Here is a 111,970-nt window from a genome sequence, read left to right as displayed (position 1 = left end):
ATGCGCACCTACGACACCCGCACGTACGAGGGCGCGTACATGGCCGGCGTGATCGCCGGCGGCATGACCAAGAGCAACGTGCTCGGCGTGGTCGGCTCGATCCCGATCCCCGAGGTGGTGCGCAACATCAACAGCTTCACGCTCGGCGCGCAGTCGGTGAACCCGAACGTGAAGACGCGCGTGGTCTGGGTCAACAGCTGGTACGACCCGCCGAAGGAAACCGAAGCCGCGCAGTCGCTGCTGAACGGCGGCGCCGACGTGCTGATGCAGAACACCGACTCGCCCGCGGTCCTGAAGGCGGCCGAAGGCGCCGGCAAGTACGCGTTCGGCTGGGACAGCGACATGACCGCGTACGGCCCGAAGGCGCACCTCGCCTCGAGCGTCATCGATTGGGGCAAGTACTACGTCAAGGCGACGCGCGAGGCGCTCGACGGCACCTGGAAGGGCGGCGGCCACACCTGGTGGGGCGTCAAGGAAGGTGCGATCGACCTGGTCGCGATCTCCGACAAGGTGCCGGCCGACCTGCGCGGCAAGCTCGACACCGTGCGCAACGGTCTCAAGGACGGCAGCTTCGTGATCTGGAAGGGCCCGATCGAGAGCAACGACGGCAAGTCGGTGCTGGCCGCCGGCTCGAACGCGGACGACAACTTCCTGCGCGGCATCAACTTCTACGTCAAGGGCGTCGAAGGCACCGTTCCGGGCGGCGAGAAGAAGTAAGCCGCGGGCGGCCACGCCGCGCTCGCAAGGTTGACCGAAGGCCGCTTTCGAGCGGCCTTTTTCGTGCCCGTCGCGGTCTTGCTCGCTGCGGCAGAATGCCTCGGCCGCCCTGTCGAATACCTGCCATGAGTCCCGACCCGACCGATCGCCAGCGCCTGGTGCGCCTGCTGCACGAGATGCCCAAGGCCGAGCTGCACATCCACATCGAAGGCTCGCTCGAGCCCGAGCTGATGTTCGAACTGGCGGCGAAGAACGGCGTCGCGCTGCCGTATCCGGACGTCGAGGCGCTGCGCGCGGCGTACGCGTTCCACGACCTGCAGAGCTTCCTCGACATCTACTACGCCGGCGCGAGCGTGCTGCTGACCGCCGACGATTTCGAGGCGATGACGTTCGCCTACTTCGAGCGCGCCGCCGCCGACCGCGTGATGCACGCCGAGATCTTCTTCGACCCGCAGACGCACACCGCGCGCGGCGTGCCGCTCGACACCGTGTTCGAAGGCCTCACCCGCGCCTGCGCGCGCGCCGAGCGCAGCTTCGGCATCACGAGCGGGCTGATCCTCTGCTTCCTGCGCCATCTCAGCGAGGAAGAGGCGTTCTCGACGCTCGAGCAGGCGCTGCCGTGGCGCCACCAGCTGCTCGGCGTCGGCCTCGACAGCGGTGAGCGCGGCAACCCGCCCGAGAAGTTCGCGCGCGTGTTCGCGAAGGCGCGCGCGCTCGGCCTCCATCTCGTCGCCCACGCCGGCGAAGAGGGGCCGGCCGAGTACGTGCGCAGCGCACTCGACGTGCTGCACGCCGAGCGCATCGACCACGGCGTGCGCTCGATCGACGACCCCGAGCTGGTGCAGCGCCTCGCCCGCGAGGGCATCGCGCTCACGGTGTGCCCGCTCTCGAACCTCAAGCTGCGCGTGTTCGATCGCCTGAGCGAGCACAACCTCGCCGTGCTGCTGCGGCAGGGTGTCAAGGTGACCGTCAACTCCGACGACCCCGCGTACTTCGGCGGCTACATCACGCAGAACTTCGTCGAGACCTTCGAGGCCCTGCCGCAGCTCGGCGTGGACGACGCCTACATGCTCGCCCGCAACAGCTTCGAGGCGAGCTTCGTCAGCCCCGAGCGGCGCCGGCAGATGATCGAGCGGCTCGACGCCGCGTTCGCCGAGGCCGCCTGAGCCGCGGCGTGGAAAAGGTCCGACCCTTCGTCGAGGAGCCCTGCCGATGACGACCCGCCGCATCACGCTCTACCACGCGCCGCACTCGCGCTCCGGCGGCGTGCTCGTGCTGCTCGACGAGCTCGGCGCCGAGCACGACCTCGTGGTGCTCGACCTCAAGCGCGGCGAGCAGCGTGAGCCGGCGTACCTGGCCGTCAACCCGATGGGCAAGGTGCCGGCGATAGTCCACGAGGGCGCGCTCGTCACCGAACAGGGCGCGGTCTACGCGTATCTGGCCGACCTCTATTCCGAGCGCGGCCTCGCGCCGCGAGTCGGCGACCCGCTGCGCGGGCCGTACCTGCGCTGGCTGTTCTTCTATGGCTCGTCGTTCGAGCCGGCGGTGACCGATCGTGCGATGAAGCGCGACCCCGCGCCCGAGTCGACGTCGCCGTACGGCACCTTCGACTCGGTCATCAAGACGCTCGACGACCAGCTCGGCAAGGGCCCGTGGCTGCTCGGCGAGCGCTTCAGCGCGGCCGACGTGCTGTGGGGCAGCGCGCTGCGCTGGACCACGATGTTCAAGCTGGTGCCGGTGACGCCGGCGATCGGCGCCTACATCGAGCGCTATGCGGCGCGGCCGGCGGTCGCGCGCGCGGCCGAGCGGGACGCCGCGCTCGCGAAGGCGCAAGAAGGCTGACCCGGCCGTCGCACGAGGTGCGACGCCGCTCCGGCGTCGCATTCGCGAGGCCATGACGGCGTAGCCGCGCAAGCCGGGCGTCGCGCAGTCCGTGCGCTTGCGAAAGCGGATGGCCCCCGGATGCCATCGTTCGGCAACGGCCGAGCCGGTGCCACCTCGCGGCTCGCCGACAATCCCGGACCGGCCGTCGCCCTGCGGCCGGAACTCGCCCCGGGGCCATGTCGAGGACAACCATGTCGAAAAACCTCATCCGCGTCGGCGCGCGTGCGCTGATCGTGTTCCTGGCGGGCGCGCTCGCCGCCACCACCCTGCCGCTGCAGGCCCAGCCCGGCAAAGCGTCGACGCCGCGGGCAGAGCCGCTCGTCGTCGGCTTCGTCTACGTGACGCCGGTCGGCGACGCCGGCTGGACCTACCAGCACGACCTCGGCCGGCGCGCGCTCGAGCGATCGCTGGGGGCGCGCGTGAAGACGCTCGCCGTCGAGTCGGTTCCCGAAGGCGCCGACGCCGAGCGCGTGATGCGCGACCTCGTCGGGCAGGGCGCCAAGCTCGTCGTCGCGACCAGCTTTGGCTATCTCGAGCCGGCGCTGCGCGTCGCCGCCGACCACCCCGAGGTGCGCTTCGAGCACGCCGGCGGCTACAAGACCGCGCCGAACCTCGGCACCTACGACGCGCGCTACTACGAGGCGCGCTGGCTGGGCGGCTACCTGGCCGGTCGGATCAGCCGCAGCGGCATCGCCGGCTACGTGGCGGCGTTCCCGGTGCCCGAGGTGGTGCAGGGCATCAACGCGTTCGCGCTCGGCATGCGTGCGGCCAACCCGCGCGCCCAGGTGCGCGTGATCTGGCTCGACACCTGGTTCGACCCGGCCAAGGAGCGCGCCGCCGCGCAGACGCTGGTCGACCGCGGTGCCGACGTGCTGACCAACCACAGCGCGTCGCCGGCTGTCGCGCAGGCGGCGCAGGCCAACTTCGCCGAGCGCAGGGTGCGCCTCGTCGGCTACACCAGCGACATGCGCGCGTTCGCGCCCGACGCGCAGGCCGCCGCCATCGTCCACCAGTGGGGCGGCTTCTACACGCAGGTCGCGACCGACGTGCTCGAGCGGCGCTGGAAGCCGGCGCCGGTGTGGGGCGGCATTGCGAGCGGCATGGTCGACCTGACGGCGGTCGACCCCAGGCTGCCCGCCGACGTGCGCAACGACGTCGCCGCGCGGCGCCGCGCCATCGCGGGCGGCGCCTTCAAGCCGTTTGCGGCGCCGCTGGTCGACAACACCGGTCAGCGCCGGCTGATGAGCGGCACCCTCGACGACGCCGCGATCCGCACCATGGACTGGCTCGTCGAGGGTGTGGTCGGGCAGGTGCCGCGCCGCTGAGCGCTTGCCGAGCCACCTGGGTGCGCCGCACGCCCGATGGCAGGCCGCGCGCTTCGGTGCGTCGTCAGCCCGCGGCGCTTGCCATCGGGTTGGTGGTCTCGCCGCGGCCGAGCTTGTCGGGCAGCGGCTGGTCGCTCGGGGTGAACTCGAGCGCCACCGAGTTGATGCAGTAGCGCAGGCGCCTCGGCGGCGGGCCGTCCGGGAAGACGTGGCCCTGGTGGCTGTCGCAGCGCCCGCAGCGCACCTCGGTGCGCACCATGCCGTGGCTGGTGTCGCGCACCTCGCGGATGTGGCCGTCGGCGATCGGCACGGTGAAGCTCGGCCAGCCGGTGCCGCTCTCGAACTTGGTCGGCGACGCGAACAGCGGCAGGCCGCACAGCTTGCAGGCGTAGACGCCGTATTGCTTCGTGTCGAGATAGCCGCCGCAGAACGGCGCCTCGGTACCGTGACGCAGCAGCACCTCGCGGTCGGCCGGCGTCAGCTTCGCCTCGAGCGTCTTGCGCTGTTCCACGCTGGGCGGCGTGAGGTCGAAGCGGCCCGGCGGGATCGAGGGCCTGGGTGCGGTGGAAGGGTTCATCGTGGCTCCTGGGTCGAATGGCGTGCAGCGTAGGCGCATTCGCGCGACCTGTCGCGGCGCGGGACTCCGGACGATGCGGATAGCGGCCGCGCACGTGGCGTCGGCGGGGCACGGCGCCGATTCGACGCCGGCGCCCTCAGGTTGCCATGGTGGATCGCGCGCTCGCGACCAGCGCGTCGTCAAGCCGCCCCGCTTCGGCGCCGAACGCGTAGGCATCCATGCCGAGGCTGCCGAACGTCACGCTCGTGTGCAGCCGATGCGGCGTCGCATCGCGTCCGCCGGCGCCGGCGGCGACGAACCACGGCAGCAGGTGCTCGTCGGTCGGGTGCATGTCGACCGCGTGCGGCGCACGCCGGCGGTAGTCGAAGAGGGCGTCCCAGTCGTGCGCACGGCTGTTGGCGACGAACCAGTCGCGGAACGCCGCGCTTTCCGGGATCTCCGGCTGCTCCATCGGCGCACGCAGGCCGCTCGCGAACACGCGGCGCAGGTTGTGCGTGATGCTGCCGGTGCCGAGCACCAGCACGCCGTCGTCGCGCAACGGCGCGAGCGCGGCGCCGAGCGCGAACTGCTCGGCCGGGCTGCGCGCCGGGTCGAACGCGAGTGGCAGCACCGGCACGTCGGCCTCGGGGTAGACATAGCGCAGGGCGGTCCAGATGCCGTGGTCGAGTCCGCCCCGGTCGACGCGGTGCACGTCGATGCCGGCAGCCTGGAGGCGCGTCGCCACGTCGGCGGCGAGCGCGGGGTGACCTGGCGCGTCGTAGCGCAGCGTCGAGAGCCGCGGGTCGAAGCCGCCGAAGTCGTAGATCGCCTGGTGGCGTGCGCCGGCGAGCAGCACGTGGCTGCGTGCCGCGGTGTGCGCCGAGATCGCGACGATCGCGCGCGGCCGGCCGAACGTGGCGTCGATCGCCGGACCGAGACGGCGCAGGAACGCGCCGGCAGCGCCGGGCTCGAGCGCGATCATCGGCGAGCCGTGCGAGACGAAGAGGGCGGGCAGGGTCGACGTCGTGTTCATGCCGCGATTGGACTCGCTGGCACGCGACTTCGGTTTGAGCGCGATCGAACGCCGCGTTCAAGATGGTGCACAGGGCGCTCAACCAGGGAAATCACCGAGCCGTCGCGGCGCACGGTTTGCCACTTGCGCAGCACGCTCGACCTGCCCGGCAGACGCTGGCGCTCCGGACCGGGCGCAACAACCCAGGGCCAGGAGGCAAGAACCCATGAAGACGATCTCGATGCGAGCGGGCCTCGCCGCCGCCTGCACGCTGATGCTGGGCGCACTGGCGTCGTGCGGCGGCGGCGGTGACTCGAACGAACCCACGGTGCAGGTGCTGTCGTCGCGCGCCGACCAGGTGACCGGCGGCAGCGCGCTGATCGCGGTCGAGCCCGATAGCGGCAGCAGCGGCACACTGCGCGTGCGCCTCAACAACACCGACGTGTCGGGCGCATTCGCGACCGACCCTGCCAACCCCAAACGCAAGATCGCGGTGGTGACCGGCCTCAACGTCGGCACCAACGCTGGTCGCCGACACGGGAGACGGCAGCCGATCGATCACGCTGACCAACTACCCGATCACGGGGCCGGTGATCTCCGGCCCCCTCCAGACGCCCTTCGTCTGCCAGACCACCGACTTCACGTTGCCGAACGGCAGCAAGCTGCCGGCCGCGCTGGACGCCAACTGCAGCATCAACCCGGTCGTGCAGTACCTTTACCTGCCCACGGGCGGCACGGCGCTCCGGCCGCTGCCGAGCACGAGCGCACTGCCCGGCGACGTCGCGAACACCACCACTTCGACGGGTCAGACCGTCCCGTTCGTGGTGCGCGTCGAGACCCGCACCGTCGACCGCGGCATCTACCAGAGCGCGGTGCTGCACAACCCGGTCAGCGAGCCGGCACCGACACCCGCCACGCCCCCGAAGGGCTGGAACCGGCGCCTGATCGCGGTGCAGGGCTTCGGCTGCACCGGCGGCTGGTACGTGCAGGGCGCCGCGCAGGGCAACCTCGCGATCGCCGACTTCGACTTCAGCCTGCTCAACGTCAAGCGCCTCGGCGAGGGCTACGCGACGCACGCCAACACGCTGCACCACGCCTCGAACAACTGCAACGCCGTGCTCGCGAGCGAGGCCGCGATGATGTCGAAGGAGCAGTTCATCAAGACCCATGGCGTGCCGGTCTATACCGTCAGCGCGGGTTGCTCCGGCGGCTCGTACGGCAGCGCGCAACCGGCCGATCGCATTCCCGGCCTCTATGACGGCGTGCTGATCGCGTGTACCTTCCCCGATCCGCTGTCGATCGCGTTCTCGGGCTCCGACGGGCACCTGCTGACGCACTACTTCGCGCTCAACCCGACGCTCTTCACTGACGCGCAGAAAGTCGCGGTGTCGGGCTACAAGGGTCTGCAGGCGTTCATCGATGCCGCCAACCAGGCTGCGCGCACCGATCCGATCACCGGCCGTGCCGACATCCCGGGCTACAACCCGGGCGTGTTCAACGCGGCGGTGCCCGCGTCCGCGCGCTACAACCCGACCAGCAATCCGCGTGGCGCGCGGCCGACCGTGTACGACGCCGCGAAGAACATCTACGGCGTCGACAAGGCCAGCGGCTTCGCCCTGCGCCCGTTCGACAACGTCGGGGTGCAGTACGGCTTGGCGGCGCTCAACTCGGGCGCAATCACGAAGACCCAGTTCCTCGATCTCAACGAGCGCGTCGGCGGCTACGACCAGGACGCCAACTACGTCGCCGGGCGCAGCGTCGGTGACCCTGGCGCGATGAAGCGCGCGCAGGAGAGCGGGCTGCAGATCGGCGGCAACGGCGGCCTCGCGTCGATCCCGGTGTTCGACGTCAGCGGCATCTACAACGACGACACCGCCTACCACTACCAGTGGTTCCACTTTGCGCTGCGAGACCGCATGGCGCAGTGGAACGGGAATGCCGACAACCACGTGATGTGGCGCGGCAACCCGGTGCCGGCCGAGACCGCGTGGTCCACGTTCATCGCCTGGGTCGAGGCCTACAAGGCGGACGCCGGCAATCGCAGCCAGCGCGAGAAGGTGATCGCCAGCAAGCCCCAGATGGCGACCGACGGCTGCTGGGCGAGCCTCACGCAGTTCATCAACGAGCGCCAGACGCTGAGCAGCCAGCCCAATTCGCAGTGCAATACGCGCTTCCCGAGCTGGACCTTCCCGCGTCAGGTGGCCGGCGGCCCGGTCGCGGCGAACATCATCAAGTGCAGCCTGAAGCCGGTGACGGCGTCCGACTACAACGTGACGTTCACGGCTGCAGAGCTGACGCGCCTCGACGCCATCTTCCCGACCGGCGTGTGCGACTGGTCGCAGCGCGGCAACCTCACGGGCGTGGTGCCGAACGCGTCGTTCGGGCCAGCGCCGGAGAACCTGGTATTCGACGTGACGAAGTCGTAAGACGCCGCAGTTGCGTCGATGAAGGGCGTCTGCCGAAAGGCAGGCGCCTTTTTTCTGGCGGTTGGCGGGAGCGCGTGGTCGGGTCAACTGCAGCGGGATCATGAAGGTGCGTCCGACGAAGGCAGCGCCGCCCGCTCGACGCGTACGCATCACCCGCACCGGCGCCGGCATCGCCAGTCGTGTACCTTCGCCCGATGACCGAAGCCTCACGACCGCCCGCGCCCCTCGTCCCTTCGGCCTGGCGCCTCGGCTGGCGCCAGCTCATGCGCGATTTCCGTGCCGGCGAGCTGCGCCTCCTCGTCGTGGCGGTGATGCTGGCCGTGGCGGCGTTGTCGGCGGTCGGCTTCTTCGCCGACCGCATCAACGGCGGGCTCGCGCGCGACGCACGCCAGCTACTCGGCGGCGACGCGATCGTCGCGAGCGACCAGCCGGCGCCGCCGGCATTCGCCGAACGCGCACGCGCGCTCGGCCTTGCGGTCGCGACGACGGCGAGCTTCCCGAGCATGGGCCGGGCGCCCGACGAGAAGGGCGGCGCGACGCGCCTCGTCAGCGTCAAGGCGGTGAGCGACGCCTATCCCTTGCGCGGCGAGTTGCGCCTCAACAGCGGCCCCGATACGCCCGAGACCGGCGCCCGCCGCGCGCCCGTGCGCGGCAAGGCCTGGGTCGACCCGGCACTGCTCGACGCGCTCGGCCTCAAGGTCGGCGACCCGCTGCTGCTCGGCGACGCGAGTCTCGCGATCGAAAAGGTGATCGCCATCGAGCCGGATCGCGGAACCGGCTTTTCGAGCTTCGCGCCGCGGGTGCTGATCAACGAGGCCGACCTGCCGGCGACCGGTCTGATCCAGCCGGCAAGCCGGGTCGGCTACCGGCTCGCCGTGGCGGCCCCCGACCCCAACCGCGATCGCGCGGTGCGCCAGTTCGTCGACTGGGCCGAGGCGCACGTCAAGGGCAACCAGCTGCGCGGGGTGCGCGTCGAGTCGCTCGAGACCGGCCGTCCCGAGATGCGCCAGACGCTCGACCGTGCCGAGAAGTTCCTCAACCTGGTCGCGCTGCTGGCCGCGCTGCTCGCGGCCGTGGCGGTCGGCATCGCCTCGCGCGACTTCGCGACGCGCCACCTCGACGATTGCGCGATGTTGCGCGTGCTCGGTCTGCCGCAGCGCACGATCGCGCTGCAGTACCTCACCGAGTTCGGGCTGATCGGCGTGCTGGCGAGTGTCGCGGGCCTGGTCGTCGGCTTCGCCGTGCACCACGTCTTCGTGCTGCTGCTCGCCGGGCTCGTGAAGGCGAGCCTGCCGCCACCGAGCCTCTGGCCGGCGCTGTTCGGCGTCGGCGTCGGCTTCACGCTGCTGCTCGGCTTCGGTCTGCCGCCGGTGCTGCAACTCGCGCGCGTGCCGCCGCTGCGCGTGATCCGCCGCGATGTCGGCGCGATGAAGCCGGCCTCGCTCGCGGTGCTGGCCGCCGGCGCGCTGGGTTTCGCCGCCCTGCTGCTGGGCGTCTCGAGCGACCTCAAGCTCGGTGCGATCGCGGTCGGCGGCTTCGCCGCGGCGGTCGCGGTGTTCGCGCTGCTGTCGTGGCTGGCGCTCGCGCTGCTGCGCCGGGCGGTACCCGAGGCACGCGCGCCGCGCTGGCTGGTGCTGGCAACGCGCCAGCTGGCCGCACGCCCGGCGTTCGCGGTGCTCCAGGTGTCGGCGCTCGCGGTCGGCCTGCTCGCGCTGGTGCTGCTGGCCCTGTTGCGCACCGACCTTATCGGCAGCTGGCGCAGCGCGACGCCGAAGGACGCGCCGAACCGCTTCGTCATCAACGTGCAGCCGGCGCAGGCCGACGCGTTCCAGCAGCGCCTGCGCGAGGCGGGCGTCACGCGCTACGACTGGTACCCGATGATCCGCGGGCGCCTCGTCGCCATCAACGGCCGCGCCGTCGACCCCGATGCCTACGCCGACACGCGCGCCCAGCGCCTGCTCGACCGCGAGTTCAACCTCAGCCACAGCCCTGCCCTGCCGGGCCACAACACGGTCGAAGGTGGGCGCTGGGTGCCCGACGAGCCGAACGCGCTCAGCGTCGAGTCGGGTCTTGCCGAGACGCTCGGCCTCAAGCTCGGCGACCGCCTGCGCTTCGACATGGCCGGCGAGACGGCCGAAGGCCGCATCACCAGCCTGCGCAAGGTCGACTGGTCGTCGATGCGGGTGAACTTCTTCGTGCTGTTCCCGACCACCGAGATGGCCGACGCACCGGTGACCTACATCGCCGCTTACCAGGCGCCGAAGGTCGCCGGCTTCGACAACGCACTGGCGCGGGATTTCCCGAACATCACCTCGATCGACGTCTCGGCCACCATCGCGCAGGTGCAGGGCGTCATCGACCAGGTCGTGCGGGCGGTCGAGTTCCTGTTCGGCTTCACCCTCGCTGCCGGCCTGGTGGTGCTGTTCGCCGCCATCACCGCCACCCGCGAGGCGCGCGCCCGCGAGTTCGCGGTCATGCGCGCGCTCGGTGCGAGCGCCAGGCTTCTGGCGCAGGTGCAGCGCGGCGAGCTGCTCGGCGTCGGCGCGCTCGCCGGCGTGCTGGCCTCGCTCGCCGCCATCGCCGTGAGCTGGGCGCTCGCGCGCTGGGTGTTCGAGTTCAGCTGGAACCCGGCGCCGTGGGTGCCGATCGCCGGCGGTGCGGCCGGTGCGCTGCTCGCGCTCTCGGCCGGCTGGTGGGGACTGCGCGAGGTGCTGCGCCGGCCGGTGGTGCAGACGCTGCGGCAGGCGGCGGACTGACGCCCTGCGCGGCACGACCGGGGCACCGCGCGACCCGCGGACGTCCTCCGGGCACGCGACGGGCCGCGATGGAGCGACACGCCAGGCTGGTCGGACCGTTCGAGCGCGCGCTGGGACACGAGCGGAGCCGAGTCGCCTGCCGCATCGGCCTCGCAGCGCCGGACAACGGCGACACAGCCCGCACCCATGAAGGCCGCAGTTGAAGGCATCGGCAACCGCGCCATGCGTCGACAGCTGTCAACGAGCCGGCCGCGCAGCAGTTCACGCTCGAAGCTCCCATCGCGCCCGAGCCCTCGACCGGTCATGACCTGACGGCATACTCGCCGCCATGTCGCCACCGCTGAAGGACCGCGTGCTGCGGGTCCTGCATCTCGAAGACTCGGAGCTCGACCACGAACTGCTGCTCGCGCATCTGGCGCGCGGCGGCCTGAAGGCGCACGTGGTGCGCGTCGACTCGGAGGTGCGGTTCCTGAGCGCGCTCGACCAGCCGTGGGACGTGGTCGTCTCCGACTACAACCTGCCGGGCTTCTCGGGCCTCGTCGCGCTCGACCTGCTCAAGGCCAACACGCGCGACGTCCCCTTCATCCTGGTGTCGGGCGAGATCGGCGAGGAGACCGCGGTCGAGGCCATGCGCAACGGCGCGAGCGACTACTTGCTGAAGAACAACCTCGCGCGACTGGTGCCGGCGATGCTGCATGCGGTCGACGCCAGCGAGACGCGGCGCGCGCGCCAGCGCGCCGATCGCGAGCTCATCGAATCGAAGGAGCGCCTGCGCGAGCTCGCGCAGCACCTGCAGACCAGCGTCGAGCAGGAGCGCGCGGCGATCGCGCGCGAGATCCACGACGACGTCGGCGGCTCACTGACGGCGCTCAAGTTCGACCTGGCCTGGATCGCGCGCCACGCGACCACGCCGGAGGTGATCGCGCGCGTCAGCTCGGCGCTCGAGACGGTGACGCATGCGGTCGAGGCGAGCCAGCGGATCATGCACAACCTCAGGCCGGCGATCCTCGAGCAGGGGCTGGTCGCGGCGCTGCACTGGATCGCCCTGCGCTTCGAGCGCCGCACCGGCATCCATTGCGAGATCCGCCTGCCGAGCCAGCAGCTCGACCTGCCCGCGGGTGTGCCGCTGGTCGCGTACCGCGCCGCCCAGGAGGCGCTCACCAACATCACCAAGCACGCACAGGCGACGCGCGTGCGGATCGACCTCGCCGTGGCCGGCGGTGTGCTCTCGCTCGAGATCAGCGACAACGGCCGGGGCCTGCGCCAGGAGGACCTGAGCAAGGCGCGCTCGTTCGGCATCCGCGGCCTGCACGAGCGCGCCGGCACCGTGGGCGGCTGGGTCGACCTGGCGAGCGGGTCGACCGGCACGACGCTCATCCTGTCGGTGCCGCTCAACACCCAGGATTCGAGCTTCACCGAGCCGATGCAGGACAGCCGGTCGTACGATCCGAGCCAGTGGGGCGAGATATGAGGCCTGCGGAGAGCGTTCGATGATCAAGGTCTTCCTGTGCGACGACCACGCGCTGATCCGGCGCGGCATTCGCGACACCTTGTCGGATGCGGCGGACATCGAGGTGGTCGGCGAGGCCGGCGACTACGGCGAGCTGCGCCAGCTGATGCGCGAGAAAACCGCCGACGTGCTGGTGCTCGACATCAACCTGCCCGGGCGCAGCGGCCTCGACGTGCTGCACGCGCTCAAGGACGAAGGCACCGCGATGCGCGTGCTCGTCGTCTCGATGTACCCCGAGGACCAGTACGCGATCCGCGCACTGCGCGCCGGCGCCTACGGCTACGTCAACAAGGGCGGCGATCCGGGGCTCATCGTGAGCGCGGTGCGCACGGTGGCGCAGGGCCGCAAGTACGTGACCCCCGAGATCGCGCAGATGCTGGTCGAGAGCCTCACCGCCCCGGCGGTCGAGAACGCGCACGAGAAGCTCTCCGACCGCGAAATGCAGACGCTGGTGATGATCGCGTCGGGCAAGCGCCTCTCCGACATCGCCGAGGAGCTGATGCTGAGCCCGAAGACGGTGAGCGTCTATCGGGCGCGCGTGCTCGAGAAGCTGGGCCTGACCAACAACTCGGAGATGACGGTGTACGCGATCCGGAGCGGGCTGGTCGGCAACTGAGCCGGCGCACGCGCCGCGCAGCCGCCCCGCGGCAGATGAAGCGTCAGCTCGTCGCGCGTCGCCGCACGCAGTCGATGTAGGCCTCGCCGTCGGGCGGACGGCCGCTGCGCTGCGACTCCCACAGCATCCGGCCGAGGCATTCCATCACCTCGTGCTGCGCGGCGTGTGCCGAGCCGCGCCGGTGGCTCAGCAGCTCGAACGCCTGCTTGATGCCGCGCGGCTGGTCGATCGCGATCTGCTCGCTGATCGACAGGTGCATCGAGAGGTGCAGGAACGGGTTCTCGCGGCCGCCTTCCGCGGTGTAGGTGGCGCTGCGCGCCCGCTCAGCGTCCGACAGGTCGTCGGCGTACTCCGGATGCTCGGCAATCCAGTCGGCGGCGATCGCCTCGAGCGGCGTCAGCGGCGCGCCGCTCGTGCGCTTGCTCGCCGCCTCGCAGAAGAAGGTGCGGACGTCGTTGCGGGAGGGGTCGAACATCGGCGCATTCTGCCCGCGAGGGTTCAGTCGAATCGAACCCCGGCGACAAACCCCTGCATCGGCCGGGCGGCACCGGCTCGGAAGAATCGGGGCATTCGAACCGACCTGGTCCACTGCCGATGAACGTCACCACCGAACAGCTGTTCACCGAGGCGCGCACCCACAACGGGTTCCGCGCCGAGCCGATCCCCGACGCCACCCTGCGCGAGCTCTACGACCTCATGAAGTGGGGCCCGACGTCGGCCAACTGCAGCCCGGCTCGCATCGTCTTCGTGCGCACGCGCGAGGCCAAGGAACGCCTGCTCGCCGGCATGTCGCCCGGCAACGTGCAGAAGACGCGCGAAGCGCCGGTGACCGCGGTCATCGGCATGGACCTCGCATTTCCCGACAAGCTCCCGTTCCTCTTTCCGCACGCCGACGCACGGGCCTGGTTCGCCGGCAACGAGCCGCTCGTCGAGGCGACGGCGTTCCGCAACTCGAGCCTGCAGGCGGGCTACTTCATCGTCGCGGCGCGCGCGCTCGGCCTCGACTGCGGCCCGATGAGCGGGTTCGACCCGGCGATCGTCGACGCTGCGTTCTGGGCCGGGACGCGCATCAGGACCAACCTCGTCTGCAACCTCGGTCACGGCGACCCGAGCAAGCTGTTCGGCCGCAGCCCGCGCCTGCCGTTCGACGAGGCGTGCCGCATCGAGTGAGCAGCCGCCGGCACCGACGTCAGTCGAGCTTGCGGTCCTCTTCCTTGGCCTGCTCCATCGCTTCGGGCTCGACGTCTTCCGCGGCGCGGTTGAACCAGACGAACGCGCCCCAGCCGGCGAGCAGCGCGGCAACGCCAACGACGCTCGCGGCGGCATAGGTCAGGTCGCTGGGGTTCTCGTGCAGGGCCTTCATGGTCGCGACCAGCGCCTCGATCCCGAGCGCGACGGCGATCACCACCACGAAGCGCGAAAGGAACCGGCGCACCCGCGTCGGCGCGCTGACGTGCGCCTCGCGCACCACCTCCTCTTCGACGATGGTCTGCGAGATCTGCAGCGCGACGACCGCGACCGCGGTGATGCCCATCGCCTCGATCAACGCGATCGCGCCCTGCAGGTCGAGCCCGCTCGCCAGCGCGTCCCAGCACGCGCGCACCGCGGTGACGAGCAGCAGCACGCAGATCACGGCAAAGAGCAGCGCGAGCGCCGCGTGCACCGTGGCGAAGACGCGGACCAGCGTTTTCATCGGATCGCCTTTCGGGCTCAGTTCGCGGGCGCCGCCGGTGCCGGACGGCCCGGCTCGACGTCGGGCGGCATGGCCGCTTCGGAGCGTGCGTCGTCGGACCTCGGCGCGGCTGGGGCGGGCGCCGCAGCCGTCATCGTCCCGTCCGCGGCACCGTCGACCGGTGCGGAAGCCGCCACGGAAGGCGGCGTGCCGTCGCCGTCACGATTGGCACGCTCCGGTCCCCAGCCGCTGCGCAGGCGTCGCTCGCGCGCCTGCGCGCGCTCGAGCGCGAACAGCTCCTCGAGCTGCTGACGGCCCTGCCGGGCCGCCGCGATCAGGCGCGCCTCGTCCCTGCGGTGCGGCGCGAGCGCCTGCAGCTGCTCGACGTTGTAGCGGCGAAAGCGCAGCGCGAGCGTGCGCGCCAGGTGCGGCTGCCAGCCGAGCGTCTCGAGCGCGCTGCGCGCGCTCATCAGCGCCGAATCGAAGGTCTCGCGCTCGATCAGCCGGACGCCGAGCTCGTAAAGCTCGTAGTAGTGCTGCACGTTGCGCGCACGCGCGACGATGGTGAGCTGCGGAAAGTTGTCGCGCACCATCCGCGCGATCGCGGTGCTCGTCTGCGCGTCGTCGATGGCAAGCACCAGCAGGCGCGCGGTGGCGGCGCCGGCGGTTCGCAGCAGGTCGAGCCGCGAGGCGTCGCCGTAGTAGACGCGCCAGCCGAAGCGGCGCAGCGCCTCGATCGCCTCGGCGTCGTGGTCGAGCACGGTGGCCTGCACGCCGTTGGCGTAGAGCATGCGGCCGACGATCTGCCCGTAGCGGCCGAAGCCGGCGATGATGACCGGCGTGTTCTGCGGCTCCTCGAGCTCGGGCACGTCGGGCCGGGGCCCCGTGCCGAGGCGCGGCGTCCACCAGCGATCGGCGGCGATCAGCAGCAGCGGCGTCAGCAGCATCGAGATCGCGACCGCCGCGGTCAGCAGCGACGCCGCGTCGGCGCCGATCACGCGCGCTCCGACGGCGGTCTGGAACACCACGAAGCCGAATTCGCCGCCCTGTGCGAGCAGCAGCACGAACACCGGCCGCTCGAGACGCGGGATCTGCATCGGCACGCTCATCACCCAGAGCACGAGCGCCTTGACGGCCAGGAACACCAGCACCAGCAGGGCCACCGCGCCGGGCTGCGCGACGACCAGGCGCATGTCGATGCTCATCCCGACCGCGATGAAGAAGAGGCCCAGCAGCAGGCCCTTGAACGGCTCGATGTCGGTCTCGAGCTCGCGCCGGTACTCGCTCTCGGCGAGCAGCACGCCGGCGAGGAAGGCGCCGAGCGCCATCGAAAGGCCCACCGCCTGCATCAGCGACGCCGTCGCCACCACCAGCAGCAGCGCGGCGGCGGTGAAGATCTCGGGCGTACGGCTGTTCGCGATCCAGCGCAGTGCCGGACGCAGCAGGAGGCGCCCGCCGAGCACGATGACCGCGATCACGGCCAGTGCGCGCAGCGCGCCGAGCCAGCCGCCGCCGTCGCTCGCGCTCGCCGCCGGCTGGGCGGCCAGGAACGGCAGCAGCGCCAGCAACGGGATCGCCGCGACGTCCTGCAGCAGGGCGACGCTGAGCACGCCCTGGCCGGCGGTGTTGCCCGACATGTTGCGCTCGGCGAGGAGGCCGAGGCCGATCGCCGTCGACGAAAGGGCGAGCCCGAAGCCGCCGACCACCGCGAGACGCCAGTCGAAGCCGAGGGCCATGCCGACCAGCGCGAGCAGCACGGTCGATCCGAACAGCTGCACGCTGCCCCAGCCGAAGATCGGCCTTCGCATCGCCCACAGCCGCCGCGGCTCGAGTTCGAGGCCGACCAGGAACAGCATCAGGACGACGCCGAACTCGGCCACGTGCAGGATCTCCTGCGGATCGCGCACGACCTGCAGGCCCCACGGGCCGATCACGATCCCGGCCACCAGGTAGCCGATGATCGAGCCGAGCCCGGCGTAGCGCGCGAGCGGCACCGCGAGCACCGCGGCGGCCAGATAGACGAGGCCGCTGCTCAGCCAGCCACCGTGCTCCATCAGGCGACGTCCCGCGCGCTCATGCGGCGTCGGCCAGGTTCACGTGCGGGCGCTCGCTCGGCGGCACCTCGCACGCGGGGCACGCCTCGAGTCCCTGCAGTTCGTCCCAGTCGGGGTAGCGCTCGAGGCGGTCGGCGAACGTCGCGGCGTGCGCCGCGATCGTCGCGTCGCTCGCCTGGTGCGCGCCGTGCAGCACCAGCGGCGGCAGGAAGCGCATGCCGCACAGAACCGCGCTCTGCTCGTAGGGCGGCAGGAAGGCGTCGAAGAAGTAGCGGTTGTAGCCGCGCGGGTGATACGACGATTCGGCGCCGCCGGTGCTGGCGACGAGCCAGACGTCCTTGCCCTGCAGCGCGTCGCCGCCCTGGCCGTAGGCCCAGCCGAGCGTCAGCACTTCGTCGAGCCACAGCTTCAACAGCGGCGGCATGCCGTACCACTGCATGGGGTGCAGCCAGACCACCAGTCGGGCCGATTCGAGCGCGGCCTGTTCGGCGTTCACGTCGATCAGGTAGTCCGGGTAGAGCGCGTACAGGTCGCGCACGGCGACCGAGCCGTCGGCGCCGGCCCCGCGCGCCGCCCGCATCAGCTGTCGGTTCACGCGGGACTGGTCGAGGCGTGGATGCGCCGCCAGCACGACGATGCGAGGCCCGCGGGTCGGCGCACCCTCGGGCGCGCTCGCAAGGCCGGTGGCGGCAGGCTTGGGGTCGGCAACGGGCATGTCGTGCGAGCGCCGCGGCGGCGGGGCCGGGGATCAGTCTGAAGGGGGAGGGCGGCGTTTTCCGGGGGGACACCGCGGGTGCAGCCCGCTAACATAACCTCAAAGCGCCATCGGGCGTGCGAAAAAGACGGAGGGCTTGCCCATGCCGGTGTTCGTCGTGGCCAACCCGAAAGGCGGCGTCGGCAAGTCGACGTTGGCGACCAACCTGGCAGGCTACCTGGCGGCGCGAGGCTACGCGGTCATGCTCGGCGACGCCGATCGCCAGCAGTCGTCGCGCACCTGGCTCGACCTCAGGCCCGTCGGCCTGCCGGAGATCAGCACCTGGGAAGTCAGCCACGACGACGTCGTGCGGCCGCCCAAGGGCACCACCCACGTCGTGCTCGACACGCCCGCCGGCCTCTCGGGCAAACGCCTCGACGAGGTGATGAAGATCGCCGACCGCGTGCTGGTGCCGCTGCAGCCCAGCATCTTCGACATCCACGCGACGCACGACTTCCTGCAGCAGCTCGCCGCCAACCGGCGCAGCAGCCGGGTCGGGATCGGCGTCGTCGGCATGCGCACGCGCGAGGGAACGATCGCGACCGACCAGCTGCGCACGTTCCTCGGCGGGCTCAACGTGCCGCTGCTCACGTTCCTGCGCGACACCCAGAACTACGTCCACCTGGCGGCGCACGGCCTGTCGCTGTGGGACGTGGCGTCGAGCCGCTTCGAGCGCGATGTCGAGCAGTGGCAGCCGATCATCACGTGGATCAACTGACGAGGCCACAGCCGACAAGGAGGACTGCCACGATGATCCGCTTCACGAACCTCGCCGAGCTCGAGCCGCACGTCGGCCGCGAGATCGGCGTCAGCGACTGGGTACACGTCACCCAGCAGCGCATCGACCTGTTCGCCGAGGCGACCAACGATCGCCAGTGGATCCACGTCGACCCGGCACGGGCCGCGGACGGGCCGTTCGGCACCACGGTCGCGCACGGCTTCTTCACCCTCTCGCTGCTGCCCGAGATGGCCGCCAGCGCGTTCGAGATCGACAACACTCGGCTCAGCGTGAACTACGGGCTCAACCGCGTGCGCTTCCCGGCGCCGGTGCCGAGCGGCAGCCGCCTGCGCGGGCGCTTCAAGCTGGTGTCGTACGAGCCCATCGAGGGCGGCGTGCAGCTGACCTTCGGCGTCACGATGGAGCGCGAGGGCAGCGACAAACCGGTCTGCGTCGCCGAAACAGTGGCGCGGCGCTATCCATGAGCGCCCCGCTCAAGGCCCTGCTGGTCGACGACCACCCGCTCATCCTGGCGGCGCTGAAGAGCGTCGTCGAAGGCATGGGCGCACCGTACCGCGTGGTCGGCGTCGGCAGCGCGAGCGCCGCGCGCGAGGCGCTCGCCGCCGACTCGTCGTTCGACCTGGTGCTGCTCGACCTCAACCTCGGTGACGCCAACGGCTTCGACCTGCTCGTGGAACTGCGGCGCGCGTACCCGGCGCTGCCGGTGGTGGTGCTGTCGGCGTCCGACCGCAGCAGCGACGTGATCCGTGCGATCGACCTCGGCGCGATGGGCTTCGTGCCCAAGCGGGCGAGCAACGAGGCCCTGTTCGAGGCGCTGCGCACGGTGATGATGGGGCGCATCTACGTGCCGCCGATGTCGCTGCGCAGCAACCCGAAGTTCGACGAGCAGGACGGCGCCGCCGCGCCGGCGGGTGACGTGAACGCGCCGCCGCCGCGTCTCGACGGCGTGCGCAGTCCGCTCGCGGGCCTCACGCCGGCCAAGCTCAAGATCACGCCGCGCCAGTTCGACGTGCTCGCGCTGCTGCTGCGCGGGCAGTCGAACAAGCTGATCGCGCGCGAGCTCAACGTCTCGCTCGAGACCGTGAAGGACCATGTCGCGGCGGTGCTGCGCGCGCTCAACGTGAACTCGCGCACACAGGCGGTGCTCGCGGTAAGCCAGATGCACGAGCCCGGCAGCGTGCCGCAATGGCGGCGCCCGGATTGAGCGCTGGCGGGGCGGCCGGCGCGCTGGCGGGCTCTGCCGGCGCCGGCTCGCTCGAAATCGTGCCGGCACGGCCGGCGGGTGCGACCGGCGCCGACCTGTCCGCTGCCGCCTCCGCGTTGCCGCCGGGGGCGGACGCTGCCGCCGCGCCGGCGCCCGCGCCGAGCGCCGAGGCGGCGCTGCGCGAGAAGGTGCGCAGCGCGTTCGACTACATGCCGGCCACGCTGGTCGGCATGATCGCCGGCGTCGGCATCGTGGCGCTGCTGTTCTGGCGCGTCACGCCGATGCCGGTCATGGGCGCCTGGCTCGGTGCCTTCGCCGTGCTCTGGCTCGGTCGGCTCTTCATGCTGCTGCGCTACCGGCGCGCGGTCGCCGGCGGCCGCCCCAATTGGCGCGGCTGGCTGCGCATCTGGAACGCCGCGACGCTGACCTCCGCGTTCCTCTGGGGCATGACCGCGATCGCGTTCTATTCGCGCGGCAGCGGCGTGCAGCAGACCGGGCTCATCATCGTCATCTACAGCTACTGCATCGCCGCGGTGCCGGTGCTGGCGAACCAGGCGCGCGTGTTCCTGGCCTTCGGCGTGCTCTGCTTCGGACCGATGATCGTCCGCATCGCGAGCGACGGCGACATCGGCAGCATGCAGCTCGCCGCGGAACTGCTGCTGATCGTGAGCCTGATCAGCGTGCTCGCCGGGAGCTACCGTCAGGCCTTCCAGCGCGTCACCGAGGAGAAGCTGCGGGCCGACGGCCTCCTGGACGCGCTGCGCGTCGAGAAGCAGGCGGCCGATGCGGCACGTCACGAGGCCGAGGTCGCCAACCGCGCCAAGACGCAGTTCTTCACGGCCGCCAGTCACGACCTGCGCCAGCCGCTGCATGCGATGGGCCTCTTCGCCGAGGCGTTGCGCCAGCGCACCCACGAGCCCGAAGTCGCCCAGCTCGTCAACAGCATCAACGAGTCGGTCGACGCGCTCGAGCAGCTGTTCTCGCAGCTCCTCGACATCACGCGCATCGACACCGGCGGCGTCGACGTCAAGCCGCAGCACTTCGTGGTCGGCGACATCTTCAGGAAGCTCCGCCTGCACTACGAGCCCGAGGCGTTCGACAAGGGGCTCGAGCTGCGGCTGCGCGGCGGCCGGCACGCCATTCACGCCGATCCGCTGCTGGTCGAGCGCGTGCTTCGCAACCTGGTGTCGAACGCGATCCGCTACACCACCGACGGCTCGGTGCTCGTCACCTGCCGGCGCCGCGGGGAACGCGTGCGCCTGCAGGTGTGGGACACCGGACCGGGCATCCGCGCCGAGGACCGAAAGCGCGTCTTCGAGGAGTTCTACCAGGTGCCGAACGCCACCGCGCCGGCGCCGGACGAGCGCAAGGGCCTCGGTCTCGGCCTGGCCATCGTCAAGCGTCTGGCGGGTCTGATGGGCGCCCCGCTCGACTTGCGCTCCGAGCCGGGGCGCGGCAGCGTGTTCACGCTCGAGCTGCCGGTCGGGGAGCCGCCGCGCGAGCGCGCCGACGCGGTCGCCAGCAAGGCGCCGGCCGGGGTGACGCTCGCCGGCACCACGATCATCATCGTCGAGGACGAGCCGGCCGTGCGCGAAGGCCTCGAGGTGCTGCTGCGCGGCTGGGGCGCCGACGTGCTGGCGTTTGACAGCGTCGCCGCGACGCGCGCGTGGGCCGGCGACGACGCCCCGAGCGCGGCAGCGGGCGCGATCAAGCCGGCGCTGCTGATCGTCGACTACCGGCTCGAGGCGGGGCAGACCGGCGTCGACGCGATCAACCTGCTGCGCCGGCGCTTCGGCGCCCAGGTACCGGCGATCGTCGTCACCGGCAGCAGCATGACGGGGCACGAGAAGGAGGCCGCCGAGCACGACTTCCACGTGCTGATCAAGCCGGTGCTGCCGAACAAGCTGCGCGCGATGATCGCGTTCAAGCTGGCGGGGCGCTGAGCGCCCGTCGACCCGGATCGGTCACGATGCGGATGCGGGCCAGGCCGGCGTCGGGAACACCCTGACTGGGGCGCGTCGGGCACTGCCGCGTAATACGGCTTGACGAACACCAACAAGGAGGCTCCGTGCACCGTCCCCCATCCCTTCTCCTGGCCGCGAGCGCCGCTGCCGGCTTGCTGCTCGCCGCCTGCGCGACCACGCCGTCGACCGGCCCGATGAGCTTTTTCGTCACCAGTGTGGGCTCCGGCAAGGGCGGCGACCTCGGCGGCCTCGCAGGTGCCGACGCGCACTGCCAGAAGCTCGCCATCGCGGCTGGCGCGGGCAATCGCACCTGGCGCGCCTACCTCAGCGTGCCGCCGACGCTCGGCTCGGGCTCTACGCCGGGCGTCGCCGCGATCAACGCGCGCGACCGCATCGGCAGCGGTCCCTGGTTCAACGTCAAGGGCGAGCTGATTGCCCGCGACGTCGCCCATCTGCACGACGGCAACCACATCAGCAAGGCGACCGCGCTCGACGAGCGCGGCAACACGGTACGAGGGCGCGGCGACAACCCGAACGAGCACGACATCCTGACCGGCTCGCGCGCCGACGGCACGGCGTTCGCGCCGCAGACCGACACCACCTGCGGTGGCTGGACCAAGAGCGGCGCCGAGGGCTCGGCGGTGGTCGGCCACCACGACCGCATGGGGCCGAACGACGAGATCTGGGCCAAGTCGTGGAACTTCTCGCACCAGTCGGCCGGCTGCAGCCCGGAGGCCCTGGTGCGCACCGGGGGGTCGGGGAAGCTTTACTGCTTCGCCGGCAACTGAGCGGGCGGCCGGCTCTCGCCGGCGGCTGAGCCGGCGCACGCCGCGGCCGCCTACGCCGGCTGGTAGGCGAGCCGCACGTAGATCGGGGCGAACGCCTCGGCCTGCGTCACCTCGAGCAGGTGCTCGCGCGACAGCTCGAGCATCGCGATGAAGGTGACGACGAGCACGGGCAGCCCGCGCGAGACGTCGAACAGCTCCTCGAAGCTCGCGAAGCGGCGCCCGCGCAGCGTCTTCAGCATCAGGCTCATGTGCTCGCGCACGCTCAGCTGCTCGCGCGTGATGAGGTGGTGCTGGTTGAGCTTGGCGCGCTTGATGATCTCGAGCCAGGCGTCGCGCAGGTCGAGCGGGTTGACGTCCGGGAGGCGCAGCGGCTCGGTCTCGTCGATCGCGACGTGGGCGCGCAGGAAGTCGCGCCCGAGCAGGGGCAGCTCGTCGAGGCGCTGCGCCGCCAGCTTCATCTGCTCGTACTCGACCAGGCGCCGCACCAGCTCGGCGCGCGGGTCCTCGACCTCCTTGCCGTCCGCCGTCTTCTTCGGCGGCAGCAGCATGCGCGACTTGATCTCGATCAGCATCGCCGCCATCAGCAGGTAGTCGCTGGCGAGCTCGAGGTTGCGGCTGCGGATCTGCTCGACGTACGCCAGGTACTGGCGCGTCACGCTGGCGAGCGGGATGTCGAGGATGTTGAAGTTCTGGCGCCGGATCAGGTAGAGCAGCAGGTCGAGCGGCCCCTCGAAGGCCTCGAGGAAGACCTCGAGCGCGTCCGGCGGGATGTAGAGGTCGGTCGGCAGCGCGAACAACGGCTCGCCGTAGAGGCGCGCGATCGCGATGCCGTCGACCGTCTCGTCGGCAGGCGGCGGCGCCGGGGCGGCCGCCTCGGGCGCGATGACGTCGTCGTACACGGCGGCGCCGCCGGCGCTACGACTTGGTCTGGTAGACGTAGGGCTGCTGGCGCAGGCGCGCCTGGTCGAACTCGGTCTGCGTCTGCTCGTCAACCTTGCGCTCCCACAGGCGCGCGCGGCCGAGGCGCTGGTTCTCCTCGACCTGCGGGTTCTTCTGCTTCATCTCCCAGAGGAAGTTGTCGACGTCGGACGTGTAGGGCTTCCAGAACAGCGGCATGGTGGAAATCGCGGCGGAAAACCCGGCAGTTTAGCGGCCGCGCGCCGGCCGGTCGGATGGCTGGGGCACTCACGGCGTGACCGGCGCTGCGCCGGCGCCGCCGCGTGCACGGTCGGTCGAGCTCGTCGTCCGGACGCGGTCAGTTGATCGCGAGCGGCATCTTGCGGCGCGGCGGCGCGAAGCGCGCGTCGATCGCGCGCCGCGCCGAGGCGTCGAGGCTCACCTCGGCGGCCGCCAGGTTGGCGCGCAGGTGCTCGACGCGCACCGCTTTCGGGATCGCGACCACGCCGGGCTGCGCGAGCACCCACGCCAGCGCGACCTGCGCAGCGCTGAGGCCCGAGCGTTCGCCGATGCCGGCCAGCACCGCGTCACCCGCGAGGCTGCCCTGGTCAATCGGGCTGTACGCCATCAGCGGCATGGCGCGCCGGCGCAGCCACGGCAGCAGCGCGAACTCGGCGCCGCGCTCGGCCGCCGAATGCCAGACCTGGTCGGTCGCACACGCCGCTCCGCCATCGACGCCGAGCAGCTCGGCCATGTCGTCGACGTCGAAGTTGCTGACGCCCCAGCGGCCGATCGCGCCGGCGGCGACCCGCGCGTTCATCGCGTCCACCGTCTCGGCCAGCGGGACGCTGCCGCGCCAGTGCAGCAGGTAGAGGTCGATCGAGTCGAGGCCGAGCCGGCGCCGGCTGCGATCGCAGGCGAGCGCGGTGCCGGTTGCCGTCGCGTGGGGCGGGTAGACCTTGCTGACGACGAACAGCTCGTCGCGGCGCACGTCGCCGGCGCGTACGGCGTCGGCGATGGCACGCCCGACCACTTCCTCGGCGCCGCCTTCGCCGTACATCTCGGCCGTGTCGATCAGGCGGTAGCCGAGCTCGATCGCGGTGCGCACCGCGGCGATCTCGGCCGCCCGGCTCGCGCGCGACTCGCCCATCCGCCAGGTGCCCAGGCCGAGCGCGGGAACTGCGGTGCCGTCGGGCAGGGCGATAAGGTTCATCCGGGTGCGGGTTAGGCGCCGAGGTGCGGCGCCTGCCGGTCGACTGCCTGCCAGCCGCCGCTCTGCGCGGAGGCGAAGATCGCCTCCGTGATCGTCGCGATCGCGAGCGACTGCTCGATCGGGTGGCTCGCCACCGGCTCGCCGAGCAGCAGCTGCGAGAAGCGCTCGATCTGCAGCACGTAGTGGTCGGCCGGCTCGAAGCGGAACGTCTCGGTCGGCAGGCTGCCGACACTGGAGGCGTCGCCGAGCTCGAGCGTGCAGGCGGTCGAGCGCGCGTGCGCGTAGGGGAAGTCCATGCGCAGCCAGCCCGTCTCCCCCATCACGCTGAACTGCTGGTGCGTGCCCCAGGCCGCGGTGCCGGCTTGCGTGCCGACGGTCAGCAACGCGTGGGCGTCGCCGTAGTCGAGCAGCACGCTGCTGAGCCGGTCGGTCCCGAACTGCGGGTCACGGTCGAGCGCCGCGACGACGCGCCGCGGCGCCCGCCGGAACACCCGCCCGATCGCGTCGAGCGCGTAGCTGCCGAGGTCGTAGAGCGCGCCGCCACCCTGCTCGAGCTGGTTGCGGATGTCGGCGGGATCCATGAAGCGCTTGGCGAGCGTCAGGTGCGCCGAGCGCGGCGCCCCGATCGCGCCGCGGGCGAGCAGCTCGTCGAGCTTTTCCCACTGCGGATGGTTGCGGTACGCGAACGCCTCCTCGATGTGCCGGCCGCAACGGTCGCGCACCTCGATCAGGCGCCGGACCTCGTCGGCGCGCATGCAGAGCGGCTTTTCGCACAGGACGTGCTTGCCCGCTTCGAGCGCGCGAACCGACCATTCGAAATGCAGCCGGTTCGGCAGCGGAACGTAGACGGCGTCGATGTGGGGATCGGCGAGCAGCGCCTCGTAGCTCGCGTGCACGCGCGCGATGCCGAGCGCGTCGGCGATCCGGCGACCCTTGGCAGGGTCGCGCGAGGCGAGGGCGGCGAGCTCGGCGCTCGGCGCCTTCTTCATCGCCGGCAGCGTGCGCTCGACCGCGATCGCCGCCGCACCGAGCACGCCCCATCGAATGGTCGTACCCATCACCACCCGCCGCATCCGCGCATGGCGCTCGCGCGGGCGGCCACCGTCATCTCAGCGGACCCTGAGGCCGGCGACGGCTCCCGGCACCGCCAGGGTGTCGGGCTCGAGGATCCACAAGCCCGGCTCGCCAGCGTCGGCGTGCGAGGCGGCGAGCACCATGCCTTCGCTGACGCCGAACTTCATCTTGCGCGGCGCGAGGTTGGCCACCACCACCGTCATGCGGCCGACCAGCTGCTCGGGCGTGTAGGCGGCCTTGATGCCGCTGAACACGTTGCGCAGGCGGCCGTCGCCGACGTCGAGCGTGAGCCGCAGCAGCTTGGTCGAGCCCTCGACACGCTCGCACGCGACGATTCGGGCGATGCGCAGGTCGATCTTCGAGAAGTCGTCGATGGTGATCGGCGCGGCGATCGACTCGCCGCCGGGCGGCCCGACCTCGATCGGCGCACCGTTGCCGGCGCCCGTCGACGTCGCGCTTTCGGCCGCGCCTGCAGCCGCCGCGGGCACGGCCGGCGCCTCCGCCGGCGGCTCGAACAGGGCGTCGAGGAGCTTGGCGTCGACGCGCTGCACGAGGTGCCGGTAGGTGCCGATCGCGTGCGCGCCGAGCAGCGCCGGCACGTCGGCGAAGCCGAGCGGCGCCACCTGCAGCCACGCCTCGACGTCGGCCGCGATGCCCGGCAGCACCGGCTTCAGGTAGACCGTGAGGATGCGGAAGGCCTCGATCGACACCGAGCAGGCGACGTGCAGCGCGTCGTCCATGCCCGCCTGCTTGGCCAGCTCCCACGGCTTGTTGCGGTCGACGTACTCGTTGACGCGGTCGGCGAGCAGCATGGTCTCGCGGATCGCCTTGCCGTACTCGCGCTCGTCGTAGAGCGCCTCGATGCGCGACGACGCCGAGACCAGCGCGTCGAGCAGCTCGCCGCCTTCTGCCCCCGCGCGCGGCGCGAGGCGCCCGCCGAAGCGCTTGCCGATGAAGCCGGCGGCGCGGCTCGCGATGTTGACGTACTTGCCGACGAGGTCGCTGTTGACGCGGGCGACGAAGTCGTCGGGGCTGAAGTCGATGTCCTCGACGCGGCCGTTCAGCTTGGCGGCGATGTAGTAGCGCAGCCACTCGGGATTCATGCCGAGCTCGAGATAACGCAGCGGCGAGATGCCGGTGCCGCGGCTCTTGCTCATCTTCTCGCCGCTCACGGTGATGAAGCCGTGCACGTAGATCGCGGTCGGCGTCTTGCGACCGCTGAAATGCAGCATCGCCGGCCAGAACAGCGTGTGGAAGTAGACGATGTCCTTGCCGATGAAGTGGACCTGCTCGGTCGTCGGGTCGGCGATGAAGGCGTCGAACGAGCGTGCGTCGCCGGCCGCCCGCGCGCCGCCGCGGTCGAAGTAGTTCTTCAGCGACGCCAGGTAGCCGATGGGCGCGTCGAGCCAGACGTAGAAGTACTTGCCGGGCGCATCGGGGATCTCGATGCCGAAGTAGGGCGCGTCGCGGCTGATGTCCCAGTCGCCGAGGCCGCTCGCCTCGCTGCCGGTCGCCTGCGCCGCGTCTTCGATCGGCGGCGCGAACCACTCCTTGATCTTGTTGAGCACCTCGGGCTGCAGACCGACCTCCTCGGTCCAGCGCTCGAGAAACTCGACGCAGCGCGGGTCCGAAAGGCGCACGAAGTAGTGCTCGCTGCTCTTTCGCACCGGCGCGGCGCCCGAAAGCGTCGAGTACGGGTTCTTCAGTTCGGTCGGCGCATAGACGGCGCCGCAGACCTCGCACGAGTCGCCGTACTGGTCCTTGGCGCCGCAGCGCGGGCACTCGCCCTTGATGTAGCGGTCGGGCAGGAACATGCCCTTCACGGGGTCGTAGAACTGCTCGATCGTCTTGGTCGAGATCAGCTCGTTCTTGCGCAGCGCGAGATAGATCTCGCGGGCGAGCTCGTGGTTTTCGGGACCGTCCGTCGAGTGCCAGTTGTCGAAGCCGATGCGAAAGCCGTCGAGGTACTGGCGCCGCCCGGCGGCGATGTCGGCGACGAACTGCTGCGGCGTTTTGCCGGCCTTCTCGGCGGCGATCATGATCGGCGCGCCGTGGGCGTCGTCGGCGCACACGAAGTGCACGCAGTGGCCGCGCATGCGCTGGAAGCGCACCCAGATGTCGGCCTGGATGTACTCCATCATGTGGCCGACATGGAACGGGGCGTTCGCGTACGGCAGCGCCGTCGTGACGAAGAACTGGCGTCGGGTCATGGGAAGGCAGCCTCGGGCAGGGCGGCAATTCTAGGCGGCGCACCTCTTCGCGACCGTGCGCGGTCTACACGTCGCCCGGGCGTGGCCGATAAGGCGTGGCTCCGGGGCGGCTGCCGCGCCCGGGCCTGCCGCCGCCGGCGGCAGGACCCTGCGACTCCCCGAAGGACGCCCATGGAACTCGCCGCCCTCCGATACCTGATCGTCGACGCCTCGGCCGACGCCCGCCGCGCCACGCGCGAGCGGCTCGCCGAGATCGGCTGCCGCGCGGTCGACGAGGCCGCGGGCAGCGTCGCCGCGCTGGCACTCCTGAAGGCGCGGCGCTTCGATCTCGTGATCGCGAGCGCCGCGATGCCGGGCGTGTCGGGCTTCGATCTGCTCAACGTGGTGCGCGCCGACCCGGCGCTGCGGCATCTGCCGGTGCTGATGCTGGTGGCGCCCGGTTGCAAGGACGACAGCGTGCGCGCCGTGCAGGGCGGCGCCGCGGGCTACCTCGTGACGCCGTTCGACGCCGCGGCGCTCGTCGGCACGCTGCGCGGCATCCTCGCGCGGCGCGGGCGGCCCGTGCCGGCCGCCTGAGCCGACGCCGCGGGCGGATGCCGAATGGCGCACGAACGGCTGGCGCCGGCGCACGCAGACCCTGTTCCGATCGCGCGTTCAACGGGGCTAGACTCGCCCGCACCGCAACCGTTCCGAGGCGCCATGCCCGTCGAAGAAGCCCCGCTGCTCGCTGCGCTGCAGACCGTCGTCGATCCGCAGACCGGCCGCGACTTCGTCTCGACGCGGCAGCTCAAGAACCTGCGCATCGACGGCGGCGACGTCGCGTTCGACGTCGAGCTCGGCTACCCGGCCAGGAGCCGCATCGAGGGCCTACGCCGGGCGCTGATCGCCGCCGCACGCGGGGTCGCCGGCGTCGAGAACGTGAGCGCGACGGTCACCACGAAGATCGTCGCCCATGCGGTGCAACGCGGCGTGCAGCTGCTGCCGAACGTCAAGAACATCGTCGCCGTCGCGTCCGGCAAGGGCGGCGTCGGCAAGAGCACGACCGCCGCCAACCTCGCGCTCGCGCTCGCCGCCGAGGGCGCCAACGTCGGCATCCTCGACGCCGACATCTACGGTCCGAGCCAGCCCACCATGATGGGCATCCAGGGCCGCCCGGAGTCCGAGGACGGCAAGACCATGGAGCCGCTCGAGAACTACGGCGTCGAGGTGATGTCGATCGGCTTCCTGGTCGACCCGGACAACGCGATGATCTGGCGCGGTCCGATGGCGACGCAGGCGCTCGAGCAGCTGCTGCGCCAGACGCGCTGGGGCGACCTCGACTACCTGATCGTCGACATGCCGCCGGGCACCGGCGACATCCAGCTCACGCTCTCGCAGCGTGTGCCGCTCACCGGCGCGGTGATCGTGACGACGCCGCAGGACATCGCGCTCATCGACGCGCGCCGAGGCATCGGCATGTTCGAGAAGGTGGGCGTGCCGATCCTCGGCGTCGTCGAGAACATGGCGGTGCACGTGTGCGAGAACTGCGGCCACGTCGAGCACGTGTTCGGCGCCGAGGGCGGCCAGCGCCTCGCCGAGGAGTTCAAGGTCGACCATCTCGGATCGCTGCCGCTCAACCTGTCGATCCGGGTCCAGGCCGACGCGGGCCGGCCGACGGTGGTGAGCGACCCCGACGGCGCCATCGCCGCGCTCTACAAGGACGTGGCGCGCGCGGTCGCGGTGAAGATCGCGCAGCGGGCGAAGGACTTCTCGGCGAAGTTCCCGTCGATCAGCATCTCGGCCGGAACGTGACAGCCCGGCGGGCCGCGGTCAGCCGCGCCGCGCGACTCGGCGCGGCGCTCGCATGACCACGGTCGCGAGCGTCGGCGCCGACGACCTGCGGCGCCAGCTGCGCAGCCGCAGCCGCCTGAAGGGCCGCCAGCCCGACGAGCGCTCGCTGGTCGACGTGCGCCAGCTGCTCGGCGAGCGTCCGCCCGAAGGCTGGCCGCGCGACCGCCTGATCGAGCACCTGCACCTGCTCAACGACTGCTACGGCGCGCTGCGCGAGCGCCACCTGGTCGCGCTCGCGGCCGAGATGAACCTGCCGATGGCGGCGGTCTACGAGGTCGCGACCTTCTATCACCACTTCGAGGTGCTGCCCGACGGCGAGAGCGCGGCGGCGATCACGGTGCGCATCTGCTCGGGCCTCAGCTGCCAGCTCGCCGGCGCGGCCGCCCTCGCGGAGCAGGCCGCGGCCGCGTTCGACGGCGTGATGATCCGCGTCGTCGAGGCGCCCTGCGTCGGCCGCTGCGAGCAGGCGCCGGTGGCGGTGGCGCACCAGTACCCGGTCGCGCACGCGACGCTCGATGCGGTGCTCGAGGCGGTGCAGACCGACCCCAACCAGCATCCGCGCCCGCCGTCGGGGGCCGACTTCGACCCGGCGCGCCTTGCCGGTCAGCCGATCCCGACCCGCGGCGGCGACGTCCTGACGCCGTTCGTCGACTACGCGACGTATTGCGAGCACGGCGGCTACACGCTGGCGCGCGAGGTGATGGCCGGCACGCGCGATCGCGAGGCGGTGCTCGCGGCCCTCGAATCGGCGGGCCTGCGCGGGCTCGGCGGTGCCGGCTTTCCGGCCGGTCGCAAGTGGCGCATCGTCGCGGCCCAGCCGGCGCCGCGCTACCTTGCCGTCAACATCGACGAGGGCGAGCCCGGCACCTTCAAGGACCGTACCTTCCTGGAGCGCGATCCGCACCGGTTCCTCGAGGGCGTGCTGGTCGCCGCCGCGGTGGTCGGCATCGAGCGCGTCGTCATCTACCTGCGCGACGAGTACCACGGCTGCCGCGCGCTGCTCGGCGCCGAACTCGGCAAGCTGCAGCGCTACGCCGGCTTTGCGCTGCCGGCGATCGAGCTGCGGCGCGGCGCCGGCGCCTACATCTGCGGCGAGGAGTCGGCGATGCTCGAGAGCATCGAGGGCAAGCGCGGCGAGCCGCGCCTGCGTCCGCCGTACATCGCCGAGGTGGGCCTGTTCGGCCGGCCCACGCTCGAGCACAACTTCGAGACCCTGTACTGGGTGCGCGACATCGTCGAGCGCGGACCCGACTGGTTCGCCGGCTTCGGTCGCCACGGCCGCAAGGGGCTGCGCAGCTTCAGCGTCAGCGGCCGGGTCGCCGAGCCGGGCGTCAAGCTCGCGCCGGCCGGCATCACTCTCAACGAGCTGATCGACGAATACTGCGGCGGCATGGCGGACGGCGGCACGCTCTACGCGTTCCTGCCCGGCGGCGCGTCGGGCGGCATCCTGCCGGCGAGCCTCGCGGACGTGCCGCTCGACTTCGACACCCTGCAGCCGTACGGCGCGTTCATCGGCTCGGCGGCGATCGTCGTGCTCGACGAGGGCGATCGCGCGCGCGACGCCGCGCTCAACGCCATGCGCTTCTTCGCCGCCGAGAGCTGCGGCCAGTGCACGCCGTGCCGCGTCGGGACTCAGAAGGCGGCGTGGCTGATGGAAGACGAGGTGTGGGATCGCGCGACGCTCGACGACCTCGCCGACGTGATGGTCGACGCCTCGATCTGCGGGCTGGGCCAGGCTGCGCCGAACCCGCTGCGCCACGTCTTGCGCTACTTCCCGCACGAAGTCGGCGCGGCCCAGGAGGGTGCGTCGTGACCGCGCGCGACACCATCGGGTTCACGCTCGACGGCGCATCGGCGAGCGCGGCGCCGGGCGAGTCGATCCTCGACGCCGCGCGGCGCCTGGGTGCGACCATTCCGACGCTGTGCCATCTCGACGGCTATCGGCCCGACGGCAACTGCCGCGCGTGTGTCGTCGAGATCGCCGGCGAGCGCACGCTCGCACCGAGCTGCTGCCGCGCCGTCGCGCCCGGCATGCACGTGCAGACCGCCAGCCCGCGCGCCCGCAAGAGCCAGCGCATGGTCGTCGAGATGCTGCTCGCCGACCTGCCGGAGCAGGGCTGGAAGTGGGTCGGGTCCGACGCCGGCCAGCCGCACGGCGAGCTCAGCGCGTGGGCGACGACGTTGGGCGTCACCGTGCGCCCGGAGCTGCGCGCACTCGAACGGCCGCAACCGGCACCGGATCTCTCGCACCCTGCGATGGCGGTGAACCTCGAAGCCTGCATCCAGTGCAAGCGCTGCGTGCGCGCCTGCGACGAGGAACAGGACAACGACGTGATCGGCTACGCCGGCCGCGGCGCCGGCAGCCTGATCGTGTTCGACCTCGCCGACCCGATGGTCGAGAGCACCTGCGTCGCCTGCGGCGAGTGCGTGCAGGCGTGCCCGACCGGCGCGCTGATGCCGAAGACGACGCTCGGCTCGCAGCAGTTCGACGCCAAGGTCGACTCGGTCTGTCCATTCTGCGGGGTCGGTTGCCTCGTCACCTACAACGTCCGCGACGGCGCGATCGCGAGCGTCGACGGGCGCGACGGGCCGGCCAACCACGGGCGCCTCTGCGTCAAGGGTCGCTTCGGCTTCGACTACGCGAGCCACCCGCAGCGCTTGACGAAGCCGCTGATCCGCCGGCAGGGCGTCGCCAAGGACCCGGCGTCGGTGCCGACCCCGGACGACGTCTCGGCGGTGTTCCGCGAGGCGACCTGGGACGAGGCGCTCGACGTCGCCGCGAACGGCTGGCGGCGCCTCGCGCAACGGCACGGGCCGATGGCGCTCGCCGGCTTCGGTTCGGCCAAGGGCAGCAACGAGGAGGCGTACCTGTTCCAGAAGCTGGTGCGCACCGGCTTTGGCAACAACAACGTCGACCACTGCACGCGCCTGTGCCACGCGTCGAGCGTGGCGGCGCTGCTCGAGGGCGTCGGCTCGGGCGCGGTCAGCAACCCGGTCGGCGACGTCGAGCACGCCGACCTGATCTTCGTGATCGGCGCCAACCCGACCCAGAACCACCCGGTCGCCGCGACCTGGATGAAGAACGCGGCCGAACGCGGCGCGCGGATCGTCGTCGCCGACCCGCGCCGCACCGGGCTTGCGCCGTACGCGTGGCGCGTGCTGCCCTTCAACGCCGATACCGACGTCGCGCTGCTCAACGCGCTGATCCACGTCGTCATCGACGAGGGCCTCGTCGACCGCGACTTCATCGAGCAGCGCGTCGACAACTTCGACGCGCTCGCCGCCGCGGTCGCCACGGCGAGCCCGGAGGCGATGGCGCCGATCTGCGGCATCGATGCCGAGACGCTGCGCGAGGTGGCGCGCGCGTTCGCGACCGCCAAGGGCGCGATGATCCTCTGGGGCATGGGGGTCAGCCAGCACGTGCACGGCACCGACAACGCGCGCTGCCTGATTGCGCTGTGCGCGGTCACGGGACAGATCGGCAAGCCGGGCTCGGGGCTGCACCCCCTGCGCGGCCAGAACAACGTGCAGGGTGCGAGCGACGCCGGGCTGATCCCGATGATGCTGCCCAACTACCAGCGCGTCGACGACGCCGCGGCGCGCGGCTGGTTCGAGCGGTTCTGGGGTGGCGGGGCGGGTACGGACGGCCGCGGCCCGGTCCATGCGGCGGTCGCGGCCGCCCCCGGCGTCGCGCTCGACCCGCGTCCCGGCTACACCGTCGTCGAGATCATGTGGAAGGCGCTCGCCGACGACGCCGACCCGCACAAGGTGCGCGGCATGTACATCATGGGCGAGAACCCCGCGATGAGCGACCCGGACCTGAACCACGCGCGCGGCGCGCTCGCCGCGCTCGAGCACCTGGTGGTCCAGGACATCTTCATGACCGAGACCGCGTGGCTCGCGGATGTGGTGCTGCCGGCGAGCGCGTGGCCCGAGAAGACCGGCACCGTCACCAACACCGACCGCATGGTCCAGCTCGGCCGGCGCGCACTGGCGATGCCGGGCGACGCGCGCCTCGACCTCTGGATCATCCAGCAGCTGGCCGCGCGGCTGGGCCTCGGCTGGCACTATCCCGGGCCGGACGCCGGTGTCGCCGCGGTCTACGACGAGATGCGTCAGGCGATGCACGGCGCGATCGGCGGCATCACGTGGAACCGCCTCGAGCGCGAGGGCAGCGTCACCTACCCTTGCCTCAGCGAGGCCGACCCCGGTCGGCCGATCGTCTTCGACGACCGTTTCGCGACGCCGAACGGCCGCATCCGGCTCGTGCCCGCGAGCTTCGTCCCCGGCGCCGAGCCGCCCGACGTCGACTACCCCTTCGTGCTGATCACGGGTCGCCAGCTCGAGCACTGGCACACCGGCAGCATGACCCGGCGGGCGAGCGTGCTCGACGCGCTCGAGCCGGCGCCGACCGCGTCGATGCATGGCGCCGACATGGCCGCGCTCGGCCTCGCGCCCGGCGACGCCGCGACGCTCGAGTCGCGCCGCGGCAGCGTTACGCTGCAACTGCGCCGCGACGACGGCACGCCGCGCGGCGCGGTGTTCGTGCCGTTCGCGTACTGGGAAGCCGCCGCCAACCTGCTGACCAACCCCGCGCTCGACCCGACCGCGAAGATCCCCGAGTTCAAGTACTGCGCGATCCGCGTCGGCGCGGCGGCGCAATGGCCCGCGGGCGGCGGCTACCGGCCCGGCACGAGCGTGCCGGCGGGTTGACCCGCCGCCCGAAGCCCATTTCCCGGGTCTTGCGCGGCGTGACATTCGTCACGCGATCCGGCATTGGGCCCGCCGACGAACGGCAGTCCATCCGCCGGGTGGCTTCCTATACTGCGCCAGCGAATGCGCGGGATGAGCTCGCGTCCGCCAGAACTAGAACCGGGAGATACGCATGAGGAAGTCGCTGGTCGCTGGCGCGCTGTTCGGGCTGGTTGCCCTGTCGCAGCCGGCGCTCGCCGCGTTCGTCGGTCCCACCGCCCCGAACAACTGGACGATCACCAACACCGGCACCCTGATCGGGCCGGCGCCGTCGCCCGGCTTCGCGCAGTTCACGACCGAGACCCTGACGCTGGTCGGGTCCAACGCGGTCACACCCGGTCCTACCTTCGACGTGCCGGCGTGCGTCGGCGGTGTCTACGGCGAACTCGGTCCGTGCCAGCTGCGGGTGACGATCCAGCTGAACGGCATGTACACGTTCAACTTCGACTACACGACGACCGACTTCGACGGCCCGCTCGGCGACATCTTCGGCGTACTGGTCGACGGCATGCCGATCATGCTGTCGGATCCGGGCGGCGGGAATTCGCAGTCCGGCCACGCCAGCTTCACCGCGATGTCGTCGTTCGGCTTCTTCATCGACTGCACCGACTGCGTCGAAGGCCGTGCCACCGTCGTGATCAGCGACTTCTGGTTCGTCCCCGAGCCGTCGTCGACGGCGCTGCTGCTCGCCGGGGCGCTCGGCTGGGGCGCGTTGCGCTTGCGCCGTCGCGAGACGCCGGTCGTCTGAGCGAGCCGGGCGGCTTGCTGCCGCCTGCGGAAAGCCCTCGGCGGGCGGCGTTGCGCCGCCGCTAGACTGGGGTGTGACCCCGGTCCCCTCGCAGCCCGAGCGCCCGCGCATCCGCGTCGCGGTGGTCATCGAACGCGTGCGCGAGCCCAACCGCTGGCAGGACTGGGCCTTCAGCATCGTCGACGTGGTGCCCGACGAGCCGGCGTTCGGCGCCGAGCCGCGCGTGCTGCGCGACGACGGCAGGCGGTGCCGCACCCTGTACCCCGGCTTCGAACTCGAGCTGTTCCGCGATCAGGCCGAGGGCTATCACCTCAACCTGTCGTCGGGCGCGCCGGTCTGGTTCGTGGTCTGGCGCATCGACGACGAGGATCCGTCGCTTGCCTGGCCGGAAACGGTGAGCCTGTCGTACGACGAGGCGGGGCGCTGGCTCGACGCCCAGGAGCGCGTCGACAACGTTCCGCTCACGCCCGACGTCGCGGCCTGGCTGCAGGCCTACACCGACGCCAACTACCGGCCGGAGCCGAAACAGCGCCGCCGGCCGCAGTCGTTCGTCGCGCCCGATCGGCGCGGCTGAACCCGATGCCCGCCGGCCGCGACGACGAAGGCTTCCTCGCGCGCTGGTCGCGGCGCAAGGCCGGGCGCGGCGACGCGCCGGCGGCGCCGAGCACCCCGCCGTCGGTCGCGCCGCGAGCGCGCGAGGCGCCTGCGGAGCCGACGGCGCCGGGCGCGAGAGACAGCGGCACGGAGAGTCCCGCGGGCGCTTCCGGCACGCCCGCCGTGACTTCCGACGCGCCGACGGCCGGCGCCGCCGGTCCTGCCGCGGCAGCGCCTCCGCTTCCGACCCTCGACGACGTCGCCGCGCTGACCCACGCGTCGGACTACTCGCGCTTCGTGGCGCCCGGCGTCGACAGCACGGTGCGCAACGCGGCCATGCGCAAGCTGTTCAGCGACCCGCACTTCAACGTGATGGACGGCCTCGATACCTACATCGAGGACTACGGCAAGCCCGACCCGATCGCGCCGGCACTCGTGCGCCGCATGAGCGCGGCGCGCGCGCTCGGATTGGTCGCGGACCACGACGAGGCGGCGCCGGCGCTGGAAGCGCCCGCCGGCGCCACGCACGCTGCGTCCCCGCGCGACGCAGCGCCGGGCGCCGAGGCGGCTTCGCCTACTGCGGAAGACGCCGGAGGCACGCCGCGGCCGAGTCCGGCGCAGTCCGCGCCCGCGCAGTCCGCAACCAGCCCCGGCGACGAGCGCGGCGACGGCGCGCCGAACCGCGCACCGGCGTCAGCTACACCTTCAGGCACGGCCGAATCGCGCTCGTGCTGACCGCGCCCCGAAGCTCGGGCTCGCGGCGACTACCGATGGTCAGACCGCCCTGCGAGTGGCAGAGTGGCTCGCACCGACGCACCGAGCCCGAGGCTATTCCCGACGCATGGCGACCCTGATCTGCGACTGCAACCGGTCGATGCCGCTCGACGGCGCCGAACTCGGTGCGGCACTGGGGCTTGCCGGCCCGCTGCCGGTCCACAGCACGCTGTGCCGCCGCGAAGCCGGCCACTTCCAGCGAGCGGTCAAGGAGACGGGTGACGTGCTCGTCGCCTGCACCCAGGAGAGCCGCCTCTTCACCGAACTCGCCGCCGAGACCGAAGGCGCGCTCTCGATCGCCGAGCGGCCGATCCGCTTCGTCAACATCCGCGAGAACGGCGGCTGGTCGAACGACGCGAGCCGTGCGATGCCGAAGCTCGCCGGGCTGATCGCCGCCGCGCAGTTGCCGGCGCCGGAGCCGGTGCAGACCGTGAGCTACCGCTCGCACGGCCGCGCGCTGGTGATCGGTGCCGACGCGCGCGCGCTGAGCGCCGCCACGATGCTCGCCGACAGCCTCGACGTGAGCGTGCTGATGACGCGTCCGGGCATCGTGCTGCCGCAGGAGCGCGCGTTCGCCGTGCACGCCGGCACGCTGACGCGGCTGGCGGGCTGGCTCGGCGCGTTCGAGGCCGAGTGGAGCCACGTCAACCCGATCGACCCTGACCTCTGCACGCGCTGCAACGCGTGCATCGACGTCTGCCCCGAGCAGGCGATCGACTTCAGCTACCAGATCGACCTCGCGCGCTGCACCGGGCACCGCAGCTGCGTGCGCGCCTGCGAGGCGGCCGGCGCGATCGACTTCGAACGCACGCCGAGCGTCACTCGCGAGGCGTTCGACCTCGTGCTCGATCTCGGCATCGAGCCTGCGTTCCGGCAGCACCAGCCGCCGCAGGGCTATCACCGTCCCGCGGGCGACGCCGAGCTGCTGCCTGCGCTGCTCGAGCTGAAGGCGAGTGTCGGAGAGTTCGAGAAGCCCAAGTTCTTCAACTACCGGCAGAAGCTCTGCGCGCACAGCCGCAACGAGCAGATCGGCTGCACGGCCTGCATCGACGTCTGCTCGGCGCGCGCGATCGGCAGCGACGCGTCGCTGAAGGGCCGCACCAGCGGCGCCGGCATCGTCGTCGACCCGCACCTGTGCGTCGGCTGCGGCGCCTGCACCACGGTCTGCCCGAGCGGCGCGCTCACTTATGCGGCGCCGCGGCCGCACGAGCTCGGCGCGCGCATCCGCACGCTGCTCGGCACCTATCGCAGCGCCGGCGGCACCGCGCGCAGCGGTGCGCCGGCGCTGCTGATCCACAGCCAGGGCGCCGGCGCGCGCTGCCTCGGCGCGCTCGGCCGCGCCGCCCGCACCGACCGCCACGTGCAAGGCGTCGGCGCGCGCGTGCTGCCGCTCCAGGTGTGGCACACCGCATCGATCGGCATCGATCTCTGGCTCGCCGCCATCGCGTACGGCGCAGGCGAGGTCTGGGTGCTGATGACCGACGAGGAGGCGCCCGAGTACCGCGCCGCGGTCGCCGAGCAGATGGCCGTGGCCGAGGCGATCGTGCAGGGACTCGGCTACGCGGGCGAGCACTTCCGGATCGTCGACGCCCGCGATGCCGTCGACGACGCGACGCTCAGCGCCGGCGAGGGCGGCCCGGTGCGCCGCATCGATGTCGGTCGCCCGGCGCCGCGCACGCCGGCGTGGGTCGCGCGCCTCGACCAGGCGCTCGCCGCGCCCCCGGCCACGACCGTGGCGCGGGCGGCAACGTTCGCGGTGCAGGCCGACAAGCGTGCGACGCTCGACCTCGCGATCGACCACCTGATGCAGGCCGCACCTGCCGTGCCGCAGGCGATCGCACTGCCGCCGGCCGGGCGCACCGCCAGCCCGTTCGGCAGCATCGTCGTGGACCGGGCCGCCTGCACGCTGTGCCTGGCATGCGTCGGGGCGTGCCCGGAGGCCGCGCTCGCCGACAACCCCGACCGGCCGCAGCTGCGCTTCATCGAGAAGAACTGCGTGCAGTGCGGCCTGTGCGCGAGCACCTGCCCGGAGGATGCGATCACGCTCGTGCCGCGCCTGCTGCTCGCCGACGGCGGCCGCGCGCGTCAGCTGCCGCGCGTGCTGAACGAGGTCGAGCCCTTCCACTGCATCCGCTGCGCCAAGCCGTTCGCGACCGCCAAGGTCATCGAGGTGATGCTCGGCAAGCTGGCGGGCCACGCGATGTTCCAGGGGCGCGCGGCCGAACGGCTGCAGATGTGCGGCGACTGCCGCGTGATCGACCTCCACAGCGATCCGCGCGAGGTGCGGATCACCGAGCTGTGACGCGGTCGCGCCGGACCGTGCAGGCGTTCGCCGGCGTGGCTCATCGTCAGGACGCCGCCCGCAGCCATGCGGGGCCATGCGGTCTGCGTCGCGTCCCATGACGGCGCCGGGTACGGCCGCCGCCGCACGGCACGAATTCGACGCCGACGCGGCCGACGAGCGCGCGCGCGCCGATCTCTACGGCCTGCTCGCCGCCCTGTTCCACGAGCCGCCGGCACCCGCGCTGCTCGCTTCGCTGCAGGCGGCGACCACGGACGCCGCACTCGACGGTGCCTTCCTCGCATCCGGCTGGCGCACGCTGGTCGAGGCAGCGCGCCGGGTCGACGGCGACGCGATCGCCGACGAGTACGCCGCGCTCTTTCTCGGCCTCGGCAAGCCCGAGGTCTTCCTCTACGGATCGTTCCACATCGCCGGCACGCTGAACCAGAAGCCGCTCGTCGACCTGCGCGACGACCTGCGCCGGCTCGGCCTCGAACGCCCGGAGCACGTCGAGGTCACCGAGGACCATGTCGCGAGCCTGTGCGAGGTCATGCGCGTGCTCATCGGCGACGGCACGGGCGCTGCCGACCTTGCGGCGCAGCAACGCTTCTTCGACGCGCACCTGCGCGGCTGGGTCGACCGTCTCTTCGAGGCGATCGTCGAACATCCGCGCGCCGATTTCTATCGCGCGGTCGCGGCGTTCGCGAAGGACTTCTTCGCGGTCGAGGCGCAGGCGTTCGACCTGCTCGCCGCCGGCTCGTGAGCCGTTCAGCCAGCGCACCAACTTGGTACGTGCTTGCCCCATTGACGGTCGATCGCGGACTGGTAGATTGGTCCGACAGCCTGGACGCTCCGGCTCGACGGCACCGCGGTGCCGCTCGGCTCGTTCGCGAACGGGAAGGTCACCGGCCGAGGCGGCCGCATGGAGCGCGTGATGAAGCTGTTCGGTTGGAAACGACGGGAACGGACCGACCCATCGGGTGAACCGGCCGGTGCCGGGCAGACGCTCGAGAGGCGCGAGGTGGTGGTCGGCGCCGGCGTGGCCGGTGCGGCCGCGCTGGCCGCGCAGGTGCTGCCGACCGGCGCCGCGGCACCTACCGCGACCGCCGCTGCCGAGCTGCCCTCGACCGCCGCCGGTTACCGGCTGTCGGCGCACGTCAAGCGCTACTACGAGACCACGAAGGCGTGACCGCCTTCGTCGTCACGAGCCACGAACGCGTGACGGCACGCACCGCGCGCCCAGGCGGGCCGGTCCGGCTCGACCGGGGCCCGGGCGCCTGCATCGCGCACGACCACGACCACGAAGGCGGGGCGCCTTCAAGGCGCGCACCCATCAGGGTCGCGCCGCCTTCACGAGCGAAGGATCGCTGATGTTGCTGACCCGCAAGTCTTCCCACGCCGCGCCGGCCGCGCCGTCCACCCTCGTGGCCGGCCTCGCGCGCGGTCTCGGCCGCGCCATGCCCACGATCGACCGGCGTGCCTTCCTGCGCCGCTCCGGTCTCGGCGTCGGTGCCGGCATCGCGACGGCCCAGCTCAGCCTGGTGCGCAAGGCCGAAGCGGCGGATGCGCCGGCGAACACGGCTTCGTCGCAGCCGGTGGTGCGCCGCACGGTCTGCTCGCACTGCTCGGTCGGCTGCGCGGTCGACGCCGTCGTGCAGAACGGCGTCTGGATCCGCCAGGAGCCGGTGTTCGACTCGCCGATCAACATGGGCGCGCACTGCGCCAAGGGCGCGGCGCTGCGCGAGCACGGCTCGGGCGAGCACCGCCTCAAGACACCGATGAAGCTGGTGAACGGCAAGTACCAGCGCATCTCGTGGGACCAGGCGCTGCAGGAGATCAGCGCCAGGATGCTCGAGCTGAAGAAGCAGAGCGGTCCCGACTCGGTGTTCTTCGTCGGCTCGTCCAAGCACAACAACGAGCAGGCCTACCTGATGCGCAAGTGGGTGAGCCTCTGGGGCACCAACAACTGCGACCACCAGGCGCGCATCTGCCATTCGACCACCGTCGCCGGCGTGGCCAACACGTGGGGCTACGGGGCGATGACGAACTCGTACAACGACATGCGCAATTCGAAGGCGGCGTTGTACATCGGCTCGAACGCCGCCGAGGCGCACCCGGTCTCGATGCTGCACATGCTGCACGCCAAGGAGACCGGCACCAAGATGATCGTGGTCGATCCGCGGTTCACGCGCACCGCCGCCAAGGCCGACCAGTACATCCGCATCCGCTCCGGCACCGACATCCCGTTCCTGTTCGGGATGCTGCACCACATCTTCAAGAACGGCTGGGAAGACAAGAAGTACATCGAGGATCGCGTCTACGGCATGGACAGGATCCGCGAGGAAGTGCTCGCCAAGTGGACGCCCGACAAAGTGCTCGAGGCGTGCGGCGTCGACGAGGCGACCTGCTACCAGGCCGCCAAGACGATGGCCGAGAACCGGCCGAGCACCCTGGTGTGGTGCATGGGGCAGACCCAGCACACGATCGGCAATGCGATCGTGCGCGCCTCGTGCATCGTGCAGCTCGCGCTCGGCAACGTCGGCGTGGCGGGCGGCGGCGCCAACATCTTCCGCGGCCACGACAACGTGCAGGGGGCGACCGACGTCGGCCCCAACCCCGACTCGCTCCCGGGCTACTACGGCCTCAGCGAAGGCTCGTGGAAGCACTTCGCGAAGGTCTGGAAGGTCGACTACGACTGGATCAAGCAGCAGTACGCGCCCGGCATGATGAGCAAGCCGGGGATGACGGTGTCGCGTTGGATCGACGGCGTGCTCGAGAAGAACGAGCTGATCGACCAGGACGCGAACCTGCGCGGGCTCTTCTTCTGGGGCCATGCGCCGAACTCGCAGACGCGTGGTCTCGAGATGAAGAAGGCGATGGACAAGCTCGACCTGCTCGTCGTCGTCGATCCGTACCCGTCGGCCACCGCGGCGATGGCGGCGATGCCCGGTAATTCCGCCGACCTCAACCTGAACCGCGCGGTCTACCTGCTGCCGGCAGCGACCCAGTTCGAGACCTCGGGGTCGGTGACCGCGTCGAACCGCTCGCTGCAGTGGCGCGAGAAGGTGATCGAGCCGCTCTTCGAGTCGCGCACCGATCACATGATCATGTACCAGCTCGCGCAGAAGCTCGGCTTCGACAAGCAGCTGATGGCCAACACCAAACTCGTCGCCGGCAAGGGCGGGATGATGGAGCCCGAGGTCGAGTCGCTGCTGCGCGAGATCAACCAGACCTGCTGGTCGATCGGCTATACGGGGCAGTCGCCCGAGCGCCTGAAAGCGCACATGCGCAACATGCACGTCTTCGACGTGAAGACGCTGCGCGCCAAGGGCGGGGTCGACAAGGAGAGCGGCTACGCGCTCGACGGCGACTACTTCGGGCTGCCGTGGCCGTGCTTCGGCAACGCCGCGCTCAAGCACCCGGGCTCGCCCAACCTCTACGACACCACGCGCCACGTGATGGACGGCGGCGGCAACTTCCGCGCGAACTTCGGCGTCGAGAAGGACGGCGTCAACCTGCTCGCCGCCGACGGCTCGCATTCGGTGGGCGCCGACATCACGACCGGCTACCCCGAGTTCGACCACGTGTTCCTCAAGAAGCTCGGGTGGTGGAATGAACTGACCGATGCCGAGAAGACCGCGGCCGAGGGCAAGAACTGGAAGACCGACGTGTCGGGCGGGATCATCCGCGTGGTGATGAAGAACCACGGCTGCCACCCGTTTGGCAACGCCAAGGCGCGCGCGGTGGTCTGGAACTTCCCGGACCCGGTGCCGCTGCACCGCGAGCCGCTCTACTCGACGCGCGCCGACCTGGTCGACAAGTACCCGACGCACGACGACAAGAAGGCGTTCTGGCGTCTGCCGACGCTCTACAAGTCGGTGCAGCAGGCCAATCGCGACGTCGGCAAGAAGTTCCCGCTGATCATGAGTTCCGGCCGGCTCGTCGAGTACGAGGGCGGCGGCGAGGAGACGCGGTCGAACCCGTGGCTCGCCGAACTGCAGCAGGAGATGTTCGTCGAAATCAACCCGGCGACCGCCAACGACCGCGGCATCCGCAACGGCGAGAACGTCTGGGTCAGCACGCCGACCGGCGCGCGCCTCATGGTGAAGGCGCTGGTCACCGAGCGCGTCGGCCGCGACACCGTCTGGCTGCCGTTCCACTTCTCGGGGCGCTGGCAGGGCAAGGACCTGCTCGCGTACTACCCGGACGGCGCCGCGCCGGTGGTGCGCGGCGAGGCGGTCAACACCGGCACCACGTACGGCTACGACAGCGTGACGATGATGCAAGAGACCAAGACGACCGTCTGCCAGGTCGAACGCGCGGCCTGACGCCAGGCCGCCCACCAGGAGCCCCACGATGGCCCGAATGAAGTTCATCTGCGACGCCGAGCGTTGCATCGAGTGCAACGGCTGCGTCACCGCCTGCAAGCAGGAGAACAACGTGCCGTGGGGCGTCAACCGGCGGCGCGTCGTCACGCTCAACGATGGCGTGCCGGGCGAGCGCAGCATTTCGGTCGCCTGCATGCACTGCTCCGACGCGCCGTGCATGGCGGTCTGCCCGGTCGACTGCTTCTACCGCACCGACGAAGGCGTGGTCCTGCACGACAAGGACATCTGCATCGGCTGCGGCTACTGCTCGTACGCGTGTCCCTTCGGAGCGCCGCAGTTCCCGGCCAACGGCACGTTCGGCATGCGCGGCAAGATGGACAAGTGCACGTTCTGCGCCGGCGGACCCGAGGCCAACGGCAGCGACGCCGAGAACGCCAAGTACGGCCGCAACCGCCTGTCGGAAGGCAAGCTGCCGGCGTGCGCCGAGATGTGCTCGACCAAGGCGCTGCTCGGCGGCGACGGCGACGTGGTCGCCGACATCTTCCGCACCCGCGTGCTGCATCGCGGCAAGGGCAGCGAGGTCTGGGGCTGGGGCACCGCTTACGGCAAGCCGACGCAGGGCAGCGCCGCGCCGCTCGGCAACGGCACCGGGAACGGCAACGGCAGCGGCACCACGGCGACGCCGGGGACCAAGTCGTGAGGCGGCTCGGCGCGCTGGGCATCGGGCTGGCAGTGGTGCTGGGGGGTTGCGGCGAGACCGTGCAGACCATCGACTCGGGCCGCGTCCGCAAGGCCGACACGCCGCCGTGGACCGCGCACGATTCGCCGTATCGGGCGCGCGGCTGGAACGCCGGCAACCAGGCCGCCTTCGATGCGCAGCTGCGGGCGCGCGCGCAGGGCCAGAACGACTACGCGGCGCGCTAGCGCGCTCGCCGGAGGCTCGTCATGCGGACTCTCGATCGCCGTCTCGCCGCGCTCGCCACGGCTTTCGTGCTGGCGGCGGTCGCAACGTCCGCAGCGCTCGCGCAGCCGACCGGCGCAGCCCCTTCGGGGACCACGGCGCCAACGGGCGTGACCCGGTCGATGGTCCCGGCGCCGGCCGGCACGGCCGCCACGCCGAACGCGCCCGGCACCTCGAGCCGCGCGATGCCGATCGCACCCGCACCCACCGGCGCGGCGGCCGCCGCGGTTCCGGCACCGGCGCCGCCCGCCGCCGCCACGCTCGCGCCGCCGGCAACGGGGATCACGCGCGACGCTCGCGGCGACATCGCTTCGGCGACCGCGAGCAGCCCTGGCATCGCCGGCAGCTACGTCATCCCCGCCGAGCCGCGCGCCGACGAGAGCAACGCGGTGCGCGCGCGCACCCAGCCGGGCAACAACGCGCCGTTCTGGCGCCAGGTGCGCAACTCCGGGAACGCCCAGGGCACGGTGAACCTGCCGGGCGCCGAACGCGGCGTGCTGGTGCAGGCGTTCACGCAGTACCCGGGATCGCGCTACACCACGGCCGGCGAGGCGTGGCGCCAGGTCCGCAACAACTGGATCATTCCTTACGGCGGCGCGCTCATCGTCATCACGGTGTTCGCGCTCGGCATCTTCTACTGGCGACGTGGGCCGATCGGTGGCCACGAGCCGCACACCGGGCGCGTGATCGAGCGCTTCACGCCGTTCGAACGCGCGGCGCACTGGGCCAACGCGCTGGCGTTCGTGGTGCTCGCGATCTCCGGCATGGTGATGGCGTTCGGCAAGTTCGTGCTGCTGCCGCTCACCGGCAGCGTGCTGTTCGGCTGGCTCACCTACGCCCTCAAGACGGTGCACAACTTCGTGGGCCCGCTGTTCGTGGTGTCGCTGCTGGTGATGATCGTGGGCTTCATCCGCAGCAACCTGCCCGCGCGTGGCGACCTGCACTGGATCCGCCGCGGCGGCGGCCTGTTCGGCGGCGCCGAGCCGCCGTCGCACCGCTTCAATGCCGGCGAGAAGCTGGTGTTCTGGTTCGGCGTGCTGTTGCTTGGCCTCGTCGTCGTCGCCTCGGGACTCGCGCTCGACATGCTGCTGCCCGGCCTGGCCTACACGCGCGGCGACATGCACGTCGCGCACATGATCCACGCGGTGGCGGCGGCGTTGATGATCGCGGTCTTCCTCGGGCACATCTATCTCGGCACGATCGGCATGCGCGGCGCCTACGCCGCCATGAAGACCGGCTACGTCGACGAGGGCTGGGCCGAGGCTCACCACCGCTACTGGTACGACGACATCCGTGCCGGCAAGATTCCGGCCGAGCGCAGCCGGCGCGGCCGCGGCGGCCGCGTCGAGCAGCCCGCGGCCTGACCGAAAGCGCTCCACCCGAGGATTGCCATGCGCGTGACACCGTTCGTCCTCCTCGTCGCCGCCACGTTCGGCGGCGCCGCGCTCGCCAAGCTGCCGCCGCCGACGCCCGAGGCGAAGGCCAAGACCGACGAGACCGCGGCACGCACCGCGTGGTCCGACAAGGTCGCGGCGTACCAGCTCTGTCAGTCCATGGACCGTACCGCCGAGGCCTACCGCGCGCGGGTCAGATCGATCGGCAAGGAGGCGCCGCCGGCCGAGGCGACGCCGCCGTGCACCGATCCGGGGCCGTTCAGCTACACGCCGCCGTCGGCCAAGCCGCTCGAGGCGTCGGAGGCGCACTCGCCGGCCGGCAACGCGACGTCGCCGCCGAGCACGCCGGCGCACGCGGTCGACGTCACCGGGCCGAAGCGCTCGCCGTAAGCCGCACGCGAGGCGCTCGGCTCGCCGATCGCCTCGACGTCGGCGCCTGTGCCGCGGCGCTGCGTCCGCCGCAAGCCGCCGCTCCCCTATCCTCGACGCATGTCCCACCGACCCCGCCTGACCGTCGCGGCGGCGACGCTCACCCATCCCGTCCGCGTGCGCGACGAGTTCGGCGCCGAGCGCGACATCGCGATCCCCGCCGAGCGCGCGCTCACCGTGTTCGTCGACAACCGCGAGCTCGTCACGTTGATGACGCTCGGCGCGGCTCCCGAACTGCTGGTGCTCGGCTATCTGCGCAACCAGCGCCTGGTCGACAGCGTCGCCGACATCGACTCGATCACCGTCGACTGGGATGTCGCCGCCGCCGCGGTGAAGACGCGTGCCGGCATCGAGCGCTTCGACGCCAAGACCGCGAGCCGCGTCGTCACCACCGGTTGCGGGCAGGGCACGATGTTCGGCTCGCTGATGACCGACCTCGACGCGGTCGAACTGCCGGCGTTCGACGACCCGGCGGGGCGCCTCGCCCAGCACGAGCTCTACGCCGTGCTGGCCGCGATGCGTGGCCAACAGAGCATCTACAAGGTGGCCGGCTCGGTGCACGGCTGCGCGCTGTTCCGGCGCGGCGAGCTCCTGACCTTCGTCGAGGACGTCGGCCGCCACAACGCGATCGACACCATCGCCGGCTGGATGTGGCTCAACGACGTCCGTGGCGCCGACAAGCTGTTCTACACGACGGGTCGCCTGACCAGCGAGATGGTGATCAAGTCGGCGCAGCTCGGCGTGCCGATCGTGGTCTCGCGCAGCGGCACCACGCAGATGGGTCAGGAGGTCGCCAGCCGCCTCGGCATCGCGCTGTTCGGCCGCGCCGCCAATCGCCACTTCATCTGCTACTGCGGCTGGGAGCGCTTCGACCCCGATGCGTCGATCGCGCGCGCGCCGTGGGTGCCGCCGGCGAGCGCTCAGCCGGGTGCGAGCGCGGTAACGGGCGACGGGGCCGCGCTGGCCACCACCGAGGTCGCCGGGCGCTAGCGGCGCGGCTGTCCGCAAGCTCGTGGGCGCGTTCAGGCGCTCGACGTACAGTCGCCAACCCCCGGTTCTTCCGATCCGTTGCCATCCCGATGAAACCGCGTTCCACCGGCGGCCTTGTCTATTCCACCGAGACCGGCCGCATGTGCCCCGGCTGCCGCCAGCCGATCGCCGCCTGCACCTGCCGCGCGGCGTCGCTGCCGGCCGCCCGCGCCGACGGCGTCGTGCACGTCGGGTTCGAGACCAAGGGCCGCGGCGGCAAGGCGGTCACGCTGGTGCGCGGGCTCGGCCTCGACGCGGCGGGCCTCGCCGATTGGGGCAAGCGCCTGCGCACCGCCTGCGGTACCGGAGGCAGCGTGAAGGAAGGCGCGATCGAGCTGCAGGGCGACCATCGCGACCGCGTCGTGGCCTGGCTCGAGCAGCAGGGGCGCAAGGCCAAGCGGGTCGGCGGGTAGCGACGCGTCAGCCCGATCGCGTGTCGTCAGGCCGCCGTGGGCCGTACCAGACGCCGAGCCGCGCGCGCTGGTCGACGCCGGAGCGGCCCGCCCACACGACGCGCAACCCGCTTCCGATCAGCTCGGCCATCGAGTGGGTGCGCAGCTTGCGTCCCGAGGTGAGGACCGCCTCGCGCAGGATCACGAACAGGCCCTGGCCGTGCAGCGCGCGGCAGAGCGCGATTTCCTCGGCAGCGTAGAGGCGCTCGTCGAACCCGCCGACCGCCTCGAACGCGGCGCGCGTGCAGAAGATGAAGCAGCCGCCCGTCAGGCGCAGGCGCCGCGCGAACCACATCGACGCCGGCAGCACCGCACGCACCCACAGCGGGATCGGCTCGTCGAATCGGATCGCGGCGCCGCCGCCGATCGCGCCCTCCTTGAGCGCGGCCCGCACGCCGGCGACCACGTCAGGGCCGATCAGCGTGTCGGCGTCGACGAACACGAAGACGTCGCCGCGGGCCGCGCGCGCACCCGCGTTGCGCGTTGCCGCGATGTGTCGCAGGTCGACGTGGACGACGCGCGCGCCGGCCGCGCTCGCAAGCGCGGCGGTGTCATCGGTCGAGGCGTCGTCGACCACCACGATCTCGTGCGGCTCGCCCGCCGCCTGCGCCGCACCGGCGATCGACGCGACCACCGCCGCGATCGAGCCGGCCTCGTCGTGCGCGGGGACAATGAAGGAGAGCATCGGCGCAGTGTCGCAGAGGGCTACGAGCTCGGCTCGGCCGGGCTCCGACGCGAGCTTGCGGCCGATTCGTCAGCGCTTGCGGATCACGCGCGGCGGATTGCCGGCAATCACCGAATACGGCGGCCATTCGCCGCGCAGCACGGTGCCCGCGGCGACCACGCAGCCGCGCCGCAGCAGCGTGCCGTCGAGCAGCACGCAATTGGCGCTGATCCAGCAGTCGTCCTCGACGACGATGCCGCCCTTGCTCGGCATGAAGCGCTGCTGCCAGATCGGCATCTCGCGCGAGCGGTACTCGTGGTTGGTCGCCGCGAAGGTGGTGTTGGCGGCGACCAGCACGCCTTTGCCGAGCGTGACGCCATGCCCCGAGTAGATGACGACGCCCGAGGTGAGATACGAGCGCTCGCCGATCGTCACGTCGCCGTCGCCACCGGCGAACTTGATCTTCACGAAGCTGTCGATCGTGACGTCGTCGGCGACGACGACCGTGCTGCCGCGCACCGAGGTCTCGATGTCGGCAAGCGCCGACACGCTGGCGCGCGGCGAGATGCGATTCATCGAGTCGGCCTCGCGACCGAGCCGCCAGCGCGGCTCGCGAGGCACGAGGTCGAGGCAGCCCAGTCAAGCCGGTGCGCCGTCGAGGACGCGTTCGCGACGCCCATCAGCCGGCGTCTCGTTCGCACCAGCGCTCCCACATCCCGCGCAGCGCCGCGTGCCAGTGCCTCGCAAACGCCCGGGCGTCGAGCAGCGCGCCGCCGGCGACGCGCTCGCGCAGGCCGTGGCGGATGCGGCGCAGGCGGTCCTCGTCGCGCGCGAGCGCGACGGCCAGATCGACGTAGCCGTCGATGCCGTCCGCGACCAGTTCGCCGAGTCCGGCATGGCCGAGGATGGTCGCGCCCATGCGCGACGGGAAATGCCGGCCGGCGACGCTGACGACTGGCACGCCCATCCAGAGGGCATCGAAGGTGGTGGTGCCGCCGTTGCAGGGAAACGGGTCGAGCGCGATGTCGATCCGGTTGTAGAGCACGAACTGGTTCTCGGGCCGGCGCGGCTCGAGGATCACGCGCCCGAGCGGCAGGCCGAGCCGCAGTAGCCGCGTCTCGACGCTGTCACGGTACGAGGCATTGCCGAGGCCGTTGATCTCGAGCAGCAGGCGTGCCTCAGGCAGCTGCGCGAGGATGCGCGCCCAGGCGGCGAGCACGTCGTCCGCGACCTTGGTGAAATTGTTGAAGCAGCCGAAGGTGAGCGCGCCGGCGGCGTCCTTCGGCAGGCCCTCGGGCGGCTGCACGTCGAGCGCGGGCGGCTGGTAGCAGCAGAACGGCCCCGGCAGGCGCCAGAGCGCTTCGGCGTTGAGGTGCTCGGTCATGCCCGGCGGTTCGGCGAGGGCGTCGCTGATGCGGTGGTCGATCGCCGTGAGGCCGCTCGTGAACGGGTAGCCGAGCCACGTCACCTGCACCGGCGCGGGCCGGCGCGCGAACACCGGCAGCCGGTTGCCCTGCGAATGGCCCGACACGTCGATGAGGATGTCGATGCCGTCGGCGCGGATGCGCGCGGCGAGCGCGTCGTCGTCGAGCGCCTGGCAATCGATCCAGTGGTCGAAGCGGCTTGCGAGGCGCTCGCTCGTCGCGTCCTTGACCGCGTGGTTGTAGTAGGCGAACAGCTCGAAGGCGCCGGCGTCGCGCCGCACGAGCACCGGCTCGATGAAGTGGGCGACCGGATGGCGGCGCAGGTCGGCGGAGACGTAGCCGACCTTGAGGCGCCGCGCCGGATCGGGCCGGTTCGGGTGCGCGGCCCAGGCGCCCCGCAGCGGGCCCTCGACGGCGTTGGCGTAGCGCGCGTGCTCGGCGAACAGCTCCTTAGGCGAGTGCGCCGGGTCGTAGAGCATCGCGAACAGCAGGCTGCTCCAGGTCGCGGCGTCGCCGGGCCGCAGCGCGAGGGCGCGCCGGTAGCTCTGCACGGCATCGGCGAAGCGGCCGAGTTCGGTGAGCGCGAGGCCGAGGTTGGCGTGGATCGAAGCGTCGCCGGGCGCCGCGTCGACCGCGCGCGCATAGCAGGCGAGTGCCTCGGCCGACTCGCCGCTGGCCTTCAGCACCGCGCCGAGGTTCGACCACGTCGACGCGTTGCCAGGGTCGAGCGCGAGCGCCGCGCGAAAGCGCTCGGCGGCGGCGTCGAGCCGGCCCTGCGCCTGCCGCACGCAACCCAGGTTGCCGTGCGCGGCCGCGTAAGCGGGACGCAGCGCGATCACGCGCTCGAGCGCGTCGCCGGCCTCGTCCCATGCGCCGGTCTCGAACAGGATGCGGCCGAGGTTGTAGCCCGCGTCGACGTGGTCGGGCTGCACCGCGATCGCCTGGCGCACGAGGCGCAGCGCGATCTCGGTCTGGCCGACCTGGAACGCGAGCGCGCCCATCAGGTTGAGCGCGTCGGGCTGCTGCGGCTCCAGGGCGAGCACCTGCTGGTAGCGCGCCTGCGCTTCGGCCAGGCGGCCGGCCTGGTGGTGCTCGACCCCCGCCTGCAGCAGGTCGAGCAGTCCGACCGGTCGCGGCGCCGGCGCGGGCGCGGCCGCGCCCATGCAGCACTGCTTGTACTTGCGGCCGGAGCCGCAGGGGCACCGATCGTTGCGTCCGGGTCGGGTCATGCGCGCGCGAGAAGAGGACAGGTGGCGTCAGGCTCGAGCCAGGTGCCCGGCACGGTGTGGAGCTTGGCAGAGGCCAAGCGCTGGCGGTGCGTGGAACAGCCGTGCAATGGCGGTGCGATTCTCGGCAGATGCGCGACGGGTGAGATGCGGATGCTGCTGCGTGGCCGCGGGCGCCGGTGCGCACGCTGCCCGGGCGAGGGGCGAGGTCCGACGCCACCTCAACCCTCCGCCGCCAGCCGCCGCAGCTCGTCGAGCGTGTTGGCGTTGGCGAACGCCGCCGGGTCGGCGAACTCGACCTCGACGAAGCGCTGCTGGCGCGCCCAGAACGCGATCTTGCGTTCGCCGGCGTGCAGAAAGCGCACCAGGCTCTCGAGCACGCTGGTGCGCATCAGGCAGAACACCGGCTGCAGTTGCAGGCGGCCGTCGTCGCGGGTGGCGGCCATCGCGATCTCGGCGTCGGCGTCGGCGAGGCTCGCCGCGAGGCGCGCCACCAGGTCGGTCGGGAACTGCGGCGAGTCGCACGGCACCGTGGCGAGGTACGGCGTCTCGCAGCGCTCGAGGCCGGCCATGAAGCCGCCGAGCGGCCCCGGATAGTCGGCGACGGCGTCGGGCCAGACCGGCACGCCCATGGACTCGTACGCGGCGAGGTTGCGGTTGGCGTTGATCATCACCTCGCCGACCTGCGGGGCAAGGCGCAGCACCGCGTGCAGCGCGAGCGGCATGCCGCGGTACGCCTGCAGCCCCTTGTCGACGCCCCCCATTCGCGTCGCGCGGCCGCCCGCGACGACGAGGCCGGTGATGTCGGCGCTCGGGATCACACGTCCCATGGCAACTCTCCCCTCGAAAGCAGATCGGCACGCGCGTCGGTGCGGGTCGCGAAGAAGTCGGCGCTCGGCAGGTCGACGCGGATCGTGCCACGGTCGAGATGAACGATCCGGCCCGCCAGCCGGCGGGCCTGGCCGAGGTCGTGCGTGCTCATGACGAGCGTCATGCCCGCCGCCGCGAACGTCGCGAGCAGGCTTTCGACCTCGTGGCGCGCGGTCGGGTCGAGGCTCGCGGTCGGCTCGTCGAGCAGCAGCAGATCGGGCCGCACCGCCCAGGCCCGAGCGAGCGCCAGCCGCTGCTGCTGGCCGACCGAGAGCGCGCGGGCGGGGCGCTCGCGCAGATCCGCGAGGCCCGCGCGGTCGAGCGCCTCGTGCGCGCGCGCGCTCCATTCGGCGCGCGGCAAGCCGGCCAGCCAGAGCGCGACGCTCAGGTTGTTCCACGCCGAGAGGCGCAGCATGAACGGGCGCTGGAACACCATCGCGACACGTGCCGCGGGGACGCTCATGCGGCGCGTGCCGTTGTGCGCGACGAGACCGTGCAGCGCGTGCAGCAGCGTCGTCTTGCCGGCACCGTTCGGCCCGACCAATGCAACGAAGTCGCCGCGGCGCACCGCAAGGTCGATCCCGTTCAGGGCGGCGACGTCTCCGAAGCGCACGCCGAGCGACTCGAGCGCGACGAGCGGCGCCTCCGCACGGAGCGGCAGCGCCGGAGCCGCTGCGCGGCGTGCACCGGCGACGCTCATCGCGCGGCCGCCACGCTCGCGCCGCCGGCACGCTGCGCCACGCCGATCGCCGCGTTGACGAGCCCGACCACGCCGAGCAGCACCAGCCCGAGCGCGAGGGCGAGCGCGAGGTCGCCCTTGCTCGTCTCGAGCGCGATCGCGGTCGTGATGACGCGCGTCACGCCGTCGATGTTGCCGCCCACGATCAGTACCGCGCCGACTTCGGAGATGGCGCGCCCGAACGCGGTGAGCAGCAGCGTGACCACCGACCAGCGCTCGTGGACCAGCACCAGCAGCGCGCGCGTCAGCGGCCCGGCGCCGAGCGAGCGCAGCGGGTCGTCGGCCTCGCGCAGGCTGTCGGCGACGAGCTGGCGCGCGAGCGCGGCGACCACCGGCAGCACCAGCAAGGTCTGCGCGACGATCATGGCCGCCGGTGTGAAGAGGAGGCCCCACGAGCCGAGCGGGCCGCTGCGCGAGAGCAGCAGGTAGACGACGAGTCCGACCACCACCGACGGCAGCGCGAGCAGCGTGTTGAGCACGCCGACCACGGCGCGCTTGCCGGGAAAGCGCGCGATCGCGAGCCAGGCGCCGCCGGTGAGCCCGAACGCGCCGGCGATGACGCAGGCGGCGCTGCTCACCGCGAGCGAGAGCGCGACGATGCGCAGCAGCCCGGGGTCGGCGCCGGCGACGAGGCCGAGTGCCATGCGCAGGCTCGCGCCGAAATCGGTCATGCGCTGCCTCGCGAACGCGGCGCGCACAGGCAGCGCTCGCGTCCGGACGACCCGGCGTCCGACGCCGGCAGCGCGTCGCCGGCTGCGGCGAGGGTGTCGATGGCGATCAGGCGATGCGTGCGGCGTCGCGCAGCACCGTCGGGCCGGCGCGGCGCTCGATCTCGCGCTGCAGCGGCGTGTTCCAGCCGAGCATGAACAGGATCTCGGCCACCACGAACATCGGACCGACCAGGAGGCCGACCAGGTCGTCGACGAACGCCGGCTTCTTGCCTTCGTACCAGTGGCCAACGAACTGGATCACCCAGCCGATCACGAAGAGGCCGATCGACCAGCCGAGCCAGGCGCCGGTGCCGCCGGCCGTGGCGGCGGCGTGCGCGAGCAGCGCCAGCACGCCGGTCGCGACGCTGACCGCGACGCCGAGCGCCGCGTGGCCGCGCGACAGGTACCAGGCCGCGGCCAGCGCGAACACCACCCATGCCGGCGTCACCAGCAGGTCGCCGGCCGGCACGCCCCAACGCGCGAGCAGCATCAGGATCGAGAACACGATCAGCGGCACGCCGACCAGATGGCTGGCGATGTTGCGGCGATCGCGGTGGTAGTGGGCGTACTGGACCAGCAGCTCGGTGGCATTGCGCATGATCGGCTCCGGATGGGTCGGCGCGGGGCGTGGCCGGATGTTAGCGACGGCTGCCGCCCGGCGGGTCGGGGTCGGCCCCGATGCCGGCCGGGCGCGCGAGGAGCGCTGCCTACAATCCGCGCCAGCTTTGGCGAGACGGGCAATGAGCATCAAGAGCGACAAGTGGATCCGGCGCATGGCCGAACAGACCGGGATGATCGAGCCGTTCGAGCCGCGCCAGATCCGCGAGTCGGCCGAGGGCCGCAAGATCGTCAGCTACGGCACCTCGAGCTACGGCTACGACATCCGTTGCGCGCCGGAGTTCAAGGTGTTCACCAACATCTACAGCACGGTCGTCGACCCGAAGAACTTCGACGAACGCAGCTTCGTCGACATCCACGCCGACGTCTGCACGATCCCGCCGAACAGCTTCGCGCTCGCCCGCACGCTCGAGTACTTCCGCATCCCGCGCAACGTGCTCACGATCTGCCTCGGCAAGAGCACCTACGCGCGCTGCGGGATCATCGTCAACGTGACGCCGTTCGAGCCCGAGTGGGAGGGCTACGTCACCCTCGAGTTCAGCAACACCACGCCGCTGCCGGCGCGCATCTACGCCGGCGAGGGCTGCGCGCAGGTGCTGTTTTTCGAGAGCGACGAGGTCTGCGAGACGAGCTACAAGGACCGCGGCGGCAAGTACCAGGGCCAGCAGGGCGTCACGCTGCCGGTGACCTGAGCCGGAAGCACCCGCGCGTTCACGCGACGTGATCGCGAGCGGCAGCGTCGCGCGGCCTTTTCCGACAGACCGCGAGCGCCGGCCGCTCCTACCATCCCCCGCACCCGGCCACGAGGAGCACGCGATGAGGATGGATGGCGAGCAGGAAAGCTCGAACGTCGAGGACGTTCGCGGCATGGGCAGTGGCGGCGGCTTCGGCTTCGGCGGCCGCAGCATCGGTCTCGGCTCGGTCGCCGTGGCGGTGATCGCCGGCTGGATCTTCGGCATCAATCCGCTGACGCTGCTCGGCCTGATGGGCGACGGCGGCGCGCCGGCCCAGCAGTCGGTGCCGCAGGGCAGCGCGCCGCCGCGCGACGACCCGCAGGCGCGCTTCGTCTCGCAGGTGCTGCACAGCACCGAGCAGGTCTGGAGTGATGTGTTCCGCTCGGCCGGACAGACCTACCCGGCGCCCAAGCTCGTGCTCTTTCGCGACAGCTGGCCGACCGCGTGCGGTCGCGGCCAGGCCGCCATGGGGCCGTTCTACTGCCCGGGCGACAGCAAGGTCTACATCGACCTCTCGTTCTACGACGTGCTGCAGCGCAAGCTCGGCGCCCCCGGCGAGTTCGCCCAGGCCTACGTCATCGCCCACGAGGTCGGCCATCACGTGCAGCACGTGCTCGGCGTGATGGAGAAGGTCGACGCGGCGCGCAGCCGCGCCTCGGAGCGCCAGGCGAACGCGCTCAGCGTGCGCGTCGAGCTGCAGGCCGACTGCTTCGCCGGCGTCTGGGCCGCGCGCTCGCAGCAGCGCCAGGGCTGGCGCCTCGAGCCCGGCGACATCGAGTCGGCGCTCAACGCCGCCGCGCAGATCGGCGACGACACGCTGCAGCGCAAGTCGCAGGGCACCGTGGTGCCGGAGTCGTTCACGCACGGCTCGAGCGAGCAGCGCGTCGAGTGGTTCAAGCGCGGCGTCGAGGGCGGCAGCATCGAACGCTGCAACACCTTCGAGCGCGGCGCGCTGTAGCGGCGGGCGGGCGATCTCGCCTGGCCGACGCACGGCAGCGTCGGCCCCCCGGCCGTCTTTCACAATGGCGGCCTGACGGCGCGCCGGTGTGCCGCATCCGATCGTCCGAGCCCGGTCGGAAGCGCCTCGACGCTGCCGCGGCTGGTGATCCGTCCGTCCCACCGGCGGCGCCGGCCTCCACAACGAGCAGAGTCGACCCGGCATGAACAAGCAGAAGCACAGGGATTCGAGGCACGCCGGCATGGCCGCGCACCCGACCGGCGCGGCGCGGGCCCTCCCCGCTGGCGCGCAGGTGTTCTCGATGAGGCCCGTCCCCACGGCGCCGCTCGCGATCATGGAACTCGGCGACGCCGACTTCGCCGCCGGCATCGACGGGCAGCCCTGCGTCGTCGTCGCGTTCCGCACCCCCGGCGTCGCCGAATGGACCGCGTTCGCGCCGACCTTCGCGGCGGCCGCGGCGCGCCACCCCGACGTCCGCTTCGCGACCGTCAACGTGGCGCGCAGCCCGGCGCTCGCGGCGCAGTTCGACGTCCGCGCCACCCCGACGCTGATGATCTTCTGCAGCAACATCGTCGTCTTCGCGAACCCGGGCGCGCTGCCCGCCGAAGGGCTCGAGCAGGTGCTCGCCGGCGTGCGCGCGCTCGACATGGACGAGGTGCGGCGGCAGGTCGCGAACGTCGATCCGCTCGTGGTGGGCGACGGCGCAGTGCCCGCGAGCGCGCCTCTCGCCGCGCCCGCGGACGACCTCGCGATCGAGGCGCACCTGCGCGCGCCGCTGCGCGCGCTGCTGCCCGAGCTTGCCGCGCGCCTGAGCGCCGGCGGGCTGGTCGCGATCCGCGACGCCTTCGAGCCCGAGTTCGCCGAGCGCATGTTCCGCAGCCTCGACGAGTGCACCGCGTGGCGCGTCCACGATGGCGGCGAGGGCGACTTCCACTACCACCACCACAACCTCTACGACAACGCCGCATTCCCGCAAGACCTCGCGTGGTGCTCGCGCATCTTCGACTCGGCCGCGACCAAGGACTGGGTGACGCGGATGTCGGGCCGGCCGTGCCCGGGCCCGACCGAGTTCTCGGCGAGCTGGTACCTGCCGGGCGACCATTCGCTGCCGCACAACGACGTCGCGCACAGCGAGGGCGCGTTCAGCCGGCAGGTCGCGTACGTCTGGCATCTCGCCAAAAACTGGCGACCCGAATGGGGCGGCGCACTCTACTGGTGTTCGAAGGGCTGCTACCTGCCCCCGACCTTCAACACGCTGTGGCTGTTCAACGTCGGTCCGGAGTCGAACCACTTCGTGACCCACGTGTCGCCGTACGCGCGCGGCAAGCGGCTCGCGATCAACGGCTGGTGGACCGGCGCCGGCGCCGTCGGCGAACGGGCCTGGAAAGGACCCGAGCACATCCGCGGCGACGGCGCCGAGATCGTCGTCTACTGAGTCGCGCGGGGGCCGGGCGTTTGCGAGCGGCACCCGCGCCGCACGCGCCGAGCGATCCGTTCCGCCGGGGCGGCGAGCGTACTCAGCGCAGCGCCGCCATCCAGTCGCAGCGCACGATGCCGGCGCGGTGCAGGCGGCGCCGCAGCCACACGTAGGCTCGCGGCAGGAACAGCAAGGCGAAGGTGAGCGCGGCGATGAAGCCGCGCCCGATCAGCAGGGCGACCGGGCCGCCGACGCAGCCGATCAGCCACAGCGTGACGACCGCTTCCCAGGCTTCCTTCTCGAGCGGCGCGAACTGGGCGTGCTGCTGATGCCAGAGCTTGAGGGCTTGGAACTGGTCCAGCGTCATCGCGATCTCCCGAAGGCGCGCCGACGGCCGCTCGCCGGTTCAACGCCTGTGTCGGCCCTTCATGCAATTCGGGTGCCTGTCGCACGCGTGCGTCAGCCGGCGACCGGATAGCTGCCCGGCAGCAGGATCGAGCGGTCGACGTCGCGGATGTTCGTGTGACCGCAGAACGCCATCGTGATGTCGAGCTCGCGGGCGATGATCTGCAGCACGCGGGTCACGCCAGCCTCGCCCATCGCGCCGAGCCCGTAGAGGAAGGCGCGGCCGATCAGGGTGCTGCGGGCGCCGAGCGCCCACGCCTTGAGCACGTCCTGCCCGGAGCGGATGCCGCCGTCGAGCCAGACTTCGGTTCGCCCGCCGACCGCATCGACGATCCCCGGCAGCGCCTCGATCGACGACGGTGCGCCGTCGAGCTGACGCCCGCCGTGGTTCGACACGACGATGGCGTCGGCGCCGCTCGCGACGGCAAGCCGCGCGTCCTCGGCGTCGAGGATGCCCTTGAGCACCAGCTTGCCGCCCCAGAGCTTCTTGACCCACTCGACGTCGGCCCAGCTCAGGCTGGGGTCGAACTGCTCGGCGGTCCACGAGAACAGCGACGACATGTCGGTCACGCCCTTGGCGTGGCCGACAATGTTGCCGAAGCTGCGTCGGCGGGTGCCGAGCATGCCGAGGCACCACGCCGGCTTGGTCGCGAGGTTGACGAGGTTCGGCAGCGTGATGCGCGGCGGCACCGTGAGGCCGTTCTTGATGTCCTTGTGCCGCTGGCCGAGGATCTGCAGGTCGAGCGTCAGCATCAGCGCACTGCAGTTCACCGCCCGCGCGCGCTCGATCAGGCGCTCCATGAACGGCCGGTCGCGCAGCATGTAGGGCTGGAACCAGAACGGCCGGGTGGTGTGGGCGGCGACGTCCTCGATCGAGCAGATGCTCATCATGCTGAGCGTGAACGGCACGCCGAAGCGCTCGGCAGCGCGCGCCGCGAGGATCTCGCCGTCGGCGTGCTGCATGCCCGTGAGGCCGGTCGGCGCGAGCGCCACCGGCATCGCGGTGTCGATGCCGAGCATGCGGGTCGCGATGGAGCGGTTCGCCATGTCGACCGCAACGCGCTGGCGCAGCTTGATGCGCCGGAAGTCAGCCTCGTTGGCGCGGTAGGTGCTCTCGGTCCACGACCCCGAGTCGGCGTAGTCGTAGAACATGCGGGGAACGCGCCGCTCGGCGAGCACGCGCAGGTCTTCGATGTTCGTGATGATGGTCATGAGAGGCGCGCCCGCGTTCGCGTTCGATGCTAAGCGACGTGCCACCGGCCGCCGCCGCCGCGTATTCTCGCGGCCCGCAGTTCCTGCCTGGGGCTGATAACACCCGCGCCTCGCGCCACCTCAGCGCCTGGCTTCCCGTGGCGTCGACACGCCCAACCATCCCGCAGCCGCATGAAGATGCCGAACCTGTCGAACAGTGTCGATAGCCCCGGAGGCGGAAGGCGCGGCGCCCCGGCCTGGCTGCGTCGCCTCATGGGCGCCGTCGTCGCGCTGGTCGTGCTGTGGCTGCTGGCTCCGATCGCGATCGTTCCGTCTGGCCACCGCGGCGTGATGACGACCTTCGGCAAGCCGTCGCCCGAGGTCTTCAGCGAAGGGTTGCACCTGCGCATTCCGATCGTGCAGGTCATGCACCTGATGGACGTTCGCATCGAGAAGGTCGAGGGCGAGGCCGATGCAGCGTCGAAGGATCTGCAGACCGTGCACACCAAGATCGCGATCAACTATCACCTCGACCCCGCGGCGGTGTCGCACGTGTTCCGCGAGATCGCGCAGTCGACCGACGAGGTCGCGCGCCGCATCATCGCGCCGGCAACGCAGGAAGCGGTCAAGGCGATCACTGCGCGCTTCACGGCCGAGGAGTTGGTGTCGCGGCGCACCGAGGTACGCGACGCGATCGGCGCGCTGCCCAAGGAGAAGATGACGCGCCACGGGCTGCTGCTCGACGAGTTCGCGATCGTCAACTTCGCGTTCTCGCCGTCGTTCACGCAGGCGATCGAGGCCAAGGTCAGCGCCGAGCAGCAGAAGCTCAAGGCCGAGCGCGACCTCTCGCGAATCCAGGTCGAGGCCGAGCAGAAGATCGCGAGCGCCAAGGCTGAGGCCGAGGCGCTGCGTCTGCAGAAGCAGGAAGTGACGACGATGCTGATCGAGCTGCGCCGCATCGAGAACGAGCGTCGAGCGATCGAGAAGTGGAACGGCATCCTGCCGACGACCTCAGGCGGCGCCGTCCCGTTCCTGAACCTCGCGCCGCAACGCGCCGTCGACACGCGCTGAACGCTGCGGCCGCGCCACCCCGGCCCGGAGCGGCCGCAGCACGCGGTGCCGTGGCGACGCCGCGCTCAGCGCGCGCCGTCGGCAGCTGCAGCTGCTCCATCGCCTTCCGAAGCGCTCGCGGGCGTGTCGAACAGCGGCAATCCGCGGTAGGGCTCGGCGACCCGCGCGCGCGCCGGCGCGCAGCCGACGGCAGCCGGATGCGCGCCGACCAAGTCGGCGATCCGCATCAGCGCGCCCGCACGCACGCCGAGCAGCCGCAGGCGCCGCGTGAGGTCGACGCGCTTGAGGCAGGTACCGGCGGCACGCCGGATCTCGCGCGCGTCGAAGGTGTGCGTCGGCAGGCTGAGGTCGCGCGTCACCGAGCGAAAGTCGTCGTAGCGCAGCTTGATGCCGATCGTCTTGCTCGCGTAGCCCTTGCGGCCGAGGTCGCCGGCGAGCTTCTCGCAGAGGTGGGTGAAGATCGCGCCGAGCTCGGCGCGGTCGCGCACCGCGTGGAGGTCGCGCTCGAACGTGGTCTCGCGGCTGATCGACTTGGGCTCGCTCGACGTGACCACCGGACGCTCGTCGCGGCCGTGCGCCATCTCGTGCAGCCAATGGCCGTAGCTCGCACCGAACTCGGCGCGCAGCCACGCCGGGTCGGCCTTCGCGAGGTCGCCGATCGTGTGCAGGCCGTGCCCCGCCAAGCGGGCCGCCGACTTGGGGCCCACGCCGTTGACCTTGCGCGCCGGCAGCGGCCAGATGCGCGCCGGGATGTCGGCGACGTCGAGCAGCGTCAGGCCGTCCGGCTTGTCGAACTCGGAGCAGATCTTCGATAGCAGCTTGTTCGGCGTGACGCCGATCGAGCAGGTGAGCCCGGTCGCGGCCTGCACGGCCGACTTGAGGGCGCGCGCGACCGCAAGTCCGCGGTCGTCCTGCGCGCCCGGCACGTCGGTGAGGTCGATGTAGATCTCGTCGATGCCGCGGTCCTCGACCACCGGCGCGATCTCGCGCACCGCGGCCTTGAAGCGGCGCGACATCGCGCGGTAGGCGTCGAAGTCGACCGGCAGCAGCACCGCGTCGGGCGCGAGCTGTGCCGACTTCATCATCCCCATCGCCGAGAACACGCCGAGCGCGCGCGCCTCGTAGGTACTCGTGGTGACGACGCCGCGCCCGACGTACGAGCGCAGCGTCGCGAACTCGCGCGTGCCGTCGGCACGCGTGCGCGGCCCGTGGTCGCGGCTGCCGCCGATCACCACCGGCCGGCCGCGCAGTTCGGGATAGCGCAGCAGCTCGACCGACGCGTAGAACGCGTCCATGTCGAGGTGGGCGATGAGGCGGGGCATGCGGGCTGCTTCGAGCGGGCTCGTGCGACTGGATGAAGATACAGGATGTTCGCGGCGTCGCCGGCGCCGGCCGTTCGTCGGCTTTACCTGCCCGACGCGGGCGGCGCCGAAGGCGGCCGCTATATTGGGCCGGCGCGACCGCCCGCGCGGCATGGCCTCGGTGGTGCGTCGCCGGAGAACCGCACGCATGAGCTTTCATCCCCAGGTTCGTCTCGCCACTCGCGCCGACGCGCGCTGGATCGCCGAGCTCTCGCGCGACCGCATCGAGCACGGGCTCGGCTGGAGCTGGACCGCGTCGCGCGTCGCCCGCAGCATCGCCGCTCCCGACACCAACGTGGTGCTCGCCTGCGACGGCGCCCAGCGCCTCGGCTTCGGCGCGATGCGCTACCACGACGACGAGGCGCACCTGCTGCTGCTGGCGGTGGAGAGCTGGCAGGCGCGGCGCGGGGTCGGCCGCCTCCTCGTCGGCTGGCTCGAGGAATCGGCGCGCTGTGCCGGCATCGGTCAGGTCTACCTCGAAGCGCGTGCCGTCAACGCGGCCGCGCGCGCGTTCTACCAGCGCCTCGGCTATCGCGAGTGCGAGCTCGTCGCCGGCTACTACCAGGGCCGCGAGGCGAGCGTGCGGATGGCGCACGACCTCTGGAGCGCGGCGCCGGCCGCCGCGGGGGGCTCGCCGGACCGGCAGCCGCGGCGCGGATCGTGAGGGGTCGCGGCGCGGCGGGTGCGGCATCGCCGCGAGTCGGTCCGCCCATGTCGACGGCGAATGCGATCGCGGTGGCACTGCTGATCGCGGCGGCGCTGCCTGCGGCGCACGCAGCCCGTGCCGGCGCTGCAGCCGGCACCGCCGGCGCACGCAGCGGCCCTGCGACCGCCGCGCCCGGTCAGCCGACCGGCGCGCACAGCGCCGCCGAGTGCGAGGTGTGGCGGCGCGAGACTCAGTTCGCGCGCAGCGTCGAGCATCGCCATCGGGCGGCCTTTGCCGAGCACGTCCATCCGGGCGCGGTGTTCGATGCCGGCGGTCCGCAGCCGCTCCGCGGCCGCGACGCGATCGTCACCGCCTGGACGCCGCTGATCGCCGGGCGCGGCGGCAGCGAGCTGCGCTGGCGTGCCGGCTTCGTCAGCATCGGCGACAACGCCGACGTCGCGGTCGTGCGCGGCCCCTACGAACTGCGCGAGCGCGGCGTCGACGGCCGGCCGCGCTACCGCGTCGGCCTCTACCAGAGCGTGTGGGTGCGCGATGGCGCCGGCGCGCCGTGGCTGGTGCTGTATCGCAGCCCGCACGATGCGTCCATGCAGGTCGCGAACGCGGCCGAGGCGCAGGCGTTCGCCGACGCGCACGCGGCGCTCGACTGCACGACGGAGTAGGGCGGTCGGATCACGGGCACACGGGCACACGGGCGCCGGCAGCGGTCGTCATGCTGCGAAACGGCGCGGCCGCTCGGGTTGGCCGCCAGGGTGACTTCGGCGCAGCGATCGCCCGGGCGCGGCCGGGCCGCCGCAGGCGCCGCGTCTCAGGCGCGCAGCACGCCGCTGGTGTTGCTGCGTTCGGCGCTGCCGCTCGCGGCGTAGACCGCCAGGTTCTCGCGCGGCAGCAGCACGTCGATCGCGCGGTCGAGCGCGGCGGTGGCGCGCGCGAGACTCTCGCGCTGCGCCGCGACCTGGCCGCTGGCGCGGGCGAGGCGATGGCGCAGCGCGGGCGGCACGGCGCCGCTGCGGGCGGCGCGCGAGAAGTGCTCCACCGCGCTCGCCATGGCGCGGTGCAGTTCGGCCGCGTGACGGTCGATCGCGTCGGCATCGCGGGCGCGCAACGCGCTGCCGAGCGCGCCGAGTTGCGACTCGACGGCGGCAAGGGTGTCTTCGAGAACGGGCTCGCCAGCGGCCAGCGGCTCGCGGGTCATGGCCGGATCGGGCATCGAGATCGACTCCAGGGGCAGGTCAGCAAAAGCGCGGCGACGGGCAGGGGCCCGTCACCCGAGAGGGCAACGCTTCAGCTCTTGACCTTGCTGAGGAGTTCCTGGGCGTTCGAAATCAGCTTGTCGGCGATCGTCTCGGCGTTGATCTTGAACGTGCCGTTCGCGATCGCGTCGCTGATGCGGCTCACCTTGCCGGCATCGAACTCGGCGTCGCCGCCCGGCGCGAGCAGGGTCGACGCGGTGCTCGACAGCGCGACGTGCGAACTCGCGGCGCTGCTCGCTGCGGCGGCCGGTGCGGCCTTGCCGTTCGACGCGGCCGCCTTGGTGGCGTCGGCTGCGGCAGGCTGGCTCGTGACCGTGGCCAGGGCAGGCGTCTTGTCAGCGGGGTTACCGATCTTCATCGTGCTCTCCAAACGGGCCCGGCGAACCCGGCCCAATCCAATATGGACGGTGTATCGGCGCAGCGCGCGGCGACTTTAGACATTTTTTCGGCTTCTCGCGAACCGGAGGTCAAAGCACCAGCTCGACCCGGCGCTCGCCGATCGGCCGGCCGCTCAGCACGTGTCCGCTCTCGGTGCGCACGCGCACGCTGCCGCCCTCGAGCCCGTGCGTCAGCGCCTGGCCTTCGCCCTCGAGCGTGAAGCCGGCGCCGGCGACCACCACCTTGACGGTGTCGCCGGCGGCGAACCACTGGCGCACCTTGAGGTGCGTCTGCCGCAGCGTCTGACCCGGCTGCAGCGACTGCGCGAGCACGCGGCCGACCGCCTGGCCGGCGTCGCTGACCGGCGGTGCGACCTCGGCGGCGAGGTCGACCTCGGCTTCCGCCAGGTCGGTCGGCGCGAGCACCGTACCCGCCGCAGCACCCTGCGGCGCGACGAGCGCGCGCCCGAACACCTTGACGGTTATCGGCAGGAACACGTTCCAGAGCGTCGTCCCCTGCATGCAACGCAGCCCGATGCGTGACTTTCCCCACAGACGCGCGTTCGCGGGCAGATAGGGCTCGATGCGCTGGCAAGGTGCGAGGCGCAGCCGCGGGTCGAGCTGGCCGATGCTCACCTCGACCCGCGACGCGCCGGCGGGCAGCGCACGCGAGCCGGTCTCGGCGAGCAGACGCACCTGCTGCTCGAGCGCGGCGTCGAGGCCCGTCGGCGCTTCCTGGGCGAGGGCCGGCGTCGCGAAGGCGATCGCGACCGCGGCCGCAGCCACGAGCACGAGGCGCACGCACGTATCGAGCAGGGTGTCTTCTTCCATGCCGTGCACTGTAGGAGCCGGCACACCCGCGCAAGGGCCGGAATTGGACGGCAATGCGCCTTCTCTTCGCGCTTATGTTCTGGCGGCGCGCTTCCCACAATCCGTCCACCTCGTCGAACCTGCCCTTCCGGCGGCCACGACACCCGGGACACCGACATGCTCAACGGACTGACTTCGACGCTCGATTTCCACGGCCAGGCGCTCACGCTGCGGTCGGAGCGCCAGCGTCTGATCGCCTCGAACATCGCGAACGCCGACACGCCGGGCTATGTCGCCCGCGACATCGACTTCGCCAAGGCACTGACCGCCGCGACCGGCAGCCAGGCGTCGCGCGGCCTCGCGGCGAGCCAGCCGGGTCATCGCGGCGCGCTCGGCGTCAGCGCCAATGGTCTGACCGACCGCGATCTCGTCTACGCGATGCCGGGCCAGACCAGCATCGACGGCAACAGCGTCGACATGGACCGCGAGCGCGCGAGCTTCGCCGACAACTCGGTCAAGTACGAGGCGACGCTGCGCTTCATCAACAGCAGCGTGCGCACCACGCTGAGCGCGATCACCGGCCAGTGAGCCGCCGGCCCTGAGGGAGCTCCGCGATGAGCATGATGAACATCTTCAACGTGTCGGGCAGCGCCGCGAGCGCGCAGAGCCAGCGCCTGAACGTGGTGGCGAGCAACCTCGCCAACGCCGACACCGTCGCCGGGCCCGACGGCACTGCCTACAAGGCGCGCCAGGTCACGTTCCAGACCCAGCTGCTCGGCGCGACCGCGAGCGACCCGACGGCGGCCGGCGTGCGCGTCAGCACGATCTCGGAAGACCAGAGCCCGGGCCGCCGCGTGCACGACCCCAAGCACCCGAGCGCCGACGCCGACGGCTACGTGACCTACAGCAACGTGAACGCGATCGACGAGATGGTCAACATGATCTCGGCCTCGCGCTCGTACCAGAACAACCTCGAGGTGATGAACACCGCGAAGAGCCTGATGCTGAAGACCCTTCAGCTCGGCCAAGGCTGAAGGAGCTCCCGATGGCCGTCACCGCCACCAGCAACACCCAGAGCGCGGCGCAGCTCGCCGCCACCGCCGCGAACGCCGACGAGGCGAAGGCGACCTCGGACCGCTTCCTCAAGCTGCTCGTCGCGCAGATGAAGAACCAGGATCCGCTCTCGCCGATGGACAACGCGCAGGTCACGAGCCAGATGGCGCAGATCAACACCGTGAGCGGGATCGAGAAGCTCAACACCACGGTCGCGAGCCTGTCGAGCCAGTTCATGCAGCTGCAGACGGTGCAGGGCGCCGCGCTGGTCGGGCGCGACGTCGTCGTGCCGGGCAACAGGATCTCGATCGTCGACGGCAAGGGCTTCGGTGCCTTCGAGCTCGAGGGCTCGGCCGACGACGTGAAGGTCGAGGTGATCGCACCCGGCGGCGGCGTCATCGACACCGTGAAGCTCGACGGCAGGCAGCCGAGCGGCAGCGGCACCTTCACCTGGGACGCGAGCAAGGGAACGCCCGGGACGCCCTACACCTTCCGCGTGGTCGCCAGCAACGCCGGCGTCGCGACCAAGGCGAACCCGCTGATGCGCTCCGAGGTGGCCGCGGTCAGCACCGCCGGCAACGTCTTCAACCTTGAACTCGCGAACGGCAGCACGGTGCCGTACAGCGCGGTCAAGGCTTTCAACTGATCCACGAACAACGAAGGGGCACGTCATGGGCTTCCAGCAAGGTCTTTCGGGTCTGAACGCCGCGGGCAAGAGTCTCGAGGCGATCGGCAACAACATCGCGAACGCCAACACCTACGGCGCGAAGTCGGCGCGTGCCGAGTTCGCCGACATGTACGCCGGCGCGCTCGCCGGCGGCAACACCATCGGCATCGGCGTCACCCTGGCCAAGGTGTCGCAGCAGTTCACGCAAGGCAGCATCTCGACCACCGGCAACCCGCTGGACCTCGCGATCAACGGCGCCGGCTTCTTCCAGGTGCTCGACAAGAACGGCGAGACCGCCTACACGCGCAACGGCGCGTTCAAGGTCGACCGCGACGGCTACGTCGAGAACAACCAGGGCCAGCGCCTGATCGGCTTCCCGGCCGACGCGACCGGCGCGATCATTCCCGGCTTCACGTCGCCGCTGCAGATGCCGACCGCGGGCATCACGCCGGCGGTCACGTCGACGATGAAGATGGAGCTCAACCTCGACGCGCGCGAGTCGGTGACCGCGGCGTCGGGCGGCGGCACGCCGATCAACTTCGCCGACCCCAAGACCTACAACCGCGCGACCTCGACGACGATCTACGACGCCAAGGGCCAGGACGTCGCGCTGACGTACTACTTCCAGAAGACCGCGACCGACACCTGGGACGTCTACGTCGCCGCCAACGGCGTGCCGGTCAGCACGTCGGGCGGCAACCCGACGCCGTCGACGACGATCACCTTCCCGAGCGACGGCCGCGCGCCGACCGCGCCGACCGCGCCGGTGACGCTGAACATCCCTTCGGTGACCAATGCCGCCGGCGCGGTGAGCGTTCCCATCACCGGAATCCAGCTCAACGTCGCCGGCACCACCCAGTACGGCTCGCAGTTCGGCGTGACCGCGCTGCAGCAGAACGGCTACGGCGCCGGCCAGCTCACGAGCGCGCAGTTCGAGGGCAACGGCATCTTCACCGCGTACTACTCGAATGGTCAGTCCAAGGCCGTCGGACAGGTGGCGATCGCCAACTTCCGCAATCCGCAGGGCCTGACGCCGAGCGGCGGCAACGCCTGGTCGCAAAGCTTCGTGTCGGGCGATCCGATCGTCGGCGTGCCGGGCGAGGGCAACCTCGGCAGCCCTCAGGCCGGCGCGCTGGAGGACTCAAACATCGACATGACGGCCCAGCTCGTCGAGATGATCACCGCGCAGCGCTTCTACCAGGCCAACTCGCAGACGATCAAGACGCAGGACCAGATCCTGCAGACGATCGTGAACCTGCGCTGAGGCCACGGCGCACGTCTGAGATTGCCGCTGAACCGGAGCCGCCATGGACCGCATGATCTACACGTCGATGTCGGGCGCGAAGGCGACGATGCAGCGTCAGGACACGCTCGCCAACAACCTGGCGAACGTCTCGACGGTCGGCTTTCGCGCCGAGCTCGCCGCGTTCCGTGCGGTGCCGGTCGAGGGCAGCGGCGCGAGCAGCCGCGTCTTCGCGCTCGAGTCGACGCTGGGCTACGACGCGACGCCGGGGCCGGTGTCGGCGACCGGGCGGGCGCTCGACGTCGCGATGAAGGACGGCGCCTGGCTGGCCGTGCAGGGGCTCGACGGCGCCGAGGCGTACACGCGCGGCGGCTCGCTCGACATCAACGCCGAAGGCATGCTGACCACGCGCGGCGGCCTCACGGTGCTCGGCGACGGCGGGCCGATCCAGGTGCCGCCGAACAGCACGGTCAGCATCGGCAGCGACGGCACCGTGAGCGCGATGACCAACGGCCGCAGCAACGCGCTCGGCCGCCTCAAGCTGGTCACGCCGGAGGCGCCGCTGACGCGCGGCACCGACGGCCTGTTCCGTGCCGCCGACGGCGAGCTCCCGGCCGACGCCAACGCCCGCGTGCAGGACGGCGCGCTCGAAGGCTCGAACGTGAGCCCGGTCGAGACCATGGTCGCGATGATCTCCGCGGCGCGCCAGTTCGAGGCGCAGATGAAGCTCATGCAGACCGCCGAAAGCAACGAAAAGGCGGCCTCGCAGCTGCTGTCGATGAACTGAGCCTGACAGGCACCCGAGGACTCCCGCCATGATGCGTTCGCTCTGGATTTCGAAGACCGGCATGGAAGCCCAGCAGACCCAGCTGGACACCATCTCGAACAACCTGGCCAATGCCTCGACCAACGGCTTCAAGCGCTCGCATGCCGTGTTCGAGGATCTGATGTACCAGAACATGCGGCAGGCCGGCTCGCAGAGCACCGAGCAGACCGCGCTGCCGACGGGACTGCAGCTCGGGCTCGGCACCCGCGCCGTCGCGACCGCGCGCAACTTCACGCAGGGGAGCCTGCAGCAGAGCGGCAACTCGCTCGACCTCGCCATCAGCGGCGGCGGCTTCTTCGAGCTGACCATGCCCGACGGCACCACGGGCTACACGCGCGACGGCTCGTTCCAGGTCAGCGCCAACGGTCAGCTGGTCACCAACAACGGCTACACCGTGCAGCCCGGCATCACGATCCCGCCGAACGCGCAGAAGGTGATGATCGGCAGCGACGGCACCGTGACCGCGCTGCTGCAGGGCCAGTCGGCGCCGCAGGCGATCGGCCAGCTCACCCTCGCCAGCTTCGTCAACCCGGCCGGTCTCGACCCCAAGGGCCAGAACGTGTTCGGCGAGACCGCCGCCTCGGGGGCGCCGAACTCGGGCGTTCCGGGTGCCAACGGCCTCGGCCAGATCCAGCAGGGCTTCGTCGAGACGTCGAACGTCAACGTCGTCGAGGAGCTGGTGCAGATGATCCAGACCCAGCGCGCCTACGAGCTCAACTCGAAGGCGATCCAGACCTCCGACCAGATGCTGCAGAAGCTCGCGCAGCTCTGACTCCGTTCGCCGCGCGCCGCCCGGCGCCGCGCGCTCGGCCCCAAAGGCTTGTGGCGCGGCGCGGCGCCCGGCCCGCATCGTCCACGGCCATGCGCCGCCCAAGGAACGCTCTCATGCACACGCTCGTCCGTCTCGTCCCCGCCGCCGTCCTGCTCGTGCTCGCCGGCTGCGAAGCCATCAACGCGCGGCCCCCGGTCGACGTCGCCAAGGTCACCTACGCGGCGCCCGAGCCGGTGCCGGTCGTGACCGCGCGCAACGGCTCGATCTACCAGGCCGCGCAGTACCGGCCGCTGTTCGAGGACCACCGCGCGCGTCACGTCGGCGACTCGCTCACGGTGCAGATCGTCGAGAAGATCTCCGCCACGCAAAAGAGCACGAGCTCGATCGACAAGAGCGGCAAGGTGTCGGGTGCCGCGACGGCGTTCCCGCTCATCTCGGCGACGACGCTCGGCAAGCTCAACGTCGGCGGCTCGAGCGGCAACAGCTTCAGCGGCGCCGGCACCACCGAGAGCAGCAACGACTTCTCGGGCACGATCACCGCGACCGTGACCGGCGTGCTGCCGAACGGCCACCTGCTGATCGCCGGCGAAAAGCAGATCGGCGTCAACCACAGCGTCGACGTGCTGCGCTTTTCGGGGCAGGTCGACCCGCGCGCCATCCAGGCCGGCAACACCGTCGCGTCGGCGCAGATCGCCAACGTGCGCATCGAGCAGAGCGGTCGCGGCGCGCAGGCCGAAGCGCAGGGAATTGGCTGGCTGGGGCGCTTCTTTTTGAACGTTCTGCCGGTCTAAGGTTCTCCAGAATCGGAAACCGAGACAGGGCTCTCTGCGGGCTCCTCGGATTTCCCACATGACCAACCACGACCGACTGCTGCGTTTTTCGCTGATCTTCGCCACCCTGCTCGCGAGCGCGGCGCTGTGGTGGCCGGCGCCGGCCCAGGCCGCGCGCATCAAGGAAGTCGCCCAGGTGCAGGGCGTGCGCGCCAACCAGCTGGTCGGCTACGGCCTCGTGGTCGGCCTCGACGGCACGGGCGACCAGACCACCGGCGCGCCGTTCGCGGCGCAGAGCCTGCTGGCGATGCTGCAGCAGATGGGCGTGACGGTGCCCCCGGGCACCAACATGCAGCTCAAGAACCTGGCCACCGTGATGGTGACCGCGCAGCTGCCGGCGTTCGCCCAGCCGGGTCAGACCATCGACGTCAACGTCTCGTCGCTGGCGAACGCCAAGAGCCTGCGCGGCGGCACGCTGATCGCCACGCCGCTGAAGGGCGTCGACGGTCAGGTCTACGCGATCGCCCAAGGCAACGTGGTGATCGCCGGCGCCGGTGCCGCGGCGGCGGGCTCCAAGGTCACCATCAACCACCTGAGCGCGGGCCGCATTCCCGACGGCGCGAGCGTCGAACGCGCGGTGGCGAGCGCCCTCAACGAAGGCGACTCGATCGAGCTCAACCTCAACTCGAACGACTTCGCGCTGGCGCGCGAGGTGGTGCGCGCGATCAACGGCAAGATGGGCCCGAACGTCGCGCAGGCGCTCGATGGCCGCGCGATCCGCGTGCGCATGCCGGCCGAGTCGAACGCCCGCGTCGCGTTCATGGCCGACATCGAGAACATCGACATCGCCAAGGCGGTGCCGTCGGCCAAGGTCGTGATCAACGCGCGGACCGGCTCGATCGTGATGAACCAGGCGGTCACGCTCGCCTCGTGCGCGGTCGCCCACGGCAACCTGTCGGTGACGATCAGCGCGACGCCCGCGGTGAGCCAGCCCGGCCCGCTGTCGAAGGGCGACACGGTGGTCACCGAGAAGGCGGACATCACGATCTCGCAGGCCGCCGGCTCGCTGATCCAGCTCGCCGCCGGCGTCAAGCTCGCCGACGTCGTGAAGGCGCTCAACTCGCTCGGCGCGACCCCGCAGGACCTGCTCGCGATCCTGCAGGCGATGAAGGCGGCCGGCGCGCTCAACGCCGAGCTCGAGGTGATCTGATGGCCGCGATGCCGCCCTCCACGGCAGGTGCCGCGCCGGGCGGCAGCAACCCGCTCGCGATCGGCACGCTGCGTTCGAGCGCGGCGCGCGACCCGCGCGCGGCGATCAAGGACGCCGCCAAGCAGTTCGAGGCGCTCTTCATGCAGCAGCTGATGAAGAGCATGCGCGACGCCACCGTCTCGTCGGGGATGCTCGAGAACTCGGGCACCAAGCTCGGCACCGAGATGCTCGACACCCAGTTCGCCGCACAGATGACCGGCATGCCGCGAGGCCTGTCGGACGTGATCGCGCGCCAGCTCGAGCGCCAGATGGGCGGCGCGGTCGCGAACGCCGCCACCAAGGAGGCGAGTGCGGTCCCGTCGCTGCCGCAGCGGCTCGCCCCGGCGAGCGCCGACTCCGCGAGCTCGGCACCCAGCGGCTCCAAGCAGAGCGAGTTCGTCCGCATGCACGAGAACGCGGCGCGTGCCGCCGAGCTGCAGACCGGCATCCCGGCGACCTTCATGGTCGCGCAGGCCGCGCACGAGTCGGGCTGGGGCCGCCGCGAGATCAAGAACGCCGACGGCAGCACGTCGCACAACCTGTTCGGCATCAAGGCCGGCGCGGGCTGGAACGGCAAGGTCGCGACGATCACGACCACCGAATACGTCAATGGCGCCCCGCAGAAGGTGACCGCGAAGTTCCGCGCCTACGGGTCGTACGAGGAGTCGTTCGCCGACTACGCGCGCATGCTCAAGGACAGCCCGCGCTACTCGGGCGTGGTCGCCCGGGTGGCCGGCGCGGGGGCCGACGCCGCGAGCGCGCAGACCTTCGCCAAGGGCCTGCAGCGCGCCGGCTACGCGACCGATCCGGCCTACGCCGACAAGCTCGCCCGCGTGATCAACACGACGCTGCGCATGCAGCGCGCGGCCGCCTGAGGCCCCACGAGGAACCGCCATGGCAGTCTCGGCACTTCTCGGTCTCGGCGCACGTGCGATGGCCGCCAACTACGCGGCGCTGCAGGTCACGGGCAACAACATCGCCAACGCCAACACCGACGGCTACTCGCGCCAGAGCGTGCAGCTCGAGACGGCGGGCGGGCAGCGCACCGGGGCCGGCTTCTTCGGCAACGGCGTCAACGTGGTCACCGTCACGCGCTCGCACAGCGAGTTCCTGACCCGCGAAGCGGCGCTGACGCGCGCCATCGCATCGTTCGACGAGACGCGCAGCGCCCAGCTGCAGATGCTCGAGCAGGTGTTCCCGATGGGCGAGTCGGGCATCGGCTACGCCGCGCAGCAGATGTTCGGCTCGTTCGTCGACGTCGCCAGCCGCCCGCAGGACGCGTCGGCGCGCCAGGTCGCGCTCGCCAGCGTCGGCGACGTCGCGGCACGCTTTCGCGGCGCCGCCGACCAGATCGACACGCTGCAGGGCGGCGTCGTCATCGAGGCCAAGGCGTCGGTCGCGTCGGTCAACACGCTCAGCAAGCAGATCGCCGAGCTGAACCGCCGCATCGCGCTCGACACCAACGCGGGCCACAAGCCGAACGACCTGCTCGACCAGCGCGACCGCGCGATCAACGATCTCAGCCAGTTCGTCCAGGTCTCGACCATCGCGCAGGGCGACGGCCAGGTCGGCGTCTTCATCGGCAGCGGCCAGCGCCTGGTGCAGGGCTCGAGCTGGGTCCCGATGCTCACGCTGCCCGACCCGTACGACCCGGCGAAGATCCAGGTCGGGCTCAGCGACGGCGCGACGCCGCGCGCGTTCCCGCCCGACTTCCTGGCCGCCGGCTCGATCGCGGGCCTGCTGAAGTTCCAGGACAAGGACCTCGGCGATGCGCGCAACCTGCTCGGCCAGATGGCCGCGGCGATCACCGACGGCCTCAACCGCCAGCAGGCGCTCGGCATCGACCTGCGCCAGCCGGCGGGCAGTGGCACGCCGCTGCTGAGCGTCGGCGGGCCGATGGTGCGCGCCTCGACCAACAACGCCCAGTCGGGCGGCGTGCCGGTCGCGTCGTACGTCAACGGCTCGGGCCAGCGCGTGCCGAGCGTGGGTCTGACCATCGTCGCCGCGAACGAGCTGCAGGCGAGCGACTACGAGCTCTACGCCGATCCGAACGGCGCGCCCGGCACCTACCAGCTGACCCGTCTCTCCGACGGCGTCGTCAGCACGGTCGGCAACGGCAGCATCGTCGACGGCATCCGGATCGACATCGCAGCGCCCGCACCGGCCGGTGGCGACCGCTTCCGCCTCGAGCCGGTGAGTGCCGCGGCGCGCAACATGACGCGCGTGCTCGACGATCCGCGCGGCATCGCGGCGGCGTCGCCGGTGACCGGCCGTACCGGCGCGGCGAACACCGGCACCGCGAGCATCGCGTCCGTGGTCGCGACCAGTCCGGCGCTCAACGCCAACCTGACGGCGACGCTGACCTTCACCGACAACGTCGGCGGCTTCAGCTACACGCTGGTCGACTCGACCGGCGTGCTGCCGACCACCACGGGCACCGGCAGCTGGACCGCGAACCAGCCGATCGCGCTGAACGGCTGGTCGATGCAGCTCGCCGGCGTGCCGCGCGCCGGTGACACCCTGACCGTGCAGAAGACGGCGTTCCCGGCCGGCGACAACGGCAATGCCAACGCCCTGCTCGCACTGCGCGACGCCGCGCTGGTCGGCCAGCAGACCGTCGGCGGCGTGGTGGTCAAGGGCGCGACCGTCACCGACGCCTACGCGGCGGCGCTCGCCGACGTCGGCGTGCGCGTGCAGAGCGCCAAGCTGTCGGCCGAGCAGTCGGCGAGCATCGCCACCGACGCCAAGACTGCCGAGACCTCGAAGTCGGGCGTCAACCTCGACGAGGAGGCGGCGCGCCTGCTCCAGTTCCAGCAGAGCTACCAGGCCGCCGCCAAGATGCTGCAGGTCGCGCAGACCCTGTTCGACTCGCTGCTGCAGGCCGCCGGCCGCTGACGCGCACCACGCCTTTCCGATACTCCACCATGCGAATCAGCACCGCGAACACCTTCGAGCTCGGCATGAACACGCTGGCCAAGCGCCAGGCCGACCTCGGCGACGCGCAGGCGCGCCTCGTCAGCGGCAAGCGGGTGGCCAAGGCCAGCGACGACCCGGCGGCCGCGGCGCGTGCCGAGTACGCCCTTGCCGGCATCCATCGCAGCACGACGAGCCAGCGTGCGGTCGACGCGAGCCGCGTCGCGATGAGCCTCACCGAGAACGCGCTCGCCGACGCCGGCAGCCTGCTGCAGCAGGCGCGCGAGAAGCTGGTCGCGGCCGGCAATGCCACCTACACCGACAAGGACCGGCAGAGCCTGGCCGCCGACCTGCGCTCGCTGCGCGACCAGCTGTTCGCGGTCGCGAACCGCGACGACGGCAGCGGCAACTATCTGTTCGCGGGGCAGGGCGCGACCCAGCAGCCGTTCGTCGATGCCCCCGGCGGCGTGCTGTTCGCGGCGAGTGCCGGGCAGCTCGTCACCGAGCGCCAGACCGCGCTGCCGCTGACCAGCGACGGCGCCTCGACATGGCTGTCGGCGCGGACCGGCAACGGCGTCTTTGAGACGCGTCCCGGCGCGGGCGTGACCACCGCCTTCATCGACGGCGGTCAGGTCACCGACCCGACGCTGCTGACCGGCGCCAACTACACGCTGCAGTTCAGCGTGACGGCGGGCGTGACGACCTACGCGGTGCTCAACAACGGCGTCCCGACCGCCGTCACCGCGGCACCCTACACGTCGGGCCAGGCGATCAACGTCGACGGCATGAGCTTCACCATCACCGGGGCGCCCGCCAACGGCGACCAGTTCCAGGTCGTGCCGTCGACGCCGACGCTCAGCGTCTTCGCGACGCTCGACAAGGCGATCGCCGATCTGGCGGCGCCGAACCGCACCGGCGCGCAGATGGCGCAGGGCAACGCGGACAACCTGCGCAACCTCGACTCGGTGATGTCGAAGGTGCAGGGCGCGCGCTCGACGGCTGGCCAGGTGCTGAACCGGATCGACAACGAAACCGACCGCCTCGCGAGCCAGAAACTCGCCAGCCAGACCGAGCGCACGAGTGCGGAGGATTTGGACATGATCGAGGCTTTGTCGAGCTTCCAGAACAAGCAAAGCGGCTACGATGCGGCACTCAAGTCGTACTCGATGGTTCAGCGACTTTCGCTGTTTCAATACTTGAGCGGCGGCTGACCGCACGAGCCCATCCTGGAGTTTCCTCACGTGCTGGACGCCGCGCTACTCGGCCAGGTCACCCTCGGCTATTCCCCTTTCATCGATCGCACCCGCGCGGTCACGGCGACCCGGCTGACGGTGTTCCCGGTCCGCCCCGACGTCACGCTCGACGTCGCCCAGCTGCTCGCGCTGGTCGGACAGGTGTTTCCCAAGGGCGGCAAGAGCGCATCGCTCAACGTCATTAGCGAGAGCCTGCTGAGCGACCTGCTGCGCGCTCCGCTCGCACCCAACCTGATGCTCGAGGTGCCGGCGTTCATGGCGTCCGATCCGGAGCTGCTGCCGGCGCTGCGCGCGCTGCACGCCAACGGCAACGAGCTGCTGCTGAAGGGCCGTGCGCGCCACGATCTGCCCAAGGAGGTGCTCGCCTGCTTCGCGTACGCGGCGGTCGACAGCCTCGACGAGCTGCATGGCGCGGCCGTCGCACCGGCACCGGCACCGGCACCGGCACCTGCAGCGGCGGCGGCTCGTCCGCCGGCCGTCGCGAGCGCGGCCGCTCGTCCGCAGGCGGTCGCGAGCGCGGCGCCGCGTGCGCAGGCCGCGAGCGCCGGCGCGCGCAGCGCCTTCTCGACCAGCGCGCCGCTGCGCAACCCGATCGTCGGCGGCCCGGCGCGTCCCGGCGTCGCGCCGGCGCGCCCGGGCAGCGCGGTGCCGGCGCGTCCGGGCACGGTGGTGCCCGCACGACCCGTCGCCGCGGCAGCACCAGCGCCGGTCGCCGCCCCCGCGCCGGCCACGGCAGCCGTCGCCCCGCCGAACGGCATGCCGCAGGTGCTGGCCGGCGTGCGCACCATCGTCGACATGGATGCCGCGTTCGCCAAGGGTGCGGCGGCGGTGCTCGGCTGGCCGATCCACGACGAGATCGCCGCGCTCGCGCCGAGCAACGCGGCCAAGACCGATCTCACGGTGATCGCCGAGCTGATCCGCCGGGTCGACCAGGAAGAGCCGATCGAGAAGCTCGACAACACCTTGAAGGGCGACCCCTCGCTTGCCTTCAAGCTGCTGCGCTACATCAACTCGCCGGCGTTCGGCCTGCACGTCGAGGTGAGCTCGTTCCGCCACGCGATCATGCTGCTCGGCTACGGGCGTCTCAAGCGCTGGCTGGCGTTGCTGCTCGCGACCGCCAGCAAGGACGCCAACCAGAAGCCGGCGATGTTCGCGGCGGTGCGGCGCGGCCTGCTCATGGAAGAGCTGGTGCGCGGCAGCGGCGACGAGGAGATGCGCAGCGAGGCGTTCATCTGCGGCGTGTTCTCGCTGCTCGACCGGATGTTCCAGGAGAGCTTCGAGAAGCTCCTGGCCAACATTCCGGTGCCCGACCGCGTGCACCAGGCGCTGGTCGGCGGCAGCGGTCCGTTCCAGCCGTACCTGGCGATGATCAAGGCGATCGAAGGCGAGTCGCCGAGCGATTTCCGCGAAGCCGCCGACACGCTGCTGATGGGCGTCGCCGAAGTCAACTCGGCGCAGCTGCGCGCGCTCGTCGCGGCCGGCGCGCTCGAGTGAGCGGGCGCGCCGTTCCGGCAACCCGCGCGCCGCGCCCGGCGCGCGCCAACCTGGCCTTGGCCACCGCGTCGTTCCGATGACGGCGTCGGAGTCGTGGGCGAGCGCCAAGCCCTGGCGCGAGTTCTTCGATCTCCTTTCCGACGCGGTGCTCGTGCTCGACACGCGATCGCGCGTCGCGTTCGCGAACACGGCGGCGCTGCGCCTGCTGCCGTGCGACGCCGGCACGCCGGTCGCGCAGCTCGCCCCCGAGCTCGGCGAGCCGGCGGTGCGCTGGCTCACCCGTGCCGCGCTCGGCCAGCCCGACGGCAAGCCGCCGCTCGCGCAGCTGCGTGACGGCCGCAGCGCCCGCTTCGCCTGGCAGCGTCTCGACGCGCGCTACTCGGCGCTGCGCTTCGACGCCGCGTTGACCGCGCCGCGGCCGGCGACGCCGTCGCCGCTCGCCGCGTCGGTCGCTGCGCGCGACAGCGTCGCGCTGTTCTGGGATGCACCGTTCCCGGCCGCGCTGCAGGATGCCGAGTTCCGCTTCGTCGACGTCAACGCCGCCTTCGCCGCATACAGCGGGTTCGCGCGCGAGCAGCTGATCGGGCGCGACGGCCTCGAGCTGCTCGCGCCCGAGGACCAGGCTGCCGAGCGCGAGGCGCGTGCGCGCCTGCGCCGCCATCCGAATCGCACCGAATCGAACGGTCTGACCGAGGGCCGGCTCATCGACGCGAGCAACCGGGAGCGCTGGTACCGCATCGCGCGCCGCCGCGTGCCCGGTGCCGACGGGGCGACGCTCTATCTCGCGGTGTTGCAGGACACCACCAGCGAGCACGTCGCGCGCGAGCGTGCCGACCGCTCGATTCGCGAGCTCGACGACTGGTTCGACCTCAGCCCGATCGGCATGGTGCTGTTCGACGAGACCGGCCTCCTGGTGCGCAGCAACCCGGCATTCGATGCGGTTGCCGGCAAGGTGCCGGTGACGCTCGCCGAAGCGGAGCCGAGCCTGCGCGAGCTCCTCGCCTGGGGCGACGACGGCCCGCTGCCGCAGCTGCAGCCGGGCTCGCGCCCGATCGAATCGCAGGGCTGGGTCGCGCAGCCGAACGGCGAGGTGCGGCGCCTGCGCGCGATCGTGCGCTGCTACCGCAGCGCCGGCGGACAGCGCCGCTACATGGGCGTGGTCGAGGACCGCAGCGTCGAGGAGGAACGCGACCTCGCGCGGCTGCAGATCGGCGCCCTGATGGACACCGCGGGCGTCGGCCTCGCGACCTTCCAGGAAACCTCGGGCTGGGTGCGTCCGCCGGCGAGCGGGGCGGCGGCGAACGATGCGCCGAGCGCACCGTCGGCGGCGCTGCAGAGCATCAGCCGCGACATCGTCGCGCCGGCGTCCCTGGCCGAGTACGAGCGCCTGCAGCAGGCCCTCAAGCGCAACCAGCGCGCCGAGGTGCGCTACGCCATCGAGCACCCGGTGCTCGGCACGCGCTGGCTGCTGACGCGCGTCGAGCCGGCCACGCTGGCGTCGGGCAAGCGCACCACCTCGGTGGTCACGCTCGACGTGACCGATCAGCACACCAGCCAGCAGCGCAGCGAGCAGCTGCTGAGCGAGATGACGACGATCCTCGAGAGCACCACCGCCGGCATCGCGTACCTGCGCGACAACGTGCTGGTGCGCTGCAACCGGCGCTTCGAGACCATGCTCGGCCTCGGTGCGACCGGAGTGGCCGGGAGCGGCTTCGCCGGGCTGTTCGCGGGGCATGTCGATCCGGCGGGACTCACCGCGGCGATCCTGCGCGCGCTCGACGCCGACGAGACCTACGAGACCGAATTCGAGCTGGCGCTGCCGCGCCGCGACGGCCCTGCCGATGGGTCGGCGCAGACGCGCTGGGTCTCGCTCTCGGTGCGGCGCGCCGGAGCGGTCGGCGGCGCGCTCGAGGCGATTGCGGTGCTGTCCGACGTGACGCGCATCAAGACGCAGCAGGTCGAGCTGCAGCAGCTCGCCCGCGAGGTGACGACGCAGGCCGAGCGCACGCGCTCGATCCTCGACTCGGTGCTGGTCGGCATCGTCACCGTCGGGCCTGAAGGCATCGAGTGGATGAACCGCTCGGCCCGTCGCATGTTCGGCGGCCACCTCGCGGAGTTCGTCGGGCAGCCGATCGCGAGCGTCGCGACGCCGGAGCCCGACCACCCGTTCCGGCAGACCCACTACCTCGACGACCTGGTCGAAGGCCAGGCCGAGACCTTCGAGTGCCGCGTGCGCGCGCGCGACGGCCGCGAGTTCTGGATCGTCGGCAACGCGGTCGCGACCGGCAGCGCACCGGGCGAGCGCCAGCTCACCTACGCGCTGCTCGACATCGAGCGGCGCCGTCAGGCCGAAGCGGCGATGGCCGAGGCCAAGGCGTCGCTGCAGCGCGTGATCGAGGCGGCCCCGCTCGCGATCGCGCTGCTCGACGCCCGCAGCCTGACGATCGTGCAGGTCAACGAGATCGCCGCGCGCCTGGCGGGCGCCCCGCCTGCTGCACTGATCGGCCATTCGCCCGAGCAGATGTTCGGCGCCGACGCCGGCGCGCTGCACCGCGCCGACATGCTGCGCGCGCTCGCGACGCGCGAAGTCACCGCGGTCGAGTACCGGCGCACCGACCGCGGCGAGCTGCAGGTGTGGGACGCGCGCTATGTCCCACTGGCCGCCGGCGCGGACGTGCCGGCCGACCAGCTGCTGCTCGTCGCGACCGACGTGACCGAGCAGCGCGCCGCCCAGGAGGCGCGCCTCGAGGCGGCGATCGCACAGCGCGAGATGCTGGTCAAGGAAGTGCACCACCGCATCAAGAACAACCTGCAGGGGGTGGCCGGGCTGCTGCAGCAGATCGCCAAGCGCAAGCCCGAGGTCGCCGGCGCGATCGACGAGGTGGTCGGCCAGGTGCAGGCGATCGCCCAGGTCTACGGGCTGCAGGTCGGCGAGGGCGGGCCGCTGCACGTCACGCGCGTGGTCGAGGCGATCACCGGCTCGGTGCAGCGCACCTTCGGCTCGCGCATCCGGGTGGTGGTGCTCGGCAGCGCCGCGCACACGTGGACGCTGCCGGAGGTCGAGGCGATCCCGATCGCGCTGACCATCAACGAACTGCTCACCAATGCCATCAAGCACAGTCGCCCGATCAGCCCCGAGGACGCGGTGGTCTGCACGCTCGACGCCAGCGACGCCTGGGTCGAGATCGCGATCGCGAGCCGCGGCCGCCTGCCGGAAGGCTTCGCGCTCGCCAAGATCACCGGCAGCGTGTCGGGGCTCGGGCTGGTGCGCGCGCTGCTGCCGCGACGCAGCGCGAATCTCGCGATCGAGCCGCACGGCGACCGGGTCGTCGCGACCGTGACATTGAAGCCGCCGAGCGTCGCGCGGGCGTCCGCGTGAGGCGCCGGCGGGCCCAAAATGGCGCCCGCCCGGTGCCGCCGGGTTGCCACGCTGCTGGAGACACGCGCTGAACAAGGGACGCATCCTCGTCGTCGACGACAACCGGCTGGTGCTGGCCACGCTGACCGACGGCCTCACCGAGGCCGGCTACGAGGTCATCGACGCCGACAACGGCGACGACGCGATCCTGCTCGCGCGCGAGCACCGGCCCGACCTCGCGCTGCTCGACATCCGCATGGAAGGCAAGAGCGGCTTCGACGTCGCCGAGTACCTGCGTTCCGCGTGCCGCATCCCGTTCATGTTCCTGTCGGCGTTCTCGGACGACGAGACGGTCGCGCAGGTGAGGGCGCTCGGCGCGGTCGACTACCTCGTCAAGCCGCTCGACATCCGCCAGATCGTGCCGGCGGTCGATGCGGCCTTCGCGAGCATCGATGCGCAGCGCGGGAGCGCGGCACCCCCCGCGCCGCCGGTCGCATCGGCGCCCCTGCCCGCTGCACTGCCGCAGCAGGCGACGCCGCCCGCACCCGACCCCTCGGTGTCGATGGCGGTCGGCGTGCTGATGCACCGCTACTCGCTGACGCGCGCCGACGCCCTGTCGCGCCTGCAGCGTCAGGCGGCGAGCGAGCAGCGCGCACTGCACGATCAGGCCGAGCGGCTGCTCGCCGCGGTCGAGTGCCTCGCCGGCTCGGCGAACGAGTAGGCGCTGCGGACGCGGCGCGCCTCAGCGCCCGCTGCCGGGCAGCGAGAAGGTGAAGGTCGCGCCCTTGTCGGGCTCGCTCTCGGCGCGGATGTCGCCGCCGTGGCGCCGCACGATGCGGCGCACCGATGCGAGGCCGACGCCGGTGCCGGGGAACTCGCTCGCGCTGTGCAGGCGCTGGAACGGGCTGAACAGCCGGTCGGCGAAGCGCATGTCGAAGCCGGCGCCGTTGTCGCGCACGTAGAAGGTCGACGCTTCCCCCGCCACGCGCGCGAAGCGCACCTGGGCCTGGCGCGTGTGGGCGGTGTACTTCCACGCGTTGCCGAGCAGGTTCTCGAGCACGCTGCGCAGCAGCGTCGGGTCGCCACGCGCGGCGAGCCCGGGCTCGATGTCGATCGCAACGTCGCGCGCGGGCGACTGGCGGCGCAGCTCCTCGGCGATGCTGCCGGCCATCTCGGACAGGTTCACCGGCTCGTCGGCGAGCGGCTGCGACGACAGCTTCGACAGCGCGAGCAGCGCATCGATCATGTTGTTCATGCGCGCGGCGGCGCCGAGCACGCGGTCGAGGTGGTCGAGGCCGATGCGGTCGAGGACGCGGCCGTAGTCCTCCTTGACGATCTTGGTGAAGCCTTCGACCACGCGGATCGGCGCCCGCAGATCGTGCGACACCGTGTAGCTGAACGCCTCGCGGTCGGCGTCGCCGGCGGTGCGGTCGTCCTTCGCCGGCGCGCCGGCGACTGCGCGTGCCGGGCCCGACGCAGCGGCGCCTGGCGCGGCACCCGGGCGATCGACCTCGCGCAGGGTGCCGATGTAGCCCGCGAAGCGGCCGGTCGCGTCGACCAGCGAGCGGCCGCGCAGCTGCACGCGGCGGCGCGCGCCGCCGGCGTCGTCGCGTTCCGCGCCGACGTCGTCGATCGGTGCGCCCGCGGCGAGGCGGGCGCGCAGCGCGCCGGCATCGTCGGCCTGCACCAGCTCCCAGAGCGGCTGGCCGGTGGCGAGCGCGCGCCACGCCTCGGTGCCGGCACCGCTCGGCGGGCGCAGGGCGACGACGCGGTGCTCGGCGTCGGTCCGCCACTGCCAGACGTCGAGCACGTCGACCAGGCTGCGCTGCTCCAGGCGCGCCTGGTGCAGGGCGCCGGCGTCCTGGCGCCAGCGCCAGACCGCCCAGGCGGCGACCGCGATCACGCCGAGGACGACCACGAAGACGAAGAGCGGCACCAGCGAGCCGGCGGGCGCCGCCTTGGCGGTCGCCGAATCGGACTCGGCCGCGAGCGTGGCGAGCGGCCACGCGGCGGCTGCGAAGGCACCCGGAACGAGGCTCGCGCGTCGCAGCGGTGTCGGTCGCAGGCGGTCCCGTGCGGCGGCGTCGCGGAGCATCGAAAGATTGTAGGGAGGCGTTGCGGTCGGCCAATCGAGCGTCGTCATCAAGTTGTCGGCCCGATCGCCGAAAATGCTTGCTCCGGCGCGGCGGCCCGGCCGATCGTTCGATCGGTCGCACCGCGCCGGCCGTTTTCTGGTTTCCTGATGTCGATGCCCCTCATACGAGCTTCGTTCTGTATCGCGGCCTTCGCCGGCGCGGCGTCGCTGCTCGTCGGCGACCCGTGGCGCGCCAAGCTCGGCGTGATCGCCGCGCTCGCCGGGCTGGTCGCGCTCGCCGGCTGGCGCTTCGGCCGCCGCTTGGTCGCCGAGCCGCTGCCCGAGCCTGCCGAGCCGCTGCCGCCGCTCGCGCTCGACGCCGCCGCGCTCGCCGATGCCGAGGCACGCGTGCGCGATGCGGCGCGTGGCGGCGAGGGTTTCGAAGGCGCGCTGCACGGGGTGGCTGCGGCGCTGAAGGGCGAGCTCGGCGCAGGCGCCTCGCGCGTCTTTGCGGTCGATCGCACGTCGGGCCGGCTGCTGCTGGCCGAGATGTTCGCCGAGCAGCCGGGCTTCCGGGCCCGCGCCCGTGCCTTGTCGCCCACCGACACGGCGCTGCAGGACGCGCTCGACGGCGTGCCCCCCGCCGAAGCTGCACCGGCGCTTGCGCTCGTCGTCACGCGCGAGGGCAGCGCGGTCGCGCTGCTCGAACTCGCCGACATCGGGCTCGACGTCGAACGCGCGCCGCGCGACCGCCTGCTCGCCACCGCGCGCGCGGCGCTCGAAGCCGCGTTGCCGCGCATGGCGCGTCCGCGGGCACTCGGCGTGGTGCCCGCATGAGCGCACCGCCAGCCTCGCCGCCGCTCGCCGTGCTCGACGTGGCCGCGCTCGCGCGCCTGCGCGAGCTCGACCCGGGCGATCGCAACCGCCTCGTCGAGCGCGTGCTGCGCGCCTTCGTCGGCTCGGCCGAGCGCCTGCTCGCCCAGCTGCGCGCACCCGGCGCCGCGCAGGATCCGAAAGTGGTGCGACACGTCGCCCACACCCTGAAATCGTCGTCTGCCAGCATCGGCGCGATGCGCCTCTCGCAGGTGTGCGCGGCGGTCGAACTGCTGATCCGGAACGACGTCACGGAGGGGCTCGGTTCGCAGATCGAAACCCTCGAAGCCGAAGTGCGCGCCGTGCTACAAGCGTTGCAGCCCATGCTGGATCCCACCTCATGAATGCGCGAGCCGAGATGCTCGACTTTCTCCCCGAGCAGCCGCGGGTGCTGCTCGTGGACGACGACGAGGTGAACCTGCTGCTCACGTCGGTCGCGCTGCGCGAGCGCGGCTTCGAGGTCCTCGAAGCGTCGAGCGGCGAGCGCGCGCTGCAGACCCTGGGCGAGTGGCTGCCCGACGTGGTGGTGCTCGACGCCCTGATGCCCGGGCTCGACGGATTCGAGACCTGCCGCGCGCTGCGCGTGCTGCCCGGGTTCGAGTCGCTGCCGGTGCTGATGCTGACCGGCCTCGACGACGAGGCGTCGATCACGCGCGCCTACGAGGTCGGCGCCACCGACTTCTTCGTCAAGACGACGCAGTGGAGCCTGCTCGCCGGGCGCCTGCGCTATCTGCTGCGCGCCTCGCGGACGCGCGTCGAGCTCGAGCGCAGCAAGTCGCGCCTGGCCCGCGCGCAGGACCTGGCCCGGATGGGCAGCTTCGACTGGCGGCGCGGCCAGGGCGGCCCGGTGCTCTCGATCGAGGGCTTGCGCGTGTTCGGGCTCGGCCCGGGCGACACCCTCAAGTTCCGCACCCTCCTGCGCATGATGCCGGAGGAGGAGCGCAGCACCTTCCTCGAGCTCGCGCACGAGGCGATCGCCCATAGCACGGTGCTCGCCACCGACATCCGCGCCAAGCTGCACGACGGCCGGCCGCGCATCGTCCACATCGAGGCGGAGCCGGAGTTCAACGAGCTCGGCAACCTGATCGGCTACACCGGCATCGTGCAGGACGTGACCGACCGCCGGATGGCGGAAGACCGCATCCGGCACCTGGCCAACTTCGACACGCTGACCGGCCTGCCGAACCGGCGCCAGCTGGTCTGGCGCGCGGAGCGCGCCCTCGAGCACGGTCGCCGGCTCGGGCATCAGGTCGCGCTGCTGCTGATCGACCTCGACCGCTTCAAGGTCATCAACGACACCCTCGGTCACGGCGCGGGCGACGAGCTGCTGATGGAGGTGTCGCGGCGCCTGCGCAGCTGCGTGCGCCACTCCGACCAGGTGCTCGAGAGCTCGCTCGAGACGGTCGGCCTGCGCTCGCACCGCACGCTCGAGGCGGTCGGCCGCTGGGGCGGCGACGAGTTCGTCGCGCTGCTGCCCGAAGTCGCGGACGAGCGCGACGCCGAGCGCGTCGCCGAGCGCATCCTCGACCTCATGCGCCAGCCGATCATGGTCGGCATGCAGGAATGCTTCGTGACCGCGAGCGTCGGCATCGCGCTCTTCCCGCGCGACGGCGACACCGTGGCCGACCTGCTGCGCAACTCCGACGTCGCGATGTATTCGGTCAAGTCGGCCGGCCGCAACTCGGCGTCGCTGTACCGGCCGAACCTGGCCGGCCAGGGCCGCGAGAAGCTCGAGCTCGAGAGCGCGCTGCACAAGGCGCTCGAGCGCAACGAGCTCGTGCTGCACTACCAGCCCAAGATCGACGTGCACTCCGCGCGCATGGTCGGCGCCGAGGCGCTGATGCGCTGGCGCCGTCACGGCGTGCTGGTGCCGCCGGGCGACTTCATTCCGCTCGCCGAGGAGACCGGTCTCATCACGCCGATCAGCGAGTGGGCGATCCGCGAGGCGGCGCGCCAGGCGCGAATCTGGCAGGACAGCTTCGGCTTTGCCGACTCGATCGCGGTCAACCTGCCGAACCGGCTGTTCGAGCGCACCGACCTCGTCGAGTACATCCACAACGCGGTCACCACCTACGGCGTGCCGCACCACGCGATCGAGCTCGAGATCACCGAGACGGGCCTGATGAAGGACCTGCAGAACGTGATCCCGTCGCTGCACCGGCTCAACGAGATCGGCGTCGAGATCTCGATCGACGACTTCGGCACCGGCTACTCGTCGCTGGCGTACCTGACCACGCTGCCGATCAGTGAACTCAAGATCGATCGCAGCTTCATCCGCGACTTGGGCATGACCCCGCAGAGCGCGGCGGTGGTCACCGCCATCATCGCGCTGGCGCGTTCGCTCAACCTTCGCGTGGTCGCCGAAGGCGTGGAAAACCTCCGCCAGATGGAGGCATTGCACCGGTTGGGCTGCGGCATCATGCAGGGCTATCTGTTCAGCAAGCCGCAACTTCCCGAGGAAATCGAGAAGTGGCTGCAGCAGACCGTGCTGCCGAAGAAGGCGCCGTGGATCCGCAATGCCAGCGACGCCGACGTCGAGCCGCTGCGCGTGACGCGGCCTCGGGAGTCGCGCAGCAAGCCGTTCGTCTGAGGGGCCCACGATGGAGATGACGCGTGCGCCGGCCCGTAGCCCGGCGCCGGAGGCTTCGGCTACCCAGCTGGCCAAGGCCGCGCTCCGGCGACTCGCCGTGCAGCGTCTGGAACCCACGCCCGAGAACTACGCCCGCGCGTATCGCCACGAAGCCGGGGGCAGTGCCAGCGCGACGGTGCTCGCACCGCGCGCCCAGAAGCTCGTCGAGCGCATGGCGGCACGCGTGTTCGATGGCGAAGCCGGCGCCGACGCCGAGTTCGCCGAGTCGGTCGCGCACGGGCGCTGGGAGCACGCCGAGCAGCTGTTCGACGGCAGCGCGCGCGCCGCCAGCGAAAGCTTCGCGACGCTGATCGAGCGGATCGTGAAGGGCATCGACCGGCCCGGCACGGTATGGACCTCGGCGCGCCGCAAGGAAGGCATCCAGCGCCTCGTCGCGGCGGGTCGGACCGATTCGCGGCGGCTGCAGCAGCGCCTCGCGCAGCTGCTCGGCAGCTGGGAGGAGGACTCGGCGCGCGCCGAAGCCGCGCTCGACGATCCGCGGTCCGCTTCGTCCACGGGCAGCGCGTTCGCATCGCTCACCAATCGCGCGCCGCTCGCCGCGAGCGGCTTCGTCGAACTGGCCGAGCACGACAAGGCGAGCGGCATCGACACCTTCGGGGAGCACGCGCCAGCCGGGGACGCCGCCGCAGCCGATGGCAGCAGCCCGGGGCCTGCGACGACCGGCGACGGGCACGTCGCTGCCGCGTCTCCTGGCGCCGCAAGCGCCCGCGCGTCCGACGACATCACGCTGCCGGCCGAGCGGGCAGCGCCCGAGGCCGAGGCGCCGACCCGCGGCGCCGCGCCGACGGTCACGCGCGAACCGAGCGTCATCAGCGATCTCGACGACGCAGCGGCGGCAACTGCCGCGCCACCGCCCGGCCCCGCGACGGAAGCCTGGTCGCAGGTCGTCGCCGTGCTGCAGCGGACGATCTCCGAGGCGCTGCCGACGCTCGGCGAAGGCGATCACGAGCTCACGCTCGAGGTCGCCGAGCTCGCGCGCCGGCTCGACGCCGACGGCGCGACGCACGCGCTCGCGGCCGAGCTCGAGGCGCTGACGCAGCGCGTCGCGCGCGTGCTGCAGCATCGCCATCACCTGTTCGAGCAGCTCGGCAAGCTGTGCCGCGAGCTGACCGCGAGCCTCTCGGAAGTGGCCGAGAACGACAGCTGGGTGCGCGGCCAGTGCGAGGCCATGCGCGCGGCGATCGCCGACGGGCTGACCGCGCGCGGCGTCAGCGCCGTCAGCGACATCCTGCAGCAGGCGCGCAAGCGCCACGCCGAGATGCGCGGCGAACGCGAAGGTGCACGCGACGCGCTCAAGGTGCTGATCACGAAGATGCTCGGCGAACTCGACGAGCTCGGCGCGCAGACCGGCAGCTTCAACGAGAGCGTCGGCCGCTATGCCAGCGTGATCGAGCAGTCCGACTCGCTCGAGAGCCTCACGGGCGTGGTCCGCGAGATGGTCGAGGAGAGCCGCGCCGTGCACTCGCTGGTGCAGCAGACACGCGACCGCCTGCAGGCCGAGCACCGCAAGGCGAGCGGCCTTTCGCAGCGCGTCAGCGAGCTCGAGGACGCGATGAAGCGCCTGTCCGACGAGGTCTCGACCGACCAGCTCACGCAGATCGCGAACCGGCGCGGCCTCATGCAGGCATTCGAGGTCGAGCGGGCGCGCATCGAGCGTGAAGGCGGCACGCTGTCGATCGGCCTGCTCGACATCGACAACTTCAAGCGCCTCAACGACGAGCTCGGCCACACCGCCGGCGACGACGCGCTGAAGGCGCTCGCTCGGCTCGTGGACGAGAGCCTGCGCCCGGTCGATCACGTCGCGCGCTATGGCGGCGAGGAGTTCGTCGTGCTGCTGCCGGCAACGCCCGTCGATGAAGGCGAGCGCGTGCTGACGCGCCTGCAGCGCTCGCTGACCGGCGGCCTCTTCATGCACAAGGAGCGCCAGGTCTTCGTCACCTTCTCGGCGGGCGTGACCGCGTACCGGCCCGACGAAGGCATCGAGAAGTCGCTCGAGCGCGCCGACCAGGCGCTCTACGAAGCCAAGCGCACCGGGAAGAACCGGACCTGCATCGGCTGACCGCGCCGGCTCGGCGCCGCGCTTTGCTCGGCGCCTGAGCGTGCCGATCGCTCGATCGATCACCTTCGAGCGGAGGTGCTGCGGGCTGGCCGGTGCGGCCCGGTGCCGCCGGAGTCGGTCTGCTGGCGGAGCACGGGGACCCTTGTCGTCACGGCGACGCCGGTCCTTGCCGATGTGCATGCTCTTCGCCTGTGGATCGGGTCGGCGAGCGCCGGTCCTCGGCGTGCCGAGTCGCACGGCGAGGCGGGGTTCGAGTTGCAGCCGGCAGCGCACGACTCGCGACTCATGACTCGCAAGTCGAGTCGGCGTTCCGCGCGCGCGTTCCGCGGTCGTGTCTCGCATCTCGATGCACGCTCGCATCTGCCAGCGCGATCGGCGATGCGTGACGTTCGACCGCGTGCGGCGTGCGAGCGCGCCGCCGGCATCCGGCAAGTCCGTTCGCAGCGTCACTGACACGCAGACCACATTCCGTCGTGTCGGGCCAGCAAGGCGGCGTACGGATTTCACGCCCACTCGGTTCTTCTGGAACTTGAGCCCTTTCGGCGTGACGGAAACGCAGCACTTGCCTGTACGCTGACGAGCGGTTCAGGTGAGGGCGTCCATGCATGCGCCGGCACCTGGGCACTTCCTGCAGCAGGGCGGCCTCGTGCGAGCGAGGTGCAGTCTCAGGTCCGTCCGTGGTTGCGGTGTACGGATCGAGCAGCCCGAATCCGCTCGACGGCGATCGCCCTTCCAATTGGGCGTGCCGCCACACGTCGCCTCGTCCCGTTCGCGGGACTCACCACCTCGACTCGATCCATCCATGAAACTTTCCGACCACGTGCTCGAATCGTCCGCCGAGGACTATCGCAAGGCGTTCGAAGCCCATCCGGTGTTCGTCGCCTTGCAGAACGGCACCTTCAGCCGGACTGCGTATCTCGCCTATCTGCGCGAGACCTTCCACCTGATTCGCCACACCACGTCGATCATGGCGCGCGCCGCCTCGCACGTGCCGGACAGCCAGCGCCAGCTGCGCGGCTGGTTCCTCGACCAGGCGATCGAAGAGCACAACCACGACCTGCTCTGCATCACCGACATCGAAGGCCTCGGCGAGAACCCCGACACGTTCCTGAAGGCGCACCCGCGTCGCGGCGCGTGGGGCCTCATCACCCAGTGCTATCACGTCGCCGAAACGAATCCGGTGGCGCTGCTCGGCTATCTGCTGACGACCGAAGGCGTGGGCGCGACCTACGCGTCGAAGTACGCCGACCTGCTGACCAGCCCGCTCTACGGCTATCGGTCCAACCAGGTGACCTTCCTGCGCGCGCACGGCGGCTTCGACGTCGAACACGTCGCCGAAGTCAAGCGCCTGATGGATCGCCTCGACGCCGACGAGAGCACGCGCGAGGCGATCCTTGCCGTGCGCCGCTTCTCGATCATGTACTACGCGCAGATGCTCGCCGACTCGCTCGACGGCGAGACCGTCGCGACGCCGGAACTGGCCAAGGCGGCCTGACGTTTGCGACGCTCCGCGGCCGCTGCACGGCGCGGGGCAGTCAGCCCGCTCGTCGACCGGCCGGCTGTCGCATCGATGCCAGCGGTTCGCGCGGCGCCTTCGGGCGCCGCGCTGCATTCAGGCGCGTCCAGCCCCGCCGGCAGTGCCGGGTTCCGCCGCCAGCTTCCTCAGAGCCCGAAGCGCTCGTGCCAGCGTCGCGGCACGAGCGCATCGACGAGCAGGGCGACGAGCATCGACGCGCCGAGCAGCGGGTAGACGAGTCCGAGCAGCACCGCGATCGCAACCGCGCCAGCGGCCGCGCGCTCGTTCGGCCGGCGCTGCGGTGCCGCGAGGCGTCCCTGCGGGCGACGCTTCCACCACATCACCGCGGCGGTGATCGCGAGCGTGACGACAGCGATGCAGCCGAACAGCATCACCAGCTGGTTGACCAGGCCGAACTGCTTGCCGGTGTGCACGCCGACGCCCCAGTCCGTGAGCTTGCCGACGACACCGTAATCGGCGTAGCCGATGTCGATCAGCGCCTTGCCGCTGTACTGGTCGAGGTGGACGACGCGCGCGTCCCGCACATCGTCGGTGAAGCGCATCGCGGTGTAGACGCCGCGCGCGTCGGCCGGCACCGTGACGCGAAAGCCTGCTTGCAGGCCGAGCCGCTCGAACGCGGCGAGGGCCGCGTCGAGGCCGATCGCCGCACCGGGCGCCGCCGGTGGCGGCGCAGCGCCGTGGTGTGCCGCATGTGCATCGTCGTGCGACGGCCCCGCGGCATGATGGCCGGCATGCGCGTCGGCGTGCGTCGGCAGCGGCGCCGATTGCGGGACGGCTGCCTGACGCATGCTCCACGGCACGTCGCCCTGGCTCGAGAGCGGCACCTGCGATTGCGGGCGCTTGACCCACACGTACTCGGGCAGGCCGACGCCGAGCGCGTTGGTGAGTTGTCCGAAGCGCTCGCCCCAGAACGCGGACCACGGCATTCCGGTGACGGCCAGGAACAGCACGACCACCGCTGCGACCGCGCCCGTCACCGCGTGCAGGTCACGCCACCAGAGCCGCTGTGCGGGTGCGGCACGCACCGCGACCACGCCGCCGGAGCGTCCGCGCGGCCACCAGAGGCAGGCTCCGCTGACCACGAGGACGATGGTCCAGCCGGCCACGATCTCGATCCAGTGGTTCGCCACCGGCCCCGCGATCGCGAGCGAGTGCACGCCCTTGACGACCTCCATCAGCCTGCGGTCGTCGCGGATGCTGCCGAGAACGCGTGCGGTGTGCGGGTCGACGTAGACCGCGAGCACGCTCGAGTCGGCGCGCCGCACGCCCACCTCGACACTGCGGCCCGCTGCCGGAGCCGGCACGTAGCGGGTCAGCCGGCCGGGCTCGGCAGCGAGTGCCGCTGCCACCAGTTGCTCCGCCGGGCGTGCTGGCGACGCGTCCTGGCCGACGACGAGGAGGTCGCGGTACACGATCGACTCGATCTCGTCGTGGAACAGGTAGAGCGCCCCGGTCACCGCCATCATGAACAGGAACGGCATGCAGACGAGCCCGGCATAGAAGTGCCAGCGCCAGACGGCTCGGTACAGGGCCGATGGCGGCGCGGCGCTGGCGCTCGCGTGCGGCACGCGCGGCGGGCTGGCGCGCACGAGAGCGCCGGCCGATGAAGGATGTGTCATGGCGAAGCTGTCCTGACTGAGGCGCCTCGGGCGCCACCGCGACGAGCCCGCACGCGGACCCGTCCGACGAATCGGTCAGGTCAGCAAGGGAGGACCGTGCTCGAGACGCGCCATCCACGCCGCACTCGCGTCCTCATTGACGATCGCGCGCGGCACGACGGCCGGGCCGGCGCCGCGCTGCGTGCCGGCGAACGGCTGACCGGTGGCGGCACCGGTGGCCAGCGCCGCGAGCGCGGTGAGCGCGCAGTGATCGCCGTCGTGCAGCGCGAGCGCGGGTGCATCCTCGTCCGGATCGCCGCTGGCGCCACCGTCGTGGGCCACGTGGTCGGCGTGAGCCGCATGCCCGTGCGTCGTGCGATCGTGCGAACCGTGGCGGTCGCCAGCCCCGGACAACGCCGCTGGCAAGGCCACGCCGTACACCGGGCACACGGCTGCAACCCCGACGCCGCGCAGATGGGCCGCACCGACCGCAACCATCGGTACGGCCGACTTGAGCAGCAGCACGCCGATGGCAAGCCACCATGCAAGACGTGCAGAGCGGGAACGCGCGGACATGGCGGCATTCTGCCTGCGTGCTCTGTAGCGCATGCGCAGTGCCTCGCGCCCGCACGGAGCGCGGGCGATCGGTACGACCATTTCCGCATGAGGTACGTCGTCTCGTCGCGCCGGGTGCTCCGTGTAGCGCACACCCTCACCACTTGGGGTTGTTGCGCGCTTGCCGGCCGGCGCGGCCGTCCCCCACAATCGTTCGATGCGCCTCTCGCGTCGCCAGAAGCATTGGACGGTCCGTCTGGCCGTTGCGTTGCTCCTGCTCGGCAGCGCGGTGCCGCTGCTGGCGAGCGCCGCCGCAGCCTTGCAGGGTCGCGGCGTCGGCGAGATCTGTTCGATCTACGGCGTCGTGCTGCCGGCGCCCGATGTGCCGGCAACCGGCGCCGATGCGCAACACCATGCGGCGCACACGCACCATCACCATGCGGATGCGCATGCCGCCGCGGGGGGCACGACCGACCCGAGCGGCGACGGTGAGGAGGGCTCGAAGCTCCATGCCGGCGGCGGCCAGCACTGCGTCCTCAGCGCGCTGGCGGTCCTGGCCGGTGGCGGCGTGCCCTGTGCCGACGCCCTGGCGCCGCAGCTCGCCGCCGCGCCATCGACGTGGACCGATGGCGAGCCAGGGCCCGATGCGGTCGACCGCTGGGCTGCCCGGCTCCGCCACGCGCCGCCCGCCCGGGGCTGACGCTCCTACTCGAGCAGCAACGGCGCTGGGCGCGGCGCGCCCACCGGCCTGCCATCCGCTCGCGCTCCGAATCTGCATTTGCTTGCGTCAGGCGCTCGCCGCCTGCGCCGGTCATGCTTGCCCGGAGCGCCGTGCACGTCGCCCATCCTGCCTCGCGCTCGAGGTGTGGGCGATGGCGTGCAACGGCCATGGGCGGGTGGGTGCGTAAGCGGCACGGCCTGAAGCCGGAACGACGAAGCCGGTTGTGCGGTCGCCGCCGGCTGCTCGCCTTGCCAGGCTCCGGCTGCGCGACTGCCGCACGGATGCTGCACGTCACGGACCATCGCACCGGCAACGCCGATTGCGTTCGGAGCTCGCTCATGAGTTCACGTTTCAAACCCACGGCCTTGCTGGCGGCAGTGGCGCTTCAGCTGTCCCTGGCGTCGACCACGCCGGCGGCAGAGTCCGCCGATCAGCTTGCCATCCGCCGAGTGATGGCGAGCACCTGGGACCGCCCCGAGCGTCGACTCGAAGCCGGTCCGATCGTGGTCGTCGGCGAGCGCGCGGTGGCGGCCTGGACACAGGGGGACCGGGGCGGTCGCGCGTTGCTCGCCCGCGATGCGGGCGGGCGGTGGAACGTGATCCTGTGCGGGGGTGACGGACTCAAGCAAGCGCGCGCGCTGCAATCGACCGGTATTCCGGCCGCCGTGGCGCGCCAGCTCGCCAGCGACCTGCGGGCCGCCGAGGCCACCACAGAGCCGCGCCGTCGGGCGCTGTTCTCGACCTTCGACGGCATGGTGCGCATGGACTCCCCCGGAACTCATCGGCCACACGGGTCGGCGCCCGCGTCCCCGCCTCGCCCCTGACGCGGCATGGCTGCGCCGGTGCGGTCGCTCGGCGACTGCACCGGTGCGCCGCGCGGCGTGAAGTCAACCCAACACACGATCTGGGCAGGGTTCGCGGTACGCAGCTCACGTTCGACGCTGCCACGTGCCCCGGACCATTCGCCTCTGACGCATCAACTTCATCAAGAACCAAGGAACCCATGAACATTCGATCCCACCGACCCGTACCAGGGCGCGCGCCACGCACGCGCAAGGCAGACCACGATCTGATCCGCATCGGCTGCGTCGCCACCGCCGCGGCGGTCCTGACACCCTGCGCATTCGCTCAGAGCGCAAGCGGGCAGGCGACGCAGCTGCAACCCGTCGTCGTCGTCGGCAAGACCGATCCGGCGCGGGGGGAAGCCGTTGCCGAGCAGTCGCTGACCCCTGGCGGGGTGACGCTGGTGGAGGGCGAGGAGCTGCGTCAGCGCAACGTCACGAGCCTCACCGACATGCTGCGTTACGTGCCGGGGGTGTGGGCGGCGAGCGGCACCACCGGCGACTCGTCGTTCCTGTCGAGTCGCGGCTCGAACCTCGACGCCACCAACTACGACAACAACGGCATCAAGCTGCTGCAGGACGGCCTGCCGGTGACCGCCGCCGACGGCAGCAACCACAACCGCGACGTCGATCCGCTCACCGCGCGGTACATCATCGTCGCGCGCGGCGCGAACGCGCTCACCTACGGCGCGAGCACGCTGGGCGGCGCCATCGACTTCATCTCGCCGACGGCGCGCGACGGCGCGCCCAACGAAGTGCTCGTCAACGCCGGCAGCCACCGACAGCGACAGGGCCGCGTCACCTTCGGCAATGTCAGCGGCAACTTCGACGGTCTCGTCACGCTCGAAGGCAAGCGGAGCGACGGCTACCGCGAGCACCAGCGTCAGGAGCGGGCGGGGCTCTACGCCAATGCCGGCTGGCAGCTGGGCGATGCGGTCACGACCCGCTTCTACGCGAACGCGATCGACAACGACCAGCAGCTGCCGGGGGTCCTGAGCCGCGATCAATGGCGCGCCGATCCTCGGCAGGCCGAGGCGGCGGCGGTCGCCGGCAACTACCGGCTCAACGTGAAGAGCTGGCGGCTGGCCAACAAGACCACCTGGAAGATCGGACCGGACAGCAGCCTCACGGCGGGGCTGTCGTACGAGGAGCAGCAGCTCTACCACCCGATCGTCTTCGCGCCGCCGTACTTCAGCCTGCTGATCGATACCAGGCTCCGCAACATCGGCACCACGCTGCGCTATCAGCACCGGGTCGGTTCGCACGATCTGCTGGCGGGCTTGAACTACGGCCGCACCAGCGTCAAGGGTGGCAACTTCGGCTACGTGCCGGACGACGACCGCACCTTGACGACACGCGTCGACAACCACGCCGACAGCCTCGAGCTGTTCGTGATGGACCGCTGGCGGGTCGCGCCGAGCTGGACCGTCGTCTTCGGCGCGCAGGCGGTGTCCGCGAACCGAGAGGTGCGCAACGTGACCGTTGCCGACGGCTCCGAGCGCAATCCGAAGGGCGACTACGACCGGATCAATCCGCGCGTCGGCGTGATCCATCAGCTGACTCCGAACGTGCAGCTGTTCGCCAACCTGAGCCGCCTGTACGAACCGCCGACGCTCTACGAGCTGGAGGACGACGTGCGCGGCGACGGGTCGACCCTGAACGCGATGCACGGAAGCGTGGTCGAGGTCGGCACGCGCGGCCGCCAGAACGTGGGCCGCAACCTCTGGCACTGGGACGTCGCGCTGTACTACGCGCGGCTGCGCGACGAGATCCTTTCGCGCGACGACCCGAACGCACCGGGCACGAGCCTCTCGACCAACGTCGGCCGCACGATCCACGCGGGCCTCGAGGCGCTGGTCGGCGCGAGCCTTGCGCTCGATTCGGCCGGCGCGCATCGCATCGAGCCGCTGGTCAGCCTCACGCTGAACCGTTTCCGCTTCAAGAACGACGCGGTCTACGGAGACAACCGGCTGCCTGCGGCACCGCGCTACGCGATCCGCGGAGAGGCGCTGTACCGGCATTCGAGCGGGTTCTTCGCCGGCCCGACGTTCGACTTCATCGGGCGCCGGATGGCGGACTTCAGCAACACCTACAAGGTCGATGCGTACCACCTGTGGGGCCTGCGCGCAGGCCTCGGCGCCGAGAAATGGGAGATCTATGCCGAGGCGCGCAACCTCGCGGACAAGCACTACGTCTCGTTCTTCAGCGTGCGCGACGTGGCCGCGGCCGATGCGGCGATCCTGAACCCCGGCGCGCCGCGCTCGGTGTACGTGGGCGCCCGGCTGAGGTACTGAACCGGGCATCGGGTCGCTCGCCGGCTTCGATCAGCCGCGTCGGGTGCGTGGCGCTGGGTCGAGCTCCGCAATGCCGGCGGCGCCGCTCTACAGCGTGAACTCGCCGGCGTACACGATCGGCCCGGTGGGCGCGCCGCTCGGCGAGCCGCCGGCCGGCTCGACGGTGATGGCGAGGGTGCGCGAGCCGGCGAGCGCATCGCCGCGCAGCGCCAGCACGCCGCTGCCGGGCGGCATGAGGCCGAGCGAGCGCGGCGCTCCGCTGGCGGGCACCGCCCACAGCTCGAGCGAGCGGTCGGGCGCCAGCGTCACCGGCAGCAGTGCGCGGGTGACCAGCGTCGCGCGATCGCCGCTGATGCTGGCGATCACCGCCGCCGGGGGAATGCCCGGCGCCGGCGCGTCGGTGCGCGCGAGCACCACGACCACCGGTGGGGGCAGGGCGCGCGGGTTCGCGAGCAGCGCGGCGAGCGCGACCGCGAGCACGCTCGCGAGCCCGGCGGCACCGCGCCAGAAGCCCAGGCGTGCAAAGACCCCGCGTGCGGGGGCGAGACCCGGCCTGCTCTCGCGATCGATGCGTTCCGAGATGCGTTGCCAGACCGCGGGCGAGGGCTCGACGGGCGGAAGTGCCGCGCTCAGCGGCAAGAGGCGCTCGCGCCAGCGCAGGGCCGCATCACGGAGCGCCGGATGACTCGGCAGCAGCGCCTCGAAGCGGCGCCGCGCGCCGCCGCGCAGCGTGCCCAGCACGTACTCGGCGGCGAGCGCATCCGCACGGGCGAAGCGGCTGTAGTCCATCGCGATCGCTAGGGTGCGACGCCGTCGCGCTGACGCGCGGCCTCGAGGCAGGTCTTGAGCGTCGCGAGCGCGCGCCGCACCCACGACTTCACGGTACCGAGCGGCTGGCTCAGGTGCGCGGCGACCTCGGCGTGGCTCAGGCCGTTGAAGAACGCGAGCGCGACGCTCTGCCGCTGCACGCCCGACAACTGGTCGATGCAGGTCGCGAGCGATCGGTCGTCCGCCGCGCGACTCAGCAGGTCGAGCGGGCTCGGCGACTCGTCGGCGATGCCGTCGTACGGTTCTCCATCCTCGTCACCGGCAGGCGCGCTGCCGGCGATCGTGCTCGCCGACGGCGGGCGGGCCTGGTGCTTGCGCAGGCTGTCGATCGCGCGGTTGCGCGCGATGCTGGTCAGCCACGTGAGCGGCTGGCTTTGCGTCGCGTCGAAGCTCGTCGCGGCGCGCCAGACGTTCACGTAGACGTCCTGCAGGATCTCCTCGGCCTGCGCCCGGTCGCGGTTGATGCGCAGAACCGATGCGAGCAGGTGGCCGCTGGTGCGCTGGTACAGCGACGCGAAAGCGGCTCGATCGCCGAGCCCGACCCGTGCCAGCAGCGCTTCGAGGTCGCGGCTGCGCTCAGGCCAGTCGGAAGGATGGGTTCGCATGGGTGAGGCGGCGCTGGACGTGAGCCCGTTGCAGGTTAACCCAGCCAGCGCTGCGATGGCACCGCCGGCGCAGCGCCGCGGCATCGCTGCGGGTCCGCGCGTTGATGGATGGGCGCATCAGAACGGGAGCACCGAGACGTCGGCGGTGCGCTCGACGAGCCAGAGCGTGGCGACGACGAGCGCGGCGCACGAACCGCCGCGGATGACGACGAGCCGGTACGCCGCACCTCGGCGCAGCAGGAAGAGGACCGCGACGACGACGGCGACGATCATCAGTTGCCCGCTCTCCAGCCCCAGGTTGAACAGCAGCAGTGCCTCCGCGAAGCGCAGCGTCGGCAGGTTGAGCTCGGCCAGCACGCTTGCGAAGCCGAAGCCGTGGATCAGACCGAACACCAGCGCGACGACGACGCGCCGGACCGGAAAGATCGGTACCAGGTTGTCGAGTGCCGCCAGCACGATGGTGAGCGCGATGGCGGGCTCGATGAACGACGCGGGCAGCGAGACGATCCGCAGTGCGGCCAGGCACAGCGTGATCGAGTGCGCCAGCGTGAACGCCGTGACGATGCCGACGATGGGTCCGATCGCTTGCGGCAGCCGCTCGATCGGCTGCCAGTCGGTGCCGCCGGCGCGTCGCATCACCGACGGCAGCAGCAGGCACAGCAGGAACAGCACGTGGTCGTAACCGGTCAGGATGTGACGGACGCCCTCCGCGAAGAAGCCCGACGGCGCGGCGCCGCGAGGTGCCGGGCCCGATGCGGCGCCCGACGCCGCGGTCACGCCCGTCGAGGCACTGCCGGCGGCGGGCGGTGGCCGGGCGCCGGGGTCGAGCACGGCCAACTCGAGGTCGCGTCCGCTGCGGGTGATCTTCGCGATGCCGCGGTGGGTCGGGTCGACGTCGGCGAACAGCCTGTAGTCGATCGGCGCACCCGGCATGAGCGCACACGATCCCGCGAGGTGCAGCACCGCGTAGGCGCCATCGTGGCGGCGCTCGAGCCCGCGCGCGGTGCTCGCGAGCGCGCAGCCTTGCAGCGGCAGCCGCAGACGGGGCAGGGCGTAGCTCTCGATGCGCGGCCAGGCCTCGCGCACCTCGCGCCAGGTGAGGGCGCCATCGCCATCGGTGTCGAGATCGAGCGCCACGTCGAGATCGCGCAACGCGATCTCCCAGCGCACGGCGGTGCGCGATGCGTCGACCTCGATCTGCAGGTATGCATCGCTCGCCTTGTGAGCGCTGGCGGACGTGCCCGCGACCAGCAGCAGCGCGCCGAGCGTTAGTCGCAAAAGGATCGACAGTCGGCCCAGCCCCCGGACCAGCGCCGCGCCAGGCCGGCGGCGACGATCGTCGCGAGGCGACGCGCTGCCCGCGCGTTCAGAGCAGCGCATCGATGCGCCGATCGTGCAGGCCGATCGACTGCTTGAGTCGCCGCACCTCGTCGAGCGCGGCGCCGTCACCGCTCGCCCTCGCGGCGCGAGCGAAGACGAGGACGTCGAGAGGTTCGCGCTGCTGCGCGACGTTGCCACGCGCCAGCTCCAGCGCGAGCGCGGCTCGGCGCTCCACGTGCAGGGCGAACATCGCCTGCTCGCGACCGTGCGCGATCCGCGCATCGGGTCGCTGGTTGGCCTGTTCAATGCGTGCGCGCATCTCGGCCTCCATGCCGTCGCCGTCGCGGCCGCCGCGGCCCTGATGCGCCATCGCGCGCCGCAGCACCACGGCGTCGGTGGCCGGCTCGCCGTTCAGCAGCGCGAGCGCAGCCGGCCCGCGGCGCTGTTCGATCAAAAAGTCGGCGTACGCGATCACGGTGTAGTCGTCGCGCGCGGCCTCGAGCGCGGCCCGGAATGCGGCCTCGGCCGGTGCCGCGCGGCCGTCGCGTTGCTCGAGCTCGGCGAGCGTCGTCAACAGCCAGCTCCGGGTCACGCCGTCGAGCCCGGGTGCGGCCAGCAGGCGCCGCAAGGCCTGGCGCGCGGAAGCGGTCGCGCCACGCAGCGCGTCGTTCTCGGCCCGGCACGCCGTCGCATGCAGCTCGACGCCGCTGCGCGCGACGCGCTCGCAAGCGGCGTCCGACTCGGCGTAGCGGCCACGCACGCGGTTCACCGTCGCCAAGGTCAGCCAAGCCTGGGCGTTGCGCTGCTCTGCCGGGCGCGCCAGCAGCGTGGCGAGCGTCGCGGCGGCGCCGTCGAACGCGTGCAGGTACTGCTGGATCCCGGCGCGCATCAGCAGGACCGGGCCGGGAGCGGTGGCTGCGTCGGGCCAGGGCTCCAGCGCGGCGAGCGCGAGCCCCGCCTGGCGCGGATCGCCGCGCGCGTGCGCCTCGGCGAGGTGCCGTCGAGCCGTCTCGACCGCAAGCACCGGGTCGCGCGGCCGTGCGGCCAGCGCGCGGCGCAGCCGGCGTTCCTCGGCCCGCGCCGCCGACGACGCCGGCAGCGTCTCGATCACCTCGTCGTCGCGCGATGGCTCGATCGGAACGGCTGCGGCCGGGCCGGGCCACACGCACGCGAGCACGGCAGCTGCGGCGCTGGCCAGAAAGACGCGATGCGGAATCGACGACATCGAGACATGCGAGGGGATGGCGGCGCACGCGCGCATGCGCCGCCGGGTCGTCACTCGACCTTCTGCGGCTCGCCGGTCTCGTCGAGCGGCGGGGTGAAGGCGCCGACATCGGCCGGCTCCGACCGGTCGGCATCCGATCCGAGCAGCGACTTCAGGTAGCTGATGAAGCCGTCGACGGATGCGCTCGCGCTCGCCGGAACCTGCTGCGGTGGCGTCGACGCGTCGTCGTTGCCGCCGCCGCCGCAGCCCGCCACGATCGCGACCGTGGCGCCCGCCAGCGCGAAGCGGGCCCGCTGAATGGTTCGATTCATGAGGCTCTCCTTCAGTTGGCGCCGGGCAGCGGCGTGCCGACGTACGGGAAGGCCGGCAGCAACGGGCCGTTCGCGCGCACCTTCGGGCCGGCCTGGTCGACGCCGTCGTGCAGGTTGAACACCGCGTTGCCGAGCGGCGCCGCCGCCGGCCGGCATGCTGCACCGAACTTGTAGGTGTCGGCGTTGCCGTTGGCGACGCAAAGGCCACCCATCATCGCGATCAGCGAGATGTCGACGACGTCGTCGTTGGGCCGGCGGCCGTTCGGGTAGCCGGCGAGGTCCTGAGGCGCCGGGCCGAGCAGCCCGCCGAGCAGGCCCAGGCGGTTCTGCTGGGCCGCCGGCGTCGGAGCGATGGCGGTGTTGAGCCGCAGCATCTCCGACGCGACGCCGCTCGCCGGCGAGGCGGCGAACGCCTTCGGCTGATTCACGCCGGCGATGCCGGTCAGGAACGTCGTGACGAGGTCGTTGCGCGGGAAGTTGGTGGGGGCGATGCCCGGCGTCGCGAGCGCGATCTCGAGCAGCGCCGGCAACGTCGGGTTCGTCACATAGGCGGCGAACTGGCTGTCGTCCCTGGGCTTGGACGCGTTGAAGCGATCCTTGTCCGGCAGGCCGATCACCACCTCGTTGACCAGCGGCATGCCGAGGCGCGACACCTGGGTCCAGGCGCCGCCGGCGAGGGTGGCGGTCTGGTAGCCCGCCTTCGGGTTCCCGCTCAGCAACTGGCCCTGGCGCAGGCTGGCGCTGGTCCAGCCGCCGATCACCGGGTCGCCGCCACCGGCTGCCAGCAGGCAGGCGGTCGGCACCTCGACCGCGAGGCTGGTGACGTTGGCGCTCGCCAGATCGTCGACGCCGGCATCCTTCTTCGACGCGTCGAGCACGAACGCCGCCTCGGCCGGCGTGAAGTCGGCCGCACCGGGCACGTTGAGGAGGTCGAAGATCACGCCCAGGTTGACGGCGAACGGATCCTTGCGCTGCCCCACGAACAGCTTGCCGGGCGCCGAGCAGCCGGGGATGTTGACGCTGTACACGTGCTGCCCGGCGTAGGCGGCGTAGTTCGGAATGGTCTTGGTGCCGATGTTGTCGGACGGCTTGTCGAAGGTGGCGCCGCCGCCCACCCGCGTCAGGCTGGCGCGGGTGCCGGTGCGCCGGTCGCCGCGCACGATGTCGACCGTGAACGTCTCGTTGACGTTCAGCGCTGCCGCACCGGGTGCCGAAACCTGGCCCGACTGCGTCAGCGGAATCGCGACCATGCGGCCGCCGATGTTCAGCTGGGTTCCCTTGAGCGTGTTCTTGAAGCGGAACTGGAACGTGATGTCTTCCTTCGCGTCGCCGTTGTTGTCGACGTGGATCTCGTACAGCGCATTGGGGTCGAGCTTGAAGTAGTTCGGCCCGCCATACGGCTGCTGCAGCGGCAGGTAGTTGGCGATCAGCGTCACGTGGCCGGCGCGCCCGGCCTCGTAACTGTTGAACATGTAGAAGTCGGTGGCGTCGAGCTTCGGGGTCGTGGTGATCGACGGCGCCTCGCGATGGCTGGAGGCGACGGCGGGCAGCGCGATGCTGCCCAGCAGCGCCGCGGCGATCGGCAGCAGGCGCGCGCGCGCGCGGGGGTTGGACGTGTTCATCGAGGGAACTCCGGTTGAGTGTTCGGGTGGGCCGAGGACGTCGTGCGCGCGGCAGCTCGCTCGTTCGGCTCGACAGGGGAAGTGGAATGCACCGGGACGTGCCGCGCGGCACTCAGGCAGGGCTGAACGACGCGCGACGGGCGCCGTCAGCGCCCGTAGAACACGTAGTCGGCCCGGTAGGCGACCTGCTGCCGGGCGCCGACGTTGTTGCTTGCGCACGCGCTCGCCGGCGCGACACCGCCTTCGGTGTTGAGACGCTGGATGTACGTGACGCCCTGCATGGCGCCCATGCCAGTGGCCGGGTCGGCCTTGACCAGCTGCAGCGGGATCGACCCGGGGCGCCCGGGCGCGACGGCGACCTGCTTGGCGGTCACTTTGGATCCGTCGGCCGCTTCCCAGGTGGGGCCGGCGTAGTAGCGGCCCACGGTCCGGCCCGCGGCGTCGTTGAGCGTTGCGACCGGTCCCACGAAGACCCACTCGTGCTGCCCGGCCATGTCCTTCTTCTCGCGGCACTCGTAGGTGATCTCGCCGCTGCCGACCGTCCAGAGCTTCTGCGTTTCGCCGGCCGGCACGCGGATGGCAGCCGGCAACGCAGCGCTGTCGACCATACTGGCCGGGCGCATCGGCGACATTCCCGAGCACGCGCTGAACAGCAGGGCCGACGACGCGGTCGCGACGCTGGCGATGACTCGTTCCATGACTCTCCTCCTGATGGATGGCACCGGCGGACAGCCGGAGATCCTCTCCATACGCATGTGCCCTGCGTCTGGATGCAGCGGCGTCGGGTCGCGTGACGCGTGACGCGGGCCGCGCGTCACCGCGTGCATCCAGTCGGCACGCGCAGACGTACCCGGCGATGAACCTTTGAAGGGACCAGCGATGCGACATGGCGTTCCGGCTGCGGCAGTGCTCGCGGCCGCGCTCCCGTGCCACCTGCCGGCGCAGGGGGCGGATGCGACGGCGGTGCTGGCGCCCGTCACCATCACCGGCCACTACGACAACGCCGTCGGCACGTCGGACGCCGCATCGGCGGGCGTCGTCCGTAGCGAGCTGCTGAGGAACCGCCCCGCGTTGCGACCGGGCGAGGTGCTCGAGTTCGTCCCGGGCATCATCGTCACCCAGCACAGCGGCGACGGCAAAGCCAACCAGTACTTCCTGCGCGGCTTCAACCTCGACCACGGCACCGACTTCGCGACCTTCGTCGACGGCCTGCCGGTCAACATGCCCACGCACGCGCACGGCCACGGCTACACCGACCTCAACTGGCTGATCCCCGAGCTCGTCGCGCGCATCCGCTACCGCAAGGGGCCCTACGCCGCCGAGGACGGCGACTTCTCGTCGGCGGGGTCCGCCCGGATCGACCTCTTCGATGCGCTGCCGCGCGGCATCGCCTCGGTCACGCTCGGCCAGGACCGCTTCGCGCGCTCGCTGGTCGCGAACTCGGCCCGCGTCGGCGCCGGCGAGCTGCTCTACGCGATCGAGGCCGCTCACAACGACGGCCCGTGGGAGCATCCGGAGAACCTGCGCCGCTTCAACGGCGTGCTGCGCTACAGCAGCGGCAGCGCCGACTCGCGCTGGTCGCTCACGGCGATGGGGTACTCGGCGCGCTGGAACTCGACCGACCAGATTCCGCAGCGCGCGGTCGACGCGGGCCTCGTGGGTCGCTACGGCGCGCTCGATCCGACCGACGGCGGGCGGACCGAGCGTGCGAGCCTGTCGTTCCAGACCCTGCAGCGCAGCGCCGGCGGCGAGTTCCGCCTGCAGGCCTATGCGATCCGTTCAAAGCTCGACCTGTTCTCGAACTTCACCTACTTCCTCGAGCGGCCCGAAGGCGACCAGTTCGAGCAGGCCGAGCGTCGCACCACGCTCGGCATCACGACGAGCCGGAGCTGGAACGCGCAGGTCGGCGGCCTCGACATGGTCAACACGCTCGGCCTGCAGGTGCGGCACGACCGCCTCGATCCGGTGGGCCTCTACACCTCGGTCGCGCGCCGGCGCACCGGCATCACGCAGGAGAGCGAGGTCGAGCAGACCAGCGTCGGCATCTACGGCGAATCGGCGCTGCAGTGGACGCCGTGGCTGCGCAGCGTGGCGGGCCTGCGCGCGGATCGCTATCACTTCGACGTCGCCAGCTCGATCGCCGAGAACAGCGGCGAGCGCAGCGCCGGCATCGGCTCGCCCAAGCTCTCGCTGATCTTCGGGCCGTGGGCGAAGACCGAGTACTTCGTCAACGTCGGGCAGGGCTTTCACAGCAACGATGCGCGCGGCAGCACCGCCCGGCGCATGGCCAAGTCCGACGAGTCTGTCGAGCCGGCGACGCCGCTGGTGCGCTCCAAGGGCGCCGAGCTCGGGGTGCGCAGCGAACTGGTGCCAGGGCTGCAGGCGTCGCTCGCCCTCTGGCAGCTGCGCCTCGGCTCGGAGCTGCTGTTCGTCGGCGACGCCGGCGAGACCGAGGCGAGCCGGCCGAGCCGGCGCCGCGGCGTCGAGCTGGGGCTGCACTACCGCGCCACCGAGTGGCTGCTGCTCGATGCGGACCTCGCCGCGTCACGGGCGCGCTTCACGGGTGATGAGCCCGAAGGCAACCGCATCCCCGGCTCGATCGACAAGATGGCCTCGCTCGGGGTGACGGTGCTCGACCGCGGGCCCTGGTCGGGGCAGTTCCAGCTGCGCTACTTGGGCCCGCGGCCGCTCGTCGAAGATGACTCGAAGCGCTCGAAGGCGACGACGCTCGCCTACCTGCGGGTGGGGTATCGCTTCAATCCGAAGGTCCGGCTCGCCGTCGACGTGTTTAACCTGTTCGACCGCAAGGCGAGCGACATCGACTACTACTACGAGTCGCGCCTCGCAGGCGAGAGTGCGGGAGTCCCGGATCGCCACTCGCATCCGGTCGAGCCGCGGCGGGTGCGGGTGACACTGACGGCGGCGTTCTGACGCGTGCACGGCTCTTGCTCCGGCCGGCCGAGCCGGCCGTCGCGTGCGTGGCGAGCGACCCGGCGCACGAGACGTGCGCTCGGCTTCGGCTCATCGGGAACGGCGCCGCCCGTCCCTCGCCGCGTCACCAGCGAAACAGACGCGGCCCCAGCGCCGCGCCGGCGGCAGCGACGATCACCACGCCGAGCACGTACCAGACCGCCACGAAGGCAAGCCCCGATTCGGGGCAGTGCAGCGCGTAAGCCATCGTGCCCATCCCGCCGGCCAGCAGACCCGCCGCGGCGCCGGCTCGCCGGGGGCGCGTGGGCGCGGCCGGCCCGCGCAGCATGGCCAGCACCGCCGCGAGCAGCGGCAGGCTGACGACGGCGATGTTGAACGGGCATTCGCGCCAGCTGCTGCCCCAGAGCGCGACGGCGCGCTCCGTTGGCGAAAGGCCCGCCCACTGAAGCGCGGCCACGACCCACAGCGCGAGCACGGCACCTGCACCGATCCACCAGGTGCGGCCCACCGGCACGCCGGGACTCGCCAGGCGGCGCAGCGATGCGCCGGCAGCCAGGGCGACGGCGAGCGGGACCGCGAACTTCACCCATAGCACGGGGTGGCGCAGGCCTTCCGCGAGGTCGTGCCGCAGGCCGAGCAAGAGCGCCACGAGCAGCACCGCGAGCGGCAGGCCGATCGCGACGGCGACGAGCAGCCGGTCACGCAGCGCGTGCCGCGGCACCGGTTCGGCGCGCCGCGCCAGCATGTCCACCAGGTCGTCGGTGTTCACGTGAGTCTCCTCGCGCCGCAGCGCGCCGCCAGTGCCTTCAGCCCCCGGTGCACGCCGACCTTCACGGCCGATTCGGACATGCCGGTGCGGCGCGCCGCCTCCGCAACCGAAAGGCCTTCGAGTTTCACGTGCTGGATCGGCAGGCGGTGCCGGTCGGGCAATTCGCCGAGCAACGCCAGCACGTCGTGCCGTGCGGCGGCTTCGTGGTCGTCCACCGCCAGCAGGATGTCTTCGGCGTCGTCGTCGAGCGGGTGGTGCAGCTGTTCGCGCGCGGCCTTCGCCCGCAGCAGGTCGATGAGCTTGTGGCGCGCGATCGCCTGCGCCCAGGCCACCACGGACTGGTCGCGCAGATACGAGCCGCGCTGGTTGTGCATCGCGAGCAGACACTCCTGCACCAGGTCTTCGACGTCGTCCGGCCAGCCGTAGAGGCGCCGGCGCAGGTAGGCGCGCAGACGGCGCGCGATCTGCTTCAGGAACGCCGCATACGCCAGGCCGTCACCGTCCAGCGCGCGAACGAACAAGGCTCGCAGGTGTTGCTCGTCGTTCGAATCCTGATCGGCCATCGGCGCTTGGTCGGAGGGTCGCCTCGGCCATTGCAACACCCACGGCGTATCGATGCAATGCGCGTCAGCGCTCATCGGTGAGCCACTCCACGCAGCGTTGCTCGCAGGCCTTCAGCACGACGTACGCGGCGATGCCGACGTAGCCGGTGGCAACCAGCTCGCCGAACTGCCGCAAGCCGCCTTCCACGACGGCCTGCCAGCCATGCTCGCCCAGAAGCTTCAGGTTGCCGACCAGCAGCATGCCGAGGTTGAGCGTGCAGGCGCCGAACACGAAGAACGCGAGCCCCAGCACCAGGAAGCTCAGCCACGCGCGCGACAGCACGTGATGCCGCAGCAGGCGCATTCAACGCGCCCGGGTCGCGGAGCGGGGCCAGCGACTCGCCAGCGCGTGGTCGAGCGACGCCGGCCCGGCACCGTGCGCCATCAGCGCGAGCGCCATGGCCGCCCACGTCAGATGGATCGGCCAGCCGTCGGGCACCGTCAGCTGGATGACGAGGGTCATGCCCAGCAGGGCCGCGGCCGCGAGGCGGGTGCCCAGGCCGATCACCAGCAGCACCGGCAGCAGCACCTCGAAGCTAGCCGCGATGAACGCCATGACGGCGGGTGCGGGGTACGCATACGGGCCGCCCGGCAGATGGAGCTCGAACGACTCGAACAGGGCCACGGCGTTGTCGTTCAGGCGCAGGACGCCGTTCCACTTCAGCAGGCCCGACTTGAAGAACGGCACCGCGAGCGCAAGGCGCAGCAGCAACTGGACGAGCGGCGGCCATGCGACGGCCCGCGTGGCGTCGCGCAGGCTGGCGATCGCCCGCACCGCGAGGTTCTTCGGTGCGGGTTGCGGATGGAGGATGCGGGTTGTCATGGCGTGGGCTCTCGCAGTTCGATGTGGGTGAAGACGCCGGCATCAACCATCGCCGCAAGGCTGGCCGAAAGGTCGAAGGCGTCGCTCTCGGCCGCCGCGGCGGCGACGGCCTCACCAAAGGTCCGACCATTCATCAGCGCGATGAGCAAGGTTGCGCCGGCGGGCGGGAGCGGACGGACCGTCACGTCGAACGCGGGGCGCGTGATCAGCACGTCTTCGGACGCGTCGGATTCGAGCCGCGCGTCGGGTGCGGCCGGTTCACGGTTCATCGCGAAGATCGAGAGCGCCGGGTAGCGCGAGCGAACGACGCGTGCCGCGGGGTGCGGCACGAGCACGGCATCGGGCAGGCGCGCTGCATCGACCGCCGCCAGGTCGGCAAGGCTCAGCGGTTCCGCATCGGCCGCGTGATAGGCATCGAGCCAGGCGCGTTCGACGCGTCCGACATCGCCGAGCCAGGGCAGCTCTCGCGCATGCGGGTAGCGGTCGATGAAGGCCGGGAACTCGCGGCCATAGTCGAACAGCAGCGGCGTCGCCGGTGGCGTGGCGCGCACGTGCGCCCGCGCCATCGCACGGAAGAAGTCGCTCCCGGTGAGGCGCTCAACGGCCGGGTAGATCGCCGCGAGCGCCTCGATCAGGCTGACGGTGACGTTGTTGCGATGGATGGCGTAGCGCTCCTCCCCGCCCAGTCCGGCGGGCACCGGCGCGCTCGCATCCAGCAGGGGCGGCGCGAAGCGCGCCGCGTGCGCGCCTGCTTCAGGCATGCGCCGCCTCCACAGAAACGCTGCCGTGCATGCGCTGGTGCGCGCTGTCGGCCTGCGCGCGCAGCTCGGCCCACGGCGGGAGCCTGCTGTCCCATTCGACGAGCGTCGGCGCATGCACGCCGAGCCGCAGCGCGTGCTCGAACAGCGACCACACGGGCTCGGCAACGATGCCGTCGTGGCTGTCGATCAGCAGCTGCCTGCCGTCGCCGTCGGCCTGCTCCGCATGGCCGGCAAGGTGGATCTGGCCGACGTGGCCGATCGGAAACGCGTCGAGAGCGGCCGTCGGCGAGCGGCCATGGTTGACGGCGCTGACGTACAGGTTGTTGAGATCGAGCAGCAGGCCGCATCCGGTTCGCTGCGCCACCTCGGCGAGGAAATCCGGCTCCGCCAGGGTCGACTCCTCGAAGACGAGGTAGGTTGCGGGGTTCTCCAGCAACAGCCGTCGTCCGATCGCCGCCTGCACCTCATCGACGTGGTTGCACACGCCGGCGAGCGTCGCCCGGGTGTAGGGCAGCGGCAGCAGGTCGTTGTAATAGCAGCCGGCGTGCGTCGACCAGGCGAGGTGCTCGGAGACGAGAAACGGCTCGTAGCGACGCACCAGGCTCGCGAAACGTGCAAGGTGGGCGCGGCACAGCGGCTCGCTTCCGCCGATCGACAGTGCGACGCCGTGCAGCGCGAGCGCATGGTCGCGCCGCACCGTCTCGAGCAGGCGGTGCGGCATGCCGCCGGCGCCCATGTAGTTCTCGGCATGCACTTCGAAGAAGCCGGCAAAGCCCCGGTCGGCCGCGATCGCGTCGGCATGCGAGGGCTTGAAGCCGACCCCGACCGGCGGGACGGGCGTGCCCGAACGAAGCGCCGGTTCGTCGAGCGCGGTCATCGCATCGCTCCCGCCCGCACCCGGCCGGCGTTCAGGCGTTCGTGGGCGTCAGCGAGCCCTTCTTGCCGCCGGGCACCACGATGTTGGTGCAGGTCCCGGCGGGCACGAACTTCCACGCATTGCCCTGGAAGTCCTTCGTGGAAGTGCCTTGACAACTGGTGCCCGGGCCGGCCGCGCAGTCGTTCATGCCCTTGAGCGAGACGCCGTAGCACTTCTCCTTCTTCGCCGCCATGGCGGCCGCCACTTCCTCCTTGGTCAGCGGGCTTGCCTGCGCGGCGCTGGCCAGGAGCCCGCCGATGGCACCGGCGAGCAGAGCGGACGTGACGTTGATCTTGCTGGACATGGGAACTCCTTGCGTTCGATGGGATGGCGTGTCGACGAGCGACACGCCATGTCCTTCGAAGCGGCACGCGATCCGGTTACAGCGGCGCAAGAAAAAACTGACAGGCGCGATGCGAGCGGTCGGCAGCGAGCACCGCGTGCGCTGCCGACGCGGTGGCTCGGGACCGTGGCTTGCCCGAAGGATCTCGTGCTCGACACCGCCGCGATCTGCCTGGTGGTCACCGCCCTGCTGGCGTACCTGAACCAGCGCTTCATCCGATTGCCCACCGCCATCGGGGTGATGGCTGCGGCGCTCGCCTTGTCGCTGGCATTGCTCGGGCTCGACGCGGTGGGCCTGCTCGAGAACGTGCGCAGCTACGAGGAGTCGCTGCTGCGCTCGATCGACTTCTCCGACGTGCTGCTGCAGGGCATGCTTTCGCTGCTGCTGTTCGCCGGCGCGCTGCACGTCGATCTCAGCCGCCTGCGCAGCTACCGTTGGCAGATCCTGGGGCTCGCGGTGGTGGGCACCGTGCTGTCGACGCTCGTCGTCGGTTTCGCACTCTGGTTGGCGCTGCCCTGGGTCGGCCTGTCGCTCGGCTTGCTGCCCTGCCTGCTGTTCGGCGCGCTCATCTCGCCGACCGACCCGATCGCCGTGCTCGGCATCCTCCGTTCGGCGGGTGCGCCGGAAGACGTCGAGATCGTGATCGCCGGCGAGTCGCTTTTCAACGATGGCGTCGGCGTCGTCCTCTTCGCGCTGCTGCTCGGCATGCTCGCCAGTGGCGACACGCCGAGCCTCGCGGGGGCCGCCACGCTGCTCCTGCGCGAGGCGGTCGGCGGCGTGCTGCTGGGGCTGGCGCTCGGCTATGCCACGTTCCGGCTGCTGCGCAGCATCGATCAATACCAGGTCGAGGTGCTGCTCACGCTCGCTGCCGTGGTCGGCGGCTACGCGCTCGCCGGGCACCTGCACGTCTCGGGTCCGCTTGCCATGGTGGTGGCGGGTCTCCTGATCGGCAACCACGGCCGGGCGCTCGCGATGTCCGACGTCACGCGCCATCACGTCGATCTGTTCTGGGAACTGGTCGACGAGATCCTCAATGCGGTGCTCTTCGTGCTCATCGGCCTCGAGGTCGTCGTGATCCGGTTCGCCGACGGGCTGGCCGGCGCCGTGGTGCTGGCTCTGGCGGTCGTGCTCGGCGCCCGCTGGCTGACGGTGGGGCTGCCGGTCACGCTCTGGCCGTCGGGCTTCCGCCTGCCGCGGGGAGCCGGCCACGTGCTCACGTGGGGCGGGCTGCGCGGCGGCATCTCGGTCGCGCTCGCGCTGTCACTGCCCGAAGGAACGGTGCGCGAGGTCCTGGTCCCGCTGACCTATTCGATCGTCGTGTTCTCCGTGCTCGTGCAGGGGCTGACGATCGGCCGTGTGGTGCGAGAGACGGTCTGCAAGCCCGCGCTTGCAGATTGATCGACACGTCTGGTGTCGTCGCTGCTGTAGTCCGGTCACCGCAACGTGCAGGCCCGAGTCCCAACGGCGGCGTGACGCTGCGGGGGCGGGCCCGCCTGGAGCCAGGCGCTCAGCGGCCCTCCGGCGTCGCTGGCGATCGCTGTGCAGCGTTGTCGTCGACGCGCGACGTGCGCAGCGCACGGCGTGCCTTCTCGCACGCCTCCGCGACGATGCACCGATCCATCGCCTGCAGCGTGGCGGGCACGCCATGCTCGATCATCGCGACCTGGCGCAACAACTCGGCGCGGCCTGTCACCGGGAAGCGCGGCGCAAGCCGCTCGATCGTCGAGAGCAGCCGCCGGGTGACGAGGGCATCGGCCCTCGCGTGCTGTCGGAGCGGCTCGAGCGCGGTGCCGACGAGGGCCGCGAGGCTCGGGCTCGGTGCGAGGACCCGCGGGACCCCTTGGTCGTCCGAGCGCAGCGGGGTGGGCATGTCGCGCTCGCCGAGGCGCGACAGGGCCGAACCGAGGCGATCCACGCACGTCAAGGCCGTGAACGGATCGTTGATCCCCGGCGAGAGGGCACGGACCGCCACCTCGACCAGCTGCAGCATGGCGAACTCGATGTCCTGGGCGGTGGTGCGCTGCTCGCCCAGCACGAACACGCGCCGGATCTCGCCGAGCAGCGCTCGCTTGCCGCGTTCGGCGGGATACACCGTCGCCAGCGTCTGCCTGCGGAACACGTAATGGCCCGGACGGACCGCGAGCCGGATCCGAACGTCGGCCTCGCTCGCGAGCCGCATCAGGCGCTCGGCGTCGACGAGCTGCAGATAGCCGTCGCCGTCGGCGATCACGTCCGCTCCGGCACCCTCGAAGGCGGCTGCTGCGCGTGCCTCATCCCGCGCCGTCTTCGCAGCGGTCTCGGACCGGTCTCCGACCTGCCTGGGAAAGAGCCGCTCGACGCCGGCGAACAACTCGTCGGCGACCCGGGCAACCACCACGTCGACCTGGATCGACATGGCCACGTGATGGACGAAATAGATCAGCACCCCGAGGCTCGCGAGGGCGAGCACGACCCCGAGGGTCACCGACAGATGCGGGACGAACGCCACTTCGTCGGCGCGGCGGATCGTGCGCAGCACGAGCAGGCAGTAGACGAAGGTCGCGACGAAGGTGCCGATGACCACCTGGTTCGCGGTGTCGCGCATGAAGTTGCGCAGCAGCCTCGGGCCCAGCTGCGACGACGCGAGCGACAGCGCGACCAGCGTCATCGAGAACACGACCCCGGCGATCGTGATCATCGATCCGGCCACGGTGCTCAGCACCAGGCTCGCGCCTTCGGCGCCACCGGTGTAGAGCCAGCCGAAGCCGCTCAGCAGCCGGTCGGTGAACGCCTCGTCGAGGGTCACGCCCGCGAACGCGAGCGCCGCTGCCGCCACCGCCATCAGCGAGGGCAGGAACCAGAAGCTCGCGCGCAGGCGTTCCCAGTACTTCTGCAGCCAGGTGCTCATGCGCGGGTCTCGTCGGTCAGTCGGCGCACGTCGGTCGGCATCGGCGTGCGGGGAGCCGGCGCCGGCTTCGGCCATCGCCTCCTCGCCCGCCCCACGCGCCGGCGGGCGTCGCAAGTCGCCGGTCCAGCGCAGCCGAGCCGCGCGTCATCGGCGTTCCCGTCGCCCGTGCATCAGCGGCTGGCGCAGGAACCGCTGCCGGCTCGCATCCGCCGGCGAGCTCAGACCTCGGGGCCCGCCGGCGGCGAGCCAACGTCGCCGGCCGGCGGCGGCTGCACGTCGGGCCCGGTCGGCACCGTGATCTCGGGACCGCTTGGCAGCGGATTCACGTCAGGGCCTTGCGGCGGGGTGACCTCCGGCCCCACGGGGTTGGGCACGATGTCGGGGTTCGGCGAAAGCGGGAAGTTCTCGGGTGCGGACATGCGTGGACTCCTCGGGAGGAGATCGGGCCCGGCAACCGCGGTGCCATGCCGGCGTCCCGTGCGGCGCGGGGCACGGTTTCGGCACGCGCTGCGTCCGTCTGTTGCGGCCCCGAGCCCCGGCGGGTGATCGGCGTGCGCGTACATTGCTCGACCTTCGATGCAAGCGAGAGGAACCGCCATGACCTCAGCATTGCCGCTGCACCCGTCTCGCGCTTCGGCGGCTCCGCGGGACGCGCGGGTGGCACGAGCCCGCGCACAACGACTGCTCGCCACGATGGCCGCGCTGCTGGCGATCGGGACCTGCACCGCCGCGGCCGCCGCCGGTGCCTTGGCGCCCGCGGCGAGCGCCCCGGCGTCTGCGCCGCGGGTCGATCCGGGGATCGTGACGCGGCCGCCGGCGAGGGTCGACCCGGCCATCGTCGAGCGTCCGGCGCGCCAGGTGGATCCGGGGTTGGTCAAGCCGCCGCCGGGCGCTCCTGCGCAAGGTCCGGGCGGTCGGGACGCGCCGCCCGCCCGTCCCGCGCAGCGCTAAGGGCGGCCGGGCGCCCGCTGCTGCTTCCGCGACCGGCTTGGCCCGGTTCGTGGACCTGGGAGACGCCCTCAGGGTTCGATGCGAGGCGAGCGCCGGCCCCGGCGATCATGGGCCGGACGGTCGGTCCTCGTCCTCCGGCGGCGGAGCGAGCGCAGGCGAGTCGAGCGCGGCAACGGCAGGGCATCTGCATATGCCTACTCGCCTTGCACGCGGCCGAGCGCCTGGCGGCCGGGTCGGCGGGCATCGCTCACGCTGCTCCAGGCCAGCGCGACCCGCTGCCCGAAGGACGGCGGCGGCGGCCAGCGCTCGCTGGTGGCGGGCACGGCACCTCGGGTCAGCCACGCGGCGGCCGACAACCAGCCTCCGTGCGTGACGACGACACAGGCGCCGGCCGGCTCGAATCGCTCCACCCGGCGCAGCAGCGCTGCCAGCGACTCTCCGCCGCCCGGCGCGTGATGCACGAAGTCGGCGCACCAGGCGTCGATCTCCTGGACGGGGACGCTCGCCCACCCGCGCCCTTCCCACGTCCCGAAGTCGAGCTCGGCGAGCGCCGGATCGACGCGGTGGGTCCAGCCCCAGCGTGCCAGCCAGCATCCGACCTCGCAGCTGCGGCGGAGCGGCGAGGTGACGACGATGTGCGGTAGCCGCGCGCGCCGTGCGAAGGCGCGGATGCGGTGCGCCAGGCGCTTGGCCTTGCGTGGGTCGACCGGCAGGTCGGTGCGCCCGATGCAGCAGCCGGCACCTCCTTCGGCGCGCGGGTGGCGCCAGGCGTGCACCAGCCTCGCCGTCATCCGGGCATCCGTGCCGCCACGCCGAGCAGCACGACCAGTTCGCCGAACT

General features: G+C 71.6%; 107 protein-coding genes and 1 pseudogene (2 of these 108 only partly in view). 63 read left to right on the top strand and 45 right to left on the bottom strand.

Annotation, left to right across the window (positions count from 1 at the left end):
• The 4 genes from HQN59_RS14055 to HQN59_RS14040 form a co-directional block, all read left to right on the top strand.
• Positions 1-717, top strand: partial view of a BMP family ABC transporter substrate-binding protein gene (locus HQN59_RS14055; RefSeq protein WP_176069738.1) — the 3' portion only. The gene continues 468 nt to the left of window position 1, outside the view; 717 of the gene's 1,185 nt are visible here — the last part of the coding sequence; its start codon lies beyond the left edge, outside the window; the stop codon is at positions 715-717.
• A gap of 125 nt (positions 718-842) precedes the next feature.
• The gene (locus tag HQN59_RS14050; RefSeq protein WP_176069737.1) at positions 843-1,883 is read left to right on the top strand and encodes an adenosine deaminase; all 1,041 of its coding nucleotides are present in this window, start codon (positions 843-845) and stop codon (positions 1,881-1,883) included.
• Between the two features lie 46 nt (positions 1,884-1,929).
• A complete protein-coding gene (locus tag HQN59_RS14045; protein ID WP_176069736.1) occupies positions 1,930-2,559 on the top strand; it encodes a glutathione S-transferase family protein in 630 nt (209 codons plus the stop codon).
• Positions 2,560-2,792: 233 nt separating this feature from the next.
• A complete protein-coding gene (locus HQN59_RS14040; RefSeq protein WP_176069735.1) occupies positions 2,793-3,926 on the top strand; it encodes a BMP family ABC transporter substrate-binding protein in 1,134 nt (377 codons plus the stop codon).
• A 64-nt stretch (positions 3,927-3,990) separates the two neighbouring features.
• Here HQN59_RS14040 and msrB read toward each other — a convergent pair whose 3' ends face one another.
• Together msrB and HQN59_RS14030 are read right to left on the bottom strand one after the other, a co-directional pair.
• Positions 3,991-4,503 (bottom strand): peptide-methionine (R)-S-oxide reductase MsrB, encoded by a 513-nt coding sequence (gene msrB / locus HQN59_RS14035; protein WP_176069734.1) that lies wholly within the window; start codon positions 4,501-4,503, stop codon positions 3,991-3,993.
• A gap of 136 nt (positions 4,504-4,639) precedes the next feature.
• On the bottom strand, positions 4,640-5,515 hold the full coding sequence (locus HQN59_RS14030) for a dioxygenase family protein (RefSeq protein ID WP_176069733.1): 876 nt from the start codon (positions 5,513-5,515) through the stop codon (positions 4,640-4,642).
• Between HQN59_RS14030 and HQN59_RS27030 the strand changes: the two are divergent.
• The 5 genes and pseudogenes from HQN59_RS27030 to HQN59_RS14005 all read left to right on the top strand — a co-directional run.
• Positions 5,514-5,957: pseudogene (locus HQN59_RS27030) on the top strand (DUF6351 family protein); the annotation flags it as partial. The gene HQN59_RS14030 and the pseudogene HQN59_RS27030 overlap by 2 nt on opposite strands.
• A 61-nt stretch (positions 5,958-6,018) precedes the next feature.
• Positions 6,019-7,920: a DUF6351 family protein gene (locus tag HQN59_RS14020; protein ID WP_259372730.1), complete on the top strand. Its 1,902-nt coding sequence runs from the start codon at positions 6,019-6,021 to the stop codon at positions 7,918-7,920.
• Between the two features lie 194 nt (positions 7,921-8,114).
• Positions 8,115-10,676, top strand: coding sequence for an ABC transporter permease (locus HQN59_RS14015; protein WP_176069730.1), 2,562 nt, complete (start codon positions 8,115-8,117; stop codon positions 10,674-10,676).
• A gap of 328 nt (positions 10,677-11,004) precedes the next feature.
• The gene (locus HQN59_RS14010) at positions 11,005-12,147 is read left to right on the top strand and encodes a hybrid sensor histidine kinase/response regulator (RefSeq protein WP_176069729.1); all 1,143 of its coding nucleotides are present in this window, start codon (positions 11,005-11,007) and stop codon (positions 12,145-12,147) included.
• 19 nt (positions 12,148-12,166) lie between these two features.
• Positions 12,167-12,802 carry a response regulator gene (locus HQN59_RS14005; protein ID WP_176069728.1) on the top strand — a complete coding sequence of 212 codons (636 nt, stop codon included), beginning with the start codon at positions 12,167-12,169 and terminating at the stop codon, positions 12,800-12,802.
• Positions 12,803-12,845: 43 nt separating this feature from the next.
• Here HQN59_RS14005 and HQN59_RS14000 read toward each other — a convergent pair whose 3' ends face one another.
• Complete coding sequence (locus HQN59_RS14000) at positions 12,846-13,277, bottom strand: DUF1841 family protein (RefSeq protein ID WP_176069727.1); 432 nt, start codon at positions 13,275-13,277, stop codon at positions 12,846-12,848.
• Positions 13,278-13,396: 119 nt separating this feature from the next.
• On the opposite strand from HQN59_RS14000, the gene HQN59_RS13995 reads away from it, so the two are divergent.
• The gene (locus tag HQN59_RS13995; protein WP_176069726.1) at positions 13,397-13,972 is read left to right on the top strand and encodes a malonic semialdehyde reductase; all 576 of its coding nucleotides are present in this window, start codon (positions 13,397-13,399) and stop codon (positions 13,970-13,972) included.
• A gap of 19 nt (positions 13,973-13,991) precedes the next feature.
• On the opposite strand, the gene HQN59_RS13990 is transcribed toward HQN59_RS13995, so the two are convergent.
• From HQN59_RS13990 to kefF, 3 genes are read right to left on the bottom strand one after another with little or no spacing between them, the layout of a single operon-like run.
• On the bottom strand, positions 13,992-14,495 hold the full coding sequence (locus tag HQN59_RS13990) for a hypothetical protein (RefSeq protein ID WP_176069725.1): 504 nt from the start codon (positions 14,493-14,495) through the stop codon (positions 13,992-13,994).
• A gap of 17 nt (positions 14,496-14,512) precedes the next feature.
• Positions 14,513-16,528 (bottom strand): glutathione-regulated potassium-efflux system protein KefC, encoded by a 2,016-nt coding sequence (gene kefC / locus HQN59_RS13985; protein WP_176069724.1) that lies wholly within the window; start codon positions 16,526-16,528, stop codon positions 14,513-14,515.
• A gap of 19 nt (positions 16,529-16,547) precedes the next feature.
• Complete coding sequence (gene kefF / locus HQN59_RS13980; protein WP_176069723.1) at positions 16,548-17,243, bottom strand: glutathione-regulated potassium-efflux system oxidoreductase KefF; 696 nt, start codon at positions 17,241-17,243, stop codon at positions 16,548-16,550.
• Positions 17,244-17,385: 142 nt separating this feature from the next.
• Here kefF and HQN59_RS13975 point away from each other — a divergent pair, with 142 nt between their 5' ends.
• The 5 genes from HQN59_RS13975 to HQN59_RS13955 all read left to right on the top strand — a co-directional run bounded on the left by HQN59_RS13975 (position 17,386) and on the right by HQN59_RS13955 (position 21,977).
• Positions 17,386-18,000 (top strand): ParA family protein, encoded by a 615-nt coding sequence (locus tag HQN59_RS13975; protein WP_176069722.1) that lies wholly within the window; start codon positions 17,386-17,388, stop codon positions 17,998-18,000.
• 32 nt (positions 18,001-18,032) lie between these two features.
• Complete coding sequence (locus HQN59_RS13970) at positions 18,033-18,485, top strand: MaoC family dehydratase (protein ID WP_176069721.1); 453 nt, start codon at positions 18,033-18,035, stop codon at positions 18,483-18,485.
• Positions 18,482-19,225 (top strand): response regulator, encoded by a 744-nt coding sequence (locus HQN59_RS13965; RefSeq protein WP_176069720.1) that lies wholly within the window; start codon positions 18,482-18,484, stop codon positions 19,223-19,225. Before HQN59_RS13970 ends, HQN59_RS13965 begins: the two co-directional genes overlap by 4 nt.
• Positions 19,222-21,168 carry an ATP-binding protein gene (locus HQN59_RS13960; RefSeq protein WP_246294916.1) on the top strand — a complete coding sequence of 649 codons (1,947 nt, stop codon included), beginning with the start codon at positions 19,222-19,224 and terminating at the stop codon, positions 21,166-21,168. Before HQN59_RS13965 ends, HQN59_RS13960 begins: the two co-directional genes overlap by 4 nt.
• Positions 21,169-21,293: 125 nt before the next feature.
• A complete protein-coding gene (locus HQN59_RS13955) occupies positions 21,294-21,977 on the top strand; it encodes a hypothetical protein (protein WP_176069719.1) in 684 nt (227 codons plus the stop codon).
• A 50-nt stretch (positions 21,978-22,027) separates the two neighbouring features.
• Here the strand turns inward: HQN59_RS13955 and HQN59_RS13950 are convergent, their stop codons facing one another.
• The 5 genes from HQN59_RS13950 to metG all read right to left on the bottom strand — a co-directional run bounded on the left by HQN59_RS13950 (position 22,028) and on the right by metG (position 27,371).
• The gene (locus tag HQN59_RS13950; protein ID WP_425342726.1) at positions 22,028-22,876 is read right to left on the bottom strand and encodes a segregation and condensation protein A; all 849 of its coding nucleotides are present in this window, start codon (positions 22,874-22,876) and stop codon (positions 22,028-22,030) included.
• A gap of 16 nt (positions 22,877-22,892) precedes the next feature.
• Positions 22,893-23,093, bottom strand: coding sequence for a DUF3460 family protein (locus HQN59_RS13945; protein WP_176069717.1), 201 nt, complete (start codon positions 23,091-23,093; stop codon positions 22,893-22,895).
• A gap of 139 nt (positions 23,094-23,232) precedes the next feature.
• The gene (locus HQN59_RS13940; protein ID WP_176069716.1) at positions 23,233-24,087 is read right to left on the bottom strand and encodes an aldo/keto reductase; all 855 of its coding nucleotides are present in this window, start codon (positions 24,085-24,087) and stop codon (positions 23,233-23,235) included.
• Between the two features lie 11 nt (positions 24,088-24,098).
• On the bottom strand, positions 24,099-25,145 hold the full coding sequence (locus tag HQN59_RS13935; protein WP_176069715.1) for a Gfo/Idh/MocA family protein: 1,047 nt from the start codon (positions 25,143-25,145) through the stop codon (positions 24,099-24,101).
• A 51-nt stretch (positions 25,146-25,196) separates the two neighbouring features.
• Positions 25,197-27,371, bottom strand: a complete 2,175-nt coding sequence (gene metG, locus HQN59_RS13930; RefSeq protein WP_176069714.1) for a methionine--tRNA ligase — start codon at positions 27,369-27,371, stop codon at positions 25,197-25,199.
• 171 nt (positions 27,372-27,542) lie between these two features.
• Here metG and HQN59_RS13925 point away from each other — a divergent pair, with 171 nt between their 5' ends.
• The 17 genes from HQN59_RS13925 to HQN59_RS13845 all read left to right on the top strand — a co-directional run bounded on the left by HQN59_RS13925 (position 27,543) and on the right by HQN59_RS13845 (position 46,904).
• Positions 27,543-27,947, top strand: a complete 405-nt coding sequence (locus tag HQN59_RS13925; RefSeq protein ID WP_176069713.1) for a response regulator — start codon at positions 27,543-27,545, stop codon at positions 27,945-27,947.
• Positions 27,948-28,070: 123 nt separating this feature from the next.
• Positions 28,071-29,162 (top strand): iron-sulfur cluster carrier protein ApbC, encoded by a 1,092-nt coding sequence (gene apbC, locus HQN59_RS13920; RefSeq protein WP_176069712.1) that lies wholly within the window; start codon positions 28,071-28,073, stop codon positions 29,160-29,162.
• Between the two features lie 52 nt (positions 29,163-29,214).
• Positions 29,215-31,014, top strand: a complete 1,800-nt coding sequence (locus HQN59_RS13915) for an NADH-ubiquinone oxidoreductase-F iron-sulfur binding region domain-containing protein (RefSeq protein WP_176069711.1) — start codon at positions 29,215-29,217, stop codon at positions 31,012-31,014.
• On the top strand, positions 31,011-33,914 hold the full coding sequence (locus HQN59_RS13910) for a molybdopterin-dependent oxidoreductase (protein ID WP_176069710.1): 2,904 nt from the start codon (positions 31,011-31,013) through the stop codon (positions 33,912-33,914). Before HQN59_RS13915 ends, HQN59_RS13910 begins: the two co-directional genes overlap by 4 nt.
• Before the next feature lie 172 nt (positions 33,915-34,086).
• Positions 34,087-34,701 (top strand): PEP-CTERM sorting domain-containing protein, encoded by a 615-nt coding sequence (locus HQN59_RS13905; RefSeq protein ID WP_176069709.1) that lies wholly within the window; start codon positions 34,087-34,089, stop codon positions 34,699-34,701.
• Between the two features lie 73 nt (positions 34,702-34,774).
• Positions 34,775-35,275, top strand: coding sequence for a DUF3305 domain-containing protein (locus HQN59_RS13900; protein WP_176069708.1), 501 nt, complete (start codon positions 34,775-34,777; stop codon positions 35,273-35,275).
• A 5-nt stretch (positions 35,276-35,280) separates the two neighbouring features.
• Positions 35,281-36,030, top strand: coding sequence for a DUF3306 domain-containing protein (locus HQN59_RS13895; protein ID WP_176069707.1), 750 nt, complete (start codon positions 35,281-35,283; stop codon positions 36,028-36,030).
• A 106-nt stretch (positions 36,031-36,136) separates the two neighbouring features.
• Positions 36,137-38,371, top strand: coding sequence for a 4Fe-4S binding protein (locus tag HQN59_RS13890; RefSeq protein WP_246294915.1), 2,235 nt, complete (start codon positions 36,137-36,139; stop codon positions 38,369-38,371).
• 97 nt (positions 38,372-38,468) lie between these two features.
• The gene (locus HQN59_RS13885; RefSeq protein ID WP_246294914.1) at positions 38,469-39,113 is read left to right on the top strand and encodes a TorD/DmsD family molecular chaperone; all 645 of its coding nucleotides are present in this window, start codon (positions 38,469-38,471) and stop codon (positions 39,111-39,113) included.
• Between the two features lie 171 nt (positions 39,114-39,284).
• Positions 39,285-39,539, top strand: a complete 255-nt coding sequence (locus tag HQN59_RS13880; protein WP_217704130.1) for a formate dehydrogenase — start codon at positions 39,285-39,287, stop codon at positions 39,537-39,539.
• Between the two features lie 181 nt (positions 39,540-39,720).
• Positions 39,721-42,678, top strand: coding sequence for a formate dehydrogenase subunit alpha (locus tag HQN59_RS13875; protein WP_176069705.1), 2,958 nt, complete (start codon positions 39,721-39,723; stop codon positions 42,676-42,678).
• Positions 42,679-42,706: 28 nt separating this feature from the next.
• Positions 42,707-43,378 (top strand): formate dehydrogenase FDH3 subunit beta, encoded by a 672-nt coding sequence (gene fdh3B / locus HQN59_RS13870; protein WP_246294913.1) that lies wholly within the window; start codon positions 42,707-42,709, stop codon positions 43,376-43,378.
• Complete coding sequence (locus HQN59_RS13865) at positions 43,375-43,602, top strand: hypothetical protein (protein ID WP_176069704.1); 228 nt, start codon at positions 43,375-43,377, stop codon at positions 43,600-43,602. The genes fdh3B and HQN59_RS13865 overlap by 4 nt, the downstream gene beginning before the upstream one ends.
• Positions 43,603-43,623: 21 nt before the next feature.
• Entirely contained in the window at positions 43,624-45,003 is a 1,380-nt protein-coding gene (locus HQN59_RS13860; protein ID WP_246294912.1) for a formate dehydrogenase subunit gamma, read from the top strand.
• Positions 45,004-45,036: 33 nt separating this feature from the next.
• Complete coding sequence (locus HQN59_RS13855; RefSeq protein ID WP_342451206.1) at positions 45,037-45,423, top strand: hypothetical protein; 387 nt, start codon at positions 45,037-45,039, stop codon at positions 45,421-45,423.
• A 99-nt stretch (positions 45,424-45,522) separates the two neighbouring features.
• Complete coding sequence (locus HQN59_RS13850; protein WP_176069702.1) at positions 45,523-46,452, top strand: formate dehydrogenase accessory sulfurtransferase FdhD; 930 nt, start codon at positions 45,523-45,525, stop codon at positions 46,450-46,452.
• Between the two features lie 89 nt (positions 46,453-46,541).
• Complete coding sequence (locus HQN59_RS13845; RefSeq protein ID WP_176069701.1) at positions 46,542-46,904, top strand: translation initiation factor Sui1; 363 nt, start codon at positions 46,542-46,544, stop codon at positions 46,902-46,904.
• A 7-nt stretch (positions 46,905-46,911) separates the two neighbouring features.
• Here the strand turns inward: HQN59_RS13845 and HQN59_RS13840 are convergent, their stop codons facing one another.
• The 7 genes from HQN59_RS13840 to HQN59_RS13810 form a co-directional block, all read right to left on the bottom strand.
• On the bottom strand, positions 46,912-47,628 hold the full coding sequence (locus HQN59_RS13840; RefSeq protein WP_176069700.1) for a glycosyltransferase: 717 nt from the start codon (positions 47,626-47,628) through the stop codon (positions 46,912-46,914).
• Between the two features lie 69 nt (positions 47,629-47,697).
• Positions 47,698-48,183 (bottom strand): acyltransferase, encoded by a 486-nt coding sequence (locus tag HQN59_RS13835; RefSeq protein WP_176069699.1) that lies wholly within the window; start codon positions 48,181-48,183, stop codon positions 47,698-47,700.
• Positions 48,184-48,286: 103 nt separating this feature from the next.
• Complete coding sequence (locus tag HQN59_RS13830) at positions 48,287-50,260, bottom strand: O-linked N-acetylglucosamine transferase family protein (RefSeq protein ID WP_176069698.1); 1,974 nt, start codon at positions 50,258-50,260, stop codon at positions 48,287-48,289.
• Between the two features lie 218 nt (positions 50,261-50,478).
• Positions 50,479-51,078: a molybdenum cofactor guanylyltransferase MobA gene (gene mobA / locus HQN59_RS13825; protein WP_176069908.1), complete on the bottom strand. Its 600-nt coding sequence runs from the start codon at positions 51,076-51,078 to the stop codon at positions 50,479-50,481.
• Complete coding sequence (locus HQN59_RS13820; RefSeq protein ID WP_176069697.1) at positions 51,075-51,827, bottom strand: ATP-binding cassette domain-containing protein; 753 nt, start codon at positions 51,825-51,827, stop codon at positions 51,075-51,077. Before HQN59_RS13820 ends, mobA begins: the two co-directional genes overlap by 4 nt.
• The gene (locus tag HQN59_RS13815; RefSeq protein ID WP_176069696.1) at positions 51,824-52,537 is read right to left on the bottom strand and encodes an ABC transporter permease; all 714 of its coding nucleotides are present in this window, start codon (positions 52,535-52,537) and stop codon (positions 51,824-51,826) included. The genes HQN59_RS13820 and HQN59_RS13815 overlap by 4 nt, the downstream gene beginning before the upstream one ends.
• A 106-nt stretch (positions 52,538-52,643) precedes the next feature.
• Positions 52,644-53,174, bottom strand: a complete 531-nt coding sequence (locus tag HQN59_RS13810) for an Mpo1 family 2-hydroxy fatty acid dioxygenase (protein ID WP_176069695.1) — start codon at positions 53,172-53,174, stop codon at positions 52,644-52,646.
• Positions 53,175-53,316: 142 nt separating this feature from the next.
• On the opposite strand from HQN59_RS13810, the gene dcd reads away from it, so the two are divergent.
• From dcd to HQN59_RS13795, 3 genes are all read left to right on the top strand, one after another.
• Positions 53,317-53,886: a dCTP deaminase gene (dcd, locus tag HQN59_RS13805; protein WP_176069694.1), complete on the top strand. Its 570-nt coding sequence runs from the start codon at positions 53,317-53,319 to the stop codon at positions 53,884-53,886.
• Positions 53,887-54,010: 124 nt separating this feature from the next.
• Entirely contained in the window at positions 54,011-54,886 is an 876-nt protein-coding gene (gene ypfJ, locus HQN59_RS13800) for a KPN_02809 family neutral zinc metallopeptidase (RefSeq protein WP_176069693.1), read from the top strand.
• Between the two features lie 301 nt (positions 54,887-55,187).
• Positions 55,188-56,321: a 2OG-Fe(II) oxygenase family protein gene (locus HQN59_RS13795; protein WP_176069692.1), complete on the top strand. Its 1,134-nt coding sequence runs from the start codon at positions 55,188-55,190 to the stop codon at positions 56,319-56,321.
• 82 nt (positions 56,322-56,403) lie between these two features.
• Here HQN59_RS13795 and HQN59_RS13790 read toward each other — a convergent pair whose 3' ends face one another.
• Complete coding sequence (locus HQN59_RS13790) at positions 56,404-56,670, bottom strand: hypothetical protein (protein WP_176069691.1); 267 nt, start codon at positions 56,668-56,670, stop codon at positions 56,404-56,406.
• Between the two features lie 92 nt (positions 56,671-56,762).
• Complete coding sequence (locus HQN59_RS13785; protein ID WP_176069690.1) at positions 56,763-57,920, bottom strand: alpha-hydroxy acid oxidase; 1,158 nt, start codon at positions 57,918-57,920, stop codon at positions 56,763-56,765.
• A gap of 171 nt (positions 57,921-58,091) precedes the next feature.
• Here HQN59_RS13785 and HQN59_RS13780 point away from each other — a divergent pair, with 171 nt between their 5' ends.
• Complete coding sequence (locus tag HQN59_RS13780) at positions 58,092-58,970, top strand: prohibitin family protein (RefSeq protein WP_217704127.1); 879 nt, start codon at positions 58,092-58,094, stop codon at positions 58,968-58,970.
• Positions 58,971-59,035: 65 nt separating this feature from the next.
• Here the strand turns inward: HQN59_RS13780 and dinB are convergent, their stop codons facing one another.
• Positions 59,036-60,292 carry a DNA polymerase IV gene (gene dinB / locus HQN59_RS13775; RefSeq protein WP_176069689.1) on the bottom strand — a complete coding sequence of 419 codons (1,257 nt, stop codon included), beginning with the start codon at positions 60,290-60,292 and terminating at the stop codon, positions 59,036-59,038.
• A gap of 187 nt (positions 60,293-60,479) precedes the next feature.
• Here dinB and HQN59_RS13770 point away from each other — a divergent pair, with 187 nt between their 5' ends.
• Entirely contained in the window at positions 60,480-60,995 is a 516-nt protein-coding gene (locus HQN59_RS13770) for a GNAT family N-acetyltransferase (RefSeq protein WP_176069688.1), read from the top strand.
• Positions 60,996-61,042: 47 nt separating this feature from the next.
• Complete coding sequence (locus tag HQN59_RS13765; RefSeq protein WP_176069687.1) at positions 61,043-61,657, top strand: YybH family protein; 615 nt, start codon at positions 61,043-61,045, stop codon at positions 61,655-61,657.
• Between the two features lie 146 nt (positions 61,658-61,803).
• On the opposite strand, the gene HQN59_RS13760 is transcribed toward HQN59_RS13765, so the two are convergent.
• From HQN59_RS13760 to flgA, 3 genes are all read right to left on the bottom strand, one after another.
• Positions 61,804-62,205 carry a hypothetical protein gene (locus tag HQN59_RS13760; RefSeq protein WP_246294911.1) on the bottom strand — a complete coding sequence of 134 codons (402 nt, stop codon included), beginning with the start codon at positions 62,203-62,205 and terminating at the stop codon, positions 61,804-61,806.
• Between the two features lie 74 nt (positions 62,206-62,279).
• Positions 62,280-62,606 carry a flagellar biosynthesis anti-sigma factor FlgM gene (gene flgM, locus HQN59_RS13755; protein WP_176069686.1) on the bottom strand — a complete coding sequence of 109 codons (327 nt, stop codon included), beginning with the start codon at positions 62,604-62,606 and terminating at the stop codon, positions 62,280-62,282.
• Positions 62,607-62,715: 109 nt separating this feature from the next.
• Positions 62,716-63,456 carry a flagellar basal body P-ring formation chaperone FlgA gene (gene flgA / locus HQN59_RS13750; RefSeq protein ID WP_176069685.1) on the bottom strand — a complete coding sequence of 247 codons (741 nt, stop codon included), beginning with the start codon at positions 63,454-63,456 and terminating at the stop codon, positions 62,716-62,718.
• 156 nt (positions 63,457-63,612) lie between these two features.
• Here flgA and flgB point away from each other — a divergent pair, with 156 nt between their 5' ends.
• From flgB to HQN59_RS13680, 14 genes are all read left to right on the top strand, one after another.
• Positions 63,613-64,023 carry a flagellar basal body rod protein FlgB gene (flgB, locus tag HQN59_RS13745; protein ID WP_176069684.1) on the top strand — a complete coding sequence of 137 codons (411 nt, stop codon included), beginning with the start codon at positions 63,613-63,615 and terminating at the stop codon, positions 64,021-64,023.
• Between the two features lie 26 nt (positions 64,024-64,049).
• Positions 64,050-64,469: a flagellar basal body rod protein FlgC gene (flgC, locus tag HQN59_RS13740; RefSeq protein ID WP_176069683.1), complete on the top strand. Its 420-nt coding sequence runs from the start codon at positions 64,050-64,052 to the stop codon at positions 64,467-64,469.
• An 11-nt stretch (positions 64,470-64,480) separates the two neighbouring features.
• Positions 64,481-65,134, top strand: a complete 654-nt coding sequence (locus HQN59_RS13735) for a flagellar hook assembly protein FlgD (protein ID WP_176069682.1) — start codon at positions 64,481-64,483, stop codon at positions 65,132-65,134.
• A gap of 25 nt (positions 65,135-65,159) precedes the next feature.
• Positions 65,160-66,419: a flagellar hook protein FlgE gene (flgE, locus tag HQN59_RS13730; RefSeq protein ID WP_176069681.1), complete on the top strand. Its 1,260-nt coding sequence runs from the start codon at positions 65,160-65,162 to the stop codon at positions 66,417-66,419.
• Positions 66,420-66,462: 43 nt separating this feature from the next.
• Positions 66,463-67,185 carry a flagellar basal-body rod protein FlgF gene (gene flgF, locus HQN59_RS13725; protein WP_176069680.1) on the top strand — a complete coding sequence of 241 codons (723 nt, stop codon included), beginning with the start codon at positions 66,463-66,465 and terminating at the stop codon, positions 67,183-67,185.
• A gap of 28 nt (positions 67,186-67,213) precedes the next feature.
• Positions 67,214-67,996: a flagellar basal-body rod protein FlgG gene (flgG, locus tag HQN59_RS13720; RefSeq protein ID WP_176069679.1), complete on the top strand. Its 783-nt coding sequence runs from the start codon at positions 67,214-67,216 to the stop codon at positions 67,994-67,996.
• A gap of 113 nt (positions 67,997-68,109) precedes the next feature.
• Positions 68,110-68,787 carry a flagellar basal body L-ring protein FlgH gene (locus tag HQN59_RS13715; protein ID WP_176069678.1) on the top strand — a complete coding sequence of 226 codons (678 nt, stop codon included), beginning with the start codon at positions 68,110-68,112 and terminating at the stop codon, positions 68,785-68,787.
• Positions 68,788-68,845: 58 nt separating this feature from the next.
• On the top strand, positions 68,846-69,976 hold the full coding sequence (locus HQN59_RS13710; RefSeq protein WP_176069677.1) for a flagellar basal body P-ring protein FlgI: 1,131 nt from the start codon (positions 68,846-68,848) through the stop codon (positions 69,974-69,976).
• Positions 69,976-70,890: a flagellar assembly peptidoglycan hydrolase FlgJ gene (gene flgJ, locus HQN59_RS13705; RefSeq protein WP_176069676.1), complete on the top strand. Its 915-nt coding sequence runs from the start codon at positions 69,976-69,978 to the stop codon at positions 70,888-70,890. The genes HQN59_RS13710 and flgJ overlap by 1 nt, the downstream gene beginning before the upstream one ends.
• 19 nt (positions 70,891-70,909) lie before the next feature.
• Entirely contained in the window at positions 70,910-72,910 is a 2,001-nt protein-coding gene (flgK, locus tag HQN59_RS13700; RefSeq protein ID WP_176069675.1) for a flagellar hook-associated protein FlgK, read from the top strand.
• A 29-nt stretch (positions 72,911-72,939) separates the two neighbouring features.
• On the top strand, positions 72,940-74,139 hold the full coding sequence (gene flgL / locus HQN59_RS13695; protein ID WP_176069674.1) for a flagellar hook-associated protein FlgL: 1,200 nt from the start codon (positions 72,940-72,942) through the stop codon (positions 74,137-74,139).
• 30 nt (positions 74,140-74,169) lie between these two features.
• Positions 74,170-75,675, top strand: coding sequence for an EAL and HDOD domain-containing protein (locus HQN59_RS26135; protein WP_342451205.1), 1,506 nt, complete (start codon positions 74,170-74,172; stop codon positions 75,673-75,675).
• A gap of 76 nt (positions 75,676-75,751) precedes the next feature.
• Positions 75,752-79,054, top strand: coding sequence for a PAS domain S-box protein (locus tag HQN59_RS13685; protein WP_176069673.1), 3,303 nt, complete (start codon positions 75,752-75,754; stop codon positions 79,052-79,054).
• 43 nt (positions 79,055-79,097) lie between these two features.
• Complete coding sequence (locus HQN59_RS13680; protein WP_246294910.1) at positions 79,098-79,754, top strand: response regulator; 657 nt, start codon at positions 79,098-79,100, stop codon at positions 79,752-79,754.
• Between the two features lie 21 nt (positions 79,755-79,775).
• Here the strand turns inward: HQN59_RS13680 and HQN59_RS13675 are convergent, their stop codons facing one another.
• Positions 79,776-81,128: a sensor histidine kinase gene (locus HQN59_RS13675; protein ID WP_176069672.1), complete on the bottom strand. Its 1,353-nt coding sequence runs from the start codon at positions 81,126-81,128 to the stop codon at positions 79,776-79,778.
• Between the two features lie 147 nt (positions 81,129-81,275).
• Between HQN59_RS13675 and HQN59_RS13670 the strand changes: the two genes are divergently transcribed.
• The 5 genes from HQN59_RS13670 to HQN59_RS13650 all read left to right on the top strand — a co-directional run bounded on the left by HQN59_RS13670 (position 81,276) and on the right by HQN59_RS13650 (position 88,184).
• Positions 81,276-81,944 (top strand): hypothetical protein, encoded by a 669-nt coding sequence (locus tag HQN59_RS13670; RefSeq protein WP_176069671.1) that lies wholly within the window; start codon positions 81,276-81,278, stop codon positions 81,942-81,944.
• A 29-nt stretch (positions 81,945-81,973) separates the two neighbouring features.
• Entirely contained in the window at positions 81,974-82,324 is a 351-nt protein-coding gene (locus HQN59_RS13665; RefSeq protein ID WP_176069670.1) for an Hpt domain-containing protein, read from the top strand.
• On the top strand, positions 82,321-84,570 hold the full coding sequence (locus tag HQN59_RS13660; RefSeq protein WP_176069669.1) for a putative bifunctional diguanylate cyclase/phosphodiesterase: 2,250 nt from the start codon (positions 82,321-82,323) through the stop codon (positions 84,568-84,570). The genes HQN59_RS13665 and HQN59_RS13660 overlap by 4 nt, the downstream gene beginning before the upstream one ends.
• 97 nt (positions 84,571-84,667) lie before the next feature.
• Positions 84,668-86,689: a sensor domain-containing diguanylate cyclase gene (locus tag HQN59_RS13655; RefSeq protein WP_342451204.1), complete on the top strand. Its 2,022-nt coding sequence runs from the start codon at positions 84,668-84,670 to the stop codon at positions 86,687-86,689.
• 802 nt (positions 86,690-87,491) lie between these two features.
• Positions 87,492-88,184, top strand: a complete 693-nt coding sequence (locus HQN59_RS13650; protein WP_176069668.1) for an iron-containing redox enzyme family protein — start codon at positions 87,492-87,494, stop codon at positions 88,182-88,184.
• 167 nt (positions 88,185-88,351) lie between these two features.
• Here HQN59_RS13650 and HQN59_RS13645 read toward each other — a convergent pair whose 3' ends face one another.
• Together HQN59_RS13645 and HQN59_RS13640 are read right to left on the bottom strand one after the other, a co-directional pair.
• Positions 88,352-89,845, bottom strand: coding sequence for a PepSY-associated TM helix domain-containing protein (locus HQN59_RS13645; RefSeq protein ID WP_176069667.1), 1,494 nt, complete (start codon positions 89,843-89,845; stop codon positions 88,352-88,354).
• 75 nt (positions 89,846-89,920) lie between these two features.
• Positions 89,921-90,400: a hypothetical protein gene (locus HQN59_RS13640; RefSeq protein ID WP_176069666.1), complete on the bottom strand. Its 480-nt coding sequence runs from the start codon at positions 90,398-90,400 to the stop codon at positions 89,921-89,923.
• A 160-nt stretch (positions 90,401-90,560) separates the two neighbouring features.
• Between HQN59_RS13640 and HQN59_RS13635 the strand changes: the two genes are divergently transcribed.
• The 3 genes from HQN59_RS13635 (at position 90,561) to HQN59_RS13625 (ending at position 94,236) form a co-directional block, all read left to right on the top strand.
• Complete coding sequence (locus HQN59_RS13635) at positions 90,561-91,079, top strand: hypothetical protein (protein WP_176069665.1); 519 nt, start codon at positions 90,561-90,563, stop codon at positions 91,077-91,079.
• Positions 91,080-91,438: 359 nt separating this feature from the next.
• Positions 91,439-91,924: a copper uptake system-associated protein gene (locus tag HQN59_RS13630; RefSeq protein WP_176069664.1), complete on the top strand. Its 486-nt coding sequence runs from the start codon at positions 91,439-91,441 to the stop codon at positions 91,922-91,924.
• A 179-nt stretch (positions 91,925-92,103) separates the two neighbouring features.
• A complete protein-coding gene (locus tag HQN59_RS13625; protein WP_176069663.1) occupies positions 92,104-94,236 on the top strand; it encodes a TonB-dependent receptor family protein in 2,133 nt (710 codons plus the stop codon).
• Between the two features lie 87 nt (positions 94,237-94,323).
• Here the strand turns inward: HQN59_RS13625 and HQN59_RS13620 are convergent, their stop codons facing one another.
• From HQN59_RS13620 to HQN59_RS13590, 7 genes are all read right to left on the bottom strand, one after another.
• On the bottom strand, positions 94,324-95,025 hold the full coding sequence (locus tag HQN59_RS13620; RefSeq protein ID WP_176069662.1) for an anti-sigma factor: 702 nt from the start codon (positions 95,023-95,025) through the stop codon (positions 94,324-94,326).
• A gap of 8 nt (positions 95,026-95,033) precedes the next feature.
• The gene (locus HQN59_RS13615) at positions 95,034-95,669 is read right to left on the bottom strand and encodes a sigma-70 family RNA polymerase sigma factor (RefSeq protein WP_176069661.1); all 636 of its coding nucleotides are present in this window, start codon (positions 95,667-95,669) and stop codon (positions 95,034-95,036) included.
• Positions 95,670-95,786: 117 nt separating this feature from the next.
• Positions 95,787-96,947, bottom strand: coding sequence for a HupE/UreJ family protein (locus tag HQN59_RS13610; RefSeq protein ID WP_176069660.1), 1,161 nt, complete (start codon positions 96,945-96,947; stop codon positions 95,787-95,789).
• Between the two features lie 88 nt (positions 96,948-97,035).
• Entirely contained in the window at positions 97,036-98,214 is a 1,179-nt protein-coding gene (locus HQN59_RS13605) for a hypothetical protein (protein WP_176069659.1), read from the bottom strand.
• 50 nt (positions 98,215-98,264) lie between these two features.
• The gene (locus tag HQN59_RS13600) at positions 98,265-98,525 is read right to left on the bottom strand and encodes a hypothetical protein (RefSeq protein ID WP_176069658.1); all 261 of its coding nucleotides are present in this window, start codon (positions 98,523-98,525) and stop codon (positions 98,265-98,267) included.
• Between the two features lie 11 nt (positions 98,526-98,536).
• On the bottom strand, positions 98,537-100,147 hold the full coding sequence (locus HQN59_RS13595; protein WP_176069657.1) for a DUF4331 domain-containing protein: 1,611 nt from the start codon (positions 100,145-100,147) through the stop codon (positions 98,537-98,539).
• Positions 100,148-100,293: 146 nt separating this feature from the next.
• Positions 100,294-100,845, bottom strand: a complete 552-nt coding sequence (locus HQN59_RS13590; RefSeq protein ID WP_246294908.1) for a DUF3455 domain-containing protein — start codon at positions 100,843-100,845, stop codon at positions 100,294-100,296.
• 181 nt (positions 100,846-101,026) lie between these two features.
• Between HQN59_RS13590 and HQN59_RS13585 the strand changes: the two genes are divergently transcribed.
• Entirely contained in the window at positions 101,027-103,078 is a 2,052-nt protein-coding gene (locus HQN59_RS13585) for a TonB-dependent receptor (protein WP_176069655.1), read from the top strand.
• Positions 103,079-103,202: 124 nt separating this feature from the next.
• On the opposite strand, the gene HQN59_RS13580 is transcribed toward HQN59_RS13585, so the two are convergent.
• The 7 genes from HQN59_RS13580 to HQN59_RS13550 form a co-directional block, all read right to left on the bottom strand.
• Positions 103,203-103,847 (bottom strand): NrsF family protein, encoded by a 645-nt coding sequence (locus HQN59_RS13580; protein WP_176069654.1) that lies wholly within the window; start codon positions 103,845-103,847, stop codon positions 103,203-103,205.
• Entirely contained in the window at positions 103,844-104,410 is a 567-nt protein-coding gene (locus HQN59_RS13575; RefSeq protein WP_176069653.1) for a sigma-70 family RNA polymerase sigma factor, read from the bottom strand. Before HQN59_RS13575 ends, HQN59_RS13580 begins: the two co-directional genes overlap by 4 nt.
• Before the next feature lie 64 nt (positions 104,411-104,474).
• On the bottom strand, positions 104,475-104,753 hold the full coding sequence (locus HQN59_RS13570; protein ID WP_176069652.1) for a hypothetical protein: 279 nt from the start codon (positions 104,751-104,753) through the stop codon (positions 104,475-104,477).
• Positions 104,754-105,272, bottom strand: coding sequence for a DoxX family protein (locus HQN59_RS13565; RefSeq protein ID WP_176069651.1), 519 nt, complete (start codon positions 105,270-105,272; stop codon positions 104,754-104,756).
• The gene (locus tag HQN59_RS13560) at positions 105,269-106,033 is read right to left on the bottom strand and encodes an HvfC/BufC N-terminal domain-containing protein (protein WP_176069650.1); all 765 of its coding nucleotides are present in this window, start codon (positions 106,031-106,033) and stop codon (positions 105,269-105,271) included. The genes HQN59_RS13565 and HQN59_RS13560 overlap by 4 nt, the downstream gene beginning before the upstream one ends.
• Complete coding sequence (gene bufB / locus HQN59_RS13555; RefSeq protein ID WP_176069649.1) at positions 106,026-106,910, bottom strand: MNIO family bufferin maturase; 885 nt, start codon at positions 106,908-106,910, stop codon at positions 106,026-106,028. Before bufB ends, HQN59_RS13560 begins: the two co-directional genes overlap by 8 nt.
• Before the next feature lie 31 nt (positions 106,911-106,941).
• Positions 106,942-107,253 (bottom strand): BufA1 family periplasmic bufferin-type metallophore, encoded by a 312-nt coding sequence (locus tag HQN59_RS13550; protein WP_176069648.1) that lies wholly within the window; start codon positions 107,251-107,253, stop codon positions 106,942-106,944.
• 186 nt (positions 107,254-107,439) lie between these two features.
• On the opposite strand from HQN59_RS13550, the gene HQN59_RS13545 reads away from it, so the two are divergent.
• The gene (locus HQN59_RS13545) at positions 107,440-108,690 is read left to right on the top strand and encodes a cation:proton antiporter domain-containing protein (RefSeq protein ID WP_176069647.1); all 1,251 of its coding nucleotides are present in this window, start codon (positions 107,440-107,442) and stop codon (positions 108,688-108,690) included.
• Positions 108,691-108,799: 109 nt separating this feature from the next.
• Here HQN59_RS13545 and HQN59_RS13540 read toward each other — a convergent pair whose 3' ends face one another.
• Positions 108,800-110,179 carry a DUF2254 domain-containing protein gene (locus HQN59_RS13540; protein WP_176069646.1) on the bottom strand — a complete coding sequence of 460 codons (1,380 nt, stop codon included), beginning with the start codon at positions 110,177-110,179 and terminating at the stop codon, positions 108,800-108,802.
• A gap of 218 nt (positions 110,180-110,397) precedes the next feature.
• Positions 110,398-110,598 carry a hypothetical protein gene (locus HQN59_RS13535; protein ID WP_176069645.1) on the bottom strand — a complete coding sequence of 67 codons (201 nt, stop codon included), beginning with the start codon at positions 110,596-110,598 and terminating at the stop codon, positions 110,398-110,400.
• Between the two features lie 274 nt (positions 110,599-110,872).
• On the opposite strand from HQN59_RS13535, the gene HQN59_RS13530 reads away from it, so the two are divergent.
• Positions 110,873-111,130 (top strand): hypothetical protein, encoded by a 258-nt coding sequence (locus HQN59_RS13530; protein ID WP_176069644.1) that lies wholly within the window; start codon positions 110,873-110,875, stop codon positions 111,128-111,130.
• 194 nt (positions 111,131-111,324) lie between these two features.
• On the opposite strand, the gene HQN59_RS13525 is transcribed toward HQN59_RS13530, so the two are convergent.
• Both HQN59_RS13525 and cobS read right to left on the bottom strand, forming a co-directional pair.
• Positions 111,325-111,921, bottom strand: a complete 597-nt coding sequence (locus HQN59_RS13525) for a histidine phosphatase family protein (RefSeq protein WP_176069643.1) — start codon at positions 111,919-111,921, stop codon at positions 111,325-111,327.
• Positions 111,918-111,970: the final stretch of an adenosylcobinamide-GDP ribazoletransferase gene (cobS, locus tag HQN59_RS13520; RefSeq protein WP_176069642.1), read on the bottom strand. 778 nt of this gene lie beyond the right edge of the window; only the last 53 of its 831 coding nucleotides appear in the window; the start codon falls outside the window, past its right edge; its stop codon occupies positions 111,918-111,920. Before cobS ends, HQN59_RS13525 begins: the two co-directional genes overlap by 4 nt.

The sequence above is a fragment of the Rhizobacter koreensis genome, assembly GCF_013366375.1.
Classification (GTDB): Bacteria; Pseudomonadota; Gammaproteobacteria; order Burkholderiales; family Burkholderiaceae_C; genus Schlegelella_A; species Schlegelella_A koreensis.
The sequence above is the reverse complement of the archived record's forward strand: the minus strand, read 5'-3'. Positions and strand labels throughout refer to the sequence as shown.

What these genes read in the sequence shown, in the direction of transcription:
- flgF (WP_176069680.1), top strand. Translation starts at nt 66,463, where the DNA reads ATGGACCGCATGATCTACACGTCGATGTCGGGCGCGAAGGCGACGATG.
- flgM (WP_176069686.1), bottom strand. Translation starts at nt 62,606, where the DNA reads ATGAAGATCGGTAACCCCGCTGACAAGACGCCTGCCCTGGCCACGGTC.
- msrB (WP_176069734.1), bottom strand. Translation starts at nt 4,503, where the DNA reads ATGAACCCTTCCACCGCACCCAGGCCCTCGATCCCGCCGGGCCGCTTC.
- HQN59_RS13715 (WP_176069678.1), top strand. Translation starts at nt 68,110, where the DNA reads ATGCACACGCTCGTCCGTCTCGTCCCCGCCGCCGTCCTGCTCGTGCTC.
- HQN59_RS13590 (WP_246294908.1), bottom strand. Translation starts at nt 100,845, where the DNA reads ATGGAACGAGTCATCGCCAGCGTCGCGACCGCGTCGTCGGCCCTGCTG.
- HQN59_RS13735 (WP_176069682.1), top strand. Translation starts at nt 64,481, where the DNA reads ATGGCCGTCACCGCCACCAGCAACACCCAGAGCGCGGCGCAGCTCGCC.
- flgJ (WP_176069676.1), top strand. Translation starts at nt 69,976, where the DNA reads ATGGCCGCGATGCCGCCCTCCACGGCAGGTGCCGCGCCGGGCGGCAGC.
- bufB (WP_176069649.1), bottom strand. Translation starts at nt 106,910, where the DNA reads ATGACCGCGCTCGACGAACCGGCGCTTCGTTCGGGCACGCCCGTCCCG.
- flgC (WP_176069683.1), top strand. Translation starts at nt 64,050, where the DNA reads ATGAGCATGATGAACATCTTCAACGTGTCGGGCAGCGCCGCGAGCGCG.
- HQN59_RS13850 (WP_176069702.1), top strand. Translation starts at nt 45,523, where the DNA reads ATGTCCCACCGACCCCGCCTGACCGTCGCGGCGGCGACGCTCACCCAT.
- HQN59_RS13905 (WP_176069709.1), top strand. Translation starts at nt 34,087, where the DNA reads ATGAGGAAGTCGCTGGTCGCTGGCGCGCTGTTCGGGCTGGTTGCCCTG.
- HQN59_RS13835 (WP_176069699.1), bottom strand. Translation starts at nt 48,183, where the DNA reads ATGAATCGCATCTCGCCGCGCGCCAGCGTGTCGGCGCTTGCCGACATC.
- HQN59_RS13780 (WP_217704127.1), top strand. Translation starts at nt 58,092, where the DNA reads ATGAAGATGCCGAACCTGTCGAACAGTGTCGATAGCCCCGGAGGCGGA.
- flgB (WP_176069684.1), top strand. Translation starts at nt 63,613, where the DNA reads ATGCTCAACGGACTGACTTCGACGCTCGATTTCCACGGCCAGGCGCTC.
- HQN59_RS13640 (WP_176069666.1), bottom strand. Translation starts at nt 90,400, where the DNA reads ATGTCCGCGCGTTCCCGCTCTGCACGTCTTGCATGGTGGCTTGCCATC.
- HQN59_RS13650 (WP_176069668.1), top strand. Translation starts at nt 87,492, where the DNA reads ATGAAACTTTCCGACCACGTGCTCGAATCGTCCGCCGAGGACTATCGC.
- HQN59_RS13925 (WP_176069713.1), top strand. Translation starts at nt 27,543, where the DNA reads ATGGAACTCGCCGCCCTCCGATACCTGATCGTCGACGCCTCGGCCGAC.
- HQN59_RS13995 (WP_176069726.1), top strand. Translation starts at nt 13,397, where the DNA reads ATGAACGTCACCACCGAACAGCTGTTCACCGAGGCGCGCACCCACAAC.
- HQN59_RS13685 (WP_176069673.1), top strand. Translation starts at nt 75,752, where the DNA reads ATGACGGCGTCGGAGTCGTGGGCGAGCGCCAAGCCCTGGCGCGAGTTC.
- flgL (WP_176069674.1), top strand. Translation starts at nt 72,940, where the DNA reads ATGCGAATCAGCACCGCGAACACCTTCGAGCTCGGCATGAACACGCTG.
- HQN59_RS13890 (WP_246294915.1), top strand. Translation starts at nt 36,137, where the DNA reads ATGGCGACCCTGATCTGCGACTGCAACCGGTCGATGCCGCTCGACGGC.
- HQN59_RS13600 (WP_176069658.1), bottom strand. Translation starts at nt 98,525, where the DNA reads ATGAATCGAACCATTCAGCGGGCCCGCTTCGCGCTGGCGGGCGCCACG.
- HQN59_RS14000 (WP_176069727.1), bottom strand. Translation starts at nt 13,277, where the DNA reads ATGTTCGACCCCTCCCGCAACGACGTCCGCACCTTCTTCTGCGAGGCG.
- flgG (WP_176069679.1), top strand. Translation starts at nt 67,214, where the DNA reads ATGATGCGTTCGCTCTGGATTTCGAAGACCGGCATGGAAGCCCAGCAG.
- flgE (WP_176069681.1), top strand. Translation starts at nt 65,160, where the DNA reads ATGGGCTTCCAGCAAGGTCTTTCGGGTCTGAACGCCGCGGGCAAGAGT.
- HQN59_RS13620 (WP_176069662.1), bottom strand. Translation starts at nt 95,025, where the DNA reads ATGGACTACAGCCGCTTCGCCCGTGCGGATGCGCTCGCCGCCGAGTAC.
- HQN59_RS13540 (WP_176069646.1), bottom strand. Translation starts at nt 110,179, where the DNA reads ATGAGCACCTGGCTGCAGAAGTACTGGGAACGCCTGCGCGCGAGCTTC.
- fdh3B (WP_246294913.1), top strand. Translation starts at nt 42,707, where the DNA reads ATGGCCCGAATGAAGTTCATCTGCGACGCCGAGCGTTGCATCGAGTGC.
- HQN59_RS13885 (WP_246294914.1), top strand. Translation starts at nt 38,469, where the DNA reads ATGACGGCGCCGGGTACGGCCGCCGCCGCACGGCACGAATTCGACGCC.
- HQN59_RS13990 (WP_176069725.1), bottom strand. Translation starts at nt 14,495, where the DNA reads ATGAAAACGCTGGTCCGCGTCTTCGCCACGGTGCACGCGGCGCTCGCG.
- HQN59_RS13965 (WP_176069720.1), top strand. Translation starts at nt 18,482, where the DNA reads ATGAGCGCCCCGCTCAAGGCCCTGCTGGTCGACGACCACCCGCTCATC.
- HQN59_RS13915 (WP_176069711.1), top strand. Translation starts at nt 29,215, where the DNA reads ATGACCACGGTCGCGAGCGTCGGCGCCGACGACCTGCGGCGCCAGCTG.
- HQN59_RS13565 (WP_176069651.1), bottom strand. Translation starts at nt 105,272, where the DNA reads ATGACAACCCGCATCCTCCATCCGCAACCCGCACCGAAGAACCTCGCG.
- HQN59_RS13820 (WP_176069697.1), bottom strand. Translation starts at nt 51,827, where the DNA reads ATGAGCGTCGCCGGTGCACGCCGCGCAGCGGCTCCGGCGCTGCCGCTC.
- HQN59_RS13945 (WP_176069717.1), bottom strand. Translation starts at nt 23,093, where the DNA reads ATGCCGCTGTTCTGGAAGCCCTACACGTCCGACGTCGACAACTTCCTC.
- apbC (WP_176069712.1), top strand. Translation starts at nt 28,071, where the DNA reads ATGCCCGTCGAAGAAGCCCCGCTGCTCGCTGCGCTGCAGACCGTCGTC.
- HQN59_RS14010 (WP_176069729.1), top strand. Translation starts at nt 11,005, where the DNA reads ATGTCGCCACCGCTGAAGGACCGCGTGCTGCGGGTCCTGCATCTCGAA.
- kefC (WP_176069724.1), bottom strand. Translation starts at nt 16,528, where the DNA reads ATGGAGCACGGTGGCTGGCTGAGCAGCGGCCTCGTCTATCTGGCCGCC.
- HQN59_RS13875 (WP_176069705.1), top strand. Translation starts at nt 39,721, where the DNA reads ATGTTGCTGACCCGCAAGTCTTCCCACGCCGCGCCGGCCGCGCCGTCC.
- HQN59_RS13560 (WP_176069650.1), bottom strand. Translation starts at nt 106,033, where the DNA reads ATGCCTGAAGCAGGCGCGCACGCGGCGCGCTTCGCGCCGCCCCTGCTG.
- HQN59_RS13625 (WP_176069663.1), top strand. Translation starts at nt 92,104, where the DNA reads ATGAACATTCGATCCCACCGACCCGTACCAGGGCGCGCGCCACGCACG.
- HQN59_RS13605 (WP_176069659.1), bottom strand. Translation starts at nt 98,214, where the DNA reads ATGTCGTCGATTCCGCATCGCGTCTTTCTGGCCAGCGCCGCAGCTGCC.
- HQN59_RS13785 (WP_176069690.1), bottom strand. Translation starts at nt 57,920, where the DNA reads ATGACCATCATCACGAACATCGAAGACCTGCGCGTGCTCGCCGAGCGG.
- HQN59_RS13810 (WP_176069695.1), bottom strand. Translation starts at nt 53,174, where the DNA reads ATGCGCAATGCCACCGAGCTGCTGGTCCAGTACGCCCACTACCACCGC.
- HQN59_RS13830 (WP_176069698.1), bottom strand. Translation starts at nt 50,260, where the DNA reads ATGACCCGACCCGGACGCAACGATCGGTGCCCCTGCGGCTCCGGCCGC.
- HQN59_RS13535 (WP_176069645.1), bottom strand. Translation starts at nt 110,598, where the DNA reads ATGTCCGCACCCGAGAACTTCCCGCTTTCGCCGAACCCCGACATCGTG.
- HQN59_RS13710 (WP_176069677.1), top strand. Translation starts at nt 68,846, where the DNA reads ATGACCAACCACGACCGACTGCTGCGTTTTTCGCTGATCTTCGCCACC.
- HQN59_RS13840 (WP_176069700.1), bottom strand. Translation starts at nt 47,628, where the DNA reads ATGCTCTCCTTCATTGTCCCCGCGCACGACGAGGCCGGCTCGATCGCG.
- HQN59_RS13795 (WP_176069692.1), top strand. Translation starts at nt 55,188, where the DNA reads ATGAGGCCCGTCCCCACGGCGCCGCTCGCGATCATGGAACTCGGCGAC.
- HQN59_RS13585 (WP_176069655.1), top strand. Translation starts at nt 101,027, where the DNA reads ATGCGACATGGCGTTCCGGCTGCGGCAGTGCTCGCGGCCGCGCTCCCG.
- HQN59_RS13570 (WP_176069652.1), bottom strand. Translation starts at nt 104,753, where the DNA reads ATGCGCCTGCTGCGGCATCACGTGCTGTCGCGCGCGTGGCTGAGCTTC.
- HQN59_RS13575 (WP_176069653.1), bottom strand. Translation starts at nt 104,410, where the DNA reads ATGGCCGATCAGGATTCGAACGACGAGCAACACCTGCGAGCCTTGTTC.
- HQN59_RS14005 (WP_176069728.1), top strand. Translation starts at nt 12,167, where the DNA reads ATGATCAAGGTCTTCCTGTGCGACGACCACGCGCTGATCCGGCGCGGC.
- flgA (WP_176069685.1), bottom strand. Translation starts at nt 63,456, where the DNA reads ATGGAAGAAGACACCCTGCTCGATACGTGCGTGCGCCTCGTGCTCGTG.
- HQN59_RS13765 (WP_176069687.1), top strand. Translation starts at nt 61,043, where the DNA reads ATGTCGACGGCGAATGCGATCGCGGTGGCACTGCTGATCGCGGCGGCG.
- HQN59_RS13845 (WP_176069701.1), top strand. Translation starts at nt 46,542, where the DNA reads ATGAAACCGCGTTCCACCGGCGGCCTTGTCTATTCCACCGAGACCGGC.
- HQN59_RS13630 (WP_176069664.1), top strand. Translation starts at nt 91,439, where the DNA reads ATGAGTTCACGTTTCAAACCCACGGCCTTGCTGGCGGCAGTGGCGCTT.
- HQN59_RS13530 (WP_176069644.1), top strand. Translation starts at nt 110,873, where the DNA reads ATGGCCGCGCTGCTGGCGATCGGGACCTGCACCGCCGCGGCCGCCGCC.
- HQN59_RS14015 (WP_176069730.1), top strand. Translation starts at nt 8,115, where the DNA reads ATGACCGAAGCCTCACGACCGCCCGCGCCCCTCGTCCCTTCGGCCTGG.
- HQN59_RS13760 (WP_246294911.1), bottom strand. Translation starts at nt 62,205, where the DNA reads ATGCCCGATCCGGCCATGACCCGCGAGCCGCTGGCCGCTGGCGAGCCC.
- HQN59_RS14040 (WP_176069735.1), top strand. Translation starts at nt 2,793, where the DNA reads ATGTCGAAAAACCTCATCCGCGTCGGCGCGCGTGCGCTGATCGTGTTC.
- HQN59_RS13645 (WP_176069667.1), bottom strand. Translation starts at nt 89,845, where the DNA reads ATGACACATCCTTCATCGGCCGGCGCTCTCGTGCGCGCCAGCCCGCCG.
- dcd (WP_176069694.1), top strand. Translation starts at nt 53,317, where the DNA reads ATGAGCATCAAGAGCGACAAGTGGATCCGGCGCATGGCCGAACAGACC.
- HQN59_RS13770 (WP_176069688.1), top strand. Translation starts at nt 60,480, where the DNA reads ATGAGCTTTCATCCCCAGGTTCGTCTCGCCACTCGCGCCGACGCGCGC.
- HQN59_RS13670 (WP_176069671.1), top strand. Translation starts at nt 81,276, where the DNA reads ATGTCGATGCCCCTCATACGAGCTTCGTTCTGTATCGCGGCCTTCGCC.
- ypfJ (WP_176069693.1), top strand. Translation starts at nt 54,011, where the DNA reads ATGAGGATGGATGGCGAGCAGGAAAGCTCGAACGTCGAGGACGTTCGC.
- dinB (WP_176069689.1), bottom strand. Translation starts at nt 60,292, where the DNA reads ATGCCCCGCCTCATCGCCCACCTCGACATGGACGCGTTCTACGCGTCG.
- HQN59_RS14050 (WP_176069737.1), top strand. Translation starts at nt 843, where the DNA reads ATGAGTCCCGACCCGACCGATCGCCAGCGCCTGGTGCGCCTGCTGCAC.
- HQN59_RS13815 (WP_176069696.1), bottom strand. Translation starts at nt 52,537, where the DNA reads ATGACCGATTTCGGCGCGAGCCTGCGCATGGCACTCGGCCTCGTCGCC.
- metG (WP_176069714.1), bottom strand. Translation starts at nt 27,371, where the DNA reads ATGACCCGACGCCAGTTCTTCGTCACGACGGCGCTGCCGTACGCGAAC.
- HQN59_RS14030 (WP_176069733.1), bottom strand. Translation starts at nt 5,515, where the DNA reads ATGAACACGACGTCGACCCTGCCCGCCCTCTTCGTCTCGCACGGCTCG.
- flgK (WP_176069675.1), top strand. Translation starts at nt 70,910, where the DNA reads ATGGCAGTCTCGGCACTTCTCGGTCTCGGCGCACGTGCGATGGCCGCC.
- HQN59_RS13940 (WP_176069716.1), bottom strand. Translation starts at nt 24,087, where the DNA reads ATGAACCTTATCGCCCTGCCCGACGGCACCGCAGTTCCCGCGCTCGGC.
- HQN59_RS13550 (WP_176069648.1), bottom strand. Translation starts at nt 107,253, where the DNA reads ATGTCCAGCAAGATCAACGTCACGTCCGCTCTGCTCGCCGGTGCCATC.
- HQN59_RS13790 (WP_176069691.1), bottom strand. Translation starts at nt 56,670, where the DNA reads ATGACGCTGGACCAGTTCCAAGCCCTCAAGCTCTGGCATCAGCAGCAC.
- kefF (WP_176069723.1), bottom strand. Translation starts at nt 17,243, where the DNA reads ATGCCCGTTGCCGACCCCAAGCCTGCCGCCACCGGCCTTGCGAGCGCG.
- HQN59_RS13935 (WP_176069715.1), bottom strand. Translation starts at nt 25,145, where the DNA reads ATGGGTACGACCATTCGATGGGGCGTGCTCGGTGCGGCGGCGATCGCG.
- HQN59_RS13975 (WP_176069722.1), top strand. Translation starts at nt 17,386, where the DNA reads ATGCCGGTGTTCGTCGTGGCCAACCCGAAAGGCGGCGTCGGCAAGTCG.
- HQN59_RS14045 (WP_176069736.1), top strand. Translation starts at nt 1,930, where the DNA reads ATGACGACCCGCCGCATCACGCTCTACCACGCGCCGCACTCGCGCTCC.
- HQN59_RS13675 (WP_176069672.1), bottom strand. Translation starts at nt 81,128, where the DNA reads ATGCTCCGCGACGCCGCCGCACGGGACCGCCTGCGACCGACACCGCTG.
- HQN59_RS13860 (WP_246294912.1), top strand. Translation starts at nt 43,624, where the DNA reads ATGCGGACTCTCGATCGCCGTCTCGCCGCGCTCGCCACGGCTTTCGTG.
- HQN59_RS13970 (WP_176069721.1), top strand. Translation starts at nt 18,033, where the DNA reads ATGATCCGCTTCACGAACCTCGCCGAGCTCGAGCCGCACGTCGGCCGC.
- HQN59_RS13895 (WP_176069707.1), top strand. Translation starts at nt 35,281, where the DNA reads ATGCCCGCCGGCCGCGACGACGAAGGCTTCCTCGCGCGCTGGTCGCGG.
- HQN59_RS13615 (WP_176069661.1), bottom strand. Translation starts at nt 95,669, where the DNA reads ATGCGAACCCATCCTTCCGACTGGCCTGAGCGCAGCCGCGACCTCGAA.
- HQN59_RS13595 (WP_176069657.1), bottom strand. Translation starts at nt 100,147, where the DNA reads ATGAACACGTCCAACCCCCGCGCGCGCGCGCGCCTGCTGCCGATCGCC.
- HQN59_RS13880 (WP_217704130.1), top strand. Translation starts at nt 39,285, where the DNA reads ATGAAGCTGTTCGGTTGGAAACGACGGGAACGGACCGACCCATCGGGT.
- HQN59_RS13660 (WP_176069669.1), top strand. Translation starts at nt 82,321, where the DNA reads ATGAATGCGCGAGCCGAGATGCTCGACTTTCTCCCCGAGCAGCCGCGG.
- HQN59_RS13525 (WP_176069643.1), bottom strand. Translation starts at nt 111,921, where the DNA reads ATGACGGCGAGGCTGGTGCACGCCTGGCGCCACCCGCGCGCCGAAGGA.